General features: G+C 69.6%; 82 protein-coding genes and 1 pseudogene (1 of these 83 running past the window's edge). 49 read left to right on the top strand and 34 right to left on the bottom strand.

The window, feature by feature from the left end:
- Window positions 1–16: 16 nt before the first annotated feature.
- The 3 genes from OD750_RS02430 to OD750_RS02440 are packed head-to-tail and all read right to left on the bottom strand — an operon-like array spanning window position 17 to window position 2,110.
- A complete protein-coding gene (locus OD750_RS02430) occupies window positions 17–1,099 on the bottom strand; it encodes a hypothetical protein (protein WP_263545819.1) in 1,083 nt (360 codons plus the stop codon).
- Between the two features lie 13 nt (window positions 1,100–1,112).
- On the bottom strand, window positions 1,113–1,526 hold the full coding sequence (locus OD750_RS02435; RefSeq protein ID WP_263545820.1) for a hypothetical protein: 414 nt from the start codon (window positions 1,524–1,526) through the stop codon (window positions 1,113–1,115).
- Between the two features lie 29 nt (window positions 1,527–1,555).
- A complete protein-coding gene (locus OD750_RS02440) occupies window positions 1,556–2,110 on the bottom strand; it encodes a hypothetical protein (protein ID WP_263545821.1) in 555 nt (184 codons plus the stop codon).
- A gap of 223 nt (window positions 2,111–2,333) precedes the next feature.
- On the opposite strand from OD750_RS02440, the gene OD750_RS02445 reads away from it, so the two are divergent.
- The 10 genes from OD750_RS02445 (at window position 2,334) to OD750_RS02490 (ending at window position 18,419) form a co-directional block, all read left to right on the top strand.
- Window positions 2,334–4,196: a multicopper oxidase family protein gene (locus OD750_RS02445; protein WP_263545822.1), complete on the top strand. Its 1,863-nt coding sequence runs from the start codon at window positions 2,334–2,336 to the stop codon at window positions 4,194–4,196.
- The gene (locus OD750_RS02450) at window positions 4,193–6,379 is read left to right on the top strand and encodes an SCO family protein (RefSeq protein WP_263545823.1); all 2,187 of its coding nucleotides are present in this window, start codon (window positions 4,193–4,195) and stop codon (window positions 6,377–6,379) included. Before OD750_RS02445 ends, OD750_RS02450 begins: the two co-directional genes overlap by 4 nt.
- Before the next feature lie 13 nt (window positions 6,380–6,392).
- The gene (locus tag OD750_RS02455; protein WP_263545824.1) at window positions 6,393–8,435 is read left to right on the top strand and encodes an SCO family protein; all 2,043 of its coding nucleotides are present in this window, start codon (window positions 6,393–6,395) and stop codon (window positions 8,433–8,435) included.
- A gap of 707 nt (window positions 8,436–9,142) precedes the next feature.
- Window positions 9,143–10,078, top strand: coding sequence for a transporter family protein (locus tag OD750_RS02460; protein ID WP_263545825.1), 936 nt, complete (start codon window positions 9,143–9,145; stop codon window positions 10,076–10,078).
- Window positions 10,079–10,499: 421 nt separating this feature from the next.
- A complete protein-coding gene (locus OD750_RS02465; RefSeq protein WP_263545826.1) occupies window positions 10,500–11,351 on the top strand; it encodes an AraC family transcriptional regulator in 852 nt (283 codons plus the stop codon).
- A 32-nt stretch (window positions 11,352–11,383) separates the two neighbouring features.
- Entirely contained in the window at window positions 11,384–11,734 is a 351-nt protein-coding gene (locus OD750_RS02470; RefSeq protein WP_263545827.1) for a VOC family protein, read from the top strand.
- Complete coding sequence (locus tag OD750_RS02475; RefSeq protein WP_263545828.1) at window positions 11,731–12,285, top strand: methylated-DNA--[protein]-cysteine S-methyltransferase; 555 nt, start codon at window positions 11,731–11,733, stop codon at window positions 12,283–12,285. Before OD750_RS02470 ends, OD750_RS02475 begins: the two co-directional genes overlap by 4 nt.
- 58 nt (window positions 12,286–12,343) lie before the next feature.
- Window positions 12,344–12,460 carry a putative Ig domain-containing protein gene (locus tag OD750_RS02480; protein WP_263545829.1) on the top strand — a complete coding sequence of 39 codons (117 nt, stop codon included), beginning with the start codon at window positions 12,344–12,346 and terminating at the stop codon, window positions 12,458–12,460.
- Window positions 12,461–12,730: 270 nt separating this feature from the next.
- Window positions 12,731–13,441, top strand: coding sequence for a hypothetical protein (locus OD750_RS02485; RefSeq protein ID WP_263545830.1), 711 nt, complete (start codon window positions 12,731–12,733; stop codon window positions 13,439–13,441).
- A 10-nt stretch (window positions 13,442–13,451) separates the two neighbouring features.
- The gene (locus OD750_RS02490; RefSeq protein WP_263545831.1) at window positions 13,452–18,419 is read left to right on the top strand and encodes a beta strand repeat-containing protein; all 4,968 of its coding nucleotides are present in this window, start codon (window positions 13,452–13,454) and stop codon (window positions 18,417–18,419) included.
- 79 nt (window positions 18,420–18,498) lie between these two features.
- On the opposite strand, the gene OD750_RS02495 is transcribed toward OD750_RS02490, so the two are convergent.
- A complete protein-coding gene (locus tag OD750_RS02495; protein ID WP_263545832.1) occupies window positions 18,499–18,906 on the bottom strand; it encodes a GFA family protein in 408 nt (135 codons plus the stop codon).
- A 247-nt stretch (window positions 18,907–19,153) separates the two neighbouring features.
- Window positions 19,154–19,630, bottom strand: a complete 477-nt coding sequence (locus OD750_RS02500) for an SRPBCC family protein (RefSeq protein ID WP_263545833.1) — start codon at window positions 19,628–19,630, stop codon at window positions 19,154–19,156.
- A 119-nt stretch (window positions 19,631–19,749) separates the two neighbouring features.
- On the opposite strand from OD750_RS02500, the gene OD750_RS02505 reads away from it, so the two are divergent.
- Window positions 19,750–23,070 carry a hybrid sensor histidine kinase/response regulator gene (locus OD750_RS02505; RefSeq protein ID WP_263545834.1) on the top strand — a complete coding sequence of 1,107 codons (3,321 nt, stop codon included), beginning with the start codon at window positions 19,750–19,752 and terminating at the stop codon, window positions 23,068–23,070.
- Window positions 23,071–23,133: 63 nt separating this feature from the next.
- Here OD750_RS02505 and OD750_RS02510 read toward each other — a convergent pair whose 3' ends face one another.
- Both OD750_RS02510 and OD750_RS02515 read right to left on the bottom strand, forming a co-directional pair.
- Window positions 23,134–23,490: a helix-turn-helix transcriptional regulator gene (locus OD750_RS02510; RefSeq protein WP_263545835.1), complete on the bottom strand. Its 357-nt coding sequence runs from the start codon at window positions 23,488–23,490 to the stop codon at window positions 23,134–23,136.
- On the bottom strand, window positions 23,487–23,810 hold the full coding sequence (locus OD750_RS02515) for a type II toxin-antitoxin system RelE/ParE family toxin (RefSeq protein WP_263545836.1): 324 nt from the start codon (window positions 23,808–23,810) through the stop codon (window positions 23,487–23,489). Before OD750_RS02515 ends, OD750_RS02510 begins: the two co-directional genes overlap by 4 nt.
- A 400-nt stretch (window positions 23,811–24,210) precedes the next feature.
- On the opposite strand from OD750_RS02515, the gene OD750_RS27470 reads away from it, so the two are divergent.
- The 3 genes from OD750_RS27470 to OD750_RS02525 all read left to right on the top strand — a co-directional run bounded on the left by OD750_RS27470 (window position 24,211) and on the right by OD750_RS02525 (window position 26,779).
- On the top strand, window positions 24,211–24,312 hold the full coding sequence (locus tag OD750_RS27470) for a SymE family type I addiction module toxin (RefSeq protein WP_425508212.1): 102 nt from the start codon (window positions 24,211–24,213) through the stop codon (window positions 24,310–24,312).
- Between the two features lie 539 nt (window positions 24,313–24,851).
- Window positions 24,852–25,118, top strand: coding sequence for a hypothetical protein (locus OD750_RS02520; RefSeq protein WP_263545837.1), 267 nt, complete (start codon window positions 24,852–24,854; stop codon window positions 25,116–25,118).
- Window positions 25,115–26,779 (top strand): collagen-like domain-containing protein, encoded by a 1,665-nt coding sequence (locus tag OD750_RS02525; protein ID WP_263545838.1) that lies wholly within the window; start codon window positions 25,115–25,117, stop codon window positions 26,777–26,779. The genes OD750_RS02520 and OD750_RS02525 overlap by 4 nt, the downstream gene beginning before the upstream one ends.
- Before the next feature lie 240 nt (window positions 26,780–27,019).
- Here OD750_RS02525 and OD750_RS02530 read toward each other — a convergent pair whose 3' ends face one another.
- Window positions 27,020–27,451 (bottom strand): VOC family protein, encoded by a 432-nt coding sequence (locus tag OD750_RS02530; protein ID WP_263545839.1) that lies wholly within the window; start codon window positions 27,449–27,451, stop codon window positions 27,020–27,022.
- A gap of 231 nt (window positions 27,452–27,682) precedes the next feature.
- On the opposite strand from OD750_RS02530, the gene OD750_RS02535 reads away from it, so the two are divergent.
- Window positions 27,683–28,225: a DUF2569 domain-containing protein gene (locus tag OD750_RS02535; protein ID WP_263545840.1), complete on the top strand. Its 543-nt coding sequence runs from the start codon at window positions 27,683–27,685 to the stop codon at window positions 28,223–28,225.
- Between the two features lie 7 nt (window positions 28,226–28,232).
- Here OD750_RS02535 and OD750_RS02540 read toward each other — a convergent pair whose 3' ends face one another.
- The gene (locus tag OD750_RS02540) at window positions 28,233–29,255 is read right to left on the bottom strand and encodes a saccharopine dehydrogenase family protein (protein ID WP_263545841.1); all 1,023 of its coding nucleotides are present in this window, start codon (window positions 29,253–29,255) and stop codon (window positions 28,233–28,235) included.
- A 77-nt stretch (window positions 29,256–29,332) separates the two neighbouring features.
- Window positions 29,333–30,079 carry an SDR family oxidoreductase gene (locus OD750_RS02545; RefSeq protein ID WP_263545842.1) on the bottom strand — a complete coding sequence of 249 codons (747 nt, stop codon included), beginning with the start codon at window positions 30,077–30,079 and terminating at the stop codon, window positions 29,333–29,335.
- Window positions 30,080–30,175: 96 nt separating this feature from the next.
- On the opposite strand from OD750_RS02545, the gene OD750_RS02550 reads away from it, so the two are divergent.
- Window positions 30,176–31,087, top strand: coding sequence for an AraC family transcriptional regulator (locus OD750_RS02550; protein WP_263545843.1), 912 nt, complete (start codon window positions 30,176–30,178; stop codon window positions 31,085–31,087).
- A 29-nt stretch (window positions 31,088–31,116) separates the two neighbouring features.
- On the opposite strand, the gene OD750_RS02555 is transcribed toward OD750_RS02550, so the two are convergent.
- Both OD750_RS02555 and OD750_RS02560 read right to left on the bottom strand, forming a co-directional pair.
- Window positions 31,117–31,455, bottom strand: a complete 339-nt coding sequence (locus OD750_RS02555) for a hypothetical protein (protein ID WP_263545844.1) — start codon at window positions 31,453–31,455, stop codon at window positions 31,117–31,119.
- A 42-nt stretch (window positions 31,456–31,497) separates the two neighbouring features.
- A complete protein-coding gene (locus OD750_RS02560; RefSeq protein WP_263545845.1) occupies window positions 31,498–32,388 on the bottom strand; it encodes a LysR family transcriptional regulator in 891 nt (296 codons plus the stop codon).
- A gap of 124 nt (window positions 32,389–32,512) precedes the next feature.
- Here OD750_RS02560 and OD750_RS02565 point away from each other — a divergent pair, with 124 nt between their 5' ends.
- Window positions 32,513–33,991, top strand: coding sequence for an MFS transporter (locus OD750_RS02565; RefSeq protein ID WP_263545846.1), 1,479 nt, complete (start codon window positions 32,513–32,515; stop codon window positions 33,989–33,991).
- Here the strand turns inward: OD750_RS02565 and OD750_RS02570 are convergent.
- The 5 genes and pseudogenes from OD750_RS02570 to OD750_RS02590 all read right to left on the bottom strand — a co-directional run.
- On the bottom strand, window positions 33,954–34,106 hold the full coding sequence (locus tag OD750_RS02570) for a DUF3309 domain-containing protein (protein ID WP_263545847.1): 153 nt from the start codon (window positions 34,104–34,106) through the stop codon (window positions 33,954–33,956). The two genes, OD750_RS02565 and OD750_RS02570, sit on opposite strands and share 38 nt — an antisense overlap.
- Before the next feature lie 50 nt (window positions 34,107–34,156).
- Window positions 34,157–34,354 carry a CsbD family protein gene (locus tag OD750_RS02575; protein WP_263545848.1) on the bottom strand — a complete coding sequence of 66 codons (198 nt, stop codon included), beginning with the start codon at window positions 34,352–34,354 and terminating at the stop codon, window positions 34,157–34,159.
- Between the two features lie 190 nt (window positions 34,355–34,544).
- A complete protein-coding gene (locus OD750_RS02580; RefSeq protein ID WP_263545849.1) occupies window positions 34,545–35,321 on the bottom strand; it encodes a LytR/AlgR family response regulator transcription factor in 777 nt (258 codons plus the stop codon).
- Window positions 35,318–35,674 (bottom strand): ATP-binding protein, encoded by a 357-nt coding sequence (locus tag OD750_RS02585; RefSeq protein WP_263545850.1) that lies wholly within the window; start codon window positions 35,672–35,674, stop codon window positions 35,318–35,320. The genes OD750_RS02580 and OD750_RS02585 overlap by 4 nt, the downstream gene beginning before the upstream one ends.
- A 101-nt stretch (window positions 35,675–35,775) precedes the next feature.
- A pseudogene (locus tag OD750_RS02590) lies at window positions 35,776–35,943 on the bottom strand (histidine kinase); the annotation flags it as partial.
- On the opposite strand from OD750_RS02590, the gene OD750_RS02595 reads away from it, so the two are divergent.
- The 4 genes from OD750_RS02595 (at window position 35,896) to OD750_RS02610 (ending at window position 40,302) form a co-directional block, all read left to right on the top strand.
- Window positions 35,896–36,477 (top strand): hypothetical protein, encoded by a 582-nt coding sequence (locus OD750_RS02595; protein ID WP_263545851.1) that lies wholly within the window; start codon window positions 35,896–35,898, stop codon window positions 36,475–36,477. The pseudogene OD750_RS02590 and the gene OD750_RS02595 sit on opposite strands and share 48 nt — an antisense overlap.
- 155 nt (window positions 36,478–36,632) lie before the next feature.
- Window positions 36,633–37,595, top strand: a complete 963-nt coding sequence (locus tag OD750_RS02600) for a TolB family protein (protein WP_263545852.1) — start codon at window positions 36,633–36,635, stop codon at window positions 37,593–37,595.
- 259 nt (window positions 37,596–37,854) lie between these two features.
- On the top strand, window positions 37,855–38,796 hold the full coding sequence (locus OD750_RS02605) for a TolB family protein (protein ID WP_263545853.1): 942 nt from the start codon (window positions 37,855–37,857) through the stop codon (window positions 38,794–38,796).
- Between the two features lie 93 nt (window positions 38,797–38,889).
- Window positions 38,890–40,302, top strand: a complete 1,413-nt coding sequence (locus OD750_RS02610) for a S41 family peptidase (RefSeq protein WP_263545854.1) — start codon at window positions 38,890–38,892, stop codon at window positions 40,300–40,302.
- Here OD750_RS02610 and OD750_RS02615 read toward each other — a convergent pair.
- Complete coding sequence (locus tag OD750_RS02615; RefSeq protein WP_263545855.1) at window positions 40,283–40,693, bottom strand: VOC family protein; 411 nt, start codon at window positions 40,691–40,693, stop codon at window positions 40,283–40,285. The two genes, OD750_RS02610 and OD750_RS02615, sit on opposite strands and share 20 nt — an antisense overlap.
- Before the next feature lie 192 nt (window positions 40,694–40,885).
- Between OD750_RS02615 and OD750_RS02620 the strand changes: the two genes are divergently transcribed.
- A complete protein-coding gene (locus OD750_RS02620) occupies window positions 40,886–41,206 on the top strand; it encodes a hypothetical protein (protein WP_263545856.1) in 321 nt (106 codons plus the stop codon).
- Between the two features lie 57 nt (window positions 41,207–41,263).
- On the opposite strand, the gene OD750_RS02625 is transcribed toward OD750_RS02620, so the two are convergent.
- Together OD750_RS02625 and OD750_RS02630 are read right to left on the bottom strand one after the other, a co-directional pair.
- Window positions 41,264–43,315 (bottom strand): M13 family metallopeptidase, encoded by a 2,052-nt coding sequence (locus OD750_RS02625; protein ID WP_263545857.1) that lies wholly within the window; start codon window positions 43,313–43,315, stop codon window positions 41,264–41,266.
- A gap of 94 nt (window positions 43,316–43,409) precedes the next feature.
- Window positions 43,410–45,371 carry a M13 family metallopeptidase gene (locus tag OD750_RS02630; protein ID WP_263545858.1) on the bottom strand — a complete coding sequence of 654 codons (1,962 nt, stop codon included), beginning with the start codon at window positions 45,369–45,371 and terminating at the stop codon, window positions 43,410–43,412.
- Between the two features lie 213 nt (window positions 45,372–45,584).
- Between OD750_RS02630 and OD750_RS02635 the strand changes: the two genes are divergently transcribed.
- The 5 genes from OD750_RS02635 to OD750_RS02655 all read left to right on the top strand — a co-directional run bounded on the left by OD750_RS02635 (window position 45,585) and on the right by OD750_RS02655 (window position 54,804).
- The gene (locus tag OD750_RS02635) at window positions 45,585–46,970 is read left to right on the top strand and encodes an MBL fold metallo-hydrolase RNA specificity domain-containing protein (protein ID WP_263545859.1); all 1,386 of its coding nucleotides are present in this window, start codon (window positions 45,585–45,587) and stop codon (window positions 46,968–46,970) included.
- Window positions 46,971–47,289: 319 nt separating this feature from the next.
- Window positions 47,290–47,694, top strand: coding sequence for a hypothetical protein (locus OD750_RS02640; RefSeq protein ID WP_263545860.1), 405 nt, complete (start codon window positions 47,290–47,292; stop codon window positions 47,692–47,694).
- Window positions 47,695–47,739: 45 nt separating this feature from the next.
- Window positions 47,740–52,203 carry a beta strand repeat-containing protein gene (locus OD750_RS02645; RefSeq protein ID WP_263545861.1) on the top strand — a complete coding sequence of 1,488 codons (4,464 nt, stop codon included), beginning with the start codon at window positions 47,740–47,742 and terminating at the stop codon, window positions 52,201–52,203.
- Window positions 52,204–52,335: 132 nt separating this feature from the next.
- Entirely contained in the window at window positions 52,336–53,082 is a 747-nt protein-coding gene (locus OD750_RS02650; protein WP_263545862.1) for a type 1 glutamine amidotransferase, read from the top strand.
- 99 nt (window positions 53,083–53,181) lie between these two features.
- Complete coding sequence (locus tag OD750_RS02655; RefSeq protein WP_263545863.1) at window positions 53,182–54,804, top strand: flavin monoamine oxidase family protein; 1,623 nt, start codon at window positions 53,182–53,184, stop codon at window positions 54,802–54,804.
- Here the strand turns inward: OD750_RS02655 and OD750_RS02660 are convergent.
- The 3 genes from OD750_RS02660 to OD750_RS02670 all read right to left on the bottom strand — a co-directional run bounded on the left by OD750_RS02660 (window position 54,772) and on the right by OD750_RS02670 (window position 60,221).
- Window positions 54,772–55,821: a TIGR03032 family protein gene (locus tag OD750_RS02660; protein ID WP_263545864.1), complete on the bottom strand. Its 1,050-nt coding sequence runs from the start codon at window positions 55,819–55,821 to the stop codon at window positions 54,772–54,774. The genes OD750_RS02655 and OD750_RS02660 overlap by 33 nt on opposite strands.
- A 3-nt stretch (window positions 55,822–55,824) precedes the next feature.
- The gene (locus tag OD750_RS02665) at window positions 55,825–57,654 is read right to left on the bottom strand and encodes a choice-of-anchor Q domain-containing protein (RefSeq protein WP_263545865.1); all 1,830 of its coding nucleotides are present in this window, start codon (window positions 57,652–57,654) and stop codon (window positions 55,825–55,827) included.
- 188 nt (window positions 57,655–57,842) lie between these two features.
- Window positions 57,843–60,221, bottom strand: coding sequence for a winged helix-turn-helix domain-containing protein (locus OD750_RS02670; RefSeq protein ID WP_263545866.1), 2,379 nt, complete (start codon window positions 60,219–60,221; stop codon window positions 57,843–57,845).
- A gap of 1,082 nt (window positions 60,222–61,303) precedes the next feature.
- On the opposite strand from OD750_RS02670, the gene OD750_RS02675 reads away from it, so the two are divergent.
- Both OD750_RS02675 and OD750_RS02680 read left to right on the top strand, forming a co-directional pair.
- Window positions 61,304–75,814, top strand: coding sequence for a DUF11 domain-containing protein (locus OD750_RS02675; RefSeq protein ID WP_272841759.1), 14,511 nt, complete (start codon window positions 61,304–61,306; stop codon window positions 75,812–75,814).
- 292 nt (window positions 75,815–76,106) lie between these two features.
- Window positions 76,107–76,529 (top strand): universal stress protein, encoded by a 423-nt coding sequence (locus tag OD750_RS02680; protein WP_263545869.1) that lies wholly within the window; start codon window positions 76,107–76,109, stop codon window positions 76,527–76,529.
- Here OD750_RS02680 and OD750_RS02685 read toward each other — a convergent pair.
- The gene (locus tag OD750_RS02685) at window positions 76,526–79,489 is read right to left on the bottom strand and encodes a sensor histidine kinase (protein ID WP_263545870.1); all 2,964 of its coding nucleotides are present in this window, start codon (window positions 79,487–79,489) and stop codon (window positions 76,526–76,528) included. The genes OD750_RS02680 and OD750_RS02685 overlap by 4 nt on opposite strands.
- Before the next feature lie 121 nt (window positions 79,490–79,610).
- Here OD750_RS02685 and OD750_RS02690 point away from each other — a divergent pair, with 121 nt between their 5' ends.
- The 5 genes from OD750_RS02690 (at window position 79,611) to OD750_RS02710 (ending at window position 84,443) form a co-directional block, all read left to right on the top strand.
- Window positions 79,611–80,246 carry a response regulator transcription factor gene (locus OD750_RS02690; RefSeq protein ID WP_263545871.1) on the top strand — a complete coding sequence of 212 codons (636 nt, stop codon included), beginning with the start codon at window positions 79,611–79,613 and terminating at the stop codon, window positions 80,244–80,246.
- Between the two features lie 112 nt (window positions 80,247–80,358).
- Window positions 80,359–81,015, top strand: coding sequence for a hydrolase (locus OD750_RS02695; RefSeq protein WP_263545872.1), 657 nt, complete (start codon window positions 80,359–80,361; stop codon window positions 81,013–81,015).
- Between the two features lie 4 nt (window positions 81,016–81,019).
- The gene (locus tag OD750_RS02700) at window positions 81,020–81,283 is read left to right on the top strand and encodes a XapX domain-containing protein (protein WP_263545873.1); all 264 of its coding nucleotides are present in this window, start codon (window positions 81,020–81,022) and stop codon (window positions 81,281–81,283) included.
- A gap of 11 nt (window positions 81,284–81,294) precedes the next feature.
- Complete coding sequence (locus tag OD750_RS02705) at window positions 81,295–83,136, top strand: amidohydrolase (protein ID WP_263545874.1); 1,842 nt, start codon at window positions 81,295–81,297, stop codon at window positions 83,134–83,136.
- Window positions 83,121–84,443 carry an alginate export family protein gene (locus tag OD750_RS02710; RefSeq protein ID WP_263545875.1) on the top strand — a complete coding sequence of 441 codons (1,323 nt, stop codon included), beginning with the start codon at window positions 83,121–83,123 and terminating at the stop codon, window positions 84,441–84,443. The genes OD750_RS02705 and OD750_RS02710 overlap by 16 nt, the downstream gene beginning before the upstream one ends.
- Before the next feature lie 7 nt (window positions 84,444–84,450).
- Here the strand turns inward: OD750_RS02710 and OD750_RS02715 are convergent, their stop codons facing one another.
- Window positions 84,451–85,311 carry a helix-turn-helix domain-containing protein gene (locus OD750_RS02715; RefSeq protein WP_263545876.1) on the bottom strand — a complete coding sequence of 287 codons (861 nt, stop codon included), beginning with the start codon at window positions 85,309–85,311 and terminating at the stop codon, window positions 84,451–84,453.
- A 236-nt stretch (window positions 85,312–85,547) separates the two neighbouring features.
- On the opposite strand from OD750_RS02715, the gene OD750_RS02720 reads away from it, so the two are divergent.
- The 3 genes from OD750_RS02720 to OD750_RS02730 are packed head-to-tail and all read left to right on the top strand — an operon-like array spanning window position 85,548 to window position 90,492.
- On the top strand, window positions 85,548–88,535 hold the full coding sequence (locus tag OD750_RS02720; protein ID WP_263545877.1) for a sensor histidine kinase: 2,988 nt from the start codon (window positions 85,548–85,550) through the stop codon (window positions 88,533–88,535).
- Window positions 88,536–88,537: 2 nt separating this feature from the next.
- The gene (locus OD750_RS02725) at window positions 88,538–89,179 is read left to right on the top strand and encodes a response regulator (protein WP_263545878.1); all 642 of its coding nucleotides are present in this window, start codon (window positions 88,538–88,540) and stop codon (window positions 89,177–89,179) included.
- A 23-nt stretch (window positions 89,180–89,202) separates the two neighbouring features.
- Window positions 89,203–90,492, top strand: a complete 1,290-nt coding sequence (locus tag OD750_RS02730) for a thiolase family protein (protein WP_263545879.1) — start codon at window positions 89,203–89,205, stop codon at window positions 90,490–90,492.
- Window positions 90,493–90,537: 45 nt separating this feature from the next.
- Here OD750_RS02730 and OD750_RS02735 read toward each other — a convergent pair whose 3' ends face one another.
- Together OD750_RS02735 and OD750_RS02740 are read right to left on the bottom strand one after the other, a co-directional pair.
- Entirely contained in the window at window positions 90,538–91,011 is a 474-nt protein-coding gene (locus OD750_RS02735; protein ID WP_263545880.1) for a cupin domain-containing protein, read from the bottom strand.
- A gap of 5 nt (window positions 91,012–91,016) precedes the next feature.
- Window positions 91,017–91,943, bottom strand: coding sequence for an alpha/beta fold hydrolase (locus OD750_RS02740; protein ID WP_263545881.1), 927 nt, complete (start codon window positions 91,941–91,943; stop codon window positions 91,017–91,019).
- Between the two features lie 235 nt (window positions 91,944–92,178).
- On the opposite strand from OD750_RS02740, the gene OD750_RS02745 reads away from it, so the two are divergent.
- The 6 genes from OD750_RS02745 to OD750_RS02770 all read left to right on the top strand — a co-directional run bounded on the left by OD750_RS02745 (window position 92,179) and on the right by OD750_RS02770 (window position 96,685).
- A complete protein-coding gene (locus OD750_RS02745; protein WP_263545882.1) occupies window positions 92,179–92,454 on the top strand; it encodes a LysR family transcriptional regulator in 276 nt (91 codons plus the stop codon).
- Between the two features lie 140 nt (window positions 92,455–92,594).
- Entirely contained in the window at window positions 92,595–93,716 is a 1,122-nt protein-coding gene (locus OD750_RS02750; protein ID WP_263545883.1) for a cytochrome-c peroxidase, read from the top strand.
- A gap of 11 nt (window positions 93,717–93,727) precedes the next feature.
- Complete coding sequence (locus tag OD750_RS02755; RefSeq protein ID WP_263545884.1) at window positions 93,728–94,792, top strand: metallophosphoesterase family protein; 1,065 nt, start codon at window positions 93,728–93,730, stop codon at window positions 94,790–94,792.
- Between the two features lie 10 nt (window positions 94,793–94,802).
- The gene (locus tag OD750_RS02760; protein WP_263542688.1) at window positions 94,803–95,234 is read left to right on the top strand and encodes a hypothetical protein; all 432 of its coding nucleotides are present in this window, start codon (window positions 94,803–94,805) and stop codon (window positions 95,232–95,234) included.
- 276 nt (window positions 95,235–95,510) lie between these two features.
- Window positions 95,511–95,714, top strand: coding sequence for a hypothetical protein (locus tag OD750_RS02765; protein WP_263542689.1), 204 nt, complete (start codon window positions 95,511–95,513; stop codon window positions 95,712–95,714).
- Between the two features lie 758 nt (window positions 95,715–96,472).
- The gene (locus OD750_RS02770; RefSeq protein WP_263542690.1) at window positions 96,473–96,685 is read left to right on the top strand and encodes a type I toxin-antitoxin system SymE family toxin; all 213 of its coding nucleotides are present in this window, start codon (window positions 96,473–96,475) and stop codon (window positions 96,683–96,685) included.
- A 53-nt stretch (window positions 96,686–96,738) separates the two neighbouring features.
- On the opposite strand, the gene OD750_RS02775 is transcribed toward OD750_RS02770, so the two are convergent.
- The 4 genes from OD750_RS02775 to OD750_RS02790 all read right to left on the bottom strand — a co-directional run bounded on the left by OD750_RS02775 (window position 96,739) and on the right by OD750_RS02790 (window position 104,962).
- Window positions 96,739–99,858 carry an efflux RND transporter permease subunit gene (locus OD750_RS02775; RefSeq protein WP_263542691.1) on the bottom strand — a complete coding sequence of 1,040 codons (3,120 nt, stop codon included), beginning with the start codon at window positions 99,856–99,858 and terminating at the stop codon, window positions 96,739–96,741.
- Window positions 99,855–102,995, bottom strand: a complete 3,141-nt coding sequence (locus OD750_RS02780; protein ID WP_263542692.1) for an efflux RND transporter permease subunit — start codon at window positions 102,993–102,995, stop codon at window positions 99,855–99,857. Before OD750_RS02780 ends, OD750_RS02775 begins: the two co-directional genes overlap by 4 nt.
- 15 nt (window positions 102,996–103,010) lie before the next feature.
- Entirely contained in the window at window positions 103,011–104,225 is a 1,215-nt protein-coding gene (locus OD750_RS02785; protein ID WP_263542693.1) for an efflux RND transporter periplasmic adaptor subunit, read from the bottom strand.
- A 182-nt stretch (window positions 104,226–104,407) separates the two neighbouring features.
- The gene (locus tag OD750_RS02790; RefSeq protein ID WP_263542694.1) at window positions 104,408–104,962 is read right to left on the bottom strand and encodes a response regulator transcription factor; all 555 of its coding nucleotides are present in this window, start codon (window positions 104,960–104,962) and stop codon (window positions 104,408–104,410) included.
- Between the two features lie 155 nt (window positions 104,963–105,117).
- On the opposite strand from OD750_RS02790, the gene OD750_RS02795 reads away from it, so the two are divergent.
- From OD750_RS02795 to OD750_RS02815, 5 genes are all read left to right on the top strand, one after another.
- Window positions 105,118–106,152 carry a DUF3617 domain-containing protein gene (locus OD750_RS02795; RefSeq protein ID WP_263542695.1) on the top strand — a complete coding sequence of 345 codons (1,035 nt, stop codon included), beginning with the start codon at window positions 105,118–105,120 and terminating at the stop codon, window positions 106,150–106,152.
- Window positions 106,152–106,970, top strand: coding sequence for a D-alanyl-D-alanine carboxypeptidase family protein (locus tag OD750_RS02800; RefSeq protein WP_263542696.1), 819 nt, complete (start codon window positions 106,152–106,154; stop codon window positions 106,968–106,970). The genes OD750_RS02795 and OD750_RS02800 overlap by 1 nt, the downstream gene beginning before the upstream one ends.
- A gap of 19 nt (window positions 106,971–106,989) precedes the next feature.
- Window positions 106,990–108,333: a hypothetical protein gene (locus tag OD750_RS02805; RefSeq protein ID WP_263542697.1), complete on the top strand. Its 1,344-nt coding sequence runs from the start codon at window positions 106,990–106,992 to the stop codon at window positions 108,331–108,333.
- A gap of 84 nt (window positions 108,334–108,417) precedes the next feature.
- Entirely contained in the window at window positions 108,418–108,975 is a 558-nt protein-coding gene (locus tag OD750_RS02810) for a sigma-70 family RNA polymerase sigma factor (protein ID WP_263542698.1), read from the top strand.
- A complete protein-coding gene (locus OD750_RS02815) occupies window positions 108,972–111,770 on the top strand; it encodes a serine/threonine-protein kinase (RefSeq protein ID WP_263542699.1) in 2,799 nt (932 codons plus the stop codon). Before OD750_RS02810 ends, OD750_RS02815 begins: the two co-directional genes overlap by 4 nt.
- 3 nt (window positions 111,771–111,773) lie before the next feature.
- Here the strand turns inward: OD750_RS02815 and OD750_RS02820 are convergent, their stop codons facing one another.
- The 3 genes from OD750_RS02820 to OD750_RS02830 form a co-directional block, all read right to left on the bottom strand.
- On the bottom strand, window positions 111,774–112,376 hold the full coding sequence (locus OD750_RS02820; RefSeq protein ID WP_263542700.1) for a hypothetical protein: 603 nt from the start codon (window positions 112,374–112,376) through the stop codon (window positions 111,774–111,776).
- Between the two features lie 150 nt (window positions 112,377–112,526).
- Window positions 112,527–113,828, bottom strand: a complete 1,302-nt coding sequence (locus OD750_RS02825) for an ATP-binding protein (RefSeq protein WP_263542701.1) — start codon at window positions 113,826–113,828, stop codon at window positions 112,527–112,529.
- Window positions 113,829–113,878: 50 nt separating this feature from the next.
- Complete coding sequence (locus OD750_RS02830; RefSeq protein WP_263542702.1) at window positions 113,879–114,898, bottom strand: TIGR00266 family protein; 1,020 nt, start codon at window positions 114,896–114,898, stop codon at window positions 113,879–113,881.
- A 127-nt stretch (window positions 114,899–115,025) separates the two neighbouring features.
- On the opposite strand from OD750_RS02830, the gene OD750_RS02835 reads away from it, so the two are divergent.
- Window positions 115,026–115,343, top strand: the 5' portion of a protein-coding gene (locus tag OD750_RS02835; protein WP_263542703.1) for a thymidylate synthase. The gene runs 477 nt beyond the window's last position; the window shows 318 of its 795 coding nt (coding positions 1–318); its start codon is at window positions 115,026–115,028; the stop codon falls past the right edge of the window.

Consider the following 115,343-nt stretch of genomic DNA (forward strand, 5'->3'; position numbering starts at 1 on the left):
GCCTGTCCGAACGGCGCTAGGGCCTTCCCCATTCCAGTTCGCGGATTTTCGCGCCGCCGTCTTCGCGCGTGACGACGACGGTGACGGCTTCACTGAACGATTCGCCGGAGATCGCGACGTAGACCCAGCCGAGGTCCGCGGGCGTCATGTCGGGCATGTCGTCCTCCGCCGACATCACGCAGACCTCGATCGAGGCGCCGTCGGTGACGTCCGCGTATTCGATCATCCCTTCGTAGTCGCGCTGCAGGAGGTCGGCCGTGATCGCGGCGAGATCGCGCGAGAGCATCGCCTGCGCGGCGCGGAAGTCGCCGTCCACGAGGTGTTCGGCGAACTGCTGCGCGGTAAACGCGGCGAGATCGAGCGCGCCTTCGCCATCGCCATCGCCGTCGTCGTCCGACGTCTCGGTCGCGGTGCCTGGAGCAGCCGCGAGCGCGCCGAGGAGCGTCTCCTTGATGTCGCGAACCGGACCGGCATCGACGCCGCGTCGATCGAACTGCGCGATCAGTTCGTCGAACGACGCGTCGACGGCGGCCTTCGGATCGTAACCGCCGGCGAGCTTGCGTCGCGAGCGCTCGGCCTGCTGCGCGCCGGGGACGGCGTAGTAGCCGGTCAGCGAGTCGAACGTGCGTACCGCCGCGGCGTAGTCGCCGAGCTGTTCGAGCAGCAATCCCTTCAGATACACCCAGTACTCTTCGGCGTGCACCGCATTCGCGAGATCGTACAGTTCGGCCGCTTCGCGCAGCGTCGCGCGATGGATCGGCAGTGCGAAGTCGTCGGCGCCCGGCTCCCAGCCGCGCTTCAACGGTGCGTCGAGCGATCTTGCGATGCCGCGCGACTGGCGGCGTGTGGCGAGCGAGTAGATTTCCGCCGCGGCGGCGCGGCGATCGTCGTCGGTGACGTCGGCCATATCGGCGTTGCGAAGTCCGTCGAGAACGGCATCGGCCCCTTCGGCGGCAAGCGCCGCGATGTGTCGCAGCGCGGTCGCCTGTCGTCGCTTCTCGTCGGCGCCTTTCTTTCCGGCCGTGGCAGCGGTATCCAGGCGGGCCGCTTTCGCCGTGAGGGCCGCGGCAGCTTCGGCATTGCAACTCGTCGTGTTCACGATCGTCGCGCCCTCACTGAGTGCCGTCGAGCGGCGCCGGCTTCGGCGAGCGTCGAAGACTCAGCATCGCCAGGCCGTAGCCGAGCAACGCCGCCGCGAAAGCGCGAGCTAGGCCCGGCGGATAGAACTCGACGGTGTGCGGCGGCGTCGCCAGCGAGAGCGCGACGTCGAGCACCTGGAAGCCGACGAACGCCGCGACAACATGTGCGAACCGGTACTTCGCGACGCCCAGTGCGAAACGCCAGTATAACAGCGCCGCGACGACGAAGATCGCCGTGCGCCGGACCAGACGCGCGTTGTCGACGGCGGTCTGGATCGTCGCGCCGTAGATTTCCCAATGCGCCATCGTCAATCCGCTGCAGAAGCCGATGACGTTCGCGGACAGGAAGATCAACGCCGACCAGCCGGCAATCCGCTTCCAGTGCATTCCGATCCCCGGTTCGTCGGCCGTCGACGCTACGCGATTTTCACGACGCGACACCGCTCGCACAACGGGTACGACGCGAGAAACGCCGCCGTCAGTGCGCGCATCTCGTCGAACGATGGCCCGTAGAGATACAGCGCGGTCTCCGACGGCCCCTGCCAGTAGCTGTAGATGTGGCCGCGATCGCCGACGGCGCTTTCGAGCGCGTCGTACACGGCGTTGGAATCGCAGCTTTCGTAGACCGAGTCCGGCAGGTCGGTGCCGTTCAAATACACGCCCAGACCTTCGGCGGCGCCGAACGCGCGCGGCGGGGCGTTGCCGACGAGCAACTGCGAGCCGTTCGGCGCGCCGAGGTCTTCGAGGTTCGCGACGAGCCAGTCGAGCACGTCGGGCGTGGCCGCATCGAGGCGAATTTCCAGGTCCGCATACTCGACCTCGCCCGACGGCGACATCTGCGTGCCGCCGCCCGTGACTTCGCCGTAGGCGGCCGCGGCGAGCCGCTCATTCAGCGGGTCTTCGAACAGGTCGCCGCGATGCATCGGCTGCAGCTTCGCGTTGAGTCGGGCGGTGACGAAGACTTCGGACATGGGCTTTCCGGCATGGCGGCAAACCGCGGACGCTACACCGCGGCCGTCGCACACGGCAAGGCGACGGCGCGCGCGACGTCTGCGACCTGCGTCACGCCGTCAACGAGTGAACGAGTGCATTTCTTGACTTGCGTTGGCGCGGCTCACACACTGCGTTCGATCAAACCCCCATGACTCGTCATCCGGTGCGTTGCGGGACGCCCGGACACGTCGGAGATCGCCTATGCCTTTGCGCAGGGACGTCCTGAAGTGGAGCATCGCCGCCAGCGGCGCCGGCCTGCTGCCGAAAGCCGCGCGCGCGGCCGCCGACCCGAAAGCGATGCTCGTGTACCTGTGTCCGCCCGACGGCGAAGCGCCGGAGCTCGCAACGCCGAGCCCGCCGGCGCGGCCGTTCGTGCAGCCGCTGTTCGTGCCGCCGATCAAGCAGCCGGTAGAGCGGCTCGTGCCGCCGCCCGATCCGCGCGCGCATCAATTGTATAAAGATTATCTGCCGCGCAAGTTCTACGAAATCCGCGAGCAGGAATTCGTCTGGTGCTACCACCCCGACGCGCCGTACGACAAGGGCAGCGGATCGTGGGGCTTCGACGGTTCGACGCCCGGGCCGACGTACCACGCGCGCTACGGCGAACCCGTGCTCGTGCGCCGCTACAACGAGCTGCCGACCGTGGGCGTGTCGAAGGTGAACTTCGCGCTGCCGTCGACGACGACGCACCTGCACAACGGCCACACGGCGTCGGAAAGCGACGGCCAGCCGCAGGACTGGATCGACTCCGGCGAGTTCTGGGACCACCACTACGCGAACTTCCCGGCGCGGCAGGACCCGCGCGAGAAGCTCACGACGCTGTGGTACCACGACCATCGCATGGACTTCACCGCGGCGAACGTCTACGCCGGCCTCGACGGCTTCTACCTCTTGTTCGACGACGAGGATTCCGGCGACGAGAACGATGCGAACCCGCGCGCGTGGCGCCTGCCGAGCGGCGACTACGACGTGCCGCTGATCTTCCACGACATCCTGTTCGACGAGAACGGGCAGGTGCGCTGGAACTCGTTCAACACCGACGGCATTCTCGGCGACCGCTACACGGTCAACCGCAAGATACAGCCGTTCTTCGAGGTCGAGGCGCGCAAGTACCGCTTCCGTCTGCTCAACGGCGGACCGTCGCGCTTCTATCGCTTCGCGCTGTCGACCGGAAAACCCTTTTGCGTGCTGACCGGCGACGGCAACGTGCTGCCCGAGCCGATCGACGCCGACCAGATCTATCTCTCGGTCGCGCAGCGCGTGGACGTCGTGCTCGACTTCTCGCAGCACCGGCCGGGCGACAGGATCCACCTCGTCAACAACCTCGAACAGACGAACGGCAAGGGGCCGTCGGGCCGCACGCTCGATCCGCCGGTGCCGATCCTCGAATTTCGCGTGAAGGCCGCGACCGGCCCCGATCCGAGCCGCGTGCCGAAGCGCCTGCGACCGCTGCCGGTCGTCGACATGAGCCTCGTCAAGCAGCACCGCGTATGGGAGTTCGACTACGACGGCGGCCTGTGGACCGTCAACGGCAAGGTGTTCGAACCCAACCGCATCGACGCGGGCGTCGAGCGGGGCTCGGCCGAGATCTGGACGATCCGCAACGGCGGCAACAGCTGGTCGCATCCGGTGCACTGCCACTTCACCGAGTTCATCATTCTCGAAGTGAACGGACGGCCGATCCATCCGACGACGCTGCAGGATCACGTCGACGGCCGCCACGTGTTCACCGAAAACCTCGACCCCGACAACGGCAAGCGACCGCGCGTGCACACGTTCATGGGCGGGCAGCGCCGCGACGTCGCGACGATCCTGCCCGGCGACGAGATCAAGGTGTACATCCGCTTCAGCGACTTCCTGGGCAAGTACGTCATGCACTGCCACAACGTCGTGCACGAAGACCACGCGATGATGATCCGCTGGGACATCGTCGAACCCGGCAAGGGCTTCGTCGGTTCGCGTTCGGTGCGGCAGGTGTATGGCACGCCGCCGGCGCCGCCGCATCTGGAGCCGCGCCCGGCGAACGGCACGCAGCAGGCCGACCAGGTGGAGGACGACCGATGAACCGCCGCGAATGGCTCGGTCTTTCCGACGGTGCCGCCTGCCGCGTCACGCCGGTGCCGAACGTCGTCGTCACGACGCACGAAGGTCGCCGCGCGCTGTTCCACGACGATCTCGCACGCGGCAGGATCGTGCTCGTGCAGTTCGCGTCGCTCGCCGACGACGCGGGCTACCCGGTGCTCGCGAACGTCGCCCGCGTGCAGGCGCTGCTCGGCGAACGTCTCGGTCGCGATGTGCACATCTGCACGATTACTACCGACGCGCAGAGCGACACGCCGCGCGCGCTCGCCGACGCCGCGAGGCGTCTCGGCGCGAAGCCGGGCTGGTGGTTCCTGACCGGCGAGCCGGCCGCGCTCGCGACGCTCAAGGCGCATTTCTTCCAGCACGGCCACGCGCACGGCGGCGACGCCGAAGACTGCTCGCGCGGCGTCATGCGCTACGGCAATCCCGCGACCGGCCTTTGGGGCTCGGTGCCGGCGAAAGCGGAACCCGATTGGATCGCCGAACGCCTGTCGTGGCTCGCCGCGCGCGGGACGCCCCACGGCGCGCCGCGGCGCCGCGGTCCGGCCGCGCTCGCGGCGCTCTGCGTCGCATTGTTGCCCGCGATGTCGCGCGGAGAGCCGCATTCGGGCCATCGGTACCCGCAGCCGTATCTCGCCGCGTCGACGCAGACGACGGTCGGCGACGTGACGACCGTCGTCACCGGCGCGAGCCTGTTCGAACCCTCGCAGCCGTTCGTCGATCCGCCCGGCACGAACCTGTTGCCGACGATCTACACGAACCTGTTCGATTCGAACGGCGAGGAGATGCTCAACACGCTGCCTTCGACGCCGACCGTGCCGTACAACCTGCACGACGGCGTGCCGGTGGTGACGACGATCGACCGCGTCTCGCCGACCACCGACCTCGCCGACGCGCTGGACCGCATCGACACGGTCGCGCGCGACGCGCGGCGCGGTCGCGACGACGAAGACGCCGCGCGCCGCGCGATCGACCGCGCGATCGACATCCTCGAGGGCAATCCGATCGAGAACCGCGCGTACAGCGGCTTTCCGCTGCTGCACTACACCGGGCCGCTGAAACTGAAAAAAGTGGAACCCGTGCTCGACGCGAACGGCAACACGATCGGCGGCAACGTGAACGTGCACCAGATCTGGTACGACAACCACATCGAGTCGGATACCGCGATGCTCGACCCGAGCGCCGTGCAGGGCGTGCCGTGGACGATCACGTACACGCTCGACGTGCTCGATCGCGGTCGCGACGACTTCTCGCCGTTCGCGTTCTACGACGACGCGCCGAGCGGACCGAAGCCCGGCGAATTCGGACGGCCGAACGTCGGCATGGACCAGACGTTCTTTCCGATGGACGAGGGCACGCGCACCGTTCTCAAGGTGAAGATGGCGCCGGCGAAATACTGGAGCCTCACGTACACGTGGGGCTGGCGCTGGCATGCGCCGCGCGCGCAGGTGACCGAGAACCGCCTGAAGGTGGTCGACGGCAAGGATCTGTATCGGTGGGAAGCCGACGTGTTCGGCGAAAACCCGCGCGCGAGCGAGGCGGCGAAGCTCGCGGCGATCGCGAAGATCGGCGACCGCGCGCCGCCGAAAGTCCTCTGGCGGCTCCTGCGCGACGCGCGCAGGAGCGCGGCGGCGCGCGACTGGAAGCGCGTCGTCGCGCAGGTGGCCGACATGCGCGTCGCGTTCGACGACTACAAGGACCGCACGCGCCTGCCACGCGACGTGAAGATCGATCCGGACGCCGACCTCACCCTGTTCTATGCGAACAACACGATCCACGGCCAGTTCACCGACGGCGCGGCGACGACGTTCGCCAAATACCAGTCGCGCGGCACGCCGATAAAAATCACGCTGCTCAACGGCGACTACTACGACCATCGCTACATGAACGTCGACTTCGGCGGCGGGCGAGGATGGGAGAACCAGTTCAAGTCGTCGGTGCGCGTCGGCGGCTCGGGCTGCTGGTTCACGTTCGGCCGTGCGTATATCAATATCAATGTGGCGCAGCCGGTGCGCGTGCCGCCGGCGACGCCGCGCAAGGGCCACGAAGATACGCTCGGCCGCCACCGCGTGAATCTGACGCTCAACGCCGATCCGTCGCGGCGGCTGCGGTTCTATCAGTTCGACCCGACGCATCACGATGTCGCGATTTTTTCGATTCACTAGCGCGATCGCGGCGATGCTGTTCGCCGCCGCGGCGTTCGCCGGGGACGCGACGCGTATGACGGTCGCGGTCGACGTGCCGGCCGTGACGCTCGTCGACGCCGGCGGCAAGCGTGTCGCGCTGCGCGACGCGCTTGCGGGGCCCGAGCCCGTTGCCGTGCAGTTCATTTTTACCACCTGCGGCACGATCTGCCCGGTGCTGACGCAGACCGCGGCGGCAGCGCGCCGCGCGATGCCGGCGCTGCGTGTCGTATCGGTGTCGATCGATCCCGACGAGGACACGCCGCCGCGGCTCGCCGCGTACGCGAAGCAACACGGCGCCGGCGACGGCTGGCGGTTTCTCACGGGCAGTGCCGACGACATCGTGGCGGTGCAGCGCGCGTTCGACGCATACGACGGCAGCAAGATGCGGCATCGGCCGCTGACGTTCGTGCGCGCGTGGCCGCAAGACGCGTGGACGCGGCTCGAAGGCGCGTTTGCGGCGGCCGATATCGTCGATGCGGCAAGCGTCGCGGGCGATGCCGCGCTCGGACGGCGCCTGTACCGCGACGGCGTGCTCGCGTCGGGCGATGGGCTCGCCGCGCGCGCGCCCGGCGGCGCCGTGCTGACCGGCGCGTCGGCCGCGTGCGGGGCGTGCCATCGCGCGAGCGGCTACGGCGGGGTCGAAGGCCGCACGTTCGTACCGCCGATCGACGCGGCATCGCTGTTCGCCGCGCACGAGCCGCGCCGCGTCGACCGCTTTCGCGCGATGTATCAGGAGCAGCTGTCGCTCGACGCGATGACGCGTCTGCGCGCGGCGACGGCGCGTGCGCCGTACACGACGGCGACGCTGGCGAGGGCACTGGCGGACGGTGTCGGCGGCGACGGCCGCGCGTTCGACGCGCCGATGCCGCGCTATGCGCTCGCCGCGGCCGACCAGGCGAATCTCCTGGCGTATCTCGCGACGCTGTCGGCGCGGGCGGCGCCGGGCGTCGACGACAAGGAAATCCATTTCGCGACGATCGTTGCCGGCGACGTCGATACCGGCAGGCGCGACGCGATGCTCGCGGTGATGCGCGCGTGGCTCGCGCAGCGCAACGCCGACGTCGCGCGCCGCGCTGCGCGACCGCCGAATCCGATGGGCTACGAAGACGACCTGCCCGACGCGAACCGCACATGGACGCTCGACGTGTGGACGTTGACCGGCGATGCGTCGCAATGGTCCGCGCAGCTTGCGGCGCGTTATCGCGAGCGTCCGGTATTCGCGCTGCTCGGCGGCACCGGCGACGGCGACTGGCGGCCGGTACACGCGTTCTGCGAAACGCAGCGCGTGCCGTGCGTATTCGCGCTGACCGACGTGCCCGCGGACGAGCACGGCGACTACAGCGTGTACCTGTCGGGCGGGCTGCCGCTCGAAGCGCGCGAGTTGGCCGCGCATCTCGCGGCGGCGTGGCGCGAAGGCGACCGGCTCGTGCAGATCGCGTCGGCGGATCGCCGCGGCAGCGTGCCGGCGGCGGCGCTGCGCGATGCGCTGGCCGGCACGAGCGTTCCGGTGCCGGTCGATCGCTGGCGCGACGAAGGCGGATCGACGACGGTCGTGCTGTGGCTGGGCGATGAAGCATTGCGCAGATCCGCAACGAAGCTCGCCGCTTTCAAGCGGCTCGACCATATCTACGTTTCTCGCGCGCTGGCGGGCGATGCGATCGCGGCGTGGCCGGCCGAGCTGCGCGACAAGACCGTGCTGATCGACCGCGAGGCGAGCGGCGACGCGCTGCCGCACGCGTACCGCGCACGCGCGTGGCTGCGCTCGCACGGCGCGGCGGGCGACGCCGAAGCGACGAGACTGGCGACGTACTACGTCATGAGCGCGACGGAGTCGGCGGTTGCGCAACTGCTCGACCGGTGGTCGCGCGAGCTCTTCATCGAAACGATCGAACGCGAGGCGGAACTCGTGCCGAACCCGGGGCCGTATCCGGCGCTGTCGCTGGGGCCGGGGCAGCGCGTGGCGGCGAAGCGGTGCCGGTTCGTGGGGTATGGCGACGAGGCGAGGGCGAGCACCGCCGTCCGATCCGGGCTTTGACGCTCTCTTGCTCTTCGTTCGTCCCCCGGCGGAGGCCCACTGCCGTCCGGGTTATTTATGAAGGACAACGGAAAACCGGCGCCCTGCTTGATGTATCGGCTTACACGACAGGTCGCGACTTGTCTTGCGAACCTCGTTGAGCCTCACGGTAGCGACGAAAACCAAACCTCCATGAGATCATGCGCGTCGCCCCCTCTTCCCAGCCTTCTCCCCCAACGCGGTTGGGGGAGAAGGAGCCGAGGATTCAAGCGTCGCGCCGCTTTAGCCCTCTCCTCCAAGCTTGCTTGGGGGAGAGGGTTGGGTGAGGGGGCGACGCCGAGGTCTTCGTTGTGCCGACAGAAAAACACACTCGCCGGCACTGTGCACATTTATTCCGGACAGCAGTGGGCCTCCGCCGGAATGACGAGCTTGGAGCGCGGCGGTTACCAAAACGGTTGCCATGCTTGCCGCTAAAGATTCCGACAGCCCCGCCCCCGCAACGCGTGCTCTCATCCACCGCAACAACCGGATGGCCGCCGTACCCGCGCGCCGTCACCATCGTCGCCGCCAACCCGCAAACCGTGTCCTGAATACCACTTCGCGCGCATCGCGCGCGCAAGTGGTCCTCGCAAACGGCAAGCGGTGCACCCAGGCTGCCCGGCTGCCGCCTTAACCTCGACCGCTTCGCGACGACGCCGACGACCATGAAGATTCGAACGCTGCTTTTGATGCTTTCTGCAACTTTCCCGGCGCACGCCGACGAACCCCAGCGCCAGTCGCTCGGCGACGCCTGGTGGACCGGTCCGATGCTCGCGAATTCCGCCTCGACGCTGCCGCGCGGGCACTACCTCATCGAACCGTATCTGTACGACGTGCGCACGAACGGCGCGTTCGACCGCGACGGCAACCGGCACGGCACGAAGCGCTCGCACGGTTACGGCTCGCTGACGTATATGACCTACGGCGTCACCGACACCTTGTCGCTGAGCCTGATCCCGACGTTCGGCTACAACGATCCCGCCGAAGGCCTCTCGAGTTCCGGCATCGGCATGGGCGACGTGTCGATCGCCGCGCAGTATCGGTTGACGCAGTTTCAGCCGGGGCACTGGATGCCGACGATTTCGCTCGCGCTGCAGCAGACGTTGCCGACCGGCAAGTACGACAAGCTCGGCGACCGCGCCGCCGACGGCTTCGGCAGCGGCGCGAACACCACGATGATCGGGATTTATTCACAAACGTATTTCTGGATGCCAAACGGACGCATCCTGCGCATGCGGCTGAACCTGACGAAGGCGATCTCCGATCGCGTCGGCCTGACCGATGCGAGCGTCTACGGCACCGAGGACGGCTTTCGCGGATCGGCGCGGCCCGGCGCGAGCTTCGTCGCTAACGCGGCCTGGGAGTACAGCATCACGCGCCACTGGGTGCTCGCGCTCGATGCGGTGTATCGGCAGACGCACAACACGCGCGTGCGCGGATTCGACGCGTCGGGCGCGGCGGCGACGTTCGATCTCGGGTCGAGCCGGTCGTTCGCGCTCGCGCCGGCGGTCGAGTACAACTTCAATGCGAATGTCGGGGTGTTGCTGGGGATGCGCGCGATTGTCGGTGGGCGCAATACGTCCGCACATGTCACGCCGGCTGTCGCTGTGAATATTGTTCGTTGATGCTTTGCCGCTTCGTCGTTTTGCACGGCGTTGAACAAAGCGTTCCGCTCGCTGCCGCGAGCGGGCAGAGAGGGATTGGTTGTCCAATCTCTCTCTGCACTCTCCAAGGACACCCCGACGGCCGCGGTTTGCGGGCTTCCATGCCCGCAAACTTCGCGAGATCGCTACGGGGTTCGCCGAAGGGCCATCCTGGCCCTACGGCGAACTCGCGTGCATCCCTGCACGCGACCCTTCGGGCTGATCCTCCGCGATCTCGCCGCGGCCGACGGGGCCCAGGTAGAGCGGGCGGCTTCCTGCCGCCAGAAGCAACGGCAACGGCAACGGCAACAGCCGAGGCTCGGCGAACCCACGCTCGTCGTGAAGATCGTTCGTACCTTTGCATTTGAACATTTGCGTTGCCCTGCCGGCGTAGAATTCCCCCATGTCCGTGACGCTCCTCCACCACGACGCCTCCCTCAAGATCATCGACTACCGCTGCCAGGCGGGGCCGCACGACACCCCCTACGTCGAACTCCACAACTCCCACTCCGTCGCCTTCGTCCGCCGCGGCAGCTTCGGCTACCGTCTGCGCGGCGAGACGCACGAACTCGTCGCCGGTTCTCTGCTCGTCGGCTATCCCGGCGACGAATTCATGTGCACGCACGACCATCACGTCTGCGGCGACGAATGCCTCTCTTTCCACTTTTCCGCAGAACTCGCGGCGAGCCTCGGCGACGCGTTCGCCGCGTGGCGCAGCGCGAGCGTGCCGCCGCTGTCCGAACTCATGGTGCTCGGCGAGCTCGCGCAGGCCGCCGCCGACGGGCGCAGCGACATCGGTCTCGACGAAGCCGGCCTGCTGTTCGCCGCGCGCTTCGTCGACGTCGCCACCGACCATCGCCGCGCCGCCGTCCACGCGCAGCCGCACGAGCGTCGCCGTGCGGTTGAAGCCGCTTTGTGGCTCGCCGCGCATTCGCACGAACCGGTCGATCTCGCGCGTGCCGCGAACGAGGCGGGTCTGAGTCCGTTTCACTTCCTGCGCGTGTTCAACCGCGTGATCGGCGTGACGCCGCACCAGTACCTCTTGCGCGCGCGCCTGCGCCACGCCGCGCGGCTGCTCGCCGACGACGCAGGTTCGGTCACCGACGTGGCCTACGACGTCGGCTTCGCCGACGTGTCGAACTTCGTACGCCGCTTCCGCGCCGCGGCCGGCGTGCCGCCGCTGCGTTTCCGGCGCGCCTCGCGCGGCGACAGCAAGATTTTCCAAGAACGCCTGCGCGCCGCGCGTCTAAGCTGACCTCCGTGTTCACACCCGACCGGAGCCTTCCCATGTACGACCATATCGGCCTGCACGTCAAAAACCTCGACGCCAGCACGCGGTTCTACACCGCGGCGCTCGCGCCGCTCGGCCATGTGGCCGCCGACGGCGCCGGATTCGGCCCGCCCGGCAATCCCGGCCTGTGGCTGTACCACGATGCGAACGCACGAGGGCCCGGCGTGCACGTCGCGTTTCGCGCCGCCTCGCGCGATGCGGTCGACCGCTTCTACGCCGCCGGCATCGCGGCCGGCGGTCGCGACAACGGCGGCGCCGGCGTGCGCGCCGACTATGCGTCGAACTACTACGCCGCGTTCCTGATCGACCCCGACGGCAACAACGTCGAAGCGGTGTTCATGGAATGACGGGGCCCACGCGCTACGCCTTGTTCGATACGCCGATCGGCGTCTGCGGCATCGCGTGGCGCGCGACCGGCGTCGTCGGGGCGGCCGTCGTCAGTACCCACCTGCCCGAAGCGGATGCCGCGGCGACGCGCGCGCGCATCGAACGGCGCCATCGCGGTGCCGTCGAGACCGTGCCGCCGCGCGGCGTGCAATCGGCGATCGATGCGCTCGTCGCGCTGTTGTCCGGCGCGCGCGCCGACCTTTCGGCGATCCCGCTCGACCTGTCGGGCGCGACGCCGTTCGAGCGGCGCGTCTACGATGTGGCGCGCACGATCGCGCCCGGCACGACGCTGACCTACGGCGAAATCGCCGAGCGGCTCGGCGAACGCAACGCGGCGCGCGACGTCGGGCGGGCGATGGGCCGCAATCCGTGTCCGCTGATCGTGCCGTGCCACCGCGTGCTCGCGGTCGGCGGCGCGCTCGGCGGGTTCTCGGCGCACGGCGGCGTCGTGACGAAGACGAAGCTGCTCGCGATCGAAGGCGCGCCGGGCCACGGCGATCTGTTCGCGTAGACCGCGTTCTTTTGACAGGACCGTCCCCGAAATTTCGGCGACGAGTGCGACGTCGGCGATGCTGTCGGGATCGCCGACGCAGGTCGGCACCTACGTCGTGACGATCGCGGCGACCGACGCGGCCGGCTGTACCGGCGGGCGCACGTATACGCTCGTCGTGTCGATGCCGACGTAGGCGGGTGCGGCCGGAAAAAATCCGGGTGAAAATTTCAACGGTGTCTTGCGGGCGTAAGGTACGTATAGCGTAAAGCGATGTGCTGTCCTATCGGGACATTGCCGAACGGCAAAGAAACGGCGCGCGCGAACAAAAAAAGCGCATTGGCCGATAAAACGTGAAGTCCATCACGTAGACTCCGTACGCTTTCGTACGGCGAAGGGATGCATCGAGCCGTCGTTCACGCACAACGGACTCGGCACCACGAAGCCGGTACACCAGGGGTCAGCCATGCAGCATGTCGTTCGCGCGCGCGCGAATCGCCTCGCTCGCGCCGCGCGTTCGCGCGTCGCCGCCGGTGCGATCGCGTCGTTTTTTCTCGTCGCGGTACCCGCGCTCAACGCGCAGACGCTCGTTCCGAATCCGCATCTGGATGCGCAACTGCCGCCGTGGAGTGCGTTCGTGTCGGGCGCGCCCGATCCGGTCGGCGGCGGCGCGGCACCGGCGTGGGAGTCGCCGCCCGACGTCAACGGCGCGCCGACCTCGGGCTCGGCACGCGTGCGGATGACGCCGACGCTGCCGAACGCCAAGTCCGGCATGGCGCAGTGCTTCGACTTCGCGACGCCCACGAGCATCCAGTTCCTGAACTACGGCATGGCGTACTTCGTACCCTCGCCGGCGATGCTCGACGGCGCGACGGTCGCGACCGTCGAGGTACGCCTGTTCTCCGGCGCCGGCTGCGCGGGCTTCCTCTCGGGCGGCACGCAGATCCAGTCGCTCTCCGCGTCGAACCTGTCGGCGGCGACGTGGTACCGGCTCGCCGACAACCACTTCGTGCCGAACGACGCGCCGGTGACGGCCGCGAGCCTGCAGATTCGCGGGTACCTGCTGCAGGGCCCGGGGCAGCCGACCCAGTCGGAGTACGCGCTGAACCTCGACCACTTCGTCGTCGTGCCGAACAGCACGACGCCGGTTTCGCTGATCCGATTCGACGTCGAGTAAGGGGCGCGCCATGCATCGCTATCTGCACCGCGCGACCTTCGCGCTCATCGCCGCGCTCGCGTTCGACGCCGCCGCCGCGCCGTGTCCGACCACCACCATCACGCCCGCGACGGCGCTGCCCGGTGCGACGGTCGGCACCAACTACGCGCAGTCGTTCACGGCCGCGAACAGCAACGCGCAGGCGTTCGCATTCGTCGTCACGAGCGGGCTGCCGTCCAACAGCGGCCTTGCGTTCGCGACTACCGGCGCGGCGAGTGCCGACTGGTCCGGCACGCCGACGCAGGCCGGCAACTATCTCGTCACCGTGACCGCGGTCGACGCCCTCGGCTGCGGCGGCGGTCGTACGTATGCGCTCGCCGTCGCGCAAGGCGCGCAGACGATCGCGTTCACGACGACCGCGCCGGCCGCAACGGTCGGCGGCGCGCCGTACGCGGTCGCCGCAACCGCCACGTCGGGCCTGCCGGTGACGTTCGCGATCGATGCCGCGTCGAGCGGCGTCTGCGCGATCGCCGGTAGCAGCGTCACGTTCCAGTCGCCCGGCACCTGCACGATCAACGCGAACCAGTCCGGCGATGCCAACTGGACCGCCGCGCCGCAGACGCAGCAAAGCGTCGCCGTCGGCCGCGCCGACCAGACGATCGCGTTCACGTCGATCGCGCCGTCGAACGCGGCGTTCAACGGCGCGACGTACACCGTCGCGGCAACCGCGACGTCGGCGCTGCCGGTCGCGTACGCGATCGACGCGTCGTCGAGCGCCGTCTGCACGATCGCCGGTACTACGGTGTCGTTCACCGGCGTCGGCACCTGCACGATCAACGCGAACCAGGCCGGCAACGCGAACTGGAACCCGGCGCCGCAGGCGCAGCAGAGCTTCGCCGTCGGCCGTGCCGATCAATCGGTGACGTTCACCTCGACCGCGCCGGCCGGCGCCGTCGTCGGCGGCGCGACCTACAGCGTCGCGGCAACGGCAACGTCGGGCCTCCCCGTGACGTTCGCGATCGACGCGGCGTCCGGCGCCGTCTGCACGCTCGCCGGCACGACCGTGTCGTTCGTCGGCAACGGCACCTGCATGATCAACGCGAACCAGGCCGGCAACGCGAACTGGAATGCCGCGCCGCAAGCGCAGCAGAACGTCGCGGTCGGCACCGGCAATCAGGCGATCACGTTCACGTCGACCGCGCCGACGGCCGCGACGTTCGGCGGCGCGACGTACGCCGTCGCGGCGACCGCGACCTCGGGCCTGACGGTGACGTTCGCAATCGACGCATCGGCCGCGTCGGTCTGCACGATCGCCGGCAGCACGGTCAGCTTCACCGGCGCCGGCACCTGCGTCGTCAACGCGAACCAGGCCGGCAACGCCAACTGGAATGCCGCGCCGCAGGCGCAGCAGAGTTTCGCGGTCGGCAAAGCCTCGCAGACCATCACGTTCACGTCGACGGCGCCGGCCGCCGCGACGTTCGGCGGTGCGACGTACACCGTCACCGCGACCGCGACATCGGGTCTGCCGGTGACGTTGACGATCGACGCGTCGTCGAGCGCCGTGTGCGCGATCGCCGGTTCGACGGTGTCGTTCACCGGCACCGGTACCTGCACCATCAACGCGAACCAGGCCGGCGACGCGAACTGGAACCCCGCGCCGCAAGCGCAGCAGAGCTTCACGGTCGCGAAGGCGTCGCAGACGATCACGTTTACCTCGACCGCGCCGACCGGTGCGACGTTCGGCGGTGCGACCTACACGGTCACCGCGACCGCGAGTTCGGGCCTGCCCGTGACGTTCACGATCGACGCGGCGTCGAACGCGGTGTGTTCGATCGCCGGTGCCACCGTGTCGTTCACCGGCGCCGGCACCTGCACGATCAACGCGAACCAGGCCGGCAACGCGAACTGGAACGCGGCGCCCCAAGCGCAGCAGAGCTTCACGGTCGCGCGTGCGTCGCAGACGATCACGTTCACGTCGACCGCGCCGACCGGCGCGACGTTCGGCGGCGCGACGTATACGGTCACGGCGACCGCGAGTTCGGGCCTGCCGGTAGCGTTCACCATCGATGCGGCGTCGAGCGGCGTCTGCACGATCGCGGGTGCCGCCGTGTCGTTCACCGGCGCGGGCAGCTGCACGATCAACGCGAACCAGGCCGGCAACGCAAACTGGAACGCGGCACCGCAGGCGCAGCAGAGCTTCGCGGTCGCGCGTGCGTCGCAGACGATCACGTTCACCTCGACCGCGCCGATCGGCGCGACGTTCGGCGGGCCGACCTACACGGTCAGCGCGACCGCGACGTCGGGCCTGCCGGTGGCGTTCGCGATCGACGCGTCGGCGAGCGCCGTGTGCGCGATCGCCGGCTCCACCGTGTCGTTCATCGGTGCCGGCACCTGCGTCGTCAACGCGAACCAGGCCGGCGACACGAACTGGAACGCGGCGCCGCAGGTGCAGCAGACCTTCGCGGTCGCGCGTGCGTCGCAAACGATCACCTTCACCTCGACCGCGCCGACCGGCGCCACGATCGGCGCCGGGACGTACACCGTCACGGCGACGGCGACGTCCGGCCTGCCGGTGACGCTGACGATCAACGGGGCGTCGGGCGGGGTGTGTACGATCGCCGGTTCCACGGTGTCGTTCATCGGCGAAGGCACCTGCGCCATCAACGCGAACCAGGCCGGCAACGCGAACTGGAACGCCGCGCCGCCGGTGCAGCAGAGCTTTGCGGTCAGCAAGCGGCCGCAGACGATCACGTTCACCTCGACCGCGCCGGCCGGCGCCACGTTCGGCAGCGCGGGCACCTACACCGTTGCGGCGAGCGCGACGTCGACCTTCACCGTGACGTTCTCGATCGACGCGGCGTCCGCCTCGGTCTGCACGATCGCCGGCGACACCGTCACGATCATCGGCGCGGGCACCTGCACGATCAACGCGAACCAGGCCGGCGACGTGAGCTGGGCAGCCGCGCCGCAGGCGCAGCAGTCGTTCGCGGTCGCGCGCGGCTCGCAGACCGTGGCGTTCACGTCGACGCCGCCCGCGACGGCGGTCACCGGCGGCACGTACACCGTTGCCGCGACCGCGACGTCCGGCCTCCTGCCTGCGTTCACGATCGACGCGGCGTCGAGCGCGGTCTGCGCGATCGCCGGCGACGTCGTCACGTTCCACACCGCCGGCACCTGCACGATCAACGCCGACCAGGCCGGCGACACGAACTGGGCAGCGGCGCCGCAGGTGCAGCAGAGCATGACCGTCACCGCGTGCCTCGTGCTGGCCGTCGGCGAAGTCGCCAACGGCGAGATGCCGGGCGGCGCCGACATCTGCATCTCGAACGGCGCGGGCATCGATACCGAATACACCTACATCCCGATCAACTTCTCGGCGTCGACCGACGCGGCGATGAGCGTCGTAGCGAACAACATCCAGGGCGTCAGCGGTCCTCCGGCGCCGCGGCCCGGCAACGGCGGCGGCGTCACGCTCGCGCCGCTCGACGACGTTGACGCGCCGACCGCCGACGCCGAGCCGCATGCGGTCGAATCGCCGCCGGCGTTCGATCGTCCGCACGACCTTTCCGACCTCGTGCCGGCGCGCGGCGGCGGCGGGCCGCTCACGGTCGGCCAGCTGATCGACCTCAACGCGACGATCGGCAGCTGCGGCGCCGCGCCGAGCATCCGCAAGGGACGCGTCGAGGCGGTGTCGCCGCCGTCGGCCGGCCTGCAGCATCTGTATGCGGTGCAGGAAGTCGTCGAGACGGCGGTCGGCAGCGGCGTCTGGGTACCGGCGATCGCCGGCGGCTACCAGACCATCGATTTCCAGAATTTCGTCGATTCGTTCGTCAAGCCGGCCAGTTCCGCCGCCGGCCTGCAGTCGACGCCGCAAGGATCGATCGATGCCACCGCGACGCCGCCGCTGCTGTTCACCGGCGCGATGGATCTGGCGGCCGCGAACTTCGGCGCGTTGACCGACGTCGACCTCAACGAAGGCGTGATCGTGTTCTTCACGAGGACGATGAACGCACTGAGTCCGGCGGCGACCGCGGGCGCACAGGGCCTGTTCCAGCCGCGCGACCTGTTCTCGTCGGCGAGCTGCGGCGGCAGCAACGAGGGCGAGATCCTCTATCTGCCCGTGCCCGATCCGACGGGCGTGATCAACTCGAACGTGCGCACGGTGTCGAGCCTCTACCAGCTCGCGATGCCGGCGCTGGCGCACCACTACGCGCACCTCACCAATGCCGCGCGTCGCCTGTACATGAACGGCGCGGCGCCGTTCGAGGAAACCTGGCTCGACGAGGGCATCGCCTACGCGATGCAGGAGCTCGTGTTCTTCAACGCATCGGCCGGCCTCGCGCCGCGCGGCAACAGCCAGCTGTCGTCGCTCACGACCGGCCCGTTCGCGTCGCTGCGCGTGCGCGACTTCAACATGCACCAGAACCCGATGTTCGGGGCGATGCGCGACTACTTCTATCAACTGAACAGTACGAACGGAAACCGGCGCGCCGGGCCGCTGCGGCAGCCCGCGTATTCGGCGAGCACGACGCCGACGCGCCACGACGTCGTCACGCGGCAGTACACCGTCACGTTCACCTTCCTGCGCTACATGCTCGACCGCAAGAACACCGGCGACGCGGCGCTGCTCAATGCGCTGGTCAACACGAGCAACGTCGGCATCGCCAATCTGCAGGCCGCGATGAACGTGTCGATCGAGGACTGGACGCGCGACTTCCTGGTAGCGATGTACGCCGACGATGCCGTCGCCGGCATCGCGCCGGCGTACATGGCGCCGTCGTGGAACTACCGATCGGTCTACGGCGGCCTCGGCGGCTTCCCGCTGGCGGTGCTGCCGCTGACGAACGCCGTCGCGCAGCCGTTCGCGCTCGGCCCGGGTGGCGGCGCGAGCTATCAGCGCTTCGGCATCGCGGCCGGCCAGGTGGCCACCGTGACGCTGACGCAGAGCGGCGGCACGCCGACGGCGCAGATCCGCACGGCGATTCTGCGGACGAAGTAAGGCGGCGAGCGCTTGAACCCTCTCCCCCGACGGCAGTCGGGGGAGAGGGAGCGTCGGTGATGTGGCCGTTTCCGGCCGCTCAGCTCCCCGCGCTGCTTTGTGCAAACTGCCGCATTGCAGGATTCGTACACGCCCAGCCGAGCTTCTCGCCGACCCAGATTTCCTTCGTCGGCGCGAATGCCTCGGGATCGTCGAGCGTCGCGGTCGTGACGTCGACGGTGCGGCCTTCGGCGAACTTGCGATAGGTCAGCGGCGTACCGCAGTGCCCGCAGAACGAGCGCTCGATACCGGGCGACGATGCGTAGACGACCGGTTCGCCTTGCACGAACGCGAAGTCCTTCGTCGCGAAACAGGCCCAGCCGACGCTCGGCGCGCCGCTCGCGAGCCGGCAGCTGCGGCAGTGGCACAGCGTACCGATCACCATCGGGCCCGTGACGCGATAACGCACGGCGCCGCAACGGCAGCCGCCTTCGGCAGAGGTCGTCATGGTGGCGTTCTCCTGTGGCGAAGAATGTCGACTATAGCGCGGGGTCACGCGAGCACGGCTGCGCCGCGGCGGTCGTGCCAATCGCGTGTTGCGCGACGCTTGAACCCTCTCCCCCAAGCTCGCTTGGGGGAGAGGGCAGGGTGAGGGGGCGGCGCCAGTGTCTACGTCGATCTCGACGAAGTGCGTGGCGTCGCCCCCTCTCCCAGCCCTCTCCCCCGACGGCAGTCGGGGGAGAGGGAGTGTCTTGTCACGCGTGCGGCGCCGCAGTCGTCCCTGTCTCGCACCACCGCTTGAGCACGACCAACGTCACGTCCCAATAGAACGCGAGATGCCCGCGCACGGCATCGTCGACGAGATTGCCGAGCGCGAGCGTCAGCGTCGTTCCGGCAGGCGAGGGCGCGAGGGCGAATTCGATCGTCACGCGATGTTCCGGCGTATCGGGAAACGCGCGGCGCGACAGCGAGCTGTAGTGCGAGTAGCGCAACAGGCGCGATGGTTCGAACGCGAGCACGGTGCCGGTATTCTCGAACGGAATCTTGCCGTGCAGCCTGCCGCGAAACGCGATCGGGCCGCCGACCTGCCAGGCCGTGTCCAGCGCGAATTCGTCGTCGGACATCCACGTGGCCACTTGTCGCGGTTCGGTCAACGCGTGCCAGACGGCGTCGGGCGGCACGTCGATGTCGATCGACTGGACGATGCGCGCGGGCTTCGATTCGGCGGTCATGGCGGCTCTCGTACGGGATCGGCACGGCATGGGGGCGCCGGGCACTGTCCCAAAGGCCGAGGGCGCATCGCGCCCCGCGTTCGGTACCATCGCGCGAGACCCGCCGCACGGAACCGACCTTGCCCGCCAACCCGCTCGTCATCGCCGCAGGCCTCGTCTGGCTCGGCGGCCTGTTCGCGATCGCGCTGTGGGGCGAACGGCGCGGCGAGTGGCTGTCGCGGCACTGGGCCTACGTCTACGCGCTGTCGCTCGCGGTGTACTGCACGTCGTGGACGTTCTACGGCACCGTCACGCAGGCCGCGCATTCGGGCTGGTGGCTGCCGCCGACGTTCATCGGCACGATCCTGCTGTACGCGTTCGGCATCGGCGTGCTCGAGCGCCTCGTGCGCATCGCGCGCGAGTACAACGCGAGTTCCATCGCCGACCTCGTCGCCGCGCGCTTCGGCCGCAGCTCGGGCCTCGCCGCGCTCGTCACGGCCGTCGCCGTGCTCGGCATCGTTCCGTACATCGCGCTGCAGCTCAAAGCCGTCGCGATGAGCTATTCGCTGCTCACGCACGGCGGCGACGAAATGAGCGCGCCGGCGTGGCAGGACAGCGCGCTGTGGGTCGCGCTCGTCATGGCGCTGTTCGCGATCCTGTTCGGCACGCGCCGCGCGTCGGCCGCCGAACACAATCGCGGCCTCGTGCTCGCGATGGCGTTCGAAGCGGTGCTGAAACTCGGCGCGATGCTCGCGCTCGCGGCGGTGCTCGCCGAAGTCGACGTCGGCAACGCCGTGCCGCGGGTGTCGAACAGCGACGGCCTGTTCGGCCTCGTCGTGCTCGGCGCGCTTGCGATGTTCACATTGCCGCACCAGTTCCACGTCGGCGTCGTCGAATGCCGCGAAGCGAATCACCTGAAGACCGCGCGCTGGCTGTTTCCGCTGTACATGGTGCTGATCGCGCTGCCGGTGCTGCCGCTCGCGCGCGCCGGCGACGCGATGCTCGCCGCGCGCGGCGTGCCGTCCGATCTCTACGTGCTCGCGCTGCCGCTGGCCACCGGCCATCCGAACCTCGCGCTGCTCGCGTTTCTCGGCGGTCTCTCGGCTGCGACCGGCATGGTGATCCTCGCGACGCTCGCGCTCAGCCTCATGATCGGCAACCACTGGCTCGCGCCGGTGATGCTGCGCGCCGGTTGGGCGCGGCGCCACGGCGGCGACCTGCGCGGCGCGGTGCTGATGCAGCGGCGCGTCGGCATCGTCGCGATCGTGCTGCTCGCGTGGCTGTACAGCCGCGCGGTCAGCGCGAGCGAAGCGCTGGCCGACATCGGCGCGAGTTCGTTCTCGGCGCTCGGCACGCTCGCGCCGGCGGTCATCGCGGCGATCTACCGCCCCGCGATCGGCGCGCGTGCGGTCGGCTGCGGCATCGCCGCCGGTATCGCCGTGTGGATTTATATCCTTTTGCTGCCGACGCTGCTCGCGGCTACCGGCAGCGATGCCGCGTGGGTGTCGAGCGGTCCGTTCGGCATCGCGTGGCTCGCGCCCGACACGCTGTTCGGCCTCGACAACTGGGGGCGGCTGAACCGGGCGGTGATCCTGTCGCTCGCGGCGAATCTCGCGGTGATGTCGCTCGTCGCGCAGCGCGGCGGCGCGACCGAGCGCGGCGCGCGCGTCGCGGTCGCCGGCGCCGATCTGCGCCGCGTCGCACGGCGGTTTCTGTCTCACGAACGCGTCGCCGCGCTGTTCGCGGATGTCGCCGACGCGCGCGCCGTGCCCGAGCCGCGCGTCGCGGCGGTCGAACACGAGCTCGCGGCGGTGATCGGCGCGGCGTCGGCGCGATTGCTCGTCGACACCGCGCGGCGCGACGCGGGGCCGGAACTCGACCAGGTGGCCACGATCGTCGGCGAAGCGTCGGCCGATCTGCGCTTCAATCAGCGCGTGCTCGAAGCCGCGCTGCAGAACATGAGCCAGGGCATCTGCGTCGTCGACGGCGAACTGCGCGTGGTCGCGTGGAACCGGCGCTACGCCGAACTGTTCGGCTTTCCGCCGGAACTGCTGGAACTCGGCCGGCCGGTGGCCGACCTGTTGCGCTTCAATCTCGAGCGCGGATTCGCGACGGGCGATGCGATCGAGGAACAAGTGGAAAAGCGCCTCGCGCACTGGCGCGCCGGCACGCCGCACGTCTCGGAGCGGCGCTTTCCCGACGGCACGATCGTCGAAATCCGCGGCAACCCGATGCCGGGCGGCGGCTTCGTCGCGACGTTTACCGACGTCACCGCGTTTCGCCACAGCGAAGACGAACTGCGGCGCGCGAACGAAACGCTCGAACTGCGCGTCGTCGAACGCACGGCCGAACTCGAAGCGGCGACCCGCGAAGCGCAGCGCGCGAACGCCGCGAAAAGCCGCTCGCTCGCGGCGGTGAGTCACGATCTCGCGCAGCCGTTGAACGCGGCGCATCTCTTCACACATGCGCTCGCGCAGCAGTTGAAGCATGCGCAATACCGCGAAGCCGTGACGAACATCGACGGCGCGCTGAGTTCGGCCGAAGGGCTGCTCGGCGGACTGCTCGAAGTCGCAAGACTCGACGCGGGTGGCTTCAAGCCGGAGCGCCGCGCGTTCCGTCTCGACGAGCTGTTGCAGCATCTCGCGGCGGAGTTCCGCGTGCTGGCGCGGGAGAAAGGCCTGGAGCTGCGCGCGGTCGCGACGCATGCGTGGGTCGACAGCGATCCGCAGCTGCTGCGGCGCGTACTGCAGAACTTCCTCGCGAACGCCGTGCGCTACACGGCGAGAGGCCGCGTGCTGATCGGCTGCCGCAGACGCGGCGGCGAGATCGTGATCGAAGTGTGGGACAGCGGGCCGGGCATATCCCCGGAAAACCAGTCGTTGATCTTTGAAGAATTCCGCCGACTCGACCGCGGCGGCGGCGGGCTCGGACTAGGTCTCGCGATTGCAGAACGCATCGCGCGACTGCTCGGCCACGAACTGCGGCTGCGCTCATGGCCGGGACGCGGCAGCGTATTCGCGCTCGCGGTACCGAGAGCGGCGCCCGACGCGACGGCGCTGACGCCGGCGCGCACCGAACGCGTCCGCGCGCCGAAAAGCCGGGTGCTGGTGGTCGACAACGACGCGGCGGTGCTGAAAGCGATGCAGGCATTGCTGGCCGGCTGGCAATGCGAAGTGGCGGCGGCGTCCGATGCGTCGCAAGCGCTCGCGGCATGCGCGCAGGCGAAGCCGGACGTGCTGCTGCTCGACTACCACCTCGACGGCGACGTGACGGGGCCGGAAGTGCGTGCGCAGATCGTGGCGGCGCACGGCGAGATTCCGTGCGTGGTGATCACGGCGGACCAGAGCGATGCGACGCGGGCGGATTGCGAGGCGGCAGGGTGCTTGATCCTCTACAAGCCGTTGAAGCCGTTGGCGTTGAAGTCGTTGATGGCGAGGGTGCTGGCGGCAGTCGTCAAGTAATACTCGATAACCGAGTCCGTGGCCGAACCGTGCCTTTGAATGTCCCGCTCGTTTGTTGCGGCATCACCGCGCGCTACTGCGTAAATTCGGTTTCTTCGCGGCAGGCTTCGGCGCGAGCGTGATCAGCAACACGCATCCGACGGCATCGGCATAGCGGCGCAGCGTGGCCATCGACGGTGCATGCTTGCGACTGCCCGCGCTCGATTCCAGACGCGCCACGGTCGCCTGTGCGACGCCCATGCGCTCGGCAACATCGGCCTGCGTCATGTCGGCCTGCTGGCGTGCGCGGACCAGTTCGGCCAGTGCGGCGAATTCATCGGACAGTGCGTCGTAGGCTTTCGCGAAGGCCGGGTCTCGCGACCAGCGCTTGCGCGTCTTGTCGATATCCAGGGGGACCGGATTGAAGCGGTCGCGGCTCATGTTCTCACCTCTCTCAATCGTGTTCGCGCTGTTTCAAGATCGAGCGCGGGCGTCTTTTCGGTCTTCTTGATGATCGCGTGCAAGATCACGATGCGCCGACCGACCAAGGTGCAGTAGAACGCTCGTCCGGTTCCTTCGCTGCTCTTCGCCCGGATCTCGAACAACCCGACGCCCATGGCTCTCGTATGCGGCATGCCAAGATCGGGGCCATATTCGTTCATGACCTCGACGATGCGCAGGAAGCGCGCACGTATCCCGGCGGGCCACGACGCGATCGCCGCCGCGACCTTGGCGTTGTAGTAGCTCAGCTGCCATGTCATGACTATAGCATCCTTGTTATAGGTTGGCACCAGGTTCGCACCAGGTTCGCGCGAGAAGCCGGAGCTCGCCGCGTGCAGCGCAATACAAAGCTCGCTGCGGTCGTCTCAGGCTAGCGCTGTGCTCGGCACGTCAAGGACTGCGCAAGTTCGATAGAACCGAATCCTTGACGTGCCTGCGCGCGGCGCTCTGAAAGGTCGCCCGCAGCGACCTGTTGCTGAAGGGCAGAGCGCGAACGGCGCGGTTTGGGCCACGCCGTTCGCCAACCACAACCCACTTCCTACAAGGTGGATCATGGCCAAGCCCAAGCATAAATCTTCCACATAATCCACAAAGTGCATTCGTATCGGTACGTCACTTTATTCCACGAACAGCGGTTTCTCCGAACGGCTCGTCCCGTACATCCGCCTGCGTGGCAATTGGCTCTCGAACGCCGGCTTCGAACCGAACGACGTCGTCGTCATCCGCATCACCCGCGGCCGTCTCGTCATGACCCGCGCCTGACGTCTCACCGGCGGAAGCTTCGCGCGTCGAGGCTTCCGCTTGTCCTGCTGTGCGCGCAATGCACGATCAAGGAACGTCGCCCGGGCGTCGATCGTGTGAGAAGCGTCGGCGAGCTTTGGCTTTTTTTCGCGTGTCGTACCGCCCCGCACCGGTGTGGCGGCTCGTTTGACGGATTGTGGAAAATTTCAGCAGGCTCGCAGCGGTCATCGCAACGCCATACAGAAAGAACTCAAAGCGTGTTTCGACACCCGGAACTATCGCCGCACAACCACCAGCGTCCTCCCCCGTTGGTCGCCCTTGCTACTCCCGCATCACAACTGCGACGATTCATCCGTCGTGCGCCGTACGGTCGCACGGCACCCGCGCCTCTCCCGCGCCGACAAGCGGCAACCACGGACAACCCGATTCGCAGCGCTTCGATCATCGACGCCGCGACGGGCTCGGTACGCTGCGCGTCGTGCCGGCTTTGGCGCCGCACCAACGCCATTCCTTCAGGGGGAATCCATGTACCTCTCACTTGCCCGACCCGGGGCAGACCGATGACGCCGCGCGCTCGCTGGGCCGCGGCATTGCTGCTGCTGCCCGCCGCGACCGCGGTCGCGGACTACCGCATCGACTGGCAGGCGATCAACGGCGGCGGCGGTGTGTCCGCCGCGTCCGGCACCACGCTCGCCGGAACGATCGGCCAGCCCGCGCCCGGCTATTCCGACAGCGGCAGCTATCAGCTGACCGGCGGCTTCTGGGTCGCCGCGCCGCGCGTTTCCGATCGCATTTTTTCTGACGGTTTTCAGGGGGCAACACCATGATTTCGGTACGTCGCAAACTGCTCGGCGCGGTGATCGCCGGCGCGCTCGCACTGTCGGCCGCGCACGCCGCGCCGCAGGCGCAGACCTTCACCTACCAGGGCCAGCTCAAGCTCGACAACGAGCCCGTCACCGGCACGCGCGACCTCACCTTCGCGCTGTTCGACGCGGCGACCGGCGGACTGCAGATCGGCAGCACCGTCACGGCCAACGCGTATCCCGTGCTCGACGGCCTGTTCACGATCGACCTGTCGTTTCCCGGCGCGTTCAACGGCCAGCAGCGCTGGCTGCAGATCACCGTCAACGGCCAGCCGCTCACACCGCGTCAGCCGGTCACTGCCGCGCCGGTCGCGCAGTACGCGCTGAACGGCAATCCCGGGGCGACCGGCGCGACCGGTGCAACGGGCGCGACGGGTGCCACCGGCCTGCAAGGTCCGACCGGGGCGACGGGGGCGACCGGTCCGACCGGTCCGACCGGTCCGACCGGTCCGACCGGCGTCACGGGTGCGACCGGCGCGACCGGCGATGCCGGTCCGCAAGGCGTGACCGGACCGACGGGTCCCACCGGTGCTACGGGACCGACGGGCGCCACGGGTCCGACCGGGCCTACGGGTCCGTCGGGCGCGACCGGCATCACCGGCGATCTCGGTCCGACGGGGCCGCAAGGTCCGCCGGGTCCGCAAGGCCCGCAGGGCGCCCAGGGCCCGCAAGGCACGAGCGGCGCGCTCGGCTTCTACGGCGACGGCAGCGCCGGCGCGTTCAATGTGGCGTTCGGCAACACGCTCGACCTGACCACGGCTTCCGGCTTCAACACGCTGCTCGGCAGCGGCAGGGCCACGCTGCAATTCACCGACATCACGATTTCCGGCACGCTGATCGTGCCGAGCGGCGTCGTGCTGCGCGCGACCGGCAACGTCAGCATCACCGGCACCGGCACGATCATCGTCGCGTCCGGCGCGTCGGACAACGGCAACGGTGGACCGGGCCAGGGCGTCGCGCTCGCACCGGCGGGGCAGATCCACGGCGGCCTCGGCCTGGGCGTGCTGCAGGCGGCGCAGATCCGCCCGCCGGCCGCGACGGCCGGCGGTGCCGGCGATCGCAACGTCTCGCTCGGCAACGTCACGGGCGGCGAAGGCGGCGGCGGCCTCACGATCGCGGCGCGCGGCAACGTCAGCGTCGCTGCCGGCGGCGCGATCAACGCGAACGGCAGCTCGGGGATCAACCCGGGCGGCGCGACCGACATTCCCGGGCCGGGCGGAGGCGCCGGCGGCATCGTCGTCATCGCGTCGCAGGGCACGATCACCGTCACCGGCTTCATCCGCGCGGTGGGCGGCTCGGGCGGTCCCGGCGTCAACGGCAACGGCGGGGCGGCCGGCGCGGGCGGCGGCGGCGGGGGCGGCGGCGGCATCATCAAGCTCGTGGCCGCGACGTCGATCAACGCGCCCGGCTCGCAGCTGCTGGTGAATGGCGGCGCGGCGGGTACCGACGCCAGTGCCGCGAGCACCAATCAGCCCGGCGGCGGCGGCGGTGCGTGCGCGGGCAACGGCGGCAGCGGCGGCTTCGGCAATCCGGTCGCCGGTCAGGCGTTCACGGCGGCCACGGCGGGCTCGGCGGGTTACGCGATTCAGTTGGTCACGCCGGCACCGGAGAACGGGCTGCTGTAACGCGCTCGCGTCGATGACACAGCGAAGCGGTGCCGGCGACGGCATCGCTTCGATAAAGTTATCTATGGGATTCGTGCAGATTTGGCGAATGACGCAAGACTCGCCGCGCGTCAGAGCCGCATGTTGTCGCGGCGGACGGTTTCGGGCCAATCGAGCTTCTCCGGATCGGGCAGGTATCCGTGCCGCTGCACGCAAGCGCGAAGACGAAGACACGGCCCAGGGTACGCGTCGACGCGTACCTCATCTCTCTTCCCAGGCGAAGTCGTAGAACACACGAAACACGTTCGCGTCGAGATCGTGCGCGAAGAATTCGTAGAGCTTGTACGGCCTGGCTTCCGGCGGACCGGCGATGCGTGCGCCGGCCGCGTTCCATTCCGCGTGTATCGCGTCGACCTCGGCGCGGTCCGACGCGTTGAACCACAGCACGATCGGCGGCCGGTTGCCGCGCTGGTCTCTGAAATCCGCGTCGCTCATGAACAGCCGCGTGTCGCCGCGCGAGAGGCCGGCGAGACCGAGCTGCTCGTCCGACCAGTCGATGTGGTAACCCAACTGGTCGCGATAGTAGGCGAGCGCCTTCGGCAGGTCGCCGACCGGGACTTCCGGGCAGGCCGGCGGGAACGGTGTCGATGCGCGCGCGCAGGGGTCGGTCGGGGCTTGGGGATCGAGGGGCACGGTGCCTCCGTGGATAGTCGATGTTGCAGGCGGCGAACGCCGAAGCGGTGACCAGCGGGGCGATTGTGGCAAGCCCGAAGCGTTCGGAGCTACGCGCCCGGAGCTTTGCGACTCTGATCGTCTCCTGGCGCCGAACGAATGTTCGCTTTCCGCTGCATCGCACATTCCTGCCAGATGCGAGACCGCGCCTCGTACGAAACGAGGCGACGGCGGCAACCACAGGGGAAAACGATGAGTGCAACGAACGCGGAGCCGCAAGGCATCGGCGGCTGGCTGCTGCTGCCGGCGATCGGGCTGATCCTGTCGCCGATCCGGCTGGCATTTGCGATCTACACGCAGGCGACCGTGCTGGTCACGGTGACTACGCAGCCGGCTTTCACCGAACCCGGGTCCGCCTTCTATCACCCGAACTGGGCCGGCTACGCGTTCGCCAGCTTGGCGAGCAGCATCGCGCTGTTTGCGGCAACCCTCTATCTCGCGTGGCGCTTCTTCACCCGGTCGCCGAAGCTGCCGATGCGCTACATCCAGTGGATGCTCGCCGTGGTCGCGCTGCAGTGGGCGGATATCGCCGTCGTGAAGCACAACGGATTTCCGATGGTCGGCATGTCCGACGCCGACCTCTATCGCGATCTCGTTCGCGCCGTCATCGCGTCCGCGATCTGGATTCCGTATTTCCTGTATTCGAAGCGCGTCAGAAATACGTTCACCGAGGCACCTGCAACGGCGACTGCGCCTCGCGTCGAACGCCGCGAACCGGCGGTTGACGAGTGGTGATCGCACTTCAGCTCAGACGCAGACAACCCGGCGACAGCGCCGCGAGAAAATCCGGCGCGTCGAACGCTTCGCCCGCGGCGACGACGCCGACCTTCCTGCTGCGCCCGTCGACCACGCGCGTCATCGCCTCGATCACCAGCGGCGCCGTGACCGCGTAGATGTCGCGCCCGCTCGCGGCGACGCGTCGCACCGCGTCGCCGTTGCGCACGACCGCCTCGATCGCGAACCGCTGCGACGATCGGCCGGTCTCGTCGCTCGCGACCGGCGGCGGCGTCGACGGATCGCGGATGTCTTCTATGGCCGACCGATTGATATACGAATGCAATTCTTGCGTCTGCAGGTGCCGCGAGATCGTGATCGTTTCCGAGAACGGCAATGCGAGCATCGTCTGCGTTCCGAACGACGCGTCGAACGTCCACTCGCGCGTCGGCGCCGGGTCGGCGAGAAAATCGAGCCGGCCGTTCGTTATCACGCGGCGCCGGTAGTGGTTGCGCTGTCCGGTCAGGCGCGTGCCGAGCGTCGGCTGCCAGCTGTCGAGCGCGACGGCGATGTCGATCGCGTCGGCCCGCGGCCAGTCGCCGATCGCCGTCGTCGCGAGCAGGTCGGCGAGGCCGCCGTAGAACGCCATGCCGGGCAGCACCGCGACGCCGGCGCGCTTCGCGGCTTCGTCGTGTTCGAACGCGTCGAGCACCGCCTGCTGTTCGGCGGTCACGTCGAGGTAGTGCACGCGCGCGCGCAGTGCCGCGGCGATCAGCGGCGGCGCCGTGTCGAGAAACGGGCCGGCGCAGTTGATCACCGCGACGACGCCGTCGACGGCGCGATCGAGCGACGCCGCATCGTCGACCGATGCGACGCGCCGTTCCAGCGCCGGGTACGCCGCGCCGAACGCGTGCAGTTTCGCGGCGTCGCGGCCGGACAGCACCGGAGTCCATCCGCGCCTCGTCAGCTCCGCGACGACGAAGCGGCCGGTGTGCCCGTAGGCGCCGTACACCGTGACGTTGCGATTCGAAGCTCCGTTCCGTTCCGACATGACGCGCTATCCGTTCGTGCCCGCCGTTCGGGCACGCACAGTAGACGCGTTCGCGCCGATCGCCGCTGTCGAAATCTTTAGCGACTCGCCTGCGCGAGCGCGACCGCATCGGGCCCCGCCGGAAACCGCAGCTGCCCGGTCGCATCGTTCGCGGCGCGCCACACCGCATCGGCGACGTCGGCCGCCACGGTCACGGCGCCGATCTGCGCCAGCGATGCGAACACCGCCTGCGCGAACGGCGCGTAGGCTTCCGGAATCAGGCCCTGCATGCGCGTCTGGCCGTTGCTCGTGAAGCGCGTCGTCGGCGCATAGCCGGGCTGCACGAGCTTCACGGTCACGCCGAAGTGCGCGAGTTCGTGCGCGAGCGACGCCGTGAATCCTTCGATCGCCGTCTTGCTCGCGGTGTACGCCGCGACGAGCGGCATCGGCGCGAGCACCGCGCTCGACGTCACGTTGACGATCGTGCCCGAGCGGCGCGCGCGAAACCGCGGCAGCACCGCCTGCGTCACCGCCATCGTGCCGAACGTGTTCGTCTCGAACACGTCCCGCACCGTCGCCATCGGCGTGGCTTCGAACGCGCCGAACAGGCCGATGCCCGCGTTGTTGACGAGCACGTCGATCGGGCCGCACGCATCGAGCGCGTCCGCGATGCCGTCGGGCCGCGTCACGTCGAGCGCGAGTACGCGAAAGCGTTCGGCCGGCGCCGACGCGGCGTCGCTCGGCGTACGCATCGTCGCGATCACGTTCCAACCCTCCGCGTGAAAGCGCCGCGCGGTTTCGAGGCCGTAGCCGGACGAGCAGCCGGTAATCAGTACGGTTTTCATCGTTGTCTCCAGTGATTGATCCGGTGCGCATCTTGGGCGACGATTGCAGGACTATCTACGATGAAAAGTCCGAATTTCTTTGGCAAGAGTCCGGCCATGACCGATCCGCTGTCCGAAGTCGTCCGCCTGCTGCGACCGCGCGCGGTGTTCTCGAAGGGCATCAGCGGCGCCGGCCGCTGGGCCGTGCGCTACGCCGAATACGGCGAACCGAGCTTCTGCGCGGTGCTCGAAGGCGCGTGCCGTCTCGCCGTCGACGGCCACGCGCCGCTGACGCTCGCGGCCGGCGACTTCCTGCTGCTGCCGGCCACGCCGGGCTTCACGATGTCGGGCTTCCGGCCTGCGACACCGCAGCGGATCGACCCGAAGCGCACGCCTGCGCCGTCCGGCGAAGTGCGTCACGGCACGCAGAGCGGGCCGCCCGACGTGCGCCTCGTCGGCGGCGCGTTCGCGTTCGATTCGCCGGACTCGAGGCTGCTCGTGTCGCTGCTGCCGCAGCTGATCCATGTGCGCGGCGTCGAGCGGCTGTCGTTGCTCGTGCGGCTGGTCGGCGAGGAGTCGGCCGACCGGCGGCCGGGGCGCGAACTCGTGCTCGCGCGACTCGTGGAAGTGCTGCTCGTCGAAGCGCTGCGCGCGTCGGGCGGCACCGACGCGCCGCCGGGCCTATTGCGCGGACTGACCGACGCGCGCCTCGCGCCCGCGCTGCAGCAGATGCACGCGCGCATCGCGCAGGCGTGGACGGTCGAGCAGCTCGCCAAGGCATCGGCGCTGTCGCGCTCGGCGTTCTTCGATCGTTTCGTGCGCACGCTCGGCATGACGCCGATGGAATACCTGCTCGCGTGGCGCATGGCGGTCGCCAGGCGCTGGCTCGGCGACGGCGAACTCGCGCTCGCGCAGGTGGCCGAGCGCGTCGGCTACGGTTCGGCGAGCACGTTCAGCACGGCGTTCGCGCGGCACGTCGGAGAGCCGCCGGGGCGCTACGCGCGTGCGCGGCGGCGGGCGTTCGCGTAGGTTTCGCTTTTTGCACTTGTCCGGCGCGCTCAGACGAGACTGCCGAGCACCATGACCGGGTAGTACATCGCGAACGTCGCGAGCGGCAGCAGCACGACGAGCGATCCGACGCCGGTCGCGAGCGCCGCGACCGAACGCATCGCGCGGATCGGCCAGACGAACCACACGGCGACCACGACGAACGGCAGCAGCAGGAACAGCCAGCGCGTCTCAACGAACCAGCGCGTGAGGTTCGGCAGCTCGACTGCGAACTGGCGCAGCGTCGGCACGAACGTGCCCACGATCAGCGGAATCGCGATGCCGGCGATCGCGGCGGCGGCGACGCCGAGGCCGAACAGCAGTTGCTCGGTGTTGCGGGAGATCTTCATGCCGGTACTTGAGCACCGCGGCGGGCAGGGGTCAAGGCGGCGTCACTGCGCGCACACTTCGCGCACGCACTCGCGCAGCCAGCGGTGCGCCGCGTCGGCGTCCATGCGCGGATGCCACAGCATCGACACCGTAAAAGGCCGCGTCGTCACGGGCAGCGCGAAGCTGTGCATGCCCGCGCGCAGGTTGCCGGTGTGCCGTTCGGGCACCGTGGCGACGAGGTCGGACGCGCGCGCGAGCGCGAGCGCCGCCGCGAAGCCGCCGACGATCGTGACGATCTCGCGCGCGAGGCCGAGCGCCTGCAGCGCGTCGTCGACCGGCCCGGTGCCGGCATTGCGCCGCGACACCAGCACATGCGCGCCCGCCGCGTAGCGCGCCGGCGTGACCGCGCCGCGGGCGAGGCGATGGCCCTTGCGCACGACGCCGACGAAGCGGTCGCGGAACAGCGCGCGCGTGCGCACCTCCGGACCCGTCGCGTCGCCGACGACGCCGGTCTCGAGATCGACCGTGCCGTCGCGCAGCGCCGTGCTCTCCTTGTTGAATTTCTGTACGAAGCGCAATCGCACGCCGGGCGCGTCGTCGCGCAGGCGCGCGATCAGCGCCGGGCCGAAGTTCTCGACGAAGCCGTCGCTCGTGCGCAGCGTGAACGTGCGCGCGAGCCGCTTGAGATCGAGCGCTTCGGCGGGCCGCAGCACCGCCCGCGCTTCGTCGACGAGACGCCCGACGCGCTCGCGCAGTTCGAGCGCGCGCGGTGTCGGAACGAGGCCGCGTCCGGCCCTGACGAGCAGCGGATCGCCGGTCGTTTCCCGCAGCCGCGCGAGCGCGCGGCTCATCGCCGACGGACTCAGCCGCAGGCGCTGCGCGGCGCGCGCGACGCTGCCTTCGGCGAGCAGCACGTCGAGCACGGCGAGCAGGTTGAAGTCGGGCGCGGACACGCGGCGAACGTAGCACGGTTCGTGCTGGCATGGCGTTTCGTGCACGTATTCAGTGCAACTCGTGCGTCTTCCGCCTGGTTTCGACGGCCCCTACGCTTGCGGCATCGCATCGGGAGTTGCCGCGTTGAACGCCGTATCGAAGTCCGTACCGGAAGAAACCGACCGCGCGCCGTCGTCGCGCCGCGCGCTGGCGAGCCTCTCGCTCGCCACGCTGCTCGCCTCGCTCGGCACGAGCATCGCGAACGTCGCGCTGCCGACGCTCGCGCGCGCGTTCGACGCGTCGTTCGCGCGCGTCCAGTGGGTCGTGCTGGCGTACCTGATCGCGATCACCGCGCTGATCGTCGGCGCCGGGCGACTCGGCGACCTGGCCGGCCGGCGCCGCCTGATGCTGTTCGGCCTGAGCGTGTTCGCGGCCGCGTCGCTCGCGTGCGGCGTCGCGCCGTCGCTGGAATGGCTGGTCGCGGCGCGGGCGGCGCAGGGCGCGGGCGCGGCGGTGATGACGGCGCTTACGCTTGCGTTCGTCGCCGACGCGGTGCCGAAAGAGCGGACGGGCCGCGCGATGGGCTGGCTCGGCACGATGTCCGCGGTCGGTACCGCACTCGGACCATCGCTCGGCGGCGTGCTGATCGCGAGCTTCGGCTGGCGCGCGATCTTTCTCGCCGGCGTTCCGTTCGGCATGCTCGCGTTCGCGCTCGCGTATCGCCACTTGCCGCGCGACCGCGCGACGCCGATTGCCGAGCGCGGGCACTTCGACCTCAAGGGCCTGCTGCTGCTCGCGCTGACGCTCGCCGCGTACGCGCTCGCGCTGACGGCGCATCGCGGCGGCTTCGGCGCGTTCAACGTCGCGCTGCTGTCGGCCGCCGCGGCGGGCGCGGTGCTGTTCGCGTTCGTCGAGGCGAGAACCGCGTCGCCGCTCGTGCGCCTGTCGCTGCTGCGCGAGCCGCGATTGCGCGCGGGGTTCGCGCTGAGTGCGACCGTCATGACGGTGATGATGGCGACGCTCGTCGTCGGCCCGTTCTATCTCTCCGGCGCGCTCGCGCTCGACGCGGCGCGGGTCGGTCTGGTCATGTCCGCGGGGCCGGTCGTCTCGGCGCTGAGCGGCGTGCCGGCGGGACGGCTCGTCGATCGCCACGGCGCGGCCCGTGCGACGATCGTCGGGCTTGTCGCCCTCGCGATCGGCTGCGGCGCGCTGACGCTGTTGCCGCCCGCGTTCGGCGTCGCCGGCTACGTCGTGCCGCTCGTCGTCGTCACCGCCGGCTACGCGCTGTTCCAGGCCGCGAACAACACGGCGGTGATGCGCGATATCGGCGCGGAGCAGCGCGGCGTGGTTTCGGGATTGCTCAACCTCTCGCGCCACCTGGGCCTCGTCACCGGCGCCGCCGCGATGGGCGCGGTGTTCGCGTTCGCGGCGGATGCGCGCGACGGCGCGCAGGCGAGCGCGGAAGCGGTGGCGCGCGGATTGCGCGTCACGTTCGCGATCGCGACGGTGCTGGTCGCGGGCGCGCTGGCGATCGCGGTGCGGCGTCCGTGGGAGCGGCGCCGCGCCGTCGATTCGTCGATCGCGGCTACGCTCGCCGCATCAGCACGACGATCAGAACGATGAGCAGGATCAGACCCAGGCCGCCGCTCGGGTAATAGCCCCAGCCGGCGCTGTACGGCCAGGTCGGAAGCGCGCCGAGCAGCAGGAACAGCAGCAGTACGATCAGGACGAGGCGCATGGCAGCTCCTTGAAGGCGCGGCGCCGCGAAGGCGCCGCGCCGGGAAAGACTCAGAGAGAATCCGCGAAATCCTTGATCTGCTTCTTCGCCACGTCGCGCGCGATGCCGTAGCGCTCCTGCAGCTTGCCCTCGAGGTATTCCGCGTTGCCCTCGGCGGCCTGCACGTCGTCGTCGGTGAGCTTGCCCCACTTGGCCTGCAGCGAACCCGACAGCTGCTTCCATTTGCCCTTGATCTTGTCTTCGTTCATGACCGGACTCCTTGGTTGAAGATGAGCGACGCGACCCGTTGATCGCGGCAATCGAATGCTTCAACAGCCGTGCCAGCGGCCGATCCCTGTGAAAACGCGGCGAATGCGGACGTTGCGCCATGCACATTGCGCCGTGACGGACGCGGGGATTGCGCGATGCAGGACCCCGCCGAGTCCGCTTGTGAGCGGCTTACGCGTCGCCCCGCATCGTCGCGAGCCGCAAAAACGCCTCGTGCTGATACCGGCTCATCCGCAGCTGCTGGCCGTTGTCCATCGTCACGACGTGATAGCCGTTGAACCACGGGTGGATCGTCTTTACGCGCCGCACGTTGACGATCGCCGAACGGTGCACGCGCACGAAACGGCGCGGGTCGAGCCGCTCGGCCAGCGTCGCCATCGTTTCGCGCAGCTCGTGCACGCGATCGGCAAGGTGGATTTGTACGGTATTGCCGTTCGCCCGGATCCAGACGACGTCGTCGACGTCGATCAGCGCGACGTGCTCGCCAATGCGCACGCGCAGGCGTTCGAGATGCTCGTCGCGGCGGCGCAGCGCGTCGAGCATCTTCGCGATCTGCGCCGACGCTTGCGTTTGCGCGTCGGCGGCGGCGAGGCGCGTCTTCGCGCGCCGCAGCGTCTCGGCGAAGCGCTCGCGGCCGAACGGCTTGACGAGATAGTCGAGCGCGTTCGCGTCGAAGGCGCGTACCGCGTACTGCTCGTATGCGGTGACGAACACCGTCGGCGGCATGTCGGCGGCGCCGATCGCCGCGACGACGTCGAGGCCGGTCATCGCCGGCATCTGGATGTCGAGAAACACGAGATCCGGCTTGCGCTCTCGGATCGCCGTGACGGCCGACGCGCCGTCGCCGCATTCGCCGGCGAGCGCGATGTCGGCGTCGTTGCGCAGCAGGCGCACGATCGCGCGGCGCGCGAGCGGTTCGTCGTCGACGACGAGCGCGGCGATGCTCATGCGCGCGCGTGCCCGGGTTCGTGTTCGTGTTCGGGCGGTGCGTCGTCGTCGACGACGGCACGGAACGGCAGGCGCAGGCGGCATGCGACGCCCTGCGGCCAGAGCATGTCGAGCCGCAGCTGCGCGGCATCGCCGTAGAGTTCGGCGAGGCGCAGCCGCGTGTTCGCGAGGCCGATGCCGTGGCCGGCCGCGCCGTCGCCGGGTTCGAGCGTGCTGTTGCGGTTGCGCACGTCGATGCACAGGGTGTCGTTTTCGCGACGGATTTCCACTTCGATACAGTCGGCGCCCACGCGCTTGCCGATGCCGTGTGTGATCGCGTTCTCGACGAGCGGCTGCAGCAGAAGGCTCGGCACCGCGGCGTCGAGCGCGTCGGGCGCGCGTAGATCTGCGTCGTCAGGCGATCCTTGAAGCGCGTGCGCTGGATGCCGAGATACAGATCGAGCAGCGCGAGTTCGCGGCGCAGCGAGATCTCCTGGCCGTCGTAGTCTTCGAGAAACGCGCGCAACAGGTTCGACAGGCGCAGCAGCATGTCCTCGGCCGACAGCGCGTCCTCGTCGAGCAGCGTGACGATCGCGTGCAGCGTGTTGAACAGGAAGTGCGGCTGCAGCTGCGTCTTGAGCACCTGCAGCCGCGACTGCGCGAGTTCCGTCGCGAGCCGGCTCGCTTCGATGTCGCGACGCGCCTTCTCGGCCTGGTAGTGCAGCGCCTGCCGGATCGCCAGCAGCGCCCAGTATGTCAAAAGGCCCGTCGCGACGTGCTGCGCGACGAAGTAGCGCAGCTGCAGCGCAAAACCGCTGGGCTCGAACAGCGTCGAGACGAGCGCGCCGGCGGCGATCGCGATCATGGTCACGCCGGCGCTCGCGATCGCGTGCATCGCGTACGCGCGCCCGCGCGGCGGCGCGGCGATCGGCCAGCGCTCGGCGAGGCGAAACACCAGCGGCGCGAGGCAGGCCCACGCGCCCCACTGGATCGCCGACCAGCGCAGGTAGACGATCGCCGGCCATGTGTCGGCGAGCAGCAGATCGTAGACCCAGCGCTGCAGCGCGAAGACGACGACGACCGACGACCACAGCGCGACGTAGCGCGACAGGCCGATTTCGATGCTGCCGAGACGAACGTTCATCGGCGGCATCGTAGAGGGCGCGTGCGACGCTGAAAAGCGCGCCGGCGCGCGGCGACGATTCGCCATGCCGGCACGACGATTCGCCCCGCATCGCCGGCCGCCGTGGTCGCATGCGCCGCGCGGGAGGTGGTCCTTTGCGCCGTCGCGGCGCCGACTTACGGTGGCGCGCCGATCTTGCGGAGCCGCCCATGTACCGCAGTGCCCTGACGATGGTTCTTGCGCTGACGTTCTGCGACAGCGGGGCGGCGTCGCCGTACGCGTCGCCCGTGCCGTTGCCGCGGCCGGTGCCGTTCGCGCCGGGCGTCGTGTCGACCGGTCTGTCCGACGGTCCGCCGACGTTCTCGCCGGACGGCCGCACTTTGTACTTCTTGCGAAATTCGCCGGACGGGCGCTGGTGGACGATCGTCGCGTCGCACTACCGCGACGGGCGCTGGAACGCGGCCGAGGTCGCGCCGTTCTCGGGACGGTACAACGACGCCGATCCGACGTTCTCGCGCGACGGCCGCACGTTGTGGCTCGCGTCGAACCGACCGGTCGACGGCCGCGCGCACGCCGATACCGACATCTTCGTCGCGCATCGCGACGGCGACGGCTGGGGCGAGTTCCGGCGCGTCGACGCGGTGTCGAGTCCCGCCGACGAGTATTTTCCGATCGTCGTCGACAGCGGCGCGATGTATTTCGCGTCCGAACGCGACGGCGGCCAGGGCGGCACCGACGTATGGCGCGCGCCGCGCGCCGGGGACGGCTTCGGACCGCCGGAGAATCTCGCGGCGCTGAACACGCCGGGCAACGAGATCGAGGCGTTCGCGGCGCCCGACGAGAGCTGGCTGATTCTCGCGAGCGACGGACGCGCCGACACGCTCGGCAAGTACGACCTGTACGTGTCGTGGCGGTGCGACGGCGCGTGGACCGAGCCGCGCCACCTCGGCGACGGCATCAACAGCGACGCGAAGGACTACGCGCCGAAGCTGTCGCCGGACGGACGCTATCTGTTCTTCACGAGCAACCGCAGCACGTTCGGCGAACCGAAGGGAAGGCGCCTGACGACGGCCGAGCTCGACCGGCGGTTGAACGCGCCGGGCAACGGGTTGAACGACGTGTATCAGGTCGACGTTGCGGCGTTGAAACTCGTGTCGCCGTGCGGGCGTTGATGTGAGAAAGCGGTCGTTGCAACCGCATGCGCGAATCCTGTCCGTAGACTGAGCCACGCAACACCCTCTCCCCCAAGCTTGGTTGGGGGAGAGGGATGGGGTGAGGGGGCTGCGCCGGATACTTCCTTGAGCGCGACGAAGCGCGAAGCGTCGCCCCCTCACCCCGACCCTCTCCCCCGCAGGCTTGCGGGGGAGAGGGAGTCATTTTCCAAACGTGGCGGAGTGAACAACGATGCATCGTCTTGCAAGTTCAATCGCAATGCTTCTCGTCGCCGTCGGCGCGCAAGCCGCGCCGCCCTACGCCTCGCCGACCCCGATCGCCAGGCCCGAGATCTTCGGCACCGGCATCTTCTCGACCGGCCACGACGATGCGCACCCGACGTTCTCGCTCGACGGCAACACCGCGTACTTCGTGCGGTCGAGTCCGGACTTTCGCTACTGGACCCTGCTCGAAACGACGTTCGTCGACGGCCGCTGGTCGACGCCCGAGGTCGCGCCGTTCTCGGGGCAGTACAATGACGCCGACGTGTTCTTTACGCGCGACGGCAACGCGACGTACATCATTTCGAACCGGCCCGTCGCCGGGCGCGCGCATACCGACACCGACATCTGGGTGCGCCGTCGCGACGGCGCCGGGTGGGGCGAGTTCTCGCGCGTCGACGCGCTCGCGAGCGACGGCGACGAATACTTTCCGACGCTGACCGACCGCGGCACGATCTATTTCGGCTCCGAACGACCCGGCGGCAAGGGCAAGTGCGACCTGTGGCGCGCGCAGCCGCAGGGCGACGGTTTCGGCGAGCCGGAAAATCTCGCCGCGCTGAACACGCCCGGCAACGATATCGAGGCGTACGTCTCGCCCGACGAGAGCTGGCTGATCTTTTCGAGCGACGGCCGGCCCGACACGCGCGGCGCCTACGACCTGTACGTGACGTATCGCTGCGACGGCGCGTGGACCGAACCGCGCAACCTCGAGAACCTCAACACGACCGGCTGGGAATTCGGCGCGCGCGCGACGCCCGACGGCAAGTACCTGTACTTCACGAGCAACCGCAGCACGTTCGGCGAGCCTGCTGGCCGCCGTCTCGATGCCGGCGGGCTGGATCGCAAGCTGAACGCGCCCGGCAACGGCCTGCGCGACATCTACCGCATCGACCTCGACGCGCTCGAGCTCGCGTCGCCGTGCGCGCGACCGGGAACTTGAAACGGCGGCTGCGTTCTCATCGTGCCGAGCGGCGAGCCCGCGCATTGTCCGCTTGTGGACAATGTGACGGGGCTGCACGATCGGAGGGAACGCATGACCGCACGAAGGAGGCCGCGCGGCGGCCGTTGGATCGACCTGTTCGCGCGTGCCGCATTCGCGCTGGCCGCCGCGACGGCCATGCCGTTCGCCGCGGCCGACGCCCCCGCGCCGCTCGCGTGGAAGACGATCAACGCCAAGGGCGGCTATACGGCCGAAGCCCTCGGCGATCCGCGCGGCGAAGGCACGCGCGTCGTCGTGCGCGCGAGCGCGTCGCCCGAGGGCGACTTCGGCGGCACGGGAACGGCCGTCGACGCGGCGCCGCTGCGCGGTTCGCGCGTCGTCGTCGAAGCGACGCTCGAGCCGTCGGCGGAGGCGAACAACGTGACGATCTGGCTGCGCGCCGACGATGCGAACGCCAAGCCGATCGGCTTTGCGACGTCGGCGCCGCAGCCGGTGCCGCCCGGCACGTCGGCGCGCCGCGAGATCGGCCTGTGGGTGCCGCAGGCGGCGACGCACGTCGTGTTCGGCGTCGTGCTGCCGGGGAAGGGCTCGGTCGTCGCGGACCGTCTGCGGCTGCGCGTCGACGCCGACGCGAAACCCGCCGGCGGCGTCACCGCGCGCGCGACGATCGACGCGGCGATCGCGATCGTGCGCGACAAGGCGCTCAAGGCGGATGCGATCGACTGGCCGGCCGCATCTGCGCGCTATCGCGCGATGGCCGGCGACAGCGATCCCGCGCCGGTCGCGTACGCGGCGATCCGCGCGCTGCTCGCCGAACTGCGCGACGGGCACAGCTTTCTGATGGAACGTGCCGATGCGGAAGACCACGACGGTGCCGGACGCGCGATCGAATCGCCGGTCGTGCGGCTCGAAGCCGGCGGCATCGGCTACGTGCGCGTGCCGGCGTATACCGGCGGCAATCCGGCGGACGTGACCGCGTTCGCGCAGACGATGGCCGCTGAAATCGACGCGATTTCCGCACAGGCCACGCGCGGCTGGATCGTCGACCTGCGCGGCAACGGCGGCGGCAACATGTGGCCGATGCTCGCCGGACTGCGCGCGCTGCTCGGCGACGGCGAGATCGGCGGCTTTCGCGACCGCGACGGCAAGGTCGAGCGCTGGCGCGCCGGCGACCTCGTCGACGGCGTGAAAGCGCACGCCGATCTTTCGAACGCGCGCGTCGCCGTGCTGCTCGGTCCGAAGACCGCGAGTTCCGGCGAGGCGGTCGCGGTCGCGTTCCACGGCCGTCCGAACGCGCGCGCATTCGGCCGCGCGACCCACGGACAGGCGAACGCGAACTCGATGCACAAGCTGCCGGACGGCAGCCGCCTGCTGCTGTCGACCGCGATCGATCTCGATCGCCACGGCACGGCGTTCGGCGGCAAGGTCGAGCCCGACGAGGTCGTCGACGGCGAGGCCGAGACGCTCGCCGCCGCGACGGCCTGGCTCACCTCGCCGGCACCGTGACGACGTCGTAACCGGCGCGCCATTCGACGAAGCAGAAGCCGTGGCCGAACGGATCGGCGAGCCCGGCGATGACGCCCCAGCCGGCCTCGGCCGGCGGGCGTTCGAGCGTCGCGCCCGCGGCGAGGGCGCGCGCGACGGCGGCATGCACGTCGTCGACGATCACGTCGAGGTGCATCGGCGTCCAGTGGCGTGCGTAGTCGCGCGGCTGTTCGCCCGCCGCGATCGTGCCGGCCGGTTTCTCGATCAGGTACAGCAGCGCCGGCAGTCCGGCGAGTTCGGCGATCGCGCCGCCGAACAGCCTGCGTGTTTCGCGCAGGTCCAGCGCGCGCACATAGAACGCGACGGCGGCGTCGAGGTCGGGGACGTCGAGGTTGATCATCAGCTCGTGCATGAGTCCGCTCCGCGAGGATCGCAGGTTCGATTGTGCGCGTAGCCGGCGCTTCGCGGCGCGATTCGTCCCGCGCCCGCGACGATTCGTCCACATCGTTGCGACGACTCGTCCCGGAATCGTTTTCGAAAACACGCGGCGATGGTTCGATCGGCGCACCGGCTAGCAACGCCGCCGCCTTTCCGGAGTTCCGTCATGCGCGTGTTCCGCATCGTTTTCTTCGCCGCCGTCGCCGGGGGCGCTCTTGCGCGTACGCCGACGCGCTACCTCGAACTCGTCAACCGCGCGCCCGACACCGTGACGTCGCTCGCCGCGGCGCCGGCCGGCGAGGAAGCGTTCCTCGACGTGCCGCTCGTCGAGCCGTTGCACGGCGGAGAGGCGACGCGGGTCGAACTCGCCGCGGGCGGCTGCCGCTACGACGTGCGCGTCGCGTTTCGCGGCGGCCGCACGGTCGTCTATCGCGGCGTCGACGCGTGCCGTGACGGCGGCCTGTACATCGACCGGCTGCCGCGCTGACCGCGCCAAAGAAAAAGGCGCCTCGCGGCGCCTTCTTCTTCGTTCACATTGCGGCAATTACCAGATCTTCACGAGCTTGTCGCCCGAACGCACCATCGCATCGCCGGCCTTGCACGAGAACGCCTCGGCGAACTGGTGCATGTTCGACGGCGCGCCGATCGCGCGGAACTGCGCCGGCGCGTGCGGATCGACGTTGAGGCGGCGCTTCAGTTCTTCCGGACGGAAGTTGCGGCGCCACACCTGCGCGAAGTTGATGAAGAAGCGCTGGTCCGGCAGCAGGCCGTCGATCTGTTCCTTCGAGTTCTTGTTGTCGCGCGCCTGCGCGAGCTTGAACGCGTCGTACGACACCGACAGGCCGCCGAGGTCGGCGATGTTTTCGCCGAGCGTGAGCTGGCCCTTCACGTGCAGGCCGTCGATCGCGACGTAGTCGTCGAACTGCTTGACCAGTCGCGCGGTGCGCTCCTCGAACTTCGTGCGGTCTTCTTTCGTCCACCAGTCGGCGAGGTTGCCGGTCGCGTCGAACTTGCTGCCTTCGTCGTCGTAGCCGTGCATCATTTCATGGCCGATCACGGCGCCGATGCCGCCGTAGTTGAGCGCGTCGTCGGCCTTGGCGTCGAAGAACGGCGGCTGCAGGATCGCGGCGGGGAAGACGATCTCGTTCTTGAGCGGGTTGTAGTAGGCGTTGACGGTCTGCGGCGTCATGCCCCATTCCTTCTTGTCGACCGGCTTGCCGATCTTGGCCATGTCCCAGTCGTGGTTGAACTTCGCCGCGGCCGACACGTTGGCGAAGTAGCCTTCCGGCTTCACCGCGAGGCCCGACCAGTCGCGCCACTCGTCCGGGTAGCCGATCTTCGGCGTGAAGCTCGCCCACTTGTCGAGCGCCTTCTTCTTCGTGTCGGCGCCCATCCATTCGAGCTTCTCGATGCGCTCCTTCGTCGCGGCGCGCAGGTTGTCGACGAGTTCCTGCGCGCGCTTTTTCGCTTCCGGCGGGAAGTTCTTGTCGACGTAGAGCTGGCCCATCGCCATGCCCATGCTTTCTTCGACCGTGTCGATCACGCGCTTCCAGCGCGGGCGGTTTTCCTGCTGGCCGCGCAGCGTCTTCGAATAGAAATTGAAATTTTCTTCGACCAGCGCGTCGGACAGATACGGCGACGCGCCGTCGATCACGTGCGCGCGCAGATAGGCCTGCCAGTCGGCGGCCGGCACGTCGGCCAGCATCGCGTCGACGGCGGCGAAGAACTTCGGCTGCGACAGCGAGAAGCCCTTGATGTCGAGGTTCTGGCTCGCGAGGAACTTGTTCCAGCCGAAGCGCGGATTCTGCTTCTGCGCCTCTTCGACCGTCACGTAGTGGTACTGGTTTTCCGGGCTGCGCAGTTCGACCGGCGCGAGCGAGGCTTCGGCCAGACGCTTCTCGAACGCGAGCACCTTGCCGGCCTGCGCCGCCGCGGCGGCCTTGTCGGTGCCGGCGAGTTCGAGCACCTTGGCGACGTGCGCGACGTACGCGTCGCGAATCTTCTTGTAGCTGCCGTCCTTGCCGTCTTCAAGGTAGTACGCGCGCTCCGGCAGCGCGAGGCCTCCCTGGAACGCGTAGGCGATCTGCATCGTCGAGTTCTTGAAGTCGGCTTCGCCGCCGAAGTTGAACAGCTGCGCGCGGCCCTGCGCGTGCGCGTCGTGCAGGAACGCGGCGATCTCTTCGGGCGTCTTCAGGCCGTCGATGCGCTTCAACGTATCGGCGATCGGCGCGACGCCGGCCTTGTTCGCCGCCGCTTCGTCCATGCCGCTCTTGTAGAACGCGCCGATCTTCGATTCGATCGAGCCGGGCTTGGCCGAGGCGAGGTCCTTCGCGGCGGCTTCGGCGATGTCGTGCGTCGCGGCGAGCGAGGCCTCGTCGAGCTGCTCGAAGCTGCCCCACGTCGAGCGGTCGCCCGGGATCGCGTTCGCGCGGATCCAGTTGCCGTTGACGTAGCCGAAGAAGTCGCCGCACGGGTTGAGCTTCTTGTCGAATTGCTTGACGTCGATGCCGCGCGTGAGTTCGACGGCGGCGTGGCCGTACGACGCGACGGCGAGGCCGACGGCGAGGGCGAGCGGTTTGAAGAGGCGCTGTTTCATGGAGATCCTTCGATGGCGGGCCCGCTCGCGCGGGGCTTGGGGTTGGAAAGGTTGAGGACGCGCACGCCGTTCGTGCGCGGAACGTTGAAAAAGTTCACCAGATATCGACGCGGTCGGCGGCCGGCCGCACCATCGCGTCGCCGGCCTTGCACGAGAACGCGGCGGCGAACGCCGGCAGGTTCGCGAGCGGGCCGAGCACACGCCACTTGGCGGGCGCGTGTTCGTTCGACTGCACCTGCACGCGCAGCGCCGCGTCGCGCTGCGCGCCGCGCCACGACTGCGCGAACGCTAGAAAGAAACGCTGCTCGGGCGTCAGCCCGTCGATCTTTTCGGCGGGCTTGCCGGCGCGCGCGATCTGCCACGCGTCCCACGCGACCTGCAGGCCACCGAAGTCGGCGATGTTCTCGCCGAGCGTGAGCTCGCCGTTGATGTGCAGATCGTCGATCGGCGCGAACGCGTCGAACTGCTTGACGAGCTTGGCGGTACGCTCCTCGAACTGCTTGCGGTCGTCGTCGCTCCACCAGTCGGCGAGCGCGCCCTTCGCGTCGAAGCGGCTGCCCTGGTCGTCGAAACCGTGCAGCAGCTCGTGGCCGATCACCGCGCCGATCGCGCCGTAGTTGACCGCGTCGTCCATCTTCTCGTCGAAATACGGCGGCAACAGCTGCGCGGCGGGGAATACGATTTCATTTTGCAGCGGATTGAAATACGCGTTGACGGTCTGCGGCGACATGCCCCATTCGGCGCGGTCGACCGGCTTGCCGATCTTGTCGATCTGGCGCCGGCCTTCGAACGCGGTGGCGGCGGCGACGTTCGCGTAGTAGTTGCCGCGGGAGACCTTGAGGCCCGAGTAGTCGCGCCACGAATCGGGATAGCCGATCTTCGCGACGAGGCCGTCGAGCTTGGCGTAGGCGGCCTTTTTCGTCGCCGGGCTCATCCAGTCGAGCTTGTCGATGCGCACGCGCAGCGCTTTTTTCAGGTTTTCCACGAGTTGCACGGCGCCGGCCTTCGCGGCCGGGGGGAACGCGCGGGCGACGTAGACTTCGCCGACCGCTTCGCCGAGCGCCGCGTTCGTCGCGTCGAGCGCGCGCTTCCAGCGCAGCTTGATTTCCTGCGAGCCGTACAGGTGCTTGCCGCGGAATCCGAAGTTCGCGTCGACGAATGCCTTGGACAGCATCGGCGCCGCGTGGTCGACGAGATGGAAGACGAAGTACGCGCGCCAGGTTTCGACCGGCACGTCGGCGATCGCCGCGTCCATCTCCCGGAAGAACGCGACCGGCGCGAGCGAGAACGTGTCGACGTCGGTGCGGCCCAGCGCGTTGAAGAAGCCGCTCCAGGAAAAATGCGGCGTTTTCGCATCGGCCGCCTTCAGCGTCGTCTTGTCGTACAGCTTGTCCGGATCGCGCAGCGCGACGGGATCGAGCGACGCCTTGGCGAGCCGCGTTTCGAGCGCGACGACCGCGTCGGCCTGCCGGTTCGCGTCGGCGCTGCCGGCGAGCACGAGCAGCTGCGCGACATAGGCGCGATAGAAGCCGAGCAGGTCTTTCGATTTGGCGTCGTCGCGCAGGTAGTAGTCGCGATCGGGCAGGCCGAGGCCGCCCTGGACCGCGTAGGCGATCGCGGTCCCCGGGTTCTTCATGTCCGAATCGACGAACAGGTCGAACAGCGCGAGATCGCCGCGCGCGTGGCTCTCGCGCACGAAGGCGGCGACGTCGGCGGGCGTCTTGAGCGCCGCGATGCGCGCCAGCTCGGGTTCGATCGGTGTACGGCCGGCTTTTTCCGCGCCGGCTTCGTCGAGCGCGGTCGCGTAGAAATCGCCGATTTTCTGCGTATTGCTGCCCGCGGGTTCGGGCTTCGTCGCCGCCGCGTCGAGCACGCCGCGCAGCATTTTTTCATTGCGTTCGCGCAGCTCGTCGTCGAGGCTCCAGCCGCCGTATTCGGGCGGAATGGGATTGCCCTTGAGCCAGCCGCCGTTCGCATACTGGAAAAAGTCGCGACAGGCGGGCGTCGCCGGATCGAAATTCGCGGCGTCGAGACCGCGTTCGTTGGCGCAGGCCATGCCGGCGAACGCGCAGCCGAACGCGAGCGCGGCGGCGCGCGCGCGAAGGGAACGACGGGCTGGAAGCGGTTGACGCATGAGCGGGGCGCAGGGTAAGGACTGGACCGCCGATCATACAGTGTCGAAGGTTGGGGCTAGCCCCGGGGCGCGCGCAGGCGCAGTTCCGGCGGGTTGCCAGGGCGCATAATCGGCAAAATCACATCGGGAGCGAACATGCGCGTACGGTTTTGCGGCGCCAACGGCGAGGTCACGGGTTCGAGCCATCTCGTCGCGATCGACGACAAACTCGTGCTGCTCGACTGCGGCATGATCCAGGGCGACGAGGAAACCGAAGCGCGCAACGCCGATCCGTTTCCGTTCGATCCCGCGCGCATCGACGCGCTGGTGCTCAGCCACGCGCATATCGACCACGTCGGCCGCGTGCCGTTGCTCGTCAAGCGCGGTTTCACGGGCCCGATCTGGGCGCAGGCCGCGACCGCCGATCTCACGCGCATCATGCTCGAGGATTCCGCCTCGATCGCCGAGAGCGACACGCTGCGCGAGAACCGCCGGCGTGCGCAGCAGGGGCAGAAGCCGCTCGATCCGCTGTACACGCGCGAAGACGCGAAGGCCGCGCTGCGCAACGTGCGGCGACTCGACTACGGCGAGGCGAAGGAAATTCTGCCCGGCATCCACGTGCGCCTGCGCGACGCCGGCCACATCCTCGGCTCGGCCGCGGTGGAATTGTGGACCGACGGCGAGGCGCCGCGCCGGCTCGTGTTCTCGGGCGACATCGGCCCGAAGGGCACGCCGATCCTGCGCGATCCCGAGCCGATCGCCGACGCCGACATCGTGCTGATGGAATCGACCTACGGCAACCGCCTGCACCGCTCGCGCGGCGACACGGTCGACGAGCTGGGCCGCGTGTTCGGCGAGGCGTACCGGTCGGGCGGCAACATCGTGATTCCGGCGTTCGCGGTGGGTCGCACGCAGGAACTCCTGTACTGGATGGCCGAGAACTACGAGGACTGGGGCGTCGATCGTTTCCGCATCTATCTCGACAGCCCGATGGCCGGCAAGGTGCTGTCGGTCTATGAAAAACACGACGATATTTTCGACGACGAAGCCAGGCGATTGTGGGCGAGCCGGCACCAGCCGCTGCGGCTGCCGAATCTGCGCGTGACCGAGTCGGTCGACGAATCGCAGGCGCTCAACCGCGAAGAAGGCGGCGCGGTGATCATCGCGGGTTCCGGCATGTGCAACGGCGGACGCATCCGCCATCACCTGCGCCACAACCTCGGCCGCGAGAACGCGCATATCGTGTTCGCCGGCTACCAGGCGCACGGCACGCTCGGGCGGCTCCTCGTCGACGGCGTGCACGACGTGCGGCTGTTCGGCGAACGCATCGAGGTGCGCGCGCAGCGGCACACGATCGGCGGCCTGTCGGCGCATGCCGACCAGGCCGGACTGATGGAATGGTACGGACATTTCACGAGCCGTCCGCCGGTATACCTCGTGCACGGCGAAGACGAGGCGCGCCGCGCGCTCGCCGGCAAATTGCGCGAGAAGTACGGCGCCCGAGCCGAACTCAGTCGTCCCGGCGGCATCGTCGAGGTCTGATCCGTCGCGCGCGGCGTGATCGTTTCCGCCGCGCGATCGCGCTTCTCCCGTCAGGGGCCGCAGCGATGCGGCAGGCGGGCGCGCGCCTGTCGAATCGTGCCGCGGCACGGCATGGACGGCATCGCCGGCCGGGAGTAAGGTTTCCAGCATGCGCTGCGGTACGGCGGGGGTCGGCTGCAGCGCGGGGAGTCCTTGAACGACAAGGTGTCGCTGCATGACGAACCGGACCGCAGAGCGGTCCGGCGGGCGCCGGTGGTCGTCCCGATCGCCGGCGAGGGGCTGGCGTGGTTCCGCCGCTGCGCGGAGCAGGGGGGTTACCGTGAAAAATCGTTCGGGTGCCGTTCGTCGCGGGCTGGGCCTGCTGTCGTTCGCCGGCGTGCTGCTGATCGGGGGAGTTTCGCAGGCGCGTACCGTTCCGGCCGCGAAAGCCGAGCCGGTGCCGACGCTGCTGTCGATCGACGCGCCGCGCAACGGCAAGGATCCGGCGCCGCCGGTCGAATCGCTGCCGCGCTCGCCGTCGAACCCGACGGCGCAAAGCCCCGTTGTACGACCGTCGTTCAATATCGATCCGTCGCTCAACGCCGAGGTCGAGCCGAACGGCACGCCGGCCACCGCGACACCGCTGCCGCTGACGAACGGCGCGACACATATCGTCGGCAACATCTATCCGAACGGCGATCTCGACTTCTACAGCTTCACCGCCGCCGCGGGCGACCGCGTCTAGGCGGCGCTGCAGACTTCGGCGTCGGGCAGCGCGTCGAACGACAGCGTGCTCGAACTGTACGCGAGCGACGGCACGACGATTCTCGAAGGCGACGAGGACGACGGCTCGTTCGGCACGCTGTCGTCGTCGATCGCCGGCACGACGCTTGCGACGGCCGGCACGTACTACCTGCGCGTCAAGCACAATTCGGCGACGGCGCAGCTGCGGCCGTATCACCTGTACTTCCAGTTGCGCAGCGGCACGCCGACGCCCGAAACCGAACCGAACGACACGGCGCCGGGCCAGGCGCTGCCGGTCGGCGGCTGGGTCGACGGCAGCGTTGCGAGCGCAACCGACGTCGACTTCTATTCGATCACGCTCAACGCCGGCGACACGGTGTTCCTGAGTCTCGACCAGGATCCCGAGCGCAACGGCGATTCGAACCTGCGCCTGGGCCTGGGCGTGTTCGACACGCTGGTGCTGCTCGTCAACGACAGCGGCGCCGGCTTCGCGCCGTATACCGCGCCGGACTCCGAAGCGTATTTCATGACCGTCAAGGACGCCGGCACGTATTCGATCTACGTCGATACGTCCGCCGCGGCGACGTTCGGCACGTATCACCTCTCCGCTACCGTGTTCCCGCGCGTGACGACCGGCGTCAACTGCACCACCTACACGTCGACGAACGTGCCGGTCGCGGTGCCCGATGTCGGTTCGGTCACGTCGACGCTGACCGTGCCCGGCAACCCGCGCATCGCCGACATCAACGTCGCGATCCAGGGCAACCACACGTTCATGGCCGACTACGACGTGCACCTGATTTCGCCGGCGGGCAACGACGTGGGCCTGTTCACCGACGTGTTCAACCAGACGACCGGGGGCCGGTCGCTGCTCGATATCGTGATCGACGACGAAGCGGCGATTCCGCCCGCCTTCCAGGTGTCGGCCGGCATGCGCGTGCAGCCCGAATTCAACTACCGTCTCGCCTGGTTCGACGGTGAGAACGCCGGCGGCACGTGGACGCTGCAGGTGCGCGACGACGTCGCGGTGGACACCGGCAGCATCACCGGCTGGAGCATCGAGATCTGCGAGGCGCCGCCGCCGCCGGCGTGCGCGCCGGGCTTCGTGCCGCAGACGGTGTACTCGACCGATTTCGAATCGGGCGCCGCGGGTTTCACGCACAGCGGCACGGCCGACGAATGGGAGCTCGGCCTGCCGGCGACCGTCGCGACCGCGACGGCGAATCCCGTCGCCGCGTTCAACACCTGCGCGAGCGGCACGAACTGCTGGAAGACCGATCTCGACAACACCTACAACGCGTCGAGCAGCCAGGATCTGTTGTCGGCACCGATCAACCTCGCGGGGCTGTCGCCGCCGGTCGTCGTGAGCTGGGCGCATCGGTACCAGATGGATACGGCGACCAACGACCATTACAACGTGTCGATCCAGCAGGTCGGCCTGCCGGCCACGGCGATCCGCCTGTTCGAGCACCTCGACGCGGTGATGACCGACGCCGTCGGCAATCCGGTCGTGCAGGTGCCGGCCAGCGCCGGCTGGGGGGTAGTGGACAAGCGCGCCGACACGATGGCAGGAAACAATGTGGAATTGTTGTTCCACCTCGACAGCGGCACCGGCGCGACGAACTTCGGCGGCGCGGCGATTGACGATGTGACGGTTACCGCGTGCCGCGCGGCGACGGCAGACCTCTCGATCACGAAGACCGACGGCGTGACGACCGCGACGCCGGGCGGCAGCGTGACCTACACGATCACGGCGTCGAACGCCGGCACCGACGCGGTGACCGGCGCAACGGTCGCCGATTCGTTCCCGGCCTCGCTCACGTGCACCTGGACGTGCGTCGGCGCGGGCGGCGGCACGTGCACGGCGGCGGGCTCGGGCAACATCAACGACGCGACGAACCTGCCGGTCGGCGGCAGCGTCACGTATACGGCCACCTGCGCCGTCAACGCGAGCGCGACCGGCACGCTGTCGAACACCGCGACGGTGTCGTCGGCGATCAGCGATCCGAATCCGGCGAACAACTCGGCGACCGATACCGACACGCTGACGCCGAACGCCGACCTCGCGATCACGAAGACCGACGGCGTGACGACCGCGACGCCCGGCGGCAGCGTGACCTACACGATCACCGCGTCGAACGCCGGCCCGAGCAACGCGCCGGGTTCGACGATCGCCGATACGTTCCCCGCGTCGCTCACGTGCACCTGGACGTGCGTCGGCGCCGGCGGCGGCACGTGCACGGCCGCGGGCAGCGGCAATATCGGCGACACGGCGAATCTGCCGGCGGGCGGCAGCGTCACGTATACCGTGTCGTGCGCTGTCAGCGCGGCCGCGAGCGGCACGCTCTCCAACACCGCGACCGTCGCGGCGCCGGCCGGCGTCACCGATCCGAATCCGGCGAACAACTCGGCGACCGACACCGACACGGTGACGCCGAGCGCCGATCTTTCCATCACGAAGACCGACGGCGTCGCGAGCGTGACGGCGGGCGGTTCGACGACGTACACGATCGTCGCGGCGAACGCGGGACCGAGCAACGCGACCGGCGCAACGGTCGCCGATACGTTCCCGGCGTCGCTCACGTGCGCGTGGACGTGCGTGGGCGCCGGCGGCGGCACCTGCACGGCATCCGGCAGCGGCAATATCGGCGACACCGTGAACCTGCCGGCCGGCGGCTCGACGACGTATACCGCGACCTGCGCGGTGGCGCTCGCGGCGACCGGCACGCTTTCCAATACCGCGACCGTCGCGGCGCCGGCCGGCGTGACCGATCCGAACCCGGCGAACAACGCGGCGACCGACACCGACACGATCAACGCGGCCGGCGCGAACGTCGCCGGCACGAAGACCGTCGCCGGCACGTTCACGCCGGGCGCGTCGGTCACGTACACGGTGACGCTGACGAACAGCGGCGGGCCGCAGGGCGACAACCCGGGCAACGAGTTCACCGACGTGCTGCCGGCGAGCCTCACGCTGGTGTCGGCCTCCGCGTCGAGCGGCACTGCGGTGGCGAGCGTCGGTACGAATACGGTGACGTGGAACGGCCCGATCCCGATCGCCGGCAGTGTCACGATCACGATCAACGCGACGATCTCGCCGTCGGCCACCGGCACGATTGCCAACCAGGGTTCGATCTCGTACGACGGCGATGGCAACGGCACGAACGACGCGACGCGCACGACCGACGATCCCGCCGTGGGCGGCGCGGCCGATCCGACGCAGTTCACGGTCGGCGGCGCGGTGTCCGACCTGTCGATCACGAAGACCGACGGCGTGGCGAGCGCGACGCCGGGCGGCTCGACGACTTACACGATCGTGGCGTCGAACGCGGGGCCGAGCAACGCGACCGGCGCGACGGTGACCGACACCTTCCCGGCCGCGCTCACGTGCACGTGGACGTGCGCCGGCGCCGGCGGCGGCACGTGCGCGGCGTCGGGCAGCGGCAACATCGGCGACACGGTGAACATCCCGGACGGCGGCAGCGTCACCTACACGGCGACGTGCGCGATCGGCGCGTCGGCGAGCGGCAGCCTCGCGAATACCGCGAGCGTTGCGGTGCCCGTCGGCACGAACGATCCGGATCCCGCGAACAACAGCGCGACCGACACCGACACGCTCGCCGCGAGCGCCGACATCGCCGTCACCAAGACGAACGGCGGTACGACGTCGACCGCGGGCGGCACGACGGCGTACACGGTCGTCGTCTCGAACGCGGGTCCCAGCGACGCCGCCGGCGTGACCGTGAACGACACGCTGCCGGCCGCGCTCACCTGCACGTGGACGTGTGCCGGCACCGCCGGCGGTACATGCACGGCGTCCGGTTCGGGCAGCATCGCCGACACGGCGAACCTGCCGGGCGGCGCGAGCGTGACGTATGCGCTGGCGTGCAGCATCAGCGCTTCGGCGACGGGCAGCCTCGTCAACACCGCGAGCGCCGCGGCGCCGGCCGGCACGGCCGATCCGACGCCGGGCAACGACAGCGCGACCGACACCGACGCGCTCGGCGCGAGCGCCGACCTTGCGGTCACGAAGACGGACGGCGTCACGACGGTGCTGGCCGGCGGCGTGCTGACGTACACGATCGCGGCGACGAACGCGACGGGTCCGAGCGCGGCGATCGGCGCGACGGTCAACGACACGCTGCCCGCCGAATGCGCGGCCCCGACATGGGCGTGCGCGGCGACCGGCGGCGCGGTCTGTCCGGCATCCGGCAGCGGCTCGATCGCGGCGAGCGTCGACCTGCCGGCCGGCGGCGCGGCGACGTTCACCGTGACGTGCCCCGTCTCGGTCGCCGCGGCGATCGGCACGGTGATCACGAACACCGCGACGATCGCGGCGCCGGCCGGTCTCACCGACCCGACGCCGGGCAACGACAGCGCGACCGACACGACCACGGTCGCGGCGCGCGAGATCGCCGTGCCGGTGCCGGCGCTCGGCATCTGGGCGCTGCTGCTCGCCGCGCTCGGCCTCGTCGCGCTCGCGCGGCGCGGTGTGCGGCGGACCGACTGACGTCGCGCGCGGCGGCGGGCCTGCCCGCCGCCGCGCGATCCGTCGAGGAAACGGCGCGGGTTTCAACACCCGCGCCGGCGACGGCGCGAAGCGTCATTTGGCCCGCGCGCGGCCGTTCGCTAGATTCGGGGCATGTCCCGCCTTCTCGTCTTCCAGCACGTCGCCGCCGAACCGCTCGGCACGCTCGACCGCCTGATCCGGCGGCGCGGCCATCGCATCAAGTTCGTCAACTTCGAGCGCCATCCCGACGCCGAGCCTTGCCTCGACCGCTATCGCGGCCTCGTCGTGCTCGGCGGTCCGATGAACGTCGACGAGCAGGATCGCAGGCCGCACCTGACGACCGAACTGCGCGCGATCGAAACCGCGCTACGCCAGGACAAGCCGGTGCTCGGCATCTGCCTCGGCGCGCAGTTGCTCGCGCACGTGCTCGGCGCGCCGGTCACGCGCCACCGCCAGCCGGAGATCGGCTGGTACGACGTCGCCGCGACCGACGCTGGCAGGGGCGACCCGGTGCTCGGCGCGATCGGCGCGGCGCGGCCGATCTTTCAATGGCACAGCTACACGTTCGAGCTGCCGCGCGACGCGCAGCACCTCGCGCGCAGCGGCACCTGCGAGAACCAGGCGTTCCGCTACGGCCGCGCGGCCTACGGCTTCCAGTTTCATCTCGAGGCCGACCGCGCGCTGATCGAACGCTGGCTCGGCATCGAGCGCTACCGCGACGAACTCGCCGCGGCGAACCTGCCGCAGGACGCGCAGACGATCCGCGAACGCACCGCGCTCGAGATCGACGCCATGCAGGCGACGGCCGAAGCCGTGTTCAATCCGTTTCTCGATCTCGTCGGCCGTCCGGCCCGCCGCATCACGCTCGGTTCGCGTTGATCGCCCGTCGGCGTTTACTTCCCCGTTCGGCATCCGTACGGTGCCGTTCGTGTACCTTGCAACGAATCCACGTTGCGGTGGACCGTCAGGGAGGAACCGATGAGCCGTACCCCGTTGATGCGCGTGCTGCGGCGCGCGTTTTCCGTTGCGCGCGCGTCGCAGACCGGCGCCGTGCCGCTCGACGAAACCATCGCGCGCGCGTTCGAAGCGCGCGCCGACGCCTCTCGCCGGCGCTTCCTGCGCCAGGGCGCGACGGCCGCGGCGGCGCTGACGCTCGCGTCGTGCCGCCATATCCCGTTGTATACGCCGCCGACGGAGGAAGACGTCGTCGTGGTCGGCGGCGGCATCGCCGGCCTCACGGCCGCGTGGCGCCTGCGGCAGGCCGGCGTCGGCGCGACCGTGTACGAGGCGCAGAACCGCATCGGCGGTCGCATCCTGAGCCTCGCGGGCCATTTCGCCGACGGCCAGGTGTGCGAACTCGGCGGCGAACTGATCGACACCGGCCACGCGCGCATGCGCGCGCTCGCCGACGAGTTCGGCCTGCCGCTCGACGATCTGGCGGGCACCGAGACGCCGGGTCACGACGACACGTGGTACTTCGGCGGCGCGCACCGCAGCGAGCACGAGATCATCGCCGCATTCGCGCCGATCGCGCAGGCGCTCGCGCGCGACCAGGCGATCCTCGGCGACGTCGACATCACGTACCGCACCCCGGGCGACGCCGCCGCGTTCGACCGCCTGTCGATCGCGCAGTGGTTCGACGCGAACGGCGTGTCGGGCTGGATGCGCACCCTGCTCGACGTCGCGTACACGACCGAGATGGGCCTCGAGTGCGACGAGCAGTCGGCGCTCAACCTTCTGACGTTCATCGACGCCGGCACCGACGCGTTCCGCATCTTCGGCGAGAGCGACGAGCGCTATCACGTGCGTGGCGGCAACGACCGCATTCCCACGGCGATCGCCAAGCACCTGTCCGGCGCGATCGAAACCGGCGCGGCGCTCGAGGCGATCGCACAGGACAGCAGCGGCGGCTATCGCCTGACGTTCCGCCGCGGTTCGTCGAGCGTCGACGTGCGCGCGAAGCAGGTGGTGCTGGCGATTCCGTTGACCACCTTGCGGCAGGTGCAGCTGTCGGTCGAACTGCCGCCGGTGGAACAGCGCGCGCTGGCGCAGCTGCGCTACGGCACTAACGCGAAGCTCATGATCGGCGTGAACGAGCGCGTGTGGCGCACGCGCGCGCGCGGCAACGGCAGTCTGATGTGCGATCTCGCGCCGCAGACGACGTGGGAAACGAGCCGCCAGCAGGCCGGCAGCGCCGGTATCCTGACCAACTTCACGGGCGGCCGGCACGGCCTGGCGATTGGCGAGGGCACGCCGAAGCAGCAGGCCGACCGCGCGGTGGCCGAACTCGATCGCGTGTTTCCGGGGCTCGCGTCGGCGCGCGCGGGCGCGCGCGAGGCGCGCTTCCACTGGCCGACGCATCCGTGGGCGCGGGGCAGCTATCTGTGCTTCGCGCCGGGACAGTGGACGACGCTGCGCGGCGCGTTCGGCGAGCCGGCCGGCAATCTTTTCTTCGCCGGCGAACACTGCTCGCTCGACAACCAGGGCTTCATGGAAGGCGGCGTCGAGTCGGGCGAGGCGGCGGCGCAGCAGGTACTCGCGGCGCGCGGCGTCGCGAAGACGGCCGGGCTAGCGCACGTCGCGCAGCGCGTCGTCGGGTAGCGCGTACGACGACGCGAGCAGGTCGCCGTCGAACACGATTTCGGGATACGCGACGCCGTGCAGCGCGTGCACGGCGAAGATTTCCTGCACGCCGCCGGTGAACTTCACGAACGCGAGCGTCGCGCCGGTGCCGGTGTGCACGGCCCATACGCCGGACAGCCGCTCGGCGTTGTCCTGCGTGATCGGAATATCGGTGAACGCGTTCGTCTCGCGCAGCTGCGACAGGCCGATCAGCGCGACGGGACCGGCGAAGTCGAGCCCGCGCGCGAAGCCCGGCACGCGCGCGACGTCGGTCTTCGCGCCGGTGGCCGGGTCGATCGTCACGAGCGCGCCGCGGCCCGATTCGAGCAGCCACAGGCGGCCGTCGTGCCAGCGCGGCGAATGCGGCATCGACAGACCGCGCGCGAGTATTTCGGACGTTTTTACGTCCATCACGACGCCGCCGTCGCGCTTGTTCTCGCGCCAGCCCTGCGGCGTCGCCGTCGCGCCGAGCGCGGTGACGTAGCGCGGTTCGCCGTCGCGCATGCCCAGGCCGTTCAAGTGACAGCGATCCTCCGCCGCGTAGCCCGGTACGAACGGCGGGCGCCAGCGCGGCACGAAGCTCGACGCTTCGTCGAGCGTGCACAGGCACGAGAACAGCGTGTTGACGAACCACAGCTTGCCGGCGCCGTCGAACGCCATTTCGTGGATGTCGATCGCGCCGGTGACGTGGCGCCGGCGCATCAGATACACCGCGTCGTGGCGCGGTGGATCGGCGAGCCGCCGCGCTGCCGCCGGCATATTGTAAAACTCCACTATTTCCGACGCCGCGCCGAGCGCGAGCCGGTTGCGGTCGGCGGCAAGGCCCATCGGCCGCGCGAACGTGCGGTAGTGCGTATTGAGCACGCCGCCGTCGGGGCGCAGCACGACGAGCTTGCCGGCCTGGTAGGTCGTGACGAGCACGCTCGCGCGCAGCTCCGACAGCAGCGCGGGAAAGTTCGCGGTGTGGACGCTCGCGAGCGTGTCGTCGTTCGTCATCGGTCAGTTCTGCGTCTCGAACCCGCTCGTGAAGATCGTATCGGGCGTCGGCTGCGCCTCGTACGCGCCGATGTCGGCCGCCGCGCCCGAAACGCGCACCCAGAACGCGCCGCGCTGATCGTACGCGAGCCCGCCCGCGCTGCCCGCGTCGATCGCCGGGCTCGTCGCGGCGAGCGCGTGCGTCTTCGTCGGGCCGCCGTTGTCGGCGAGCGGCGCGAGTTGCGGATCGGCCGTCAGCGTGTCGCCCGGCAGGTCGGCCGGCGAATTCGCGTTCGGGATCAGGTTCTTCGAGCCGGTGACGATCTTCGGGAACGACCACAGGTTCGTCGCGGTGCCGTTCGTCGAGTTGTTCGCGACGATCGTCGAGTCGAGCCGGATGCCGTACGTGTACTCGGTGCCGCTGATGCCGGCGCCGCGGCGCGTGGCGGTGTTGAACGCGATCGTGGAATTGGCGAACTCGAAGTTGCCGCCGTCGGCCATGATGCCGCCGCCTTCGCGCGCGGTATTGCCCGAGATCGTCGAGTTGATCACGCGCGTGGGCTGCGGCGCGTATTCGCCGAACAGGATGTTGATGCCGCCGCCGTCGGCGCCCGACGTGTTGCCGGTGATGGACGAATCCACGAGCTGCACCGACGTGCCGAAGCCGAGGATGCCGCCGCCGGCTTCGTCGATGCCCGCGTCGTTCGCGCCGACGTTGTTCTCGATGCGCGTGCGCGCGATCGAAAGCACGCTGCGATCCGGGCCGATCATTCCGCCGCCGGCCGAGTCGGCATGATTGCCGCTGATCGTGCTGTCCGTGATTTCCGCCGTGACGGATTCGCCGCCGGTGAAGAAGCGAAAGCCGCCCGCGCCGCCGTAGTGATTCGTCGACGTGACGGTGTTGTCGGCGACCGTGACGCGCGAGAGCCGCGCGTCGCCGATGACGATGCCGCCGCCGCCCTGCGGCGCGCACACGCCGCACTCGGAAATGTTGGTGTTGCCGCTGACGGTCGACGCGACGAGGTCGAGCGAGGCCACCGGCGAGCCCTGTTCGCGCGAGCCGACCGACAGACCGCCGCCGAACACCTCGTAGCTGTCCGACTTCGCCGTGTTGCCGGTGATCGTGGCGTTGCGCAGCGTCGTCGGGCCGTGCGCGTGGATGCCGCCGCCCTGCGCGACGTTGCCGAACTGCGCGGCCGGTTCGGCCAGATGCGTGTGCGCGGTGTTGCCGGTGACGACGACGTCGGCGCCGTCGAGATTGCCGCCGACGAAGATGCCGCCGCCGAAGACGCGGCCGGTGCCGTCGACGCGGCTGCCGGTGATGCGCACGTTCGCGAGCGTCGCGTTGCCCATCGCCGCGACCGCGCCGCCGCGCGCGCCGTCGACGGCGTTGCCGCCGGCAGCGCAGGCGTCGAGCGCCACGTTGGTCAGCGACAGGTCGGCCTGGCTCACGACGCAGCCGCCGACGTCGCCGGCGCGCCCGTTCGACAGCGCGAGGTTTTCGAGCGTCAGCCGGCCCGAGCCCGCATGCGAGAACACGCGGTCGGCGCCGCTGCCGGCGATCGAGAAGTTCTGTGCCGCGCCCGCGCGGACCGTCAGGTCGGCGATGCCGTTCGTCTGCAGCGCGCTCGCGAGCGAAATCGCGTTGCAGGAAAGGCCGGAAAGATCGATGACGTCGCTGCTGCCGGCCGCCGCGACCGAGGCGCGCAGGCTGCCGGCGCCCGAGTCGTCGCAGTTGACGACGGCCGGTGCCGCGAGCGCGAGCGCGGTCGGTGCGAGCAGCGCGACGGCGAGGCACGCGGCGAGCGGACGCCGTGCATGACGGCGGGAGCGGGGGAGGCGGGTGTTCGACATCATGGACTCCGAGACAAGGTGATGCGCATGGCGACGCGGTGCCGCCCGGCGATCCGAGCATCGCGGCGTTCGTTCCGGGCAGCCATGCCGGCGCTGTTCCGTTTCCGTTCCGCGGCCGTTCGGCCGCCGTTCGGCCGCCGCTCGGCGGCGTCGCCGCGCGGTTGCGGCCTCAACGCGCGTTAGCAGCCTCAACGCGCGTTCGCCGCCGCGCCGGCGAGGCCGGGCGGCTGCGCGTCGGGCACGGGCCGCTCGCCCGCGAGCTGCCGCACGCGCGCGAGCGCCGACGCGGCGGCGTCGGCGCGGCCCAGCGCGCGATACAGGCGCCACTGCGCGAGCGCGCTGTCGTAGTCCCGATCGGCGTAGCGCGCGATCAGCCCGACGACGACCGCGGCGCGGTCGAGCCGGCCCGCGTCGATCAGGAATCCGGCGTACGACGTCGCGACGAGCGCCTGCGTGTCGGCACGGCCCTGCGCGCCGGCGAGCGTCAGCGCCGATTCGTAGGCGGCCGTCGCGGCGTCGGTATCGCGGTCGGCGGCGGCCTGCTCGGCCTGCGCCACGCCGGCGGCGACGCCGACCGCCGGCTGCACGCTGCCGCGCGCCCATCCGGCCAGGAGCTGCGTCTGCGCGCGCGCCTGGTCGTCGTGCGCGAGCCGGCGCAGCGCGCGCACGGCCGTCAGCGACGCGATCGCCCGCGCGCTCGCGAGTTCCGGCGATGTCAGCGCCGCGCTCGCGCGCTGCGCGAGCAGCACGGCGTTCGCGTCGTGGCCGGCCTCGTAGTCGAGCCGCGCGAGCGCCGCGCGGGCCAGGGCCGCTTCGACCGAGTCGTCGGCGGCGCCCGCGCTGCCGACGACCTCGTCGTACAGCCCGCGCGACTCGCCGAGCCGGCCGTTGTCCGCGAGCGCCGACGCGCGCGCGATCGTGTAGCGCGCGCGCAGCGCCGGGTCGCTGATGCGGTGGCGTTCCGACCAGCCGAGTTCCGCCGTCTTGAGCGCCTCGAGCGGATCGAGCAGTGCCAGATGCGCCTCGACCTCGTTGATCAGCGACACGACGAATTCGGTGAACATGCCGAAGCGCTGGAACTGCCGGCCCGCGCGTTCGAAGCCGGGCAGCGCCTCGGCCGGCCGGCCCGAACTCATTTCGACGACGCTCTCGTTGCCGTCGACGATCGCGAGCAGCAGCGGATCGCCGGCCGCGCCGAGCACGACGCGCGCACGCGAGAAATCGGCGAGCGCGGGCTCGCGGCGCACTTCGCGCGCATGGATCACGCCGCGGTGGTGATACGCGCGGCCGAGCGCGATCGGTTCGTTGCGCGACTGCAGAAGGTCGATGGCCTCGTCGCACGCGCGCATCGCCGCGTCCATGTGCGCCGTGCGCGACTCGACGACGCACAGCGCCTCGAGCGCGCGGCCGCGCACGACCGGGTCGGTTTCGGCCGGCACGTCGGCGAGGATGGCCGCGATGTGTTCGCGCGCGGCGTCGAAGCTGCCGGCGCGCAGGTCGACCTGCACTTCGCGCAGTCGCAGCTCCGGTGCGTTTTTCAACGCGGCCGGCGCGTTCGCGACGAGCGCGCGCGCTTCGTCCATGCGATCGGACAGGCGCGCCGCGTCGACGCGTTGCACGAGTTCGGCCAGTGTCGGCGCCACCGGCGGCGCGGCCGCCGCGGAACGCCGGCCGAACAGTTCGAGCAGGCGCTCGGCGACCTCGTTCGCTGCCGCGATCGCGTTGTCGGCCTCGGCCTGCACCGCGCGGCGCGTACCGTCGGCGTCGACGAGTTCGGCACGCGCGATCCACTGCGTGCCGCGCCGCGCGAGCGCGGGCTGCACGAGATGCCGCACGTCGACCGCCCGGCGCACGGCCGCGAGTGCCGCTTCGGGCGTGGTGCCTTCGGGCGCGAGCCGCACGATGCTGTCGCTCGCGACCACGGGCAGGCCGGCGGCGCGCAGCCGCGTCGCGACGAGATCCATGAAGCCGAGCCGTAGCCACGCGTCGCCGGGCTCGGCCGCGATTTCGGCGGGCAGCACGGCGCTCGCGTCGGGCGGCGCCGCATGCGTGTCGACGACGAGCGTGCGGTCGGCGCTCGTCGGTGCCGGCGGGCGCCAGAAGAACGCCGCGGCGATCGCGGCGAGCACGACTGCGGTCAGCGCGATCCAGGGTGTGCGCGACTTCGCTCGCGTCGAGGATCGCGGCGTTTCGTCCGTCGGCCGTGCCGTGACCGGCGGCGGCGTGCCAGACGGCTCCGTATCGATTGCGTCGACGGTGACTTGTGCCACCCAGTGATAGCCGAATCGCGGCACCGTGCGCAGAAACGCCTGCTCCTGCGCGTCGTCGCCGACCGCGCGCCGCGCCGCGAGCACGGCCTTGCCGAGCATCGTGTCGCTGACGCTCGCCTTGCCCCATACGGCCGAGACGAGTTCGTCGCGACCGACGGCGCGGTCGCGGTGTTCGACGAGATACGCGATGCAATCGAACACGGTGGGTGCGAGTTCGACGCGCGCGCCGCCACGCCGCAGTTCGCGCGCGGCGACATCGAGCGTGCAGTCGCCGAAGCGGAAGCGTTGCCTGACCATACGCAGAGGTTAGCTGCGCACGCGGCCGGCGCAAAGCCAAAGTCCGTCAATTCGACCAACGGACACCTTTTCCATGCGAGCGCCGTTCGCGGCGGGCGTGCGCAGGCGACGGGGCGCGGCGGTCGCGCGTGCCGCTGCCGCTCGTCGTCGTATGCGGCGAGGTGGCGCTGCGGTTTCTGCGTACGCGCCGGGGGGCGAAGGCGAAACGCGGGGGTTCGTATCGGGGGGGCGTTCCCACCGGTCCGGGGGCATGCCCTTCGGGCCTGCCTGCGTGCCGCCAGCAACCGGCGCCTTTGAATACCAGCAGGTATGTTCGCTGCGTCGCGGCCGGCAGGCTGCCCGCAACGGATAGTCGCGACCCGAAAAGATACTTGCGGGTACGTAATTTCCGTAAAGACGCCGTGATGTCTGTTCGGATTGTCGACGCCATCGCATGGTGAATCGCGTTGAAAATACGCCACCGAATTCTTTTATGTGCCGGTGCGTGACGGGAGTGAGCGAGTTCTCTCGGTCACGAAATGCAAATTGCTATTCAACGAACCTCGATGAATCAATGGTTTCCGTTTCATCAGGGCAAAAATTGAGAGTGCGAAGAGAATAATTTGAGGAATAGAGACGAGCTCCCTCGGCAAGCTCCGGGCCGCTCTGCCTGAACCGTATCGATGCTGACGATCTTCGCTCAGCGAGATGCGCTGGCGGATGGACTTTGTCGTCAAGCAGGCATGCGCGGTCTTGCCATCATCTAGGGGCTTTTCATGTTCAGAATTTTCAGGGCGAGAGCGCGTCGGGGGTCCGACGTGAATCCGCGACCGTACGGCGTCGATCCCCAGGGTGTCGGCCCGACTCCCGAACCGCGCAGCCGGTCTGGCGTTGCGTCGCTGAAGCACGCGTACGAACGCCTTCGCGCTTCGATGCGGCAGATGATGCGAAATCGCGGCGCGACCTTCGCGCAATGCCCCGCGGCAAGGTCGTCCGAGGCCGCAAATCCGACCGTCGCCGGCCTTCCGTCGGGGCGAGTCAACCGCGTCAGGCCGCGTCCGGCGGGCTTGACGATAGCGGCAGGTTTCGCGGCGGCGTTCTCGATGGCAGGGGCGGTGTCGGCGGCGGACATCCCGTGGAGCTGCAACCAGTTCGCCTACCTGTTCCAGGGCGCGAGCGGCTCGGGGGGCAACGTGACGAGGGTGAATCTGGCCTCCGGCGCCAGCCAGTCCGTGGGCAACATGACGTCCCGTCTCAATGGCGTGGGCTTCAACACGCGCGACAACTATTTCTACGGTTGGGACGTCGACAACAACCGGCTGATGCGGGTGAGTTCGGACCTGACCCTGACGAACCTCGGCAGGCCTGCGGGCGTGTCGGCGACCGCCGACTACAACGTGGGCGACTTCGACGACAGCGGTCGTCTCTGGCTGTCGTCGTCCGACAGGAACGACTGGGTGGCGATCGATCTGGCCGACCGGAATTCGGCGACGTACGCGACGGTGGTGCGTTCGGGCTCGGCGCAGCTCGTGCCGGCCGGACACAACAGCGCCGACTGGTCATGGATCAACGGCGCCTTCTATCGCGTGGCGGTGGACCGGACGAACCCCTGGCGGCCGCGCCTGATCCGGTTTTCGCCCGGCAGTTCCGGCAACGGAACGGTGACCAATCTCGGTGTCATCGCCGGGCTGACGCCGACCACCACGAATACGAACTTCGGCGCCACGTACTCCGGGCCGGGCGGCTTTTTGTACGGCAGCGACAACCAGTCGGGTCGAATTTTCCGCGTCGATACGGGTGCGGCCAGCCCCGCGGCGACGCTCATGTCGACGGGGCCGGCCTCGACCGGCAACGATGGCGCGCGTTGCGCGAGCGCGACGATCGATCAGGCGACCCTGCAGCTCGCGAAAGCCTGGGGGGCCAACATCGCGGGCAATCAGGTAACGATCGGCGCGACCACCGGCGGTACGAACAACACGGTCGCATTCACGGCAACCGCACCGGCGGCGGCCAACAGCGGCGCGGCGGTCGCGATCAATGTCGGGAGCGTCGTCACGTTGCCTGCCGAGGGCGGGCCGAACGTCGCCAACTACACGACGACGCTGGCATGCACCGGGGGACATACGCTGTCCGGCACGAATGGCCAGCAGGCCAATACGCTTACGATCAACAGCACGAATGCGGCGGTGTGTACTTATACAAATACGGTGCGCCGACCGACGCTGCAGGCGGCGAAATTCGCAACCGCCGCGGGCACGTTCTCGTTCACCGGCAACAACGGGTATCCGGGAGATACGATCGCGGCGGCCGCGAATGCCTGGACCAACGGCGCCGTGCGCCAGCTCAGCGCCCCGAACGTGGCGGTAACGCTGACGGAAGCCGATCCGGGGGCCGGCTGGGTGAACTCGGTGGACACCTGCCGCGACGTGAACAACGGCAGCGCCCCGATTCCCGGACTCACCTACAACGCGGCAACGCGTACCTACACGATACCCGCCGCTCGGGTACTGCCGAACAGCGCCATCATCTGCGGGTTCGTCAATACCCGGGTACCGACGCTGCAGGCGGCGAAATTCGCGACCGCCGCGGGCACGTTCTCGTTCACCGGCAACAACGGTTATGCGGGAGACACGATCGCGGCCGCCGCGAACGCCTGGACCAACGGCGCCGTGCGCCAGCTCAGCGGCTCGAACGTGGCGGTGACGCTGACGGAAACCGATCCGGGCGCCGGCTGGGTCAATTCGGTGGACAACTGCCGCGACATGAACAACGGCAACGTCCCGATCCCGGGACTCACCTACAACACGGCAACACGTACCTACACGATACCCGCCGCGCGGGTATTGCCGAACAGCGCCATCATCTGCGGTTTCGTCAACCGGCGGGCCGCGACGCTGCAGCTTGCCAAAGCATGGAGCGCCGACAGCCGCGCCGGCGATCAGGTGACCATCGGCGCAACGACGGGCGGAACGAACAACACCGCGACGTTTGCCGCGACCGCGCCGACGGCCGCCAACAGCGGTGCGGCGGTCGTCGTGACGGTCGGCGACGTCGTGACGCTGCCCGCCGAAGGCGGAACGAACGTCGCCAACTACACGACGACGTTGGCCTGCACCGGCGGACATACGCTGTCGGGCACGAACGGCCAGCAGACGAATACGCTGACGATCACGAGCCCGAACGCCGCAGTGTGCACGTATACGAACACGCGCCGATCGCAGCAGCTGACGCTCGCCAAGACCTGGGCCGCCGGATCGACCGCCGGTCACACGGCGACGGCAACGACGACCGGCGGCACGAACAACGCGACGTTCGCCTCGACCGCGCCGACCGCCACGACCGGCACGGCCGTAACCGTGCGTGCCGGCGACGTGATCACGCTGCCTGCCGAAACCTTTGGCGGCGGCGCGACCGCGGCGAGCTACGACGCCATCGTGCAATGCACGGGCGGCAGCACGCTGGCGTCCGGTGCGACCGGCCGCCCGCTCACGATCAGCGCCAGCGCGACGGCAACGACCTGCACCTACACGAACACGCGCGTCGTCGCGCCACAGTTGACCGTGGCGAAGACGACGAGCACGCCGCGTTTCACGGTGGGCGTGGCGGCGAGCTTCACGCTGACGGTGACGAATTCCGGCACCGTGGCAACGACGGCGCAGACGGTCGTGACCGACACGGTGCCCGCAAGCCTGACGCTCGGCGCGATGCCGGCCGATTGCACGGCGAACGGCCAGACCGTCACCTGCACGATCGCCGCCGGCCTCGCCGTCAACGCGAGCGCGGCATTCGTGATCCCGGTGACGCCCACGGCGGCCGCGATGCCGAGCGTGGACAACACAGCGCAGGCTTCGGGCGGCGGCGACGCGACGTGTCCGGCGGCGGCGCGTTGTTCGAGCACGGTGAACGTGCCGGTGGACCAGATGGTGAATCTCGCGGTGACGAAGACCGCGACGCCGGCCGCCACCTACCTGCCGGGCGAGTCGCTGAACTATACGATTACCGTAACGAACAACGGCGCATCGGCGGCCGACGGCATCAGCGTGACGGATACCGTGCCGGCAACGGTGGCGGTAGCGAACTGGAGCTGCAGTACGAGCGGCGCCGGCAACGACTGCGACACCGCGGCGGCCGGTACCGGCGCGACCGGTACGGGCAACACGATCAACCTCGCCAGCGTTTCGCTGGTCTCGGGCGGCAGCCTGACGATCGCCGTAACCGGTACGGCGCAGCTCTCGGCGACGGGCGACATCGTCAACACGGCGACGGCGACGCCGCCGGCGGGTGCGACGTGCACGACGCCGCCCTGCGCGCGTTCGAGCACGGTGACCAATACCGACAGCGGCGCGCCGCAGCTGACGATCGTCAAGACGGCGACGCCGGCGTCGTTCGCGGTGGGCCAGCCGGCGACGTACTCGCTGGCGGTGAGCAACACGGGCACGTCGAGCACGGTCGGCACGATCAGCGTGAGCGATCCGCTGCCGGCGGGCCTCACGGCCGCACTGCCGATCACGGCGACGGGCTGGGACTGCGCGACGAGCACGGCGACACAAGTGAACTGTTCCACCAATGCGGTTCTTCTGCCGGGCAGCAATGCGCCGGTGATCAATGTGACGGTGGCGGTGGCGCCGGCGACGGCGAACCCGGCGGTGAACGTGGCGACGGTACAGGGCGGCGGCGACACGACGTGTCCGGCCGATGCGACGCACTGCACGTCGACGACCACGACGCCGGTGAACGCGCCGCGCCTTGACGTGACCAAGACGCTGACGGGCAACCTCGTGGTGGGCGTGTCCTCGACGTACACGATCCAGGTGACCAACAACGGCACGGCCGACACGCTGGCCGGCACGGTGACCGACACGATTCCCGCGGGTCTGACGATCGGCACGGTGTCGAGCGGCTGCACGGTGGCGGCGCAGGTGGTGACGTGCCAGATCCCGGCGGGCCTGAGTCCGGGCCAGTCGATCAGCTTCGAGACGCAGATCACGCCGCAGGCGAGCGTGTCGGGCCAGGCGATGACGAACAGCGCGGTGGCGAACGGCGGCGGCGATCCGACGTGTCCGCAGGCCGAGCACTGCACGGGCACGACGACCGACACGGTCGACGCGCCGCAGCTGTCGCTGGTGAAGACGGCGACGCCGAATCCGTTCGTGGTGGGCGTGCAGGCGACGTACACGCTGACGCTGACCAACACGGGCACGGCGGCGACGACCGCGACGACGACGGTCAGCGATACGATTCCGGGCGGCCTCGTGATCGGCACGCTGCCGGCGGACTGCACGGCGGCTAGCCAGGTGGTGACGTGTACGGTGGCCGCGCCGCTGGCGACCAACACGCCGGTGTCGTTCGCGATCCCGGTGACGCCGCAGGCGAGCCTGAACGGCTTGTCGGTGACGAACAACGCGACGGCGACGGGCGGCGGCGATCCGAGCTGCCCGACCGGAGCCGATCCGGCGACGTTGCCGGCGCGCTGCCTGGGCACGACGACGACGAACGTCAACGCGCCGAAGCTCGACATCGTGAAGTCGGCGAGCGGAGCCAGCTTCGTGGTCGGGGTTCCTGCGAGCTACACGCTGCAGGTGACGAACAACGGCGTGGTGGCCACGACCGGCGATGCGACGGTGACGGACGTGATCCCGGCCGACCTCGTGATCGACAGCGCGCCGGGCTGCACGATCGCCGGCCAGACGGTGACGTGCACGATCGCGGCGCCGCTGGCGGCCGGTGCGACGACGAGCTTCACGATCCACGTGACGCCGACGGCGGCGGCGAACGGCCAGACGCTGGCCAACACCGCGACGGTGCAGGGCGGCGGCGATCCGACATGCCCGACCGACACGACGCACTGTTCGTCGACGACGAACACGCCGGTGAACGCGCCGCAGCTGACGATCGTCAAGACGGCGAGCGCGCCGAGCTTCGTGATCAACGTGCCCGCGGCGTACACGCTGACCGTGACGAACACGGGCACGGCCGCGACGACCGCCGCTGCGACCGTGAGCGACACGCTGGCGAGCACGCTGACGCCCGGCACGATGCCGGCCGGTTGTACCAATAGTGGACAAGTGGTGACGTGCACGATTCCGACCGGCCTTGCCGTCGGCGCAACGGCGACGTTCGTGATCCCGGTGACGGCGACGGCTGCGGCGAACGGCACGACGATCGCGAATACCGCGACGGTGTCGGGCGGCGGCGATCCGACGTGCCCGGCCGATACGACGCACTGCACGTCGACGACGTCGACGCCGGTGAACGCGCCGCAGCTGACGCTGACCAAGACGCCGAGCGCGTCGAACTTCGTCGTCGGCGTGCCGGCGAGCTACGTGCTGGAAGTGCGCAATACGGGTACGGCGGCGACGACGGCCGAGACGACGGTGAGCGACAACGTGCCCTCGACGCTGACGCTGGGTGCGATGCCGACGGATTGCCAGAACAATGGCCAGGTGGTGACTTGTACCGTCCCTGCGGGCTTGGCGATCGGCGCCGCCACGAGCTTCGTGATTCCGGTGACGCCGACAGCGGCCGCGAACGGCTTGACGCTGGTGAACAACGCGTCGGCAACGGGCGGTGGCGATCCGACCTGTCCGGCCGATGCGACGCGCTGCACGCCGACGACGTCGACGCCGGTCAACGCGCCGCAACTGACGCTCGTGAAGACGGCGAGCGCGGCGAACTTCGTGGTCGGCGTGCCGGCGAGCTATACGCTGACGGCGACCAACACCGGTACGGCGGCGACGACCGCCGGCGCGGTGGTCACCGACACGGTGCCGGCGACCCTCACGCTCGGCACGATGCCGTCGGGCTGTGCAAATAGTGGACAAGTGGTTACCTGTACGATTGCGGCGGGCCTTGCGATTGGCGCGAGCTCGGCGTTCGTGATCCCCGTTACGCCGACGGCCGCCGCGAGCGGCACGACCGTGACGAATACGGCAACGGTCTCCGGCGGCGGCGACGCGACGTGTCCGGCCGAAACGGCGCGGTGCGAATCGACGACGAACACGCCCGTGAACGCCCCGCAGCTGACGCTCGTGAAGAGCGCGCCGACGAGTTTCGTGGTCGGCGTGGCGTCGGCCTATACCTTGACGGTGACCAACACCGGCACGGCGGCGACGACGGCCGCGGCGACGGTGACCGATACGGTCCCGGCGAGCCTGACCCTCGGCACGATGCCGGCCGGCTGCGCGGCGAGCGGACAAGTGGTGACGTGTACGATCGCGGCGGGTCTTGCCGTGAACGACGACGTCGCTTTCGTGATTCCGGTCACTCCGACGGCGGCCGCGAACGGCACGACCGTGACCAACACCGCGACGGTATCGGGCGGCGGCGATCCCACTTGCCCTGCCGACGCGACGCGCTGCACGTCGACGACCGACACCCCGACGAACGCGCCGCAGCTGACGATCGCCAAGGCGGCGAGCGCGACGAGCTTCGTCGTGGGCGTGCCGGCGAGCTACACGCTGACGGTGACCAACACCGGCACGGCGGCGACGACGGCCGGCGCGACGGTGAGCGACACGGTGCCGGCGAGCCTGACGCTCGGCACGATGCCGGCCGGCTGCACGGCGAACGGCCAGACGGTGACGTGCACGATCGCCACGGGCCTTGCGGTGAACGACGACGTGTCGTTCGTGATCCCGGTGACGCCGACGGCGGCCGCAAACGGCACGACGGTCGTCAACACGGCGCAGGTTTCGGGCGGCGGCGACCCGACCTGCCCGGGAGCTGCGCATTGCGAGTCGACGACGAACACGCCGACGAATGCGGCGCAATTGACGATCGCGAAAACGGCGAGCGCGGCGAACTTCGTGGTCGGCGTGCCGGCGAGCTATACGCTGACGGTGACCAACACCGGCACGGCCGCGACGACGGCGGCGGCGACGGTGAGCGACACGGTGCCGGCGAGCCTGACCCTCGGCACGATGCCGGCCGGTTGTACCAATAGTGGACAAGTGGTGACGTGCACGATCGAGGCGGGCCTTGCGGTCAACGCGAACACCGCGTTCGTGATCCCGGTGACGCCGACGGCGGCCGCCAGCGGCACCACGGTGTCGAATACCGCGACGGTGTCCGGCGGCGGCGATCCGAGCTGTCCGGCGGCGACGCATTGCTCGTCGACGACGGATACGCCGGTATTGGCGCCGGCGCTGACGGTGGTCAAGACCGCGAGCGCGCCGCGCTTCACGGTGGGTGTCGCGGCGAGCTTCACGCTGACGGTGACGAACACCGGTACGGCGGCGACGACGGCGACGACGACGGTGAGCGACACGGTGCCGGCGAGCCTGACGCTCGGCACGATGCCGGCGGGCTGCTCCAACAGTGGACAAGTGGTGACGTGCACGATCGCGGCGGGTCTTGCGGTCGACGCGAACACCGCGTTCGTGATTCCGGTGACGCCGACGACGGCGGCGATGCCGAACGTGGCGAACACGGCGACGGTATCGGGCGGCGGCGATCCGACCTGTCCGGGCGCGACGCCGTGCTCGAGCACGGTCGACGTGCCGGTCGACCTCGTGGTCGACCTGACGATCGCCAAGACGGCGACCCCGTCGGGCACGTATCTGCCGGGCCAGTCGCTCGACTACACGATCCTCGTCACCAACACCGGCACGAGTCCGGCGGTGGGCATGCGCGTGACCGACACGGTGCCGGCGAACGTCACGGTGACGGGCTGGACGTGCGCGGCGACCGGTGCGGCGGCGGACTGCGACAGTGGCGCGGCCGGCACCGGCGCGAGCGGCACGACGAACGCGATCAATCTGGCGAACGTCAACCTCGGCGTCGGCGAGAGCCTGACGATCACGGTCGACGGCACGGCGCAGCTGTCCGCGACGGGCGCGATCGTGAACACGGCGACGGCGACGCCGCCGACGGGCGCCACCTGCACGACGCCGCCTTGCACGGCGACGGATACGACGACGAACACCGACGGCGGCCTGCCGCAGCTGACGATCGTCAAGACGGCGACGCCGGCGTCGTTCGCGGTGGGCCAGCCGGCGACGTACTCGCTGGCGGTGAGCAACACGGGCACGTCGAGCACGGTCGGCACGATCAGCGTGAGCGACCCGCTGCCGGCGGGCCTCACGGCCGCGCTGCCGATCACGGCGACGGGCTGGGACTGCGCGACGAGCACGGCGACACAAGTGAACTGTTCCACCAATGCGGTTCTTCTGCCGGGCAGCAACGCGCCGGTGATCAACGTGACGGTGGCGGTGGCACCGGCGACGGCGAACCCGGCGGTGAACGTGGCGACGGTACAGGGCGGCGGCGACACGACGTGTCCGGCCGATGCGACGCACTGCACGTCGACGACCACGACGCCGGTGAACGCGCCGCGCCTTGACGTGACCAAGACGCTGACGGGCAACCTCGTGGTGGGCGTGTCCTCGACGTACACGATCCAGGTGACCAACAACGGCACGGCCGACACGCTGGCCGGCACGGTGACCGACACGATTCCCGCGGGTCTGACGATCGGCACGGTGTCGAGCGGCTGCACGGTGGCGGCGCAGGTGGTGACGTGCCAGATCCCGGCGGGCCTGAGTCCGGGTCAGTCGATCAGCTTCGACACGCAGATCACGCCGCAGGCGAGCGTGTCGGGCCAGGCGATGACGAACAGCGCGGTGGCGAACGGCGGCGGCGATCCGACGTGTCCGCAGGCCGAGCACTGCACGGGCACGACGACCGACACGGTCGACGCGCCGCAGCTGTCGCTGGTGAAGACGGCGACGCCGAATCCGTTCGTGGTGGGCGTGCAGGCGACGTACACGCTGACGCTGACCAACACGGGCACGGCGGCGACGACCGCGACGACGACGGTCAGCGATACGATTCCGGGCGGCCTCGTGATCGGCACGCTGCCGGCGGACTGCACGGCGGCTAGCCAGGTGGTGACGTGTACGGTGGCCGCGCCGCTGGCGACCAACACGCCGGTGTCGTTCGCGATCCCGGTGACGCCGCAGGCGAGCCTGAACGGCTTGTCGGTGACGAACAACGCGACGGCGACGGGCGGCGGCGATCCGAGCTGCCCGACCGGAGCCGATCCGGCGACGTTGCCGGCGCGCTGCCTGGGCACGACGACGACGAACGTCAACGCGCCGAAGCTCGACATCGTGAAGTCGGCGAGCGGAGCCAGCTTCGTGGTCGGGGTTCCTGCGAGCTACACGCTGCAGGTGACCAACAACGGCGTGGTGGCCACGACCGGCGATGCGACGGTGACGGACGTGATCCCGGCCGACCTCGTGATCGACAGCGCGCCGGGCTGCACGATCGCCGGCCAGACGGTGACGTGCACGATCGCGGCGCCGCTGGCGGCCGGTGCGACGACGAGCTTCACGATCCACGTGACGCCGACGGCGGCGGCGAACGGCCAGACGCTGGCCAACACCGCGACGGTGCAGGGCGGCGGCGATCCGACGTGTCCGACCGACACGACGCACTGTTCGTCGACGACGAACACGCCGGTGAACGCGCCGCAGCTGACGATCGTCAAGACGGCGAGCGCGCCGAGCTTCGTGGTCGGCGTCGAGGCGACGTACACGCTGACCGTGACGAACACGGGCACGGCCGCGACGACCGCCGCTGCGACCGTGAGCGACACGCTGGCGAGCACGCTGACACCCGGCACGATGCCGGCCGGTTGTACCAATAGTGGACAAGTGGTGACGTGCACGATTCCGACGGGTCTCGCGATCGGGGCGAGCGCGAGCTTCACGATCCCGGTGATGGCGACGGCTGCAGCGAACGGCACGACGATCGCGAATACCGCGACGGTATCGGGCGGCGGCGATCCGACGTGCCCGGCCGATGCGACGCATTGCGCGTCGACGACGTCGACGCCGGTGAACGCGCCGCAGCTGACGGTGGTGAAGACCGCCAGCGCGTCGAACTTCGTGGTGAACGTGCCGGCGAGCTACACGCTGACGGTGACGAACACGGGTACGGCGGCGACGACGCGGGACGCGACGGTCAGTGACACGGTGCCGGCCACGCTGACGATCGGCACGCCGTTGCCGGCGGGTTGCGCGGCGACGGGCCAGGTAGTCACGTGCACGATTGCGGCGGGACTGGCGACGGGATCGCCGGTGAACTTCGTCATACCCGTGACGCCGACGGCGGCCGCGAGCGGCACGACCGTGAGCAATACCGCGACGGTGCAGGGCGGCGGCGATCCGTCGTGCCCGGGCGCCACGCAGTGCACGAGCACGGTCGACGTGCCGGTGAACGCCCCGCGCCTCACCGTCGTGAAGACCGCTAGCGCTTCGAACTTCGTGGTCGGCGTGCCGGCCAGTTACACGCTGACGGTGACGAACACGGGCAGCGCGGCGACGACGGCCGGCGCGACGGTCAGCGACACGGTGCCGGCGAGCCTGACGCTGGGCACGATGCCGGCCGGCTGCGCCGCGAGCGGACAACTGGTCACCTGCGCGATCCCGACCGGCCTTGCGGTCGGCGCGAACGTCGCGTTCACGATTCCGGTGACGCCGACGCCTGCCGCGAGCGGCACGACCGTGAGCAACACCGCGACGGTGTCCGGCGGCGGCGATCCGACGTGTCCGGCCGATGCGACGCATTGCACGTCGACGACGAACACGCCGGTGAACGCACCGCAGCTGACGATCGTGAAGACGGCGAGCGCGTCGAACTTTGCCGTCGGCGTCGCGGCGAGCTACACGCTGACGGTGACGAATACCGGCAGCGCGGCGACGACGGCCGACGCGACGGTCAGCGACACGGTGCCGGCGAGCCTGACGCTGGGCACGATGCCGGCCGGCTGTGCCAACAGCGGACAAGTGGTGACGTGTACGATCCCGACCGGCCTTGCGGTCGGCGCGAACGTCGCATTCACGATTCCGGTGACCCCGACGGCTGCGGCGATGCCGAGTGTGACGAACACGGCGACGGTGTCCGGCGGCGGCGACGCGACTTGTCCGGCGGCGACGCACTGCTCGAGCACGGTCGATGTGCCGGTCGGCGAGGTGGTGAATCTGGCGATTGCCAAGACGGCAACGCCGACGGGCACGTATCTGCCGGGCCAGTCGCTCGACTACCGCATCATGGTGACCAACAACGGCCCGAGTCCGGCGAACGGCATCCGCGTGACCGATACCGTGCCGGCGAGCGTGGCCGTGGCGGATTGGAGCTGCGCGGCCAACGGTGCGGCAACCGGCCCGACGGCCGACTGCGACACCGGCGCGGCCGGCACCGGTGCGACCGGCACGACGAACGCGATCGACCTGCCGAACGTTCGCCTGGGTGTCGGCGAGAGCCTGACGATCACGGTCGACGGCACGGCGCGGCTCGGCGCGACCGGTACGATCGTCAACACGGCGACGGCGACGCCGCCGCCGGGGGCGATCTGCACCGCGCCGCCGTGCAGTGTGACCAGCACGGTGACGAACGGCGACGGCGGCGCGCCGCGACTGACGATCGTCAAGACGGCGACGCCGGGCGCGTTCGCGGTCGGCCAGCCGGCGACTTACGGGCTGCAGGTGAGCAACACAGGCAGTTCGAGCACGGTCGGCGCGATCACCGTCAGCGATCCGCTGCCGACGGGCATCACCGCGACGCTGCCGATCACGGCGGCCGGATGGGATTGCTCGGCCAGCACGACGACGCAAGTGAACTGTTCCACTTCTGCCGTTCTCCTGCCCGGCAGCAACGCGCCGGCGATCAGCGTGACGATCGCGGTGGCGCCGACGACGGCGAACCCGGCGGTGAATACGGCGACGGTGCAGGGCGGCGGCGATACGACGTGTCCGGCCGATGCGACGCATTGCACGTCCACGACGACGACGCCGGTGAACGCGCCGCGACTGGACGTGACCAAGGTGCTGCAAGGCAGCTTCGTGGTCGGCGTGCAGAGCACGTACGTCATCACGGTGACGAACAACGGCCAGGCCGACACGCTGGCCGGTACGATCGTCGATGCGATCCCGAGCCTGCTGACGATCGGCACGCTGCCGATCGATTGCACGGCCGCGGGCCAGACCGTGACCTGCGCGATTCCTGCCGGCATGTCGCCCGGAACGAGCGTGAGCTACACGATTCCGGTGACGCCGCAGCCGGCCGCGAACGGTCAGAGCCTGACCAACAACGCGACGGCGCACGACGGCGGCGACCCGACGTGTCCGGCCCAGTCGCACTGCACGGGTACGACGACCGACAACGCGAGCGCGCCGCAGCTGCAGATCGTCAAGACGGCGACGCCGGAGTCGTTCGTGGTGGGCGTGCAGGCGACGTATACGCTGACGGTGACGAACACCGGCACGGCGGCGACGACGGCGCCGACGGCGGTGACCGACACGGTCCCGACCGGTTTGACGATCGGCACCTTGCCGGCCGGCTGCACGGCCGTGGATCAGGTCGTCAACTGCACGATCGCGGTCGGTTTGGCGACGGGCACGTCGGTGAGCTTCGCGATTCCGGTCACGCCGACGGCGGCGCTGAGCGGGCTGTCGGTGACGAACGTGGCGACCGTGCGCGGCGGCGGCGATCCGAGCTGCCCGGTCGGCGCGCCGAACCCGCCGGCGCGTTGCAACGGCAGCGTCACGACGCCGGTCGATGCGCCGCGGCTGACGATCGTGAAGACCGCGAGCGCGTCGAGCTTCGCGGTCGGCGTGCCGGCCAGCTATACGCTGACGGTCACGAACACGGGCACGGCGGCGACGACGCGGATCGCGACGGTGAACGATCCGATACCGGCCGACCTGACGATCGGTGCGCCGTTGCCGGCCGGTTGCGTCGCGGCGGGCCAGACCGTCACATGCTCGATCGCCGCGGGTCTCGCGGTGAACGCCAGCGTCAGCTTCACGATTCCGGTGACGCCGACGGCGGCTGCGAGCGGCCAGACGCTCACCAATACCGCGACGGTGTCCGGCGGCGGCGACCCGACGTGTCCGGCCGATACGACGCACTGCGCGTCGACGACCAACACGCCGGTGGAACTGCCGCAGCTGACGATCGTCAAGACCGCGAGCGCCGCGAGCTTTGTCGTCGGCCAGCCGGCGAGCTATACGCTCACGGTGACGAACACCGGCGGCTCGGCGACGACGGCCGACGCGACGGTCAGCGACACGGTGCCCGCGAGCCTGACGCTCGGTACGGTGCCCGCCGGCTGCGCCAGCAGCGGGCAGGTGGTGACGTGCACGATCCCGAGAGGGTTGGCCGTCGGTGCGAGCGCCAGCTTCGTCATCCCGGTGACGCCGACGGCGGCGGCCAGCGGCACGACCGTCACCAACACCGCGACGGTGTCCGGCGGCGGCGATCCGACGTGCCCGGCCGATGCGACGCACTGCTCGTCGACGACGAACACGCCGGTCGATGCGCCGCGGTTGAGGATCGTCAAGACCGCGAGCGATGCGGCGTTCGCGGTCGGCCAGTCGGCGAGCTACACGCTGACGGTGACGAACGTCGGCGGCATCGCGACGACGGCCGCGGCCGGCGTGCTCGACGACGTGCCGGCGGTGCTGGCGCTCGGCAGTCCGCTGCCGGCCGGCTGCACCGCGACCGGCCAGGTCCTCTCGTGCACGATCCCGGCGGGCCTCGCACCGAACGCTTCGGTGCAGTTCGTGATCCCGGTGACCCCGACGGCGGCGGCGAGCGGCACGACCGTGACGAACACCGCGATCGTCGGCGGCGGCGGAGACGCGGTGTGTCCGCTGCCGATGCCGCGGCCGGTGCCGCAGCCGGCCGGCGGAGGCGTCGACCCGAACTGCTCGAGCACGGTCGACGTGCCGGTCGACTCGGCCGAACTGACGATCGTCAAGACCGCGAGCGCGCCGAGCTTCACGGTCGGCGTGCCCGCGAGCTACACGCTGACGGTGACGAACACCGGCCGCGCGGCGACGACCGGTCCGGCGACGATCGAGGATCCGCTGCCGGCGGGCCTCGCGCCGGGCACGATGCCGGCCGGCTGCGCGATCGCGGGCCAGACCGTCACGTGTACGGTTGCCGCGGGCCTTGCGCCGGGCGCGAGCGTCGCGTTCGTGATTCCGGTGACCCCGACGAGCGCGGCGGCCGGCACCGCATCGATCGCGAACACCGCGACGATCGCGAGTGGCGACCCGACGTGTCCGCAGGCGAGCCACTGTTCGAGCACGGTCGACGTGCCGGTCGGCGACGCGGCCGATCTGGCGCTGGTCAAGGACGACGGGGGCGTCGTGATCCGCGAGGGCCAGCCGATCGTATGGACGTTGACCGTGACGAACCACGGCCCGGGCGCGGCGACCAACGTCGTGGTCGCCGATCCGCTGCCGGCCGGGCTGACGTTCGTCAGTGCGAGCGGCGACGGCTGGACCTGTGCGGCGAACGGCGGCAGCGTCAGATGCACGCGGCCGACGCTCGCAAGCGGCGCTACGGCGACGATCGCGCTGAAGCTCGCGGTGCCGAAGGCGTATGCCGGCGCGAATCCGATCGTGAACACGGCGACCGTCGCCAGCGACACGCCGGACCCGAACCCGTCGAACAACACCGGCTCCGACAACACGCCGCTCGTGCGTGCCGAATTGCCGGTGCCGATGCTGAACCTCGGAGCGCTGCTGGGCCTGATCGTGACGCTTGGCGGGTTCGCCTGGGTCGCGCAGGTCGGACGGCGGCGCGTGACGCTGCGGAAGTAACGGCGCGGGGCGACGGCGAGGTTCGCTTTCGTCGTCGTCCCTTCGCCGGATTCGTTACAGAAAAAAACAAAAATTCAACGACTGGCGGCGAGAGGCGACTCTCGCCGCTTTTCTTTTGCGCCGTGCCGCGAGTCGACATTGCGACGTGCATTTCGCGCTGCCGCAAACCGTCCGCCGCTCGGATCGTCGCCTCGGTCAGGCCGTTACGCATCGTTACGCACCGTTGCGGGCGCGTGCGGATTGCACGGCCGCGCCGCGTTACAGTCGTCGCGGTCCACTCGCGGAGACTCGCATGAAAATCCTGCTCGCCGTCGACGGCAGCCCGCACAGCCGTCTTGCCGCGCAATACGTCGCGTCGCATCTGTCGGTATTCCGCGACGGCGCGAGCGCGACGCTCGTCAACGTCGATCCGCCGCTGATGGCGCGCGTTGCCAGCGCGCTCGGCCGCGACGACGTCGAGCGCTATCACGCCGAAAACGCGCAAGCCGCGTTCGGCGAAGCGCGCGCGATACTCGCCGATTCGACGCTCGCCGTCGACGAGATCGCCGTCGTCGGCGATCCCGGCGACGTGATCGCCAGGACCGCCGAGCGCGGTGGCTACGATCTCGTCGTCATGGGGTCGCACGGGCTGGGCGCGTTCCGCAACCTGCTGCTCGGCTCGGTGGTGACGAAGGTGCTCGGCGGCTGCAAGGTGCCGGTGCTGGTCGTGCGTTAAGCACGGAACGCGACGCGGCGCGGCACCGTCAGCGCCACCTCGGTGCCGTGCGGCGGCACGCGTCGCAGCGCGAGCGTCGCGCCGAGTTTCGCGGCGCGCTCGTGCATGCCGACGAGGCCCCAATGCCCGTCGCGCCGGCGCTGCCGGAGCGTCGCCTCGTCGATCCCGTCGCCGTCGTCGATCACGCGCACGCGCAGCGCCTGCGCATCGAACGCGATCGACACCGCGACGCGTGCGGCGTTCGCATGCGCGAACGCGTTGCGCAGCGCCTCGCGCACGATCTCGAGCAGTTCTTCGCATGCCGGCGGACACACCGGCTTCTCGGTGCCCGTTACCGTAACGCCGAACGCGACGCCGTCGCCGGCCAGCGTCTCGCCGATCGCGCGCACCGCGTCGGCGAAACTGTCGTTTTCGATGTCGCCGACGCGCAGCGCGACGATGCGGTCGCGGCCTTCCACGAGCATCGCGCGCGCCTGTTCGATCGCGGCGTCGAGCGTACCGCGCCGGCGGTCGTCGGGCGCGAGGCCCGCGGCGAGCGCCTGCAGGCGCAGCAGCAGGCCCTGTACGCCTTGCAGCAGCGTATCGTGCAGCTCGCGCGCGATGCGCTCGCGCTCGCCGACGCGCTCCTCGAAGCGCAGGCGGATGCTGTCCGACGCGAGCCGCAGCCGCCAGAAATAGAATTGTAGCGAAAGCGCCAACGCGCCGAGCGCGACGAGCGCGTAGAACCACGGGCGCTGGTAGAGCCGCGGTTCGATGGCGAACGCGAACGCCGCGCCCACCGCGTTCCACACGCCGTCCTCGTTGGCCGCGATGACGCGAAAGCGATAGTCGCCGGGGCGCAGGTTCGCGTAGAACGCCTCACGCCGGTCGCCGGCGTCCTGCCAGTCGGCGTCGACGCCGTCGAGCCGGTAGCGGAACGCGACGCGGTCGGGCGCCGCAAGGCTCGTCGCCGTGTACGCCACGCGTACCGTGCTGGTGCCGCTCGGCAAGCGAGGCGATGCGCCGGCCGCGTAGCGGGTGCCGGCGGCGTCGAGCGCCTCGATCAGCACCGTCGGCGCGCGCGCGTTCGTACGGATCGCGGCCGGATCGATCGACGCGATGCCCTGGTTCGTCAGAAACCAAAGGCGGCCCGCGTCGTCGGCGAGCGCGCTCCCCGTGACGGTCGCCTGGCGCGCGACGCCGGGCAGGCCGTCGCGGTGATCGAACCGCCGTGCCGCGGCGCGATAACCCGGCTCGGCGAATGCGCGTTCGGCCTCCGCCGCGTTCACCCGCACGATGCCGGCGATCGTGTTGAGCCACAGATCGCCGTCGCGCGAACGCACGACGCCCGAGATGCCCGCGAGCGCTTCGGGTTGCAGCACTGCGAGCGCGTCGAAGCGCTCGCCGCGGCGCCGCGCGAGACCCGTTTCTCCGCCGACGTAGATCGCGTCGCCGTTCGCCTCGACGACCGTGACGACGCCGACCGCGAGACCTTCGGCGGCGCCGTAGAGGCGGCGCGCGTGCGCGTCGACACGCGCCAGGGTGCCGTCGGCGTGGCCGATCCACAGCGTGCCTTGCGCGTCGACTGCGAGCGCCGTCGGCGCGCGGCCGGCGAGTTCGCCGGGTTCGAGCGGCGACCAGATGGCGCCGCGCCAATGCCACACGCCGCGCCGCGACGCCGCGATCCACAGGCCGCCCTCGCGATCCGGCGCGATCGCGCGCACGTCCTCGATGCCGAGGTTCTCCGGCAGCGCGATCGTCTCGAAGACGCCGTCGTGTCGGCGCAAAAAACCGTCGCTCGCCTGGAGCCACAGCGCGCCGTCGCCGGCGCGCACCGCGGCGTAGATTTCCGGCAGTTCCGCCGCGGCTATCGTCGTCGCGTCGGGCGTCGCGCGCAGCAGCGCGCCGCGATTGACGGCCCACATCGCGCCGCCGTCGCCGACGGCGAGCGCGAGATCCGAGGTCGGTCCGGCACGCAGCGCTTCGAGCGCGACGACGTTGTTGCGACGAAAACTGTCGAGGCCGAGGTTCGTGCCGGCCCACAGCGTGCCCTCGGCGTCTTCGAGCAGCGGCACGGCGATGTCGGACGTCAAGCCGTCTTTACGGCCGAAGAACGCGTCGACGTCGTCGGGCGCCAGCGCACGCGCGCCGAGCTTGCGCGGCTGCGCCACGCGCCACACGCCGCCGCGCGCGACGTCAGAGCCCCACAACGTGCCGTCGCGGTCGAATACGAGGCGCTTGACGTGGCCGAAGTTCGTGCGCGGCGGTTCGGCGCCGCGCGCGCGCGCCGGATCGGCGGCGAGGCCCGGCAGCGCGCGCGTGCCGTGCAGCGCGTCCGACAGCCACAACTCGCCGTCCGGCGCCTGCGCGACGATCGCGTCCTTCCCGACCGCGATGCCGGTGCGTTCGAAACGTGCCATGCCGTCGCGGCGATACACGAGTTCGTCGCCGGTCGTTACCCACAGCGTGCCGTCGCGGTCGACGAGCGCCCAGTCGGCGCGTCCCGCCGGATAGCCGTCGTCGATGCCGGCCGTCCGCCAGCGCGCGCCGTCGAAACGCACGAGGCCGCCGCGGCTCGCGGCCCACAGCGTGCCGTCGCGCGTCTGCGCGAATGCGAGCGTCATGCCGTCGGGAAATCCCTGCGTCGCGCCGTAACGCGTGAGCGTGCCGTGCGCGAGCGCGGCGGCACCGCCGTAGAAGAAGCCGAGCCACAGCGTGTCGTCGGTCGAAAAACGCAGCGCGGTGATGTTGCCGGTCGCGAATGCCGTGCCGCCCGGTTCGACGCGCGTGTAGCGCACCCCGTCGAACCGGTACAGGCCGTTGCCGGTGCCGAGCCACAGCCAGCCGTCGCGGCCCTGCGCCAGCGCCCACACGTCGGCCGGCGCGCCGCGTTCGATCGGCCATGCGGTATGGCGGTACTGCGCCGCGTCGGCCGTGGCCGCGCACGCCAGCAGCCAGCAAAAGCCCAGCAACCGTTTCACTCGAAACACGTTCCGTACTACAGAGTTCGCCGCATGATCGCATGGCCGCGATCCACCCGTTTGGGCATTGAACGAACGTCTACCGGCCCCGATCATGGCGCCGCGCCGGAGGTCGCGGATCATGAACAACCTGGAAAAACGCATCCGCGTCGTGGTCGCCGACGACCATCCGGTCATGCGCGACGGTCTGCGCGCCGCGATCGAAAGCGCGGGCGACATGGACGTGGTCGGCGAAGCCGGCGACGGCGCCGAGGCGCTGGCGCGCTTTCGCGAGCTCGATCCCGACGTCACCTTGCTCGACCTGCAGATGCCGAACGTCGACGGTCTCGACGCGATCGCCGCGATCTGCGGCGAGAACGCGTCGGCGCGCATCGTCGTGCTGACGACGTATCCCGGCGACGCGCGCGCGAAGCGCGCGCTCGCCCTCGGCGCGACGGCGTACCTGCTCAAGAGCGCGACGCGCGAGGAGATACTCGACGCGATCCGCCGCGCCGCGGCCGGCCGCCGCGCGATGACGGCCGAAGTCGCGAGCGACGTCGCGCTGCACGCGTGCTCCGAAATGCTGACGCCGCGCGAACTGGCGGTGCTGCGGCTCGTCGCGACCGGGCATTCGAACAAGGAAATCGCCGAGCAGTTGAACGTTTCGGACGACACGATCAAGGCGCGCCTGCAGAACGCGATGGGCAAGCTCGGCGCGTCGGACCGCACGCACGCGGTGACGCTCGCGGTGCGGCGCGGGTTTCTCGACGCGCCGTAGCGCGGTGCCGGCGTCTCACCCGTTCGGGTAGGAAAAAGCTGCCCGTCGCGGTCTGGGATCCGCACCGCCGCGGCGCGACAGTAGCGCGTCCGCCACCCACCAGGAGCCGTCCATGTCGCTACACGCCACGACCACGCCCGGCAAGCAGCTGCTCACGCCGACCGACCACACGCTGATCCTGATCGACTTCCAGTCGCAGATGGCGTTCGCGACGCATTCGATCGACGCGGTCAGCCTGCGCAACAACGCGGGCATCCTCGCCGCCGCGGCGGCGAGCTTCAAGGTATCGACGATCCTGACGACCGTCGCCGAGAAGAGCTTTTCAGGCCCGATGTTCGACGAAGTGACCGCCCCGCTGCCGGGCGAGAAGCTCATCGATCGCACGTCGATGAACTGCTGGGAAGACGCGAACGTCGTCGCGCGCATCAACGAAATCGGCAAGCCGCGCGTCGTGCTCGCGGGCCTGTGGACGTCGGTGTGCATCGTCGGGCCGGTGCTGACCGCGCTCGAACAGGGCTACGAGGTCTACGTCGTCACCGACGCGTGCGGCGACGTGTCGGCGGAAGCGCACGAACGCGCGGTCACGCGCATGGTGCAGGCCGGTGCGCGCCCGATGACGGCGCTGCAATATCTGCTCGAACTGCAGCGCGACTGGGCGCGCGCGGAAACCTACGGCACGACGACCGGCATCGCCGCGAAACTCGGCGGCGCGTACGGCCTCGGCATCATCTACGCCAAGTCGATGTTCAACGCCAGCGAAGGCCATTGAGGCCATGGGCGTCTATCTGCTCTCGTTCGGGGCCGGCATTCTCGCCGGCGTGCTGTACGGCCTGATCGACGTGCGTTCGCCGGCGCCGCCGGTCATCGCGCTCGTCGGCCTCGCCGGCATCCTGATCGGCGAGCAGATCGTGCCGCTCGCCAAGCGCCTCGTCGCCGGCGAGCGGCCGACCGTGTCGCAGGTGCGCGAAGATTGCCGCGAGCACCTGTTCGGACAGCTGCCGCAGCGCGCGCCGCGCGACGATGCGCGCAACGGCTAGAGGAGCGAACCATGACGACCGTCGCGGAACTCATCGTCCACAATGCGGAAATAGCGACCGGCGATCGCGGCAGGCCGCGGGCGCAGGCGTTCGCGGTCGCCGGCGGCCGTTTCGTCGCGGTCGGCGACGACGCCGACGCGATGGCGTTTGCCGGACCCGGCACGCGCATCGTCGACGCCGCGCGCCGCCGCGTGATTCCGGGCCTGATCGACTCGCATCTGCACGTGATTCGCGGCGGCCTCAACTACAACCTCGAACTGCGCTGGGACGGCCTGCCGTCGCTCGCCGACGCGATGCGTCTCTTGCGCGAGCAGGTCGCGCGCACGCTGGCGCCGCAGTGGGTGCGGGTCGTCGGCGGCTTCAGCGAGCATCAGTTCGCCGAAAAGCGGCTGCCGACGCTCGCCGAACTCAATGCCGTCGCGCCCGACACGCCGGTCTTCATTCTGCATTTGTACGATCGTGCGCTATTGAACGGCGCGGCATTGCGCGCGGCCGGCTACACGCGCGACACGCCCGATCCGCCCGGCGGCGAAATCGTCAAGGACGCCAACGGCGAACCGACCGGCCTACTGCTCGCAAGGCCCAACGCGCTGCTGCTGTATTCGGCGCTCGCGAAAGGCCCGAAGCTGCCGTACGACTACCAGGTCAATTCGACGCGCCATTTCATGCGCGAACTGAACCGCCTCGGCGTCACCGGCGTCATCGACGCCGGCGGCGGCTTCCAGAACTATCCCGACGACTACAAGGTGATCGCCGACCTGCACGCGGCCGGCGAACTGACCGTGCGCATCGCCTACAACCTGTTCACGCAGAAGCCGAAGGAAGAAGTCGCCGACTTCACGCGCTGGACCGCGAACAACCGCTACGGCCAGGGCGACGACTACTACCGGCTCAACGGCGCCGGCGAAATGCTCGTGTTCTCCGCCGCCGACTTCGAGGACTTCCGCCAGCCGCGTCCGGAAATGCCGGCGTCGATGGAGACCGAACTCGACGCGGTCGTGCGCGTGCTCGCGTCGCAGCGCTGGCCGTGGCGCATGCACGCGACGTACGACGAGACGATCACGCGTGCGCTCGACGTGTTCGAAAAAGTGAACAAGGATATTCCGCTCGACGGCATCCGCTGGTTCTTCGACCACGCCGAAACCGTGTCCGACCGCAATCTCGAACGCATCGCGCGGCTCGGCGGCGGCGTCGCGGTGCAGCATCGCATGGCGTACCAGGGCGAGTATTTCGTCGAACGCTACGGCGCGAAGGCGGCCGAGCGCACGCCGCCCGTCAAGCGCATGCTCGAACTCGGCGTGAAGGTCGGCGCCGGCACCGACGCCACGCGCGTGGCGAGCTACGATCCGTGGAACGCGCTGTACTGGCTCGCGACCGGCCGCACGCTCGGCGGGCTCGCGCTGTATCCGGCCGCCAACCTGCTCTCGCGCGACGATGCGCTCGATCTCTACACGCGCGCCAACGCGTGGTTCTCGAACGAAGACGGCGCGAAGGGGCAGATCAAGATCGGCCAGCTCGCCGACTGCGCCGTGCTCTCGGCCGACTACTTCTCGGTGCCCGAAGACGAGATCCGCGGCATCGTGTCGGTGCTGACGGTCGTCGGCGGGCGCATCGTCTACGCCGACGACGCGTATCGTCCGCTCGATCCGGGCGTGCCGCCGGCGATGCCGGACTGGTCGCCGGTGAACTTCGGCAGCCGCTACTGGAAGAACGACGCCGCGCGCGCGGCGATGCGCACGCTGCCGGCCGCACGCGCGTGCGGCGTGCACGCGCGCACGCAGGCGCCGGCGACGAACCTCGCCGACGCGAACGGCTTCTGGGGCGCGCTCGGCTGCTCGTGCTGGGCGTTCTGATCCCGCTCGCGCTCGCGGCGACCGCCGCGCCGCCGCCGTTCGAACTCGTGCGCGCGAACGAACGCTGGCACGACGTCGACGGCGCGCCGCCGTACAAGGACATCGCGTTGACGCCCGACGGCGACGCCTACGTCTCGCTCGGCGGCGAAACGCGCGTGCGCGTCGACGCGTTCGACGCGCCGCGCTACGGCATCGGCCGCGTGGCCGACACGTACGCGCTGACGCGCGCGCTCGTGCATGCCGACTGGCACTTCGGCGAACGCGTGCGCGTGTTCGCGCAGCTCGGTCGCGAAGACGCGATCGGCAAGAAACCGCCGCTTGCGGTCAGCGACGTCGATCGCGGCGACGTGCGCAATCTGTTCGTCGACGTGGCCTTCGGGCAGGCGCGCGACGTCACGCTGCGCGCGGGCCGCCAGGAGCTGATGTTCAACGCGACGCAGCGCTTCGTGTCGGTGCGCGAGGGGCCGAACGTGCGGCAGAGCTTCGACGGCGCGCGCGCGACATGGCAGGCCGGCGCATGGCGCATCGACGCGTTCGCGCTGCGGCCCGTCGCGGTCGATCCCGATCCGTTCGACGACGCGGCCGACGGCGCGCAGGCGTTTCGCGGCGCCTACGCATCGCGCAGGATCGGTGCGCACGCGACGCTCGACGTGTACGCGCTGAGCCTCGACCGCGACGATGCGACGTTCGGCAGCGTGCGCGGCGACGAGCGCCGCGACAGCGTCGGCGCGCGCTACGCGGGCGCGGCGCGCGGCTTCGACGTCGACGTCGAAGCGCTGGCGCAGCACGGCCGCTTCGCCGGCCGCGCGATTCGCGCCTGGGCCGCCGGCGCGATCGTCGGCTACACCGCACGCGCGGCATGGTCGCCGCGCGTCGCGCTGGAGGTCGACGCCGGTTCCGGCGACCGCGCCGGGACGCGTGCGCTCGAAACGTTCAATCCGCTGTTTCCGAAAGGCGCGTATTTCGACGAAAGCGCGCTGATGAGCTGGTCGAACGCGCTCGTGGCGCGCGCGAGCGTCGGCGTCGCGCCGCGCGACGGCGTCGCCTTGCGCGCGAGCGTGCTGTCGCGGCGGCGCATGCGCGCCGACGACGCCGTGTACGTGCAGCCGTACGCACCGCTCGCACCGACGCTGGCCGATCGTTCGCGCGACGTGGGTCGCGCGGTGGTGCTCGATGCGTCGTGGCGCGTCGATCGCGCGTGGACGCTGACCGCGCAGGTCGCGCGACACGACGCGGGTGCCGCGATCGAACGTGCCGGCGGCCGCGACGCGGACTTTGCGATGTTTGTCGCGCAGTGGAAATTTTAGCGGTCGGTCAGCCGTAGGCGCCGCGGCGCCAGTGCCCCGGGCTCGTGCCGATCTGCCGCTTGAACGCGCGGGTGAAATGGCTCTGGTTCGCGAAGCCGCAGTCGAGCGCGACCTGCGTCAGCGGCACGCGCCGGTCGCGCAGCAGCGCCTTGGCCGCGTCGACGCGCCGCCGGATCAGCCACGCGTACGGCGCATCGCCGGTCGACTGCCGGAACGCGCGCGAGAAATGGCCGACCGAAAGGCCGCATTGCCGCGCGAGTTCGGCGACCGCGATGCGGCCGTCGAGATGCGCGTCGAGCAGTTCCTTTGCGCGACGCTCCTGCCACGGCGCGAGGCCGCCGCGCGCCGATGCCGCCGGGTCGCGGCGCTCGCCGTAGGTGCGCACGACGTGGCTGGCGAGCGCCAGCGCGACGTGGTCGACGAACATGCGGTCGGCGCGCTCGGGCGCTTCGATCTGCGGCAACAGCGACAGGCACAGATGCCGGATCGTGGCGTCGTCGACGCCGATGCCGGGCTCGCAGCGCAACGCGTCGGCGCGCGGCATGCCGGCGCGGTCGGCGAGCGCCGCGTGCGGCAGATGCGCGTGGATCGCGCGAAACGGCGCGTCGATGTGCGCGGGCGGCGCGCGTGTCAGGTCGCACAACACCGTTTCGCCGGCGCGCAGCCGGCGTACCGGCACGTCGCGCAGCTGCAGGCAGACGAGAAACGCATCGTCGTACGGCGCGGGCGCCGTGTCGCCCGCCGGCGGCCCGTCCGACGCGAGGAGGTCGAAGGCGATCGGCGTGCCGTGCGCGTTCGCGACGAGCGACGGTGCGCGATCGGGGCGCGGATGCCGGTCGGGCGTTCGGACATGGTCGGCGGATGTCATCGGTCGGGCAAAGTCGGGAGGCGTGAGTCCAGCATGGCGCGCGCGCCGCTGCGTGCCACACCCGAACGGGTCGCCGCCGCCGTACGCCGCCGCGTTCCGGTTGCGGCGAACCGAACGCGTACGCGCTTTCGGGCGCCGCCGGCGTACCCGTTCGGGGGTGTGCCGCCGGCCCTGATGCGGAATCATGCGACGATCCGGGCGTTCGGCGGCGGTTCCGACGGCAACACGGCGGCGACGTGAAGCGAAGACTTGCGATGCTCGTGATCGGCTGCGGCCTCTGTTGGGCCGCTGCCACCGCCGCGCTCGAGCCCGCGCGCGCGCTGCGGCAGCTGCACCACACCGCGTGGACGCACGCCGACGGCCTGCCGGCTGCGGTGTGGGCGATCGCGCAGTCGCGCGACGGCTATCTGCTGCTCGGCACCGGCATGGGCCTGTACCGCTTCGACGGCCTGCGCTTCGAGCGCGTGCGCCCGCGCGACGGCGACTACCCGGGCGCGAACATCACGGCGCTGGCCGTACTGCCCGACGGCGCCGTCGCGATCGGCTACCAGAAAGGCGGCGTGTCGTTCCTGCGCGACGGCGTGCTGACGAATCACGCGCAGGCCGACGGCGCGCCGGGCGATGCGGTGCGCGCGTTCGCACTGGACGACGACGGCGCGATCTGGGTCGCGGCTTCGGACGGGCTCGCGCGTTTCGACGGCCGGCGCTGGCGCCGCTACGGCGCGGACGACGGCCTGCCTGCCGGCCACGTCCGGGACGTGCACGTCGCGCCGGACGGCACGCGCTGGGTCCGCACGACCGGCGCGATGCATGCGCTGCGCCGCGACGCGACGCGTTTTGAACGTGTGGAAACGTACACGTCGACGCCCCGCGGCGTGGCATTCGACGCGCAGGACCGCCCGTGGTCGATCGATCCCGCCTCGCAGGCGCATCCGCTGCCCGACGACGGGCCGCCGCGAGCGACGCGCGACGCGCTGTCGACGTCGCGCGACGCGCTGATCGATCGCGACGGCGCGTTCTGGAGCGTCGATCGCGACCGCGGCGTGCGCCGCGCGGTACCCGGCCGCGCGCAGGTCGAGACTTTCTCGCTCGACGACGGCCTGTCGTCGAGCATCGCGGCGGCGGTGTTCGAGGACGACGCCGGCACCGTCTGGGTCGGTACGAATCTCGGCCTCGACCGGTTTCGCACCGCGAACGCGGTCGTCGAAACCGCGATTCCGCAGACCTCGTCCAGCGGCTATCGCGTCGCGACCGCGGCCGGCGGCGTGCTGCACGTCGCCGCGGCTGGCACGCTGTACCGTGTCGGCGCCGACGGTACGTCGCTCGCCGGGCATCTGCCCGAGCCGCCGAACACGATGGTCGCCGCGCGCGACGGCGCGCTGCTTCTCGGCGGTCATGGCGGCCTCGCGCGCTGGCGCGACGGCGAGTCGACCCCCGTTGCGCTGCCCGCGTACGCCGGCACGCCCGAGGTGTGGGCGGTCGCGGAGGATGACAATGGCGCATTGTGGATTTCGTTCGCCGATCGCGGCGTGTACCGCGAGACGCCCGCCGGCTGGCGGCACGTCGCGGTCGGGCGCGGTCTCGACGACGCGGTGCCGCTGATCCTGCAGCCCGACGGGAGCGGCGCCTCGTGGCTTGCGTATCGCGACGGCACGCTGCTGCGCGTCGGCAGTACGGACGTGCGCGCGTTCGCCGGCGACGACGGTCCCGCGATCGGCGCGATCGCGGTCGTGTATCCGGCTTCCGGCGGCGTGCTGTTCGGCGGCGAGTTCGGCGTCGCGCGGTTCGACGGCGAGCGGTTCCGCACGCTGCCGGCATCGCGCGTTCCCGCGCTGACGCTCGTGTCGGGCATCGTCGAAACGCCGGACGGCGACTTGTGGTTCAACGCGCAGACCGGCGTCGTGCGCGCCGCGGCGGCCGACTTCGCCCGGGCGCTCGACGCCGACGACGCGGGCCTCGAGCACACGCTGTTCGACTTTCGCGACGGACTGCCCGGCGCCGCCGAGCAGGATGCGTTCGTGAACACCGCCGCGCGCGCCGGCGACGGCCGGCTGTGGTTCGCGACGAGCCACGGCGTCGCCTGGATCGACCCGTCGCACGTCTATCGCAGCGCGCGGCCGCCGCCGGTGTCGATCCGCGCGTTCGTCGCCGACGGCGCGGCGCAGCCGCTGCCGCGCGAGGCCCTGCTGCCGCAGAACGTATCGACCTTGCAGATCGACTACACCGCGCTGGATCTCGCGATGCCCGAACGATTGCGGTTTCGTTATCGCCTGTCCGGCGTCGACGCCGGCTGGGTCGACGCGGGAGACCGGCGGCAGGCGTTCTACACGAAGCTGCCGCCGGGGCAGTACCGCTTCGACGTCGCCGCGGCGAACGGCAGCGGCGTGTGGAACGACGCCGGCGCGACGCTGGCGTTCGCGATCCCGCCGTCGTTCGTGCAGTCGAACGCGTTCGCCGTGCTGTGCGCGCTCTTTGCCGCCGGTGCGCTGTGGCTCGCATATTCGCTGCGCGTGCGCAGCGTCGCCGCGCGCATCCGCGTGCGCCTCGAAGAGCGGCTGGGCGAGCGCGAACGCATCGCGCGCGAACTGCACGACACGCTGCTGCAAGGTTTTCAGGGACTGATGCTGCGCTTCCAGAGCGTCGCCGACGAGATTCCGCGCGACGCTGCGGCGCACCGGCTGATGGAGCAGGCGCTCGAGCGCGCCGACGGCGTGCTGCTGGAAGGCCGCGACCGTGTGCGCGACCTGCGCGCCGTCGACGTCCACGGCGATCTGCCGCGCGTCTTCGCCGCGGCGGCGCAGCAGCTCGCGACCGATCCGGCCGTGCGGTTTCGCGTGACCGTCGAGGGCGAGCCGGGCGAGCTGCATCCGCTCGTGCGCGACGAAACCGTGCGGATCGGCTGCGAAGCCGTGTTCAACGCGTTTCGACACGCGCGCGCGAGCGGCATCGACGTCGTACTGGCGTATCGCCGGCGGCAGTTCGCGCTGCGCGTGCGCGACGACGGCGTCGGCATCGCCCCCGAGGTGCTCAGGCAAGGCCGGCAGGGGCATTTCGGCCTCACCGGCATGCGCGAACGCGCGCGCAAGATTCACGCCGATCTTTCGCTGACGAGCGGCCCGGGCGGCACGCAGATCGAACTCGTGGTGCCCGGCCGCATCGCCTACGCGTCGAACGGGCGCGGCGCGGGTTTCGCACGATGGCGCAGGACGGGGGCGACGGAGTAGCCATGTCCACATTCACGCACAACGCGGCGAAGATCCGCATCCTGACCGTCGACGACCATCCGCTGCTGCGCGAAGGCGTCGCGGCGGTCGTCGAGCGCCTGTCGGACATGGAACTCGTCGGCGAAGCGACGAACGGCGCCGAGGCGATCGAGCGGTTTCGCGAGCTGCGGCCGGACGTGACGCTGATGGATCTGCAGATGCCGATCGTCAACGGCGTCGACGCGATTCGCGCGATCCGCCGCGAGTTCCCGCAGGCGCGCATCATCGTGCTGACCACCTACGCCGGCGACGTGCAGGCGCTGACCGCGCTCAAGGCCGGCGCGGTCGGCTATCTCCTGAAAAGCACGCTGCGCAAGGAAATGCTCGACGCGATCCGCATCGTGCACGCGGGCAAGCGCTACCTGCCGCCCGAGATCGCGACCGAGATCGCCGTGCACGCGATCGGCGACGCGCTGACCGAGCGCGAAATCGCGGTGCTGCGCTGCGTCGCGGTCGGCCAGGCGAACAAGGAGATCGCGCGGCAGCTGGCGATCTCGGACGACACGGTGAAGGGCCATCTGAAAAACATCTTCGCCAAACTCGGCGTCGGCGATCGCACGCAGGCCGTCACGGTCGCGGCGAAACGCGGCATTATCGACATCTAGCTTTGTCAATCGGAGAGCGACTCATGAGCACCAATGCGATACGTTCCGACATCTGGCTCGCCGCCGGCGTGCGCACGCCGTTCGCGAAAGTCGATGGCGCGCTCGCCGCGCACGACGCGATCGGTCTGTCGGCGCCGGTCGTGCGCACGATGTGCGAGCAGCTGCGCGAGGGGACGCCCGACTTCGCCGTGTGGGGCTGCGTCGCGCCGAACCTCACCTGGAGCAATCTCGCGCGCGAGGTGCTGATCGAAGCGGGACTGCCGGCGACGATCGCGTCGTACACGACGATCATGGCGTGCGCGACGAGCATGATCGGCGCGATCCAGGCCGCCGGCATGATCGACGGCGGCGCGCGCAGCCTCGCGCTCGTCGGCGGCGTCGAAAGCATGAGCCACATCCAGCTCGGCCTCGGCCTGTCGCTGTCGGACTGGGTGCGCGGCTTCCAGAAGGCGCGCTCGCTCGGCGAAAAGCTCTCGCATGTCACCGAGCTGAAATTGAAAGACGTGCAGTTGTACGTGCCGTCGGTCACCAACCGCACGACCGGCATGAGCATGGGCGAGCACACCGAGATCACCGCGAAGCAGTGGGCGATTCCGCGCGACGCGCAGGATCGTCTCGCGCTCGACAGCCACCAGCGCGCGATCGCCGCGTGGGACGGCGGCTTCTTCGACGATCTCGTGATCGCGCTCGGCGACGTGCGGCGCGACGGCATTCCGCGCAAGGAAACGTCGCTCGAAAAACTCGCGCGGCTGCCGCCCGCGTTCGACCGCACGAGCGGGCAGGGCACGCTGAGCGCCGGCAATTCGTCGCCGCTGACCGACGGCGCCGCGGCCGTGTGGGTCGGTTCGAAGAACGGCGTCGACCGGCTGCCGTCGACGGTGCCGCGCGTGAAGCTCGTCGACTGGGAAATCGCCGCGGTGGATTTCCGCGTCGAAGGCCTCCTGATGGCGCCGGCGTTCGCGATACCGCGGCTGCTCGCACGGCACGATCTGGCGTACGCGGATGTCGCGCTGTGGGAAATCCACGAAGCGTTCTCGGCGCAGGTGCTGTTCCACGTCAAGGCGCTCGAAGACGATGCGTTCCTGCGCGAGCGCGCGGGCATCGCGAATCCGGAATTCGGCGCGTTTCCGCGCGAGCGCATCAACCCGAACGGCGGCAGCGTCGCGCTCGGCCACCCGTTCGGCGCGACCGGCGCGCGAATCCTGAGCCAGGCGGTGAAGGAGCTCGCGGCGCGGCCAACGGGCAGCTACGCGATCGTCAGCATCTGCACCGACGGCGGACAGGGCGGCGTGGTGCTGCTGCAGGCGGCATAGTCTCCACGCCCGGCGGCAGCGCGCGATGCGTTGCCGCCGGCGTCGTTACTTCGCGTCGCGCGGATCGTTCGCCGCTTCGACGTAGACGGTGTCGCTCGGACCGTAGCCGGTGATGTCGACGGTCGCGCCTTCGTCGCGCGTCTGCGCATAGTGCGGCGCATTCGCCGGCTCGGTGTAGAAACTGCCGGGCGGCAGCGCGCGCGCGTCGGCGCCGGCCTTGTCGCCGTACCCGAAGTACCAGCGGCCGGCGACGACCGTCGCGCTGCGCGCGTCGCGATGCGTATGCGCGCGGATCGTCGTGTGCGGCGGCACGATCACGCGAATCGTATACAAACCCGCCGCGGCGGGATCGCCCGACAGCACGACGCTGCGGATGCCGGCGACGCCCGACGTGCCGGTGCCGGGACCGGTCGATGCGAGTTGCGCGATGTCGTCGGGCACCAGGCGCGCGGGTTTCGGACCGTCCGCGAGCGCGGTGCCGGCGGCGAACGCGGCGAGGATCAGCACGAGGCGAGTCATGGCGTTCACCGGCCGAGGAACGCGACGAGCGCGGGGATCGTCTGATCCGGCGCTTCTTCGAGCAGCCAATGGCCCGAACCCTTGACGATCATGCCCTGCACATTCTTGTCGACGAGATGGCCCTGATCGATCAGGAACTGGCCGCCGGCCTTTTCGCCCGACAGCACGAGCATCGGCATCGTCAGTGGCGTCTGCGCGAAACCGGCGAAATCCTTCGCGTCCTGCTCGAACGCGCGAAACCATTCCATGCCGGCCCACGTCGCCTTCGGCTGCGCGTACGCTGCCGCGTAGCGGTCGCGGTCGGCTTCGGGGATCGACTTCGCGCGGTCGGCCGCGAAATCGTTCCAGAAATGTTCGAGGTACGTCTTCTCGCGGCCCGTGACGAGCTTTAGCGGCGTCTCGCCGTAAAAGTGGAAATGCCACAGGTCGCGCAGCAGCCACACCTTCGTCCAGTCGCCGACGCCGGGCAGGAACGCCTCCATCAGCGCGATGCTTTCGACCTCGTCGGGGTATTGCGCGGCGTACGCGTAGGCGACCATCAGGCCGATGTCGTGGCCGGCGATGCGCACCTTGCCGAGCTTGAGCGACGTCACGAGCGCGTGGACGTCCTGCGCCATCGTCTTCTTGTCGTAGCCGCCCGACGGCTTGTCGCTGTCGCCGGCGCCGCGCAGGTCGGGCGCGATCACGACGCGTCGATCGGCGAGCTTGCCGATCACGGGCTTCCACATATGGCTGTTCTGGCCGAAGCCGTGCAGCAGTACGACCGGCGTGGCCTTGCCGCTGCCGGCCTGCAGGTAATGAATCTTGACGCCGTTGACGACGGCGGTATGGCTGGCGACGGCATCGGCGACCGGCGCGGCGCAGGCGCCGGACGCGGCGACGGCGAAGATCGCCGCGGCGAACCAGCGAACGAGGGGCAGAGCGAACGACATGACGATCTCCGTGGAGGACGCGGCGGTGCGCACGCGCACTGTGCGCCGCGCGCTGGGGCGCGTCTGTCACGATCGGCGCATCGTTGGTCCGATCCTGCGGTCGGGCTGATTCACCCCGCCTATCGGCCCGATAGCAACAATTGATTTTTTCCGGCAACAGGCCGGTGCTAGTTTCCGACTCATCAGGGAAACCGGCCGTCGCGTCGCCGTTCGCACGCGGCAAGGAGACCGTTTCATGTCGATCCGCGATCTGCGCTACCTCGTCGCGCTGGCCGATACGCTGCATTTCGGCAAGGCCGCCGAGCGTTGCCACGTCACCCAGTCGACGCTGAGCATCCAGGTGAAAAAACTGGAAGAGTATCTCGGCATCGCGGTGTTCGACCGCAACCACGCGAAGGTGGAACTGACCGAGCACGGCGCCGAGATCGTACGCCAGGCGCGCGTGGCCGTGTCGGCGTTCGATCGCATGCGCCGCTACGCCGGCGAGCAGCGCGTTGCCGGCGCCCATTGAAAGTTTAGATGACGCCGCCGCAGGCGCGGTCGTCACAGCAGGCGAGGGTCTAGACTCAGGCGGCAGCATCCAGCCCTTCGGGAGGAAGCCAGATGCGCTATCCGAAACGTGCTTTGCGTCGTTTTCCGACGATATTCGCATTGCTGATCGTCGCCCCGTTCGCCGCCGCGCAGGCGCCGCCGCTCGGCCTGCCGCCGCTGCCGATACCGGCCGACAATCCGCAGACGCCGGCGAAGATCGCGCTCGGCGACAAGCTCTTTCACGACACGCGCTTCAGCTCGACCGGCAAGGTCAGCTGTTCGACGTGCCACGACAAGGCGAAGGCGTTCACCGACAGTCCGCTCGTCACGTCCGAGGGCATCGACAAGCTCACCGGCTCGCGCAACGCGCCCACGGTGATCAACTCGGCGTACTTCCCGATGATGTTCTGGGACGGCCGCTCGCCGACGCTCGAGGATCAGGCGCAGCACCCGATGATCAATCCGGTCGAGATGGGCCTGAAGGATCATCAGCCGGTGCTCGCGATCGTGCGCAGCGACCCGGCCTACGTGAAGGCGTTCAAGGAGGTGTTCGGCGTCGAAGGCGACAAGCTCGCGATGACGCAGGTGCAGCAGGCGATCGCCGCGTTCGAGCGTACCGTAGTCGCCGGCAATTCGCCGTTCGACCGCTGGCACTTCGGCGGCGAAGCGAACGCCGTGAGCGACGCGGCCAAGCGCGGCTTCACCGTGTTTCTCGAGAACGGCCGCTGCGTGTCGTGCCACACGGTCGAACAGAACTTCGCGTTGTTCACCGATGGACGATTCCACAATATCGGCGTGGGCATCAACGGCGTGCAGGCCGACATTCCGCGGCTCGCGCAGGCGTTCCTGCAGGCGAAGGGGCGCGGCATCGACGTCGACAAGGCGGTGCTGACCGACAAGAAATCGTCGGAACTCGGCCGCTTCGCGGTCACCGACACGCTCGACGAGATGGGTTCGTTCAAGACGTCGACCTTGCGCAACATCGCGGCGACCGCGCCGTACATGCACGACGGCAGTCTGAAAACGCTGCGCGACGTCGTCGATCACTACAACAACGGCGGCGTCACGCCGAAGGACGCGCCGGTCAACGACTATCTGTCGGGCGGCATACGCCCGCTGAACCTGACCAATGAAGAAATCGACGACCTGGTGGCGTTTCTCGAAACGCTGACCAGCCCGGAATTCGCCGCGCAGGCCAAGGCGCTGAACGCGTCCGGGCCGAAAGCGGTGCAGACGCGCTGAGGGAGCCCACCATGACGAACCGTCGCGACTTCCTGCAATCGGCCGGACTCGCCGCGCTCGCGGGCGCGGTGCCGCTCACGTACGTGCGGCTCGCGTTCGCGAAGCCCGAGCAGGATTTCAACTTCGCGTACATTTCCGATTCGCACATCCAGCACATCAAGGGCACGCAGTTCGTGCGCAACTGGGATCGCGGGCTGATCCGCGCGGTGGCCGAGACGAACCTGCTCGACCCGAAGCCCGACTTCGTGATCTACGGCGGCGACCTCGCGCAGCTCGGCACGAAGGAGGAACTCGACCACGGCGCCGAGCTCCTGTCGAAGCTCAAGTACAAGACGTACATGGCGATGGGCGAGCACGACTACTACCTCGACCTCGGCGAATACTGGAGCAAGCTGTTCGGCAAGCACTGGTACAGCTTCGACCACAAGGGCGTGCACTTCGTCGTGCTCAACAGCATCCTCACGTTCGACGACTGGACGTTCAAGCGCTGGCCGACCGCCAAGCAGCGCATGGCCGAGATGGCCGGCATCGACAATCCGAACGGCTCGCCGTTCATGGTCGGCGCCAAGCAGCGCGAATGGCTCAAGAACGATCTCGCGAAGGTGGCCAAGTCGACGCCGATCGTTGTCGTGTCGCATTCGCCTTTGCAAAAAATCTACAAAGGCTGGAACTTCTGGACCGAGGACGCCGAAGAGATGCAGGCGTTGCTGAAACCGTTCGACAGCGTCAACGTGCTGTACGGCCACGTGCACCAGATCCAGTACAACCAGATCGGCAGCATCGCGTTCAATTCGGCGATGGCGACGGCGTGGCCGTGGCCGTACCCGGCGACGTATGCGCAGGTCGACAGTCATCTGCCGGTGCTGACGGTGCCGATGAACCGCGCCGACCCGTTCTTCGAGCGCGACGCGACGGGCTGGCAGTTCATCAACCTGCACAGCGGTCGCAACGACCTGCACTACAACCTCTACAACAACCAGTCTCGCGTGATCGCGTTCAACCCGAAGACGGGGCGACCGGAAGACATGAAGTTCCAGGATGCGTCGGCGCGCATCGAGCCGCAGACGCACTACTGAGGAGACGAGCATGCGCGCAAGAACGATCGTGCTGGCCGTTGCCGTCGCCGTGGGCGGCGCGCTGCAGCTGCCGGTGGAGTATTCGCCGGTCGGCGCGGCGAAGGCCGACGAATTCACGAAGGCCGACCTTGACCGCTGGGCGGCCGAATTCGAAGCGGTGGCGACTGAAGGGCGGCGCCTGTGGACGAGTCCCGAACTCGGCACGAACGGCGTCGCGTGCGGGCAATGCCATCCGAACGGCGCGAACACGCATCCGGAGACTTATCCCAAATTCCAGAAGCAGGCCGGGCGGGTGGTCGCGATCTGGGAGATGGTCAACTGGTGTATTCGCAATCCGCTCGAGGGCAAGGCGCTTGCTGCCGACGATCCCAAGATGATTGCGATTCAGGCTTATTTGGCGAAGGAACGGCGGGGGGTGAAGCTCGAGCCGGGGAAGCACTGATTTAGCTTTCTTGCTTTTTTTTGCTCGTCATCCCAGCGAACGCTGGGATCCAGCTCTTGATGGTTGCTTTGTAGTTTCCGCACGGCTTTAAACAAAGCGTTCCGCTCGCTGCCGCGAGCGGGCAAGGAGAGGTTGCTTGCCCAACCCCTCCCTGCACCCTCCAAGGGCACCCCGACGGCCGCGGTTTGCGGGCATCCATGCCCGCAAACTTCGCGAGATCGCTCCGGGGTTCGTTGATGGGCCATCCATGGCCCGTCAACGAACTGCGCACATCCTGTGCGCACCCGCTACGCGGGCTTTTTCCTCCGCAATCTCGCCGCGACCGACGGGGCCCCGGGTGAAGCGGGCGGCTTCCTGCCGCCAGAAGCAACGGCAACGGCCGAAGCGCGGCGTTTCTTTAGCGACGTCATGCCGGCGGAGGCCGGTATCCAGCTTTTCGCGCAAAGTAAAAACGTGGACGCCAAGTTACGCCACGCATAGCCCTCTCCCCCAAACGCTTTTGGGGGAGAGGGTTGGGTGAGGGGGCGACGCCTAGGGCTTCGTTGTCGTTTCGTCCGGCGAGAAGCCAAAGCTCGCAGCGTCGAACGCAACACAACTGCTCGCTGCGGTCGTCTCAGCCTAGCACCGCGCACAAGGCGGTCAAGGACTGCGCAAGTTCGATAAAACCGAATCCCTGACCCTCGCTCGTCATTCCAGCGAAAGCTGGAATCCAGCTTTTGGGGCGCTCAGAAGCACAGCAACGGCTGGATTCCAGCTTTCGCTGGAATGACGATCAAAAGAGAGAAGCGACGGCTCGCAGCTTCGAGCGCAATACAACTGCTCGCTGCGATCGTCTCAGCCCAGCAACTGCTCAGGCCGTCAAGGATTGCGCACGTTCGATAAAACCGAATCCTTGCCCCCGCTCGTCATTCCAGCGAAAGCTGGAATCCAGCTTTTGGGGCGCTCAGAAGCACAGCAACGGCTGGATTCCAGCTTTCGCTGGAATGACGATCAAAAGAGAGAAGCGACGGCTCGCAGCTTCGAGCGCAATACAACTGCTCGCTGCGGTCGTCGCAGCCTAGCACCGTGCTCGGCACGTCAAGGACTGCGCAAGTTCGATAAAACCGAATCCTTGACGTGCCTGCGCGCGGCGCTCTGAAAGGTCGCCCGCAGCGACCAATCGCTCAAGGGCGAAGCGCGAACGGCGCGGTTGGCCCCACGCCGTTCGCTAACCACAAACCACCTCGTAGGAGTGGCTCATGGATAAGCGCAAGCATACGTCATCCAACTCTTCCACAAAGCAAATCCGCGTCGGTACGGCTTACTACCCGGCCGTAGATCAGGCGCATCTCCCACGGGAGATCCCCCAGATACGCCTCTGCGGCATCTGGCTCATCAACGCCGGCTTCCTCCCCGGCGACGCCGTCACCATCCGCGTCACCGCCGGCCGCCTCGTGATCACCCGCGCCTGACGCCGTCACCGCGAAAGCCTCGCTCTTCGAGGCTTTCGCGCTTGACCGCCCGCTCAGGCCGTCGCCGCCTTGAGCTTCTTCGCCGCCTTCTTCTCGCGCCGCTTCTGCGCGCGCCGCGCCAGCAGCAGATAGATCGCCGGCGTCGACAGCAGCGTCAGCGCCTGCGATACCAGGAGGCCCCCGATCATCGCGATGCCCAGCGGCCGGCGCATCTCCGCGCCCGCACCGAAGCCGATCGCGAGCGGCAGCGCGCCGAAGATCGCGACCATCGACGTCATCATGATCGGCCGGAACCGCACGAGGCACGCTTCGCGGATCGCCTCGAACGGCGACAGGCCGTGCTCGCGTTCGGCCACCAGCGCGAAGTCGATCATCATGATCGCGTTCTTCTTGACGATGCCGATCAGGAGCACGATCGCGATCACCGAGATGATCGACAGCTCCGTGCCCGTCACGATCAGCGCGAGCAGCGCGCCGACGCCCGCCGACGGCAACGTAGAAAGAATCGTCAGCGGATGAATCAGGCTTTCGTACAGCATGCCGAGGATCAGGTACACCGCGAGGATCGCCGCGAGCAGCAGGATCGGCGTGTCGCTCTGCTGCTGCTGGAACCGGCGGAAATCGCCGCCGAATTCGCCGCGGATGTCGCCCGGCACGCGCAGGTCCTGCATCGTGCGCGTGATCACGCGCGCCGCTTCGTCCATCGCGACGCCCGGCGCGAGGTTGAACGACAGGTCCATCACCGGAAACTGCCCGCGGTGCTGCACCGACGTCGGCGCGATGCCGTCCGCCATGCTCGCCACGGCGCTGATCGGCACCATCGCGCCGCTGTTCGAGCGCACGTACAGTTTTTCCAGCGCCGCCGGACTCGCCGCCTGATCGGGCTGCGCGGTGACGACGACCTTGTACTGGTTGATGTCGGAGTAGATCGTCGAAATCTGGCGCTGGCCGAACGCGTCGTACAGCGCGCTGTCGATCGCCGCGATGCCGATGCCGAGCCGCGCCGCCGCGTCGCGGTTGATCGTGAGGTTCTGGCGCAGGCCGGCCGACTGCAGGTCGGATGCGACGTCCCGCAATTGCGGCGACTTTTTCAACGCCTCGACGAGCTTCGGCGCCCATTCCTGCAGCTGCGCCATTTCGGTGCCCTTGAGCGAGTAGTTGTACTGCGCACCGCCGCCGCCACCGCCGCCACCGCCTCCGCCGCCGATGTCCTGCACCGGCCGCAGGCGCAGGCGGATGCCCGGCACCTGCGCGGCCTGCGCCGACAGCCGCGTCATCACCGCGAACGTCGACGCGTCGCGGCCTTCGCCCAGCGGTTTCAGATTGATGAACATGTTGCCCGAACCGCCGCCGCCGCCGAACCGACCGCCGCCGACGCGCACGCCGACGCTCTCGACCGCGGGATCGGCGCGCACGAGATCGGCGATCTTCTGCTGCCGCTCGACCAGCACTTCGAACGAGACGTCGGAACCGGCGTCGGTCGAGCCCTGCAGCTGGCCGGTATCCTGCTGCGGAAAAAAGCCTTTCGAGACGATGCCGACGAGCCAGATCGTCAGGATCACGAGCACGAGCGGCTGCAGCGCCGTGATGCGCGGATGCCTGAGCGACACGTCGAGCGCGCGCCGGTAGATGCCGAGCATGCCGGCGTGGAACGCGTCGAGCCGTTCGACGAAGCGCGACGGTTTCTGCTCGGCGTGCGGATGCATGAAGAGCGCGCACAAGGACGGCGTGACCGTCAGCGAGACGACCGCGGAGATCGCGATCGCCGCGGCGAGCGTCACTGCGAACTCGCGGAACATCATGCCGAGAAAGCCCTGCATGAACAGTAGCGGGATGAATACCGCGAGCAGCGACAGCGTGATCGAGACGATCGTGAAGCCGATCTCCTTCGCGCCGAGCAGCGCGGCTTCGAGGCGCCCCATGCCTGCATCGAGGTGGCGCGCGATGTTTTCGATCACGACGATCGCGTCGTCGACGACGAAGCCGATCGCGACGACGAGCGCCATCAGCGACAGGTTGTTCAACGTGAAATCGAGCATGTACATCACCGCGAACGCGCCGGCGAGCGACAGCGGCACCGCAAGGCCCGCGATCAGCGTCGGCGCGAGACGGCGCAGGAACAACAGCATCGTCACGATGACCATGCCGAGGCTGATCAGGAGCGACACCTGCACCTCGTCGACCGACGCGCGGATCGTCGGCGTGCGATCGGAGAACGCGGTCAGCGACACGCCCGCGGGCAGCCACGTCGAGAGTTCCGGCATCATCGCCTTGATCGCGTCGACCGTCGCGATGACGTTCGCGTCGGCCTGCTTGCGCACGAGCATCAGGATCGCGCGCTGGCCGTTGAACCACGCGGCCTGATAGCGATCTTCCTGGCCCTGCGTCACCTTGGCGATGTCGCGCAGGTACACCGGCGAGCCGTTGTTCATCGCGACGACGAGGTTCGCGAACTGGCTCGCTTCCTTGAGCGCGTTGTTCGACGCGATCGCCATCGTCGTGCGGCCGTCGGTGAGAAAGCCCTGCGCCGTCGTGACGTTCGCCGCGACGAGCGCGCTGCGCACCTGGTCGGCCGAGATGCCGCGCGCCGACAGCGCGCGCAGGTTGAGATCCACGCGCACGGCCGGCGTCGCGCCGCCGGCGATGTCGACGTCGGCGACGCCTTCGAGCTGGCGGATGCGCTGCGCGATCAGCGAATCGGCGTAGTTGTACAGCTCGCCGAGCGTGCGCGTCGGCGACGTCAGCGCGAGGATCAGCACCGGCGCGTTGCCGGGATTGGCCTTGCGATACGTCGGCGCGGTGCGCAGGCCCGACGGCAGGTCGGGCGCCGCCGCGTTGATCGCGGCCTGCACGTCGCGCGCGGCGCTGTCGAGGTTGCGGCCCACGTCGAAGATCATGTTGACCGACGCGCTGCCTTCGCTGCTGTTGGAGTTGATCTCGTCGATGCCGGCGATCTGGCCGAGATGGCGCTCGAGCGGCGAGGCGACGGTCGAGGCCATCGTCGCGGCATCGGCGCCGGGCTGGCTCGCCGACACGAAGATCGCCGGAAACTCGAGGTTCGGCAGCGGCGCCACGCCGAGCAGCGAGTAGCAGATCATGCCGGCGACGAAGACGCCGGCCGCGAGCAGCGACGTGCCGACCGGCCGATGGATGAACGGCCTGGAAATGCTCATGCCGGCTTCGCTCCGGCGTGCGCCGCGAGGCCGCGCGCGCGCCGCGCGTGCAGCCAGTCGCTGAAGCGTTCGAGGTACAAGTAGATAACGGGTGTCGTATACAACGTGACGAGCTGCGACAGCAGCAGGCCGCCGACGATCGCGACGCCGAGCGGGCGGCGCAATTCCGCGCCGATGCCGTTGCCGAGCGCGAGCGGCAGCGCGCCGAGCAGCGCCGCCATCGTCGTCATCATGATCGGGCGGAAGCGCAGCAGGCACGCGCGGCGGATCGCGTCGTGCGCGTTCTTGCCGGTGCGCTGCGCCTCGATCGCGAAGTCGATCATCATGATCGCGTTCTTCTTGACGATGCCGATCAGGAGAATGATGCCGACGATGCCGTCGATCGACAGGCTCATGCCGCACAGAAACAGCGCGAGCAGCGCGCCGACGCCGGCCGGGGGCAGCGTCGAGAGGATGGTCAGCGGGTGGATGTAGCTCTCGTACAGCACGCCGAGCACGATGTAGATCACGAGCACCGCGGCGAGGATCAGGAGGATCTCGTTCGACTGCGACACCGAGAACTCGGCGGCCTTGCCGATGAACTGCGCGCGCACCTGCGGCGGCAGCTTCACGTCGGTTTCGACCGCGCGAAACGCGGTGACGGCGTCGGACAGCGAATAGCCCGGCGCGACGTTGAACGAGATCGTCACGGCCGGCAGCTGGTCCTGGTGCGATACGACGAGCGGCGCGTTCGTGACGCTCGCGCGCGCGAGCGTCGACAGCGGCACGGTGCCGGCGGTGGCGACGCTGCCGGTCACCGTGCCGCCGCCGCTCGTGCGCACGTTGAGTTTTTCGAGCAGATCGGCGCTCGTGCGGAACTGCGGCGCGACTTCGAGTACCACCCGGTACTGGTTCAATTCGGTAAAAATCGTCGACACCTGGCGCTGGCCGAACGCGCTGTACAGCGTGTCGTCGATGTTCTGGATCGCAACGCCCAGGCGGCTCGCCTGGTCACGGTCGATGTCGAGCGTCAGCTGCAGCCCGCGCGCGGCGAGGTTGTTGTCGACGTCGGCGAGTTCCGGACGCTGGCGCAGCAGCGACGTCATGCGCGTGGCGGTGGTCGCCAGTTCCGTCGCGTCGACCTGGCTCAGCGAATACTGGTACTCGGTCGCCGCAACGCGGCTGTCGAGCGCGACGTCCTGCACGGGTTTGAGGTACAGCGCGATCGCCGGAATGCCGGCCGCCGCGTGCTGCAATGCCGGTACGATTTCCTCGAGGCTGCCGCGTTCGCCGCGCGGCTTGAGCACGATGCTGAGCTGGCCCTGGTTCAACGTCGGATTGATTTCGCCCGCGCCGACGAACGCGGCGACGCCGGCGACGCCGGGCACCGCGTGCAGCGCCTTGGCGACCGTTTCGACGCGTTCCTTCATCAGCGGAAACGCGATGTTCTCGTCGGCCTCGACGACGGCCGTGACGAGGCCGGTGTCCTGTTCGGGCAAGAGGCCCTTCGGAATCGCGACGTACAGCAGCACGGTCAGCGCGACCGACGCCGCGGCCACGAGCATGGTGAAGCGCGGATGCGCGAGCACCCAGTCGAGCGTGCGCTCGTACACGTCGAGCATGCGGCCGAAGAAGCCGCGGCGTGCGTGGTGCTCGTCGTCGGCTTCGGGTTCGATCTCGCCGGGCTTGAGCAGGTACGCGCACATCATCGGCGTCAGGGTCAGCGACACGAGCGCCGACAGCGCGACCGCGATCGACAACACCCACGCGAACTCGCGGAACAGGCGGCCGGTGACGCCGGGCATCAGGAGCAGCGGCAGGAACACCGCGATCAGCGACACGGTCAGCGACACCACGGTGAAACCGATTTCGCGCGCGCCGATCTCGGCGGCCTCGCGGCCGTCGCGGCCTTTTTCGAGATAGCGCACGATGTTTTCGATCATCACGATCGCGTCGTCGACGACGAAGCCGGTGGCCACCGTCAGCGCCATCAGCGACAGATTGTCGAGCGAGAAGCCGGCGAAGCTCATGACGGCGAACGTGCCGAGCAGCGACAGCGGCACGGCGACGCCCGGAATGATCGTCGCCCACAGGCGGCGCAGGAACACGAAGATCACGCCGACGACGAGGATCACCGTGAGCACGAGCGTGAACTGCACGTCGTGCACCGACGCGCGGATGGTGACGGTGCGGTCGGCGAATACCGTCAGCGAAACGCCGGCCGGCAGCACCGCGCGCAGCTGCGGCACGATGGCCTGCACTTCCTCGACGGTCTTGACGATGTTCGCGCCCGGCTGGCGCCGGATGTCGAGCAGCACGGCCTGCTTGCCGTTCGCCCACGCCGACACCTGGTCGTTCTCGACGCCGTCGATCACCTGCGCGACGTCCTTGAGGCGTATCGGCGCCGCATCGCGATAGCTGATGATCGCGTCGCGGTAGGCGACGGCGTCGGGCAGCTGGTCGTTCGTGCCGATCGAGAACGACTGCACGGTGCCGTTGAGCGAACCCTTCGGCGCGTTGACGTTCGCGGACGTCAGCGCGCTGCGCACGTCTTCGATCGTGAGGCCGAGGTTGGCGAGCTGGCCCGGGTTCACCTGCACGCGCACGGCCGGCCGCACGTTGCCGGCGATGCTGACGAGGCCGACGCCGGACACCTGCGACAGCTTTTGCGCCAGAATGGAATCGGCGTAGTTGTTCACATCGCGCAGCGGCAGCGTTTCGGAGGTCAGCGCGAGCGTCAGGATCGGCGCGTCGGCCGGGTTGACCTTGTTGTACACCGGCGGATACGGCAGGTTGTTCGGCAGCGTGCCGCGCGCGGCGTTGATGGCCGCCTGGACGTCCTGCGCGGCGGCGTCGATGTCGCGGTCGATCGCGAACTGCAGGTTGATCGTCGACAGGCCGGCCGAGCTGTCGCTCGTCATCAGCGTGAGGCCCGAAATCTGGCCGAACTGGCGCTCGAGCGGCGTCGTCACGAGCGCGGCGATCGTCGACGGGCTCGCGCCCGGGTACTGCGTCGTGACCTGCAGGTTCGGCGCGTCGATGTCCGGCAGCGCCGACACCGGCAGCTGGCGATAGCCGAGCAGGCCCAGCAGCACGAGCGCGGCCATCAGGAGCGACGTCGCGACCGGACGCCGGATGAACAGTGTGGAAAATTCCATGATGGGAATGCCCGCTCAGCCGCCGCCGCGACGGCGGCGCGTGCCTTCGGCCGGTTTGTCGCCGCTCGCCGGCGCGGTCGCGGCCGGTGCCGGCGGCGTTTCGCCGGGCGCGAGCGCGAGCACTTTCGCGCCGGGCTTCAGGCTGAACTGGCCTTCGGTGACCACGCGCTCGCCGACTTTCAGGCCTTCGCTGATCAGGATCTTGCCGTTGCCGGCGTCGGCGCCGGATTTCACCGGCTGCATGGCGACCGTGGAATCTTCTTTGACGACGTAGACGTAAGTGCCTTCGGGGCCGCGCTGCAGCGCCTGCGCCGGAACCACCGTCGCGTTCGCGATCGTGCGCACTTTCAGGCGGATGTTGACGAACTGGCCCGGCCACAGCGCGTTGTCGTCGTTGGCGAATTCGGCCTTGAGCTTGAACGTGCCGGTCGTCGCGTCGATCTGGTTGTCGATGACCGAGAGCTTGCCGGTCGCGACTTGGTGATTGTCGCTGCGGTCGAGCGCGACGACGTCGAGCGGTTCGGCGTCGAGCGTGCGCACGAATTCGAGATTCTGTTCGGGCAGCGTGAACACGACGTTGATCGGATGCACCTGCGTGAGCACGACGATGCCGTTCGCCTGGCCGCCTTGCACGAGGTTGCCGACGTCGACCTGGCGGATGCCGGCGAGGCCGTCGATCGGCGCGCGGATCGTCGTGTAGCCGAGCTGCACGCGCGCGTTGTCGATCGCCGCGGCGTCGGCGACGACCGTCGCTTCGAGCTGCGCGACGGTGTGGCGCTGGTTTTCGAGATCCTGCCCCGCGACGAAGTTGCGCTGAATCAGCTCGTCGTAGCGCTTGAGCGTCGAGCGCGCGGCGCCGAGCTGCGCTTCGTCCTGCTTTTTCTTCGCGACCGCCTGGTCGTACTGCGATTTGTACGTGCGCGGGTCGATCACGGCGATCACTTCGTCTTTCTTGATCTCCTGGCCTTCCTTGAAGTTGATCGAATCGATCTGTCCGCTGACCTGCGGCCGCACCGTGACGGTGTTGAGCGCCTGCACCGTGCCGAGGGCGTCCAGGTGCAAGGCGACGTCCTCGACGGCGACCGGAACGACCGTGACCGGAATCGTGCGGTTCGCGTCGGCGCCGGGACCGCGGCGTTCGGCTGTACCGGCGGGGCTCAGAAGGCGGTAGCCGATCAGTCCGGCGACGACGACGGCGGCGACGATGAGCAGGGTTTTCCAACGCGACATGGTGCTTCCTTGTTCGTTCGGGACGGCGCGGCATGCAGCGCCCCGACAGCGTAACGCGGAATACGTCAAGCGGTTGACGAGACTTCGGACTTGCGGCCTACGGCGAGCGTGACGGCGCGAAAACGGGGCGGGGACCGGCTTTCGGGATTCCCGGACGGCGAAAAAAGTTGCAGGGTTTCGAATTACCCGTTCCGCTCCCGCACAGGATGCTTCGCGAGCTTGCGCTGCAAGGTGCGCCGGTGCAGGCCGAGCCGGCGCGCGGCCTCGGAGATGTTGCCGTCGGCTTCGGCGAGCACGCGCTGGATGTGCTCCCATTCCAGGCGCCGCAGCGGCGGCGCGGTGTCGACGTCGGGCGCGCCGGATTCGGGGTCGGCCGCGTCCTCGTCGATCAGTGCGCGCACTACCTGGTCGGCGTCCACGGGTTTGGCGAGATAGTCGTGCGCGCCGCGCTTGATCGCCTCCACGGCGGTCGCGATCGACGCGTAGCCGGTCAGCAGCAGGATGCGCACGCCCGGCGCCGCGGCGAGCAGCTGCGGAATCAGCACGAGTCCGTTGTCGGCGCCGAGCTTGAGATCGAGCACCGCGTAGCGCGGATGTTCGCGCCGCGCGAGCGCGAGCGCCGTGGCCCCGTCGTTGGCGACGGCGACGGTGAAGCCGCGCGAGGTCAGCGCCCGTGCGAGCACGCGCGTGAACACTTCGTCGTCGTCGATCAGGAGGAGGTGGCCGGTCGGCTGCATATCGGTTTCCGGTTAGACTTCGTGTCGGACGGGTTTTGCTGTCGAAGCGGCGCCGAGTCAAGGGGGGCGGGACGAAATGCCGCGTTGGGGTTTTCGCCGTCGTTTTCCGTTGTAGGGAGCGACCGGCGTACGCCGCGCCTTCCGGAGACCGTTCCATGACCCCGTTTCGTCTGCGCCGCGTCCTCGCCGCCGCGCTGCTGTGTACCTCGCTTGCCGCCGCCGCGGCGCCGGATACCGGCGATCGCTACCGCGTCACCACGACGATGAAGATGGCGGGCATGTCGATGCCGGGCTCGTCGACCGAAGTGTGCACCGCGCGGGAGCAGCCGGTCAGCGCGCAGTCGATTCCGAAGGACAAGAACTGCGACGTGCAGAACTTCCGCATCGACGGCGCGAAGGCGTCGTACCACATCGTCTGCACCGGCAAGAACGCGATGACCGGCGACGGCGAGATGGAAACGCTGCCGGGCGGCTTCCGCGGCAGCATCCGGGCGCAGGTCGAAGGCCAGCAGATGACGATGAGCTACGAAGGCAAGCGCATCGGCGGCTGCGACTTCGCCACGGAATCGCCGGAAGCGCAGGGCAAGGCGATTACGGCGCAGGTGTGCGAGGCGCAGCTGACGTCGATCGTTTCGCACTCGATGTACATCGGCCCGAAGGCGGCGTGTCCCACGTACAAGGCGAAGTTCTGCGCCAACGTGAAGCGCGCGATGGACGAGAACGCCGACCCGGCGCGCTTCGCCGACGTCGACCGCAAATTCGGCAAGGCGATCTGGGATGCCGTCGAAGGCTGCGGCGGTTCGCGCGCGGCGATTCTCGTCAAGGCGTGCGGGCAGGCCGAGTCGGGCGGCAATCTCGACTTCGTCGGCGACTTCTGTCCCGACCTCGTGCCGCGCCATTGCGCCGACGCCGATCCGAACCGCAACGGCCGTTTCCTCGTGCGGCACTGTGCCGATCGCGCGCGCGCGCTCGCCGCGCAGCAGTGCGAGGGACGCGGCTATACCGCGATGCAGTCGTCGCCGTACCGCGGCTTCTGCAACAGCTACGCGGCCGAGCGCCTGAACGCACGCAGCGCCGATGCGCAGGCCGCGCCCGCGCACGACGAGGCGGCGCCGGCCGCCGAACCGGCGAAGAAGCCGTCGATGCGCGACCGCTTCAAGTCGCTCAAAGATCGCATCGGCGGCGACTGATGCGATGTCTCGCGGCGATCGCGCTGCTGGCGTGCGCGAGCGCGCACGCCGCGCCGGTCGATCGCTTTCCCGATGTCGCGGCGGCGTACTGGGTCGAGGTCGACGGCCGGCCGCTGTGGGCCGGCAATACCGACCGGCGCCTGCCGATGGCGAGCCTCGCCAAGCTGATGACGGCGCTGATCGCTGTCGAGGCCGGCGATCTTGACGCCTGGGCTGAGGTGTCCGCCGGCGCCGCGGCGGAAACCGGTTCGCGCATCGGACTGCGCCGCGGCGAACGCGTCACGCGCCGCGACCTCCTGCTCGCCGCGTTCGTGCGGTCTGCGAACGACGCCTGCCGCGCGCTCGCCGACGCGGTCGACGCGGGTACCGGCACGCGCGACGCGACCGGCGCGTTCGTCGCGCGCATGAACGCGCGCGCCGCGGCGCTCGGCATGGCCGACACGCATTACGCGAATCCGTGCGGCCACGACGATCCGATGCAGTACACGAGCGTGCGCGATCTCGCGACGCTGTCGCACGCCGTGCTGGCAGAACCGGTGCTCGCCGACGCCGCGTCGAAGCGCGAGCTGCGCCTGGTCACGGCGGCCGGGCGCGTGCTGTCGATGCGCACGACGAATCCGCTGCTCGACGGCCTGTCCGGCGCGCGAGGCTTGAAGACCGGCACGACGCCCGCGGCCGGCCGCTGTCTCGTCGCACTCGTCGAGCGCGACGGCCGTCGCGTGCTCGTCGTGCTGCTGCACGCGCCGGAACGCTGGTGGGACAGCGTCGGCCTCGTCGAGCTCGCGTTCGAGGCGCGCGACGACGCCGTCGTCCGCTGAGATGCATCGGGAAATTTCAATGGCGACGGCCGTGCCGACGCTCGTCGTCGCGGTCGCGCTCGCCTACGCGAACGCGTTCGGCGCGGCCTGGCAGTTCGACGACTTCGCATCGTTCCTCGCGCATCCCGCGACGCAAAGCCTCGCCGGCTGGTGGGACGCGCTGCCCGGCATCCGTCCGCTGCTGAAGCTCAGCTACGCGCTGACGCGCGAACTCGGCGGCGGCGTGATCGCGGTGCATGCGACGAATATCGCGATCCACGCGCTCAACGCATGCCTGCTGTGGGCGTTGTGGCGGCGCTGGCTGCCCGAGTTGGCGCCGTCGCTCGCGCGCCCCGATGTCGCGGCGCTGCTCGCTGCGCTGCTGTTCGCACTGCACCCGGCGGCGACCGAAGCCGTCACGTACGCGAGCGGGCGCTCGATGTCGCTCGCGGCGGCGTTCGGACTCGCGGCGCTCGTCGCCGACGACATCGTTCGCGTCGACCCGTCGCGTCGCCGATACGCATGGGCCGGCGTCGTGCTGTTCGCGCTCGCGCTCGCCGTGCGCGAAACCGCGGTCGCGGTCGCGGCGGTGCCGCTGCTGCGCGCGTGGGCGGCGGGCCAGTCGTTGCGCGTCGCGCTGTGGCGGCTGCGCGGCTGGGCCTGCGTGCTTGCGGCGGCGGCGGTCGCCGCGCTCGCGACGCCGGGCTACCGCGTGTTTTTCGGCGTCAGCGTCGCTACGCGCGATCTCGCCGCGCAGGCAATGGGCCAGTTGCTCGCGCACGGTTATCTGTTCACGCATTCGCTCGCGGGGTTCACGAACATCGATCCGGATCTGCGCGTGCCGGCGGCGTGGTCGCCGGTCTTGACGGCCTGCGCGGCGCTGCTCGTCGCGCTGGTCGCGTCGATGTTCGCCGCGCGCCGTCGCCATCCGTGGCTCGCGTTCGCGATCGCCTGGTACCTCGTACAGCTCGCGCCCGGCAATTCGCTGCTGCCGCGCCTGGATCTGGCGAACGATCGTCACCTGTACCTCGCGCTGGCAGGTCCCATGCTTGCGCTCGCGATCCTCGTCGTGCAGCTGCGTGCGCGCGTGCTCGCCGGTGCGATCGCCGTCGCGCTGTGCGTCGTGCTCGCGTTCGCGACCGTGCAGCGCAACGCCGACTACCGCAGCGAGACGGCGCTGTGGCAGGCCACCGTCCGCGACTCGCCGCGCAAGCCGCGCGCATGGCTCAATCTCGGCTACGCGTATCGCGCCGACGGCGATACCAGGCGCGCCGCCGCGGCGTATCGCTGCGCGCTGATGCTCGATCCGGCGAACGCGCAGGCGGCGATCAATCTCGACCTGGTCGCGCCGGGCGATACCGCGCCGGCCCGGTGTCCCGAGTAGCAAATCGCAACGGTCGTTGACCCGCGACCGGCGCGCGTCAATCATCGGCGACAGGACGGACAGGGGAATCCGTACAGCACCCGCATGAGCGATACCCTCGACATCACGGCCCATCTGCATGCCGCGCGCCGCGGCGACGCCGCGGCGCTCGACGCGCTGTTTCCGATCGTCTACGACGAGCTCAAGCGCGTGGCCCGGCGCGCGCTCGCGGGCGAGCGCGCGGGCCACACCTTGCAGGCGACGGCGCTGGTGCACGAGGCCTACCTGCGTCTGGCCGCGCAGCATGCCGACTGGTCCGACCGGCGCTATTTCTTCGGCATTGCCGCGGCGATGATGCGGCGCATCCTGGTCAACCACGCGCGCGACCGCGCGGCGGACAAGCGCGGCGGCGGCGTCATGGCCACCACGCTGTCGGCGGCGGACGCCGTGGCGGCGAACGGCGAACTCGACGTGCTCGAGCTGCATGCGGCGCTCGAAACGCTCGCGAAGCTCGACGAGCGGCAGGCGCGCGTGGTCGAGCTGAAGTTTTTCGGCGGCCTCGAGATCGACGACATCGCCGAAGTGGTCGGCGTCTCGTCGGCGACCGTGCGACGCGACTGGGCGATGGCGCGCATGTGGCTCGGACGCGAGCTGGCGGCATGAGCGGGCCGGCGCAGACGCCCGAGGCGTGGGCGGCGCTGCAGCGCATTCTCGCGGAAGTCGTGCACTTGTCTGAGCCGGCGCTCTCCGCACGGTTGACGGAACTGTGCGGCGGCGACGCGGCGCTGCATGCGCAGGCGCTCGGCCTGCTCGCTCATCGCGACGCGCTGCCCGAGCGCTTGTCGCCGGCGCGGATCGCCGCGCTGCTCGACGAGCGCGACATCGGCGAGACCGACGACGCCTGGCTGGGCCGCCGCGTCGGCGCGTTCGCGCTGGACGCGCGCCTGGGCCGGGGCGGGTCGGGCACCGTCTACCGCGCGCGGCGTACCGACGGCTTCGAGCAGGTCGTCGCCGTCAAGCTGCTGCATCATCGTGCCGACGCCGCGCTGCTGCGCCGCTTCGAGCGCGAGCGCAGCATCCTCGCGGGCCTTGCGCATCCGCACATCGCGCGGCTGTTCGACGCGGGTACGGCGACTGACGGCACGCCGTATCTGGTGCTGGAACTGGTCGACGGCGTGACGTGGGACGTGTGGCTGACGCAGCGGACGCCGGACCTGCGCACGCGCCTGCAGCGCTTCATCGCCGTGTGCGAGGCCGTCGAATACGCGCACCGGCGCCTGCTCGTACACCGCGACATCAAGCCGGCCAACATCCTGGTCGACGCGACGGGGCAGCCGCGCTTGCTCGACTTCGGCATCGCCGCCTTGCTCGGCGGCGAGGGCGAGACCACGCTGACCCGCGAAGGCGGCCGCGCGATGACGCCGGCCTACGCGGCGCCGGAGCAGATCCGCGGCGAGCCCGTCACGACGGCGACCGACGTGTATGCGCTCGGCCTCGTGCTGTACGAGACGCTCACCGGCCGCCATGCGCTGCGCGAGCCCGGCGACAGCGACCTCGCGCTGATGCGCGCGATCACCGAGCGCGACGCGCTGCGACCGAGCCTGCGCGCGGCCGCCGCCGACGCGCCGCCGATCCCGCCGCAGACCTTGCGCGGTGACCTCGACAACATCGTCCTGGCCGCGATCGAGAAGGATCCGCAGCGGCGCTACGGCAGCGCGCGCGCGCTGATCGACGATCTCGAGGCATGGCTCGCCGGCAGGCCCGTGTCGGCGCGGCCGCACACGCCCTGGTATCTCCTGCGCAAGTTCGCCGGGCGCAACCGGCTGGCCGTGGCGGTCGCCGCCGTCGCCGCGATCGGCGTGCTCGCCGCGGGTGCGATCGCGCTGTGGCAGGCGCATGCCGCGGGGCAGGCGCGCGCGCTCGCCGAGCGCCGCTTCGCGCAGGTGCGCGGCTTTGCCGGCACCGTGCTGTTCGACTACCAGGAAGGCATCCAGAAGCTCGCCGGCTCGCTGCCGATGCAGCAGCGCCTGGTGCGCGATTCGCTCGGCTTTCTCGAAGGCCTGCGCGCGGAGGCCGGCGACGACCGCGGCCTGTGGGCCGACCTCGCGGCGGCGTACCTCAAGACCGGCGACCTGCAGGGCAATCCGTACCTGTCCAACGTCGGCGACTTCGCGGGCGCCGCGGGCAGCTATGCGCGCGCGCTGGAGGCGCTCGACCGCGCCGCCGCCCTCGGCGACGCCGGCCCGTCGCGGCAGTTCGTGCGCGCCGAGCTGTACGCGCGCCAGGCGCATCTCGCCTATCAGGACACGAAGCTCGAACCGGCCAGGGCGCTGTACGAAAAGTCGCTCGCGCAGTACGCGGCGCTGCCCTCCGACGTGCGCGACGACATCGAGGTCACGCTCGAACACGCCGACACGCTGGACTTCTACGGCGATCTGCTCGGCCGCGAAGGCCAGGCCTCGCTGCTCGACGCGGAAGGCGCGCATGCGAGCTACGAGCGCGCTCGCGCCCTGCGCGCCGCCGCGCTCGCACGCAGCCCCGACGAACCGCGTCTCGCCTACGCGATGTACAAGAGCGAGCTGCGCGAGGGCGAGTACCAGGCCGGGCGCAACGACATGCGGCGTGCGCAGGCGGCGCTGCTCGTCGCGTTGCACACGATCGAAGGCCTGTCGGCGAAGAATCCCGACGACGCGTCGATGCGGCGCGAAGTGGCGCTGGTGTATGCGCGCCTCGTCGGCGTGCAGGACGCGCTCGACGATCTCGATGCGTCGGTCGCCTCGGCGCTCAAGGCGCTCGGCATCATGGAGGCGATGCTGGCGCAGGCGCCCGACGACGATTCGATACGCCAGGGCGTCACCGCGACGCAAGGATGGGCCGCGCGCCAGCTGATCAAGGCCGGCCGCGCCGCCGAGGCTGCGCCGGTCATCCAGCGCCAGATCGAGGCGAACGAGGTGCGCCTGCGCGCCGCGCCGGGCAATCCGGAAATCGAGTACAGCCTCTCGCTCGCGTATCGGCGCCTCGGCGAGCAGCGCGCCGCCGGCGGCGACTACGCCGGTGCGCTGGCCGCGCACCGCCGGGCGCTGGCGCTGCAGCAGCCGCTCGTGGCGCAGTCGGCGGAATTCGCGCTTGGCGCGGCATTGTCCACCTTTCACATCGGCAGCGTCGCGCTGGCGGCCGGCGACGTCGCCGCGGCGCGGCGCGAGCTCGACGCCGCGGTGGCCGCGCTCGACGCGCTCGTGACCGCGAGTCCGGATGCCGCGTCGTACCGCGAATACCAGGCCGACGCGCTCGCGCGCCAGGGCGATGCCTGGTCCGCCGGCCGTAAGGATGCGGCGCGCGCGGACGCCGCGTACCGCCGCGCGCTCGATGCGTGGGACGTCTTCGAGCGCGCCGGCGTGCTCTCGCCGCACAGCGCCGGCAAGCGCGACGCGGTGCGGGCGAGGCTCGTTCCGCGTTGAGCGCTACGGCCGGATGTCGATCGACAGGTTCACGCTGTTGTTGCTGCCGGCGATCGAATTGCTGATTTGCGTTCCGAAGCCGCTGCAGTTGCTGCCCTGCAGCGGCGGAATGACGAAGCCCGTCTGCGAGGCCTGCGCCGTGGTGGCGTTCCAGGTGCCGACGAGGCTCCAGGTCACCGGTCCGAACGCGCAGTTCGACAGCGGCACCGGCGTGCCGCTCACGACCGCCGACTGCAGATTGAAATACATCTCGGTGACGCCGACCGTCGCCGTCGTGTTGTCGAAGAACTGCGACGTCGACGTGTCGAGATGGATCCATTGCACCGTCAGCGTGACGACGCCGAGGCCGTTGATCGGCGCCGTGAAGCTCGCCGACGGAAAATAGAACTTGCCGCCGTAGGTGCCGGATCCCGCGATGTGCGAACCGCTGACGCCGGCGCCCGACGGCACCGGCATCGGAAAGCCGTTGATCGTCATGGTGCCGGTGACGGCGCGCGGCTCGATGCCGTTGCGAAAGATGAAGTCGCCGGCGCTGGCCGGCCCGGCGACGGCGAACGAGGCGGCGGCGAGCACGGCGAAACGGCGGAAGCGGGTAGAGAGGTTCATGGCGGTCCCCTGAGCGGTGGCGAAGGCCGGGTTCGCGCACCGTGGCGAGCCCTGACCTTCGAAGACGCACGGTTCGGCGTCCAAAGCGCTCATGACCGCCGGATATTTTTCGATCGGCGGCCGAGGTCGCGTGCGGAAAGCGACCGAACCTCAGTGAATCGTCAGTCGCACGCTTTGCAGCGGCACCGACAGCCGCGTTTCGGTGCCGCCGCCGTCGGCGGCGCTGATCACGAGATCGCCGCCGAGGCGTTCGGCGGTCGCGTCGGCCAGCGCGAAGCCGATGCCCAGGCCGGTGCTCTTGCTGCTTTCGAAGCGCGTGCCGAGCCGGTCGGCGTGCGCGATGCCGCGGCCGTGGTCGCGCACGCGCAGCACGAGCTGCGCGCCTTCGCGCGCGACCGCGACGTCGACTTCGGCGGAGTCGTTCGCGAGCGACGCCTCGGCGGCGTTGTTGAGCAGGTTGATCACCGCGTGCCGCAGGCCGGCCGGCACTTCGACGATCCATTCCGAGGCATCGTCGGGCAGTGTGACCTTGTAAAGAATTTCCGGGCGCAGCAACTGCAGACGATCGCCGCAGCCGTTGACGAAGTCGGCGACGCTGACGCGCTCGCCGGCCTGTTCGAGCTGCGCCTTGCCGACCGCGACGAGTTCGCGCAGCGTTTCGCGGCAGCGTTCGAGCTGGCTCGACAACAACGCGAGATCTTCGCCCAGCACGCCGTCGGGATGTTCGCGGCGCAGTTCGGCCACCAGCGTGCGCATCGTCGACAGCGGCGTGTTGAGTTCGTGCGCGGCGCCGGCCGCCTGCGTCGCGATGGCGAGGATGCCCTCGTCGCGCAGCGCGCGTTCGCGGATGCGCTGCGTTTCGACCTGCTTTTCGCGCAGCGCCTCGGCCAGGCGCGAGATGAAGCCGCCGAGCAGCACCGCGCTGATCGCGAACGACGCGGCCATGCCGAGCACGTGCAGGCCGAACGTGCGCGCGTCGGTGCCTTCGAGCTGCGTGCCGGCGAGCGGCACGTTCCACTGCATCAGCACGAGATACGCCGCGCACGACAGCGCCGCGATCACCGCGACGTCGCGCAGCTTCAGCGCCGTGGCCGCGAGCGTGATCGGCATCAGGAGCAGACCCACGAACGGATTGCTCGCGCCGCCGGTGAGGTACAACAGCCACGACAGCACGACCGTGTCGACGCCGATGTGCGCCATGACCTCGGTCGTCGTGATCGGCCACGGCTGGCGCAGACGCCACAACACCGCGAGGCCGAACGCGGCGAGTACGCCGATACCGCCGAACAGCGCGGCTTCGGCGAGCGGCAGTTGCAGATAGCGGCCGACGAAGACGACGGTGGCGGTCTGGCCGAGCACCGCGCACAGGCGCAGCCACGCGAGCGTGCGCGCGAGCGCCGCCGGGCCGAAGCTGCGCCGGTCGGCGTCGCGGGAGGTGCGTTGCTGGGTCATGCGCGGATTCTAGACCGCGGCGGCCGGCGAGCCGCCGCGGCGTCTTGACGCTAGAAGCTGCGGTCGCCCGAAATGATGCCGCCGAGGCCGCCGAGCACCGAGCCTTCGTCCTTGCTGCCGCCCTTCTGGTAGGCCGAGGCGAGCATGCGGCCGGCCATGCGCGAGAACGGCAGCGACTGCAGCCACACCTTGCCGGGGCCCGTGAGCGTCGCGAGGAACAGGCCCTCGCCGCCGAACAGCACGCTCTTGACGCCGCCGACGGCTTTCACGTCGAAGTCGACGCCGTCGGTCAGCGCGACGACGCAGCCGGTGTCGACGTCGAGGCGTTCGCCCGGCGCGAGCGTGCGCTCCACGATCGTGCCGCCGGCGTGCACGAACGCGAGGCCGTCGCCTTCGAGCTTCTGCATGATGAAGCCCTCGCCGCCGAACAGGCCGGTGAGAATCTTGCGCTGGAAGAAGATGCTCAGCGACACGCCGCGCGCGGCGCAGAGGAAGCTGTCCTTCTGGCAGATCAGACGGCCGCCGAAGTCGGACAGGCGCATCGGCACGATCGTGCCGGGGTAGGGCGCCGCGAACGCGACCTTCGCCTTGCCGGTGCCGGTATGCGTGAACATCGTGGTGAACAGACTTTCGCCCGTGATCACGCGCTTGCCGGCCGACAGCAGCTTGTCGAAGAAGCTGCCGCCCTGGCCCGTGTGCGAGCCGTCGCCGAAGACGGTGTCGAGCTGTACGGCGGCCTCCTTGTACATCATCGCGCCGGCCTCGGCGACCGCGCTTTCGCCCGGGTCGAGTTCGATTTCGACGAACTGCATGTCCGAGCCGTAGATCTTGTAGTCGATCTCGTCGGCGCGGCCGCGTCCGCCGCCGGTGACGAACACCGGCGGCGCGCTCGTGGCGAGGCCGACGGCGGTGTCGTCGCGCAGTTCGGCGACGTCGCCGATCTTCTGCCAGTCGGAGAAGCCCTGGCGCCAGCAGTGACCGTTGGGGTTGCTGCGCGCCTGCGCGCGCGCCGCGGCGTCGTCGAGCGGGCCCATCTGCTGGCCGTTGTAGCTGAAATACCACTGCGACATTGCTTGCTCCTCCGTGGAAAGTGAGTCGGAGTCTACGGTTACGACGTTTCGTCGTCATAGGTGCAACGTCGCTCTTGTGAAGCGGGCCGTCACCCCCACTGGCTCGTCGGGTTACCATATCGCCGCTATGCGCGCCTATCTCGATCTCCTGCAAGACATCCTCGACCACGGCGAGCGCAAGGACGACCGCACCGGCACCGGCACGCTGAGCGTGTTCGGCCGGCAGCTGCGCTTCGATCTCGCGCAGGGCTTTCCGCTCGTCACGACGAAAAAGCTGCATCTGCGCGCGATCGTGCACGAGCTTCTGTGGTTCCTGCGCGGCGAAACGAACATCGCGTACCTCGCCGAAAACAAGGTCACGATCTGGGACGAGTGGGCCGACGAACACGGCGAACTCGGCCCGGTGTACGGCAAGCAGTGGCGCTCGTGGGAGACCGCCGACGGC

Source organism: Tahibacter soli (assembly GCF_025717065.2).
In the GTDB taxonomy this organism is placed as follows: Bacteria; Pseudomonadota; Gammaproteobacteria; order Xanthomonadales; family Rhodanobacteraceae; genus Tahibacter; species Tahibacter soli.

Excerpts from the sequence above, each read along its gene's own strand:
- OD750_RS02820 (WP_263542700.1), bottom strand. The coding sequence starts at position 112,376 with ATGAACCTCTCTACCCGCTTCCGCCGTTTCGCCGTGCTCGCCGCCGCC.
- OD750_RS02760 (WP_263542688.1), top strand. The coding sequence starts at position 94,803 with ATGCGCGCAAGAACGATCGTGCTGGCCGTTGCCGTCGCCGTGGGCGGC.
- OD750_RS02725 (WP_263545878.1), top strand. The coding sequence starts at position 88,538 with ATGTCCACATTCACGCACAACGCGGCGAAGATCCGCATCCTGACCGTC.
- OD750_RS02780 (WP_263542692.1), bottom strand. The coding sequence starts at position 102,995 with ATGGAATTTTCCACACTGTTCATCCGGCGTCCGGTCGCGACGTCGCTC.
- OD750_RS02610 (WP_263545854.1), top strand. The coding sequence starts at position 38,890 with ATGACCGCACGAAGGAGGCCGCGCGGCGGCCGTTGGATCGACCTGTTC.
- OD750_RS02815 (WP_263542699.1), top strand. The coding sequence starts at position 108,972 with ATGAGCGGGCCGGCGCAGACGCCCGAGGCGTGGGCGGCGCTGCAGCGC.
- OD750_RS02600 (WP_263545852.1), top strand. The coding sequence starts at position 36,633 with ATGTACCGCAGTGCCCTGACGATGGTTCTTGCGCTGACGTTCTGCGAC.
- OD750_RS02555 (WP_263545844.1), bottom strand. The coding sequence starts at position 31,455 with ATGAAGATCTCCCGCAACACCGAGCAACTGCTGTTCGGCCTCGGCGTC.
- OD750_RS02735 (WP_263545880.1), bottom strand. The coding sequence starts at position 91,011 with ATGACTCGCCTCGTGCTGATCCTCGCCGCGTTCGCCGCCGGCACCGCG.
- OD750_RS02805 (WP_263542697.1), top strand. The coding sequence starts at position 106,990 with ATGGCGACGGCCGTGCCGACGCTCGTCGTCGCGGTCGCGCTCGCCTAC.
- OD750_RS02800 (WP_263542696.1), top strand. The coding sequence starts at position 106,152 with ATGCGATGTCTCGCGGCGATCGCGCTGCTGGCGTGCGCGAGCGCGCAC.
- OD750_RS02680 (WP_263545869.1), top strand. The coding sequence starts at position 76,107 with ATGAAAATCCTGCTCGCCGTCGACGGCAGCCCGCACAGCCGTCTTGCC.
- OD750_RS02655 (WP_263545863.1), top strand. The coding sequence starts at position 53,182 with ATGAGCCGTACCCCGTTGATGCGCGTGCTGCGGCGCGCGTTTTCCGTT.
- OD750_RS02745 (WP_263545882.1), top strand. The coding sequence starts at position 92,179 with ATGTCGATCCGCGATCTGCGCTACCTCGTCGCGCTGGCCGATACGCTG.
- OD750_RS02775 (WP_263542691.1), bottom strand. The coding sequence starts at position 99,858 with ATGAGCATTTCCAGGCCGTTCATCCATCGGCCGGTCGGCACGTCGCTG.
- OD750_RS02470 (WP_263545827.1), top strand. The coding sequence starts at position 11,384 with ATGTACGACCATATCGGCCTGCACGTCAAAAACCTCGACGCCAGCACG.
- OD750_RS02785 (WP_263542693.1), bottom strand. The coding sequence starts at position 104,225 with ATGTCGCGTTGGAAAACCCTGCTCATCGTCGCCGCCGTCGTCGTCGCC.
- OD750_RS02485 (WP_263545830.1), top strand. The coding sequence starts at position 12,731 with ATGCAGCATGTCGTTCGCGCGCGCGCGAATCGCCTCGCTCGCGCCGCG.
- OD750_RS02540 (WP_263545841.1), bottom strand. The coding sequence starts at position 29,255 with ATGTCGGAACGGAACGGAGCTTCGAATCGCAACGTCACGGTGTACGGC.
- OD750_RS02435 (WP_263545820.1), bottom strand. The coding sequence starts at position 1,526 with ATGCACTGGAAGCGGATTGCCGGCTGGTCGGCGTTGATCTTCCTGTCC.
- OD750_RS02740 (WP_263545881.1), bottom strand. The coding sequence starts at position 91,943 with ATGTCGTTCGCTCTGCCCCTCGTTCGCTGGTTCGCCGCGGCGATCTTC.
- OD750_RS02650 (WP_263545862.1), top strand. The coding sequence starts at position 52,336 with ATGTCCCGCCTTCTCGTCTTCCAGCACGTCGCCGCCGAACCGCTCGGC.
- OD750_RS02695 (WP_263545872.1), top strand. The coding sequence starts at position 80,359 with ATGTCGCTACACGCCACGACCACGCCCGGCAAGCAGCTGCTCACGCCG.
- OD750_RS02620 (WP_263545856.1), top strand. The coding sequence starts at position 40,886 with ATGCGCGTGTTCCGCATCGTTTTCTTCGCCGCCGTCGCCGGGGGCGCT.
- OD750_RS02825 (WP_263542701.1), bottom strand. The coding sequence starts at position 113,828 with ATGACCCAGCAACGCACCTCCCGCGACGCCGACCGGCGCAGCTTCGGC.
- OD750_RS02795 (WP_263542695.1), top strand. The coding sequence starts at position 105,118 with ATGACCCCGTTTCGTCTGCGCCGCGTCCTCGCCGCCGCGCTGCTGTGT.
- OD750_RS02465 (WP_263545826.1), top strand. The coding sequence starts at position 10,500 with ATGTCCGTGACGCTCCTCCACCACGACGCCTCCCTCAAGATCATCGAC.
- OD750_RS02440 (WP_263545821.1), bottom strand. The coding sequence starts at position 2,110 with ATGTCCGAAGTCTTCGTCACCGCCCGACTCAACGCGAAGCTGCAGCCG.
- OD750_RS02705 (WP_263545874.1), top strand. The coding sequence starts at position 81,295 with ATGACGACCGTCGCGGAACTCATCGTCCACAATGCGGAAATAGCGACC.
- OD750_RS02730 (WP_263545879.1), top strand. The coding sequence starts at position 89,203 with ATGAGCACCAATGCGATACGTTCCGACATCTGGCTCGCCGCCGGCGTG.
- OD750_RS02715 (WP_263545876.1), bottom strand. The coding sequence starts at position 85,311 with ATGACATCCGCCGACCATGTCCGAACGCCCGACCGGCATCCGCGCCCC.
- OD750_RS02665 (WP_263545865.1), bottom strand. The coding sequence starts at position 57,654 with ATGTCGAACACCCGCCTCCCCCGCTCCCGCCGTCATGCACGGCGTCCG.
- OD750_RS02675 (WP_272841759.1), top strand. The coding sequence starts at position 61,304 with ATGGCAGGGGCGGTGTCGGCGGCGGACATCCCGTGGAGCTGCAACCAG.
- OD750_RS02670 (WP_263545866.1), bottom strand. The coding sequence starts at position 60,221 with ATGGTCAGGCAACGCTTCCGCTTCGGCGACTGCACGCTCGATGTCGCC.
- OD750_RS02455 (WP_263545824.1), top strand. The coding sequence starts at position 6,393 with ATGCTGTTCGCCGCCGCGGCGTTCGCCGGGGACGCGACGCGTATGACG.
- OD750_RS02660 (WP_263545864.1), bottom strand. The coding sequence starts at position 55,821 with ATGACGAACGACGACACGCTCGCGAGCGTCCACACCGCGAACTTTCCC.
- OD750_RS02700 (WP_263545873.1), top strand. The coding sequence starts at position 81,020 with ATGGGCGTCTATCTGCTCTCGTTCGGGGCCGGCATTCTCGCCGGCGTG.
- OD750_RS02450 (WP_263545823.1), top strand. The coding sequence starts at position 4,193 with ATGAACCGCCGCGAATGGCTCGGTCTTTCCGACGGTGCCGCCTGCCGC.
- OD750_RS02545 (WP_263545842.1), bottom strand. The coding sequence starts at position 30,079 with ATGAAAACCGTACTGATTACCGGCTGCTCGTCCGGCTACGGCCTCGAA.
- OD750_RS02575 (WP_263545848.1), bottom strand. The coding sequence starts at position 34,354 with ATGAACGAAGACAAGATCAAGGGCAAATGGAAGCAGCTGTCGGGTTCG.
- OD750_RS02810 (WP_263542698.1), top strand. The coding sequence starts at position 108,418 with ATGAGCGATACCCTCGACATCACGGCCCATCTGCATGCCGCGCGCCGC.
- OD750_RS02525 (WP_263545838.1), top strand. The coding sequence starts at position 25,115 with ATGATTTCGGTACGTCGCAAACTGCTCGGCGCGGTGATCGCCGGCGCG.
- OD750_RS02690 (WP_263545871.1), top strand. The coding sequence starts at position 79,611 with ATGAACAACCTGGAAAAACGCATCCGCGTCGTGGTCGCCGACGACCAT.
- OD750_RS02520 (WP_263545837.1), top strand. The coding sequence starts at position 24,852 with ATGACGCCGCGCGCTCGCTGGGCCGCGGCATTGCTGCTGCTGCCCGCC.
- OD750_RS02635 (WP_263545859.1), top strand. The coding sequence starts at position 45,585 with ATGCGCGTACGGTTTTGCGGCGCCAACGGCGAGGTCACGGGTTCGAGC.
- OD750_RS02790 (WP_263542694.1), bottom strand. The coding sequence starts at position 104,962 with ATGCAGCCGACCGGCCACCTCCTCCTGATCGACGACGACGAAGTGTTC.
- OD750_RS02515 (WP_263545836.1), bottom strand. The coding sequence starts at position 23,810 with ATGACATGGCAGCTGAGCTACTACAACGCCAAGGTCGCGGCGGCGATC.
- OD750_RS02495 (WP_263545832.1), bottom strand. The coding sequence starts at position 18,906 with ATGACGACCTCTGCCGAAGGCGGCTGCCGTTGCGGCGCCGTGCGTTAT.
- OD750_RS02510 (WP_263545835.1), bottom strand. The coding sequence starts at position 23,490 with ATGAGCCGCGACCGCTTCAATCCGGTCCCCCTGGATATCGACAAGACG.
- OD750_RS02830 (WP_263542702.1), bottom strand. The coding sequence starts at position 114,898 with ATGTCGCAGTGGTATTTCAGCTACAACGGCCAGCAGATGGGCCCGCTC.
- OD750_RS02475 (WP_263545828.1), top strand. The coding sequence starts at position 11,731 with ATGACGGGGCCCACGCGCTACGCCTTGTTCGATACGCCGATCGGCGTC.
- OD750_RS02770 (WP_263542690.1), top strand. The coding sequence starts at position 96,473 with ATGGATAAGCGCAAGCATACGTCATCCAACTCTTCCACAAAGCAAATC.
- OD750_RS02480 (WP_263545829.1), top strand. The coding sequence starts at position 12,344 with ATGCTGTCGGGATCGCCGACGCAGGTCGGCACCTACGTCGTGACGATC.
- OD750_RS02580 (WP_263545849.1), bottom strand. The coding sequence starts at position 35,321 with ATGAGCATCGCCGCGCTCGTCGTCGACGACGAACCGCTCGCGCGCCGC.
- OD750_RS02445 (WP_263545822.1), top strand. The coding sequence starts at position 2,334 with ATGCCTTTGCGCAGGGACGTCCTGAAGTGGAGCATCGCCGCCAGCGGC.
- OD750_RS02625 (WP_263545857.1), bottom strand. The coding sequence starts at position 43,315 with ATGAAACAGCGCCTCTTCAAACCGCTCGCCCTCGCCGTCGGCCTCGCC.
- OD750_RS02570 (WP_263545847.1), bottom strand. The coding sequence starts at position 34,106 with ATGCGCCTCGTCCTGATCGTACTGCTGCTGTTCCTGCTGCTCGGCGCG.
- OD750_RS02460 (WP_263545825.1), top strand. The coding sequence starts at position 9,143 with ATGCTTTCTGCAACTTTCCCGGCGCACGCCGACGAACCCCAGCGCCAG.
- OD750_RS02535 (WP_263545840.1), top strand. The coding sequence starts at position 27,683 with ATGAGTGCAACGAACGCGGAGCCGCAAGGCATCGGCGGCTGGCTGCTG.
- OD750_RS02630 (WP_263545858.1), bottom strand. The coding sequence starts at position 45,371 with ATGGCCTGCGCCAACGAACGCGGTCTCGACGCCGCGAATTTCGATCCG.
- OD750_RS02550 (WP_263545843.1), top strand. The coding sequence starts at position 30,176 with ATGACCGATCCGCTGTCCGAAGTCGTCCGCCTGCTGCGACCGCGCGCG.
- OD750_RS02755 (WP_263545884.1), top strand. The coding sequence starts at position 93,728 with ATGACGAACCGTCGCGACTTCCTGCAATCGGCCGGACTCGCCGCGCTC.
- OD750_RS02500 (WP_263545833.1), bottom strand. The coding sequence starts at position 19,630 with ATGACCGCCGAATCGAAGCCCGCGCGCATCGTCCAGTCGATCGACATC.
- OD750_RS02490 (WP_263545831.1), top strand. The coding sequence starts at position 13,452 with ATGCATCGCTATCTGCACCGCGCGACCTTCGCGCTCATCGCCGCGCTC.
- OD750_RS02605 (WP_263545853.1), top strand. The coding sequence starts at position 37,855 with ATGCTTCTCGTCGCCGTCGGCGCGCAAGCCGCGCCGCCCTACGCCTCG.
- OD750_RS02615 (WP_263545855.1), bottom strand. The coding sequence starts at position 40,693 with ATGCACGAGCTGATGATCAACCTCGACGTCCCCGACCTCGACGCCGCC.